This is a genomic window from Kribbella catacumbae DSM 19601 (assembly GCF_000372465.1).
GTDB classification, from domain to species: Bacteria; Actinomycetota; Actinomycetes; order Propionibacteriales; family Kribbellaceae; genus Kribbella; species Kribbella catacumbae.
Genome location: NZ_AQUZ01000016.1, coordinates 1 through 113,799, shown reverse-complemented (window position 1 = coordinate 113,799; position 113,799 = coordinate 1). Strand labels below are relative to the sequence as shown.

At 67.9% G+C, this 113,799-nt stretch carries 103 protein-coding genes and 1 pseudogene; 43 read left to right on the top strand and 61 right to left on the bottom strand.

Translation table 11 applies throughout. The features are described from left to right. Positions 1-144 precede the first annotated feature (144 nt). Positions 145-1,119, top strand: coding sequence for a hypothetical protein (locus A3ES_RS0118540; RefSeq protein ID WP_157630592.1), 975 nt, complete (start codon positions 145-147; stop codon positions 1,117-1,119). A 3-nt stretch (positions 1,120-1,122) separates the two neighbouring features. On the opposite strand, the gene A3ES_RS0118535 is transcribed toward A3ES_RS0118540, so the two are convergent. The 8 genes from A3ES_RS0118535 to A3ES_RS54090 form a co-directional block, all read right to left on the bottom strand. Then, the gene (locus A3ES_RS0118535) at positions 1,123-2,205 is read right to left on the bottom strand and encodes a DUF4185 domain-containing protein (RefSeq protein ID WP_020388335.1); all 1,083 of its coding nucleotides are present in this window, start codon (positions 2,203-2,205) and stop codon (positions 1,123-1,125) included. A 219-nt stretch (positions 2,206-2,424) separates the two neighbouring features. Further along, on the bottom strand, positions 2,425-3,246 hold the full coding sequence (locus tag A3ES_RS0118530) for a sulfurtransferase (protein ID WP_020388334.1): 822 nt from the start codon (positions 3,244-3,246) through the stop codon (positions 2,425-2,427). Continuing rightward, a complete protein-coding gene (locus A3ES_RS0118525; RefSeq protein WP_020388333.1) occupies positions 3,243-3,893 on the bottom strand; it encodes a thymidine kinase in 651 nt (216 codons plus the stop codon). Before A3ES_RS0118525 ends, A3ES_RS0118530 begins: the two co-directional genes overlap by 4 nt. Positions 3,894-4,038: 145 nt before the next feature. Further along, positions 4,039-4,479: an Imm1 family immunity protein gene (locus A3ES_RS0118520; RefSeq protein ID WP_020388332.1), complete on the bottom strand. Its 441-nt coding sequence runs from the start codon at positions 4,477-4,479 to the stop codon at positions 4,039-4,041. Then, a complete protein-coding gene (locus tag A3ES_RS0118515; RefSeq protein ID WP_237744991.1) occupies positions 4,476-5,063 on the bottom strand; it encodes a DddA-like double-stranded DNA deaminase toxin in 588 nt (195 codons plus the stop codon). Before A3ES_RS0118515 ends, A3ES_RS0118520 begins: the two co-directional genes overlap by 4 nt. Before the next feature lie 141 nt (positions 5,064-5,204). Beyond that, positions 5,205-5,465: a hypothetical protein gene (locus A3ES_RS0118510; RefSeq protein ID WP_020388330.1), complete on the bottom strand. Its 261-nt coding sequence runs from the start codon at positions 5,463-5,465 to the stop codon at positions 5,205-5,207. 10 nt (positions 5,466-5,475) lie between these two features. Then, positions 5,476-5,676 (bottom strand): hypothetical protein, encoded by a 201-nt coding sequence (locus A3ES_RS0118505; RefSeq protein ID WP_020388329.1) that lies wholly within the window; start codon positions 5,674-5,676, stop codon positions 5,476-5,478. Positions 5,677-5,708: 32 nt separating this feature from the next. Beyond that, positions 5,709-5,975 carry a hypothetical protein gene (locus A3ES_RS54090; RefSeq protein WP_157630591.1) on the bottom strand — a complete coding sequence of 89 codons (267 nt, stop codon included), beginning with the start codon at positions 5,973-5,975 and terminating at the stop codon, positions 5,709-5,711. A gap of 25 nt (positions 5,976-6,000) precedes the next feature. On the opposite strand from A3ES_RS54090, the gene A3ES_RS55515 reads away from it, so the two are divergent. Both A3ES_RS55515 and A3ES_RS55510 read left to right on the top strand, forming a co-directional pair. Continuing rightward, the gene (locus A3ES_RS55515) at positions 6,001-6,825 is read left to right on the top strand and encodes a helix-turn-helix transcriptional regulator (RefSeq protein WP_202806540.1); all 825 of its coding nucleotides are present in this window, start codon (positions 6,001-6,003) and stop codon (positions 6,823-6,825) included. After that, a complete protein-coding gene (locus A3ES_RS55510) occupies positions 6,798-7,124 on the top strand; it encodes an NsdA family TPR-like regulatory protein (protein ID WP_051084745.1) in 327 nt (108 codons plus the stop codon). The genes A3ES_RS55515 and A3ES_RS55510 overlap by 28 nt, the downstream gene beginning before the upstream one ends. Here A3ES_RS55510 and cutA read toward each other — a convergent pair. After that, positions 7,121-7,444 carry a divalent-cation tolerance protein CutA gene (cutA, locus tag A3ES_RS0118495; protein WP_026162985.1) on the bottom strand — a complete coding sequence of 108 codons (324 nt, stop codon included), beginning with the start codon at positions 7,442-7,444 and terminating at the stop codon, positions 7,121-7,123. The genes A3ES_RS55510 and cutA overlap by 4 nt on opposite strands. A 71-nt stretch (positions 7,445-7,515) precedes the next feature. Between cutA and A3ES_RS0118490 the strand changes: the two genes are divergently transcribed. Then, positions 7,516-9,207 (top strand): S8 family peptidase, encoded by a 1,692-nt coding sequence (locus A3ES_RS0118490; RefSeq protein WP_026162984.1) that lies wholly within the window; start codon positions 7,516-7,518, stop codon positions 9,205-9,207. Here A3ES_RS0118490 and A3ES_RS0118485 read toward each other — a convergent pair. From A3ES_RS0118485 to A3ES_RS0118465, 5 genes are all read right to left on the bottom strand, one after another. Further along, on the bottom strand, positions 9,204-10,325 hold the full coding sequence (locus tag A3ES_RS0118485; RefSeq protein WP_020388326.1) for an alkaline phosphatase family protein: 1,122 nt from the start codon (positions 10,323-10,325) through the stop codon (positions 9,204-9,206). The genes A3ES_RS0118490 and A3ES_RS0118485 overlap by 4 nt on opposite strands. Positions 10,326-10,329: 4 nt before the next feature. Beyond that, a complete protein-coding gene (locus A3ES_RS0118480; RefSeq protein ID WP_020388325.1) occupies positions 10,330-10,956 on the bottom strand; it encodes a DUF5998 family protein in 627 nt (208 codons plus the stop codon). A 60-nt stretch (positions 10,957-11,016) separates the two neighbouring features. Further along, complete coding sequence (locus A3ES_RS0118475; RefSeq protein ID WP_237744990.1) at positions 11,017-12,915, bottom strand: FtsX-like permease family protein; 1,899 nt, start codon at positions 12,913-12,915, stop codon at positions 11,017-11,019. A 5-nt stretch (positions 12,916-12,920) separates the two neighbouring features. After that, the gene (locus A3ES_RS0118470) at positions 12,921-13,679 is read right to left on the bottom strand and encodes an ABC transporter ATP-binding protein (protein ID WP_020388323.1); all 759 of its coding nucleotides are present in this window, start codon (positions 13,677-13,679) and stop codon (positions 12,921-12,923) included. A 92-nt stretch (positions 13,680-13,771) separates the two neighbouring features. After that, entirely contained in the window at positions 13,772-14,821 is a 1,050-nt protein-coding gene (locus A3ES_RS0118465) for a P1 family peptidase (RefSeq protein WP_020388322.1), read from the bottom strand. 57 nt (positions 14,822-14,878) lie between these two features. Here A3ES_RS0118465 and A3ES_RS0118460 point away from each other — a divergent pair, with 57 nt between their 5' ends. Continuing rightward, positions 14,879-15,394 (top strand): DUF2087 domain-containing protein, encoded by a 516-nt coding sequence (locus A3ES_RS0118460; RefSeq protein ID WP_020388321.1) that lies wholly within the window; start codon positions 14,879-14,881, stop codon positions 15,392-15,394. 4 nt (positions 15,395-15,398) lie between these two features. Here A3ES_RS0118460 and A3ES_RS0118455 read toward each other — a convergent pair whose 3' ends face one another. The 3 genes from A3ES_RS0118455 to A3ES_RS0118445 are packed head-to-tail and all read right to left on the bottom strand — an operon-like array spanning position 15,399 to position 18,621. Beyond that, positions 15,399-16,175 (bottom strand): ABC transporter permease, encoded by a 777-nt coding sequence (locus A3ES_RS0118455; protein WP_020388320.1) that lies wholly within the window; start codon positions 16,173-16,175, stop codon positions 15,399-15,401. Further along, positions 16,172-17,692 carry a DUF1349 domain-containing protein gene (locus A3ES_RS0118450; RefSeq protein WP_020388319.1) on the bottom strand — a complete coding sequence of 507 codons (1,521 nt, stop codon included), beginning with the start codon at positions 17,690-17,692 and terminating at the stop codon, positions 16,172-16,174. The genes A3ES_RS0118455 and A3ES_RS0118450 overlap by 4 nt, the downstream gene beginning before the upstream one ends. Next, complete coding sequence (locus tag A3ES_RS0118445; protein WP_020388318.1) at positions 17,686-18,621, bottom strand: ABC transporter ATP-binding protein; 936 nt, start codon at positions 18,619-18,621, stop codon at positions 17,686-17,688. The genes A3ES_RS0118450 and A3ES_RS0118445 overlap by 7 nt, the downstream gene beginning before the upstream one ends. A 175-nt stretch (positions 18,622-18,796) precedes the next feature. On the opposite strand from A3ES_RS0118445, the gene A3ES_RS0118440 reads away from it, so the two are divergent. Together A3ES_RS0118440 and A3ES_RS0118435 are read left to right on the top strand one after the other, a co-directional pair. Next, positions 18,797-19,459: a response regulator transcription factor gene (locus tag A3ES_RS0118440; protein ID WP_026162981.1), complete on the top strand. Its 663-nt coding sequence runs from the start codon at positions 18,797-18,799 to the stop codon at positions 19,457-19,459. Further along, positions 19,456-20,649 (top strand): sensor histidine kinase, encoded by a 1,194-nt coding sequence (locus A3ES_RS0118435; protein ID WP_157630590.1) that lies wholly within the window; start codon positions 19,456-19,458, stop codon positions 20,647-20,649. The genes A3ES_RS0118440 and A3ES_RS0118435 overlap by 4 nt, the downstream gene beginning before the upstream one ends. A 376-nt stretch (positions 20,650-21,025) precedes the next feature. Here the strand turns inward: A3ES_RS0118435 and A3ES_RS0118430 are convergent, their stop codons facing one another. From A3ES_RS0118430 to A3ES_RS0118420, 3 genes are all read right to left on the bottom strand, one after another. Then, positions 21,026-22,033, bottom strand: coding sequence for a phosphotransferase enzyme family protein (locus A3ES_RS0118430; RefSeq protein WP_020388315.1), 1,008 nt, complete (start codon positions 22,031-22,033; stop codon positions 21,026-21,028). After that, positions 22,030-24,750: a bifunctional acetate--CoA ligase family protein/GNAT family N-acetyltransferase gene (locus A3ES_RS0118425; RefSeq protein WP_020388314.1), complete on the bottom strand. Its 2,721-nt coding sequence runs from the start codon at positions 24,748-24,750 to the stop codon at positions 22,030-22,032. The genes A3ES_RS0118430 and A3ES_RS0118425 overlap by 4 nt, the downstream gene beginning before the upstream one ends. Positions 24,751-25,042: 292 nt before the next feature. Continuing rightward, a complete protein-coding gene (locus A3ES_RS0118420; RefSeq protein WP_020388313.1) occupies positions 25,043-25,903 on the bottom strand; it encodes a helix-turn-helix domain-containing protein in 861 nt (286 codons plus the stop codon). 191 nt (positions 25,904-26,094) lie between these two features. Between A3ES_RS0118420 and A3ES_RS0118415 the strand changes: the two genes are divergently transcribed. The 5 genes from A3ES_RS0118415 to A3ES_RS47545 all read left to right on the top strand — a co-directional run bounded on the left by A3ES_RS0118415 (position 26,095) and on the right by A3ES_RS47545 (position 30,207). Beyond that, positions 26,095-26,871: an SDR family oxidoreductase gene (locus A3ES_RS0118415; RefSeq protein WP_020388312.1), complete on the top strand. Its 777-nt coding sequence runs from the start codon at positions 26,095-26,097 to the stop codon at positions 26,869-26,871. Between the two features lie 116 nt (positions 26,872-26,987). After that, a complete protein-coding gene (locus tag A3ES_RS0118410; protein WP_020388311.1) occupies positions 26,988-28,697 on the top strand; it encodes an AMP-binding protein in 1,710 nt (569 codons plus the stop codon). 53 nt (positions 28,698-28,750) lie between these two features. Then, positions 28,751-29,518 carry an ABC transporter permease gene (locus A3ES_RS0118405; RefSeq protein WP_020388310.1) on the top strand — a complete coding sequence of 256 codons (768 nt, stop codon included), beginning with the start codon at positions 28,751-28,753 and terminating at the stop codon, positions 29,516-29,518. Continuing rightward, complete coding sequence (locus A3ES_RS0118400) at positions 29,515-29,763, top strand: DUF2630 family protein (RefSeq protein WP_020388309.1); 249 nt, start codon at positions 29,515-29,517, stop codon at positions 29,761-29,763. Before A3ES_RS0118405 ends, A3ES_RS0118400 begins: the two co-directional genes overlap by 4 nt. A 96-nt stretch (positions 29,764-29,859) precedes the next feature. After that, complete coding sequence (locus A3ES_RS47545; RefSeq protein WP_157630589.1) at positions 29,860-30,207, top strand: hypothetical protein; 348 nt, start codon at positions 29,860-29,862, stop codon at positions 30,205-30,207. 60 nt (positions 30,208-30,267) lie between these two features. Here A3ES_RS47545 and A3ES_RS0118390 read toward each other — a convergent pair whose 3' ends face one another. The 3 genes from A3ES_RS0118390 to A3ES_RS0118380 form a co-directional block, all read right to left on the bottom strand. Continuing rightward, positions 30,268-30,690 carry a TIGR03667 family PPOX class F420-dependent oxidoreductase gene (locus A3ES_RS0118390; protein WP_020388307.1) on the bottom strand — a complete coding sequence of 141 codons (423 nt, stop codon included), beginning with the start codon at positions 30,688-30,690 and terminating at the stop codon, positions 30,268-30,270. A 65-nt stretch (positions 30,691-30,755) separates the two neighbouring features. Next, positions 30,756-31,409 (bottom strand): response regulator transcription factor, encoded by a 654-nt coding sequence (locus tag A3ES_RS0118385; protein WP_020388306.1) that lies wholly within the window; start codon positions 31,407-31,409, stop codon positions 30,756-30,758. Beyond that, positions 31,391-32,671 carry a sensor histidine kinase gene (locus A3ES_RS0118380; protein ID WP_020388305.1) on the bottom strand — a complete coding sequence of 427 codons (1,281 nt, stop codon included), beginning with the start codon at positions 32,669-32,671 and terminating at the stop codon, positions 31,391-31,393. The genes A3ES_RS0118385 and A3ES_RS0118380 overlap by 19 nt, the downstream gene beginning before the upstream one ends. A 110-nt stretch (positions 32,672-32,781) precedes the next feature. On the opposite strand from A3ES_RS0118380, the gene A3ES_RS0118375 reads away from it, so the two are divergent. Both A3ES_RS0118375 and A3ES_RS0118370 read left to right on the top strand, forming a co-directional pair. Then, positions 32,782-33,549, top strand: coding sequence for an ABC transporter ATP-binding protein (locus A3ES_RS0118375; RefSeq protein WP_020388304.1), 768 nt, complete (start codon positions 32,782-32,784; stop codon positions 33,547-33,549). After that, positions 33,549-35,528 carry an FtsX-like permease family protein gene (locus A3ES_RS0118370; RefSeq protein WP_020388303.1) on the top strand — a complete coding sequence of 660 codons (1,980 nt, stop codon included), beginning with the start codon at positions 33,549-33,551 and terminating at the stop codon, positions 35,526-35,528. Before A3ES_RS0118375 ends, A3ES_RS0118370 begins: the two co-directional genes overlap by 1 nt. Here the strand turns inward: A3ES_RS0118370 and A3ES_RS0118365 are convergent. From A3ES_RS0118365 to A3ES_RS47540, 3 genes are read right to left on the bottom strand one after another with little or no spacing between them, the layout of a single operon-like run. Next, complete coding sequence (locus tag A3ES_RS0118365; protein ID WP_020388302.1) at positions 35,519-36,022, bottom strand: hypothetical protein; 504 nt, start codon at positions 36,020-36,022, stop codon at positions 35,519-35,521. The two genes, A3ES_RS0118370 and A3ES_RS0118365, sit on opposite strands and share 10 nt — an antisense overlap. Continuing rightward, a complete protein-coding gene (locus A3ES_RS0118360; protein WP_020388301.1) occupies positions 36,019-41,712 on the bottom strand; it encodes an RHS repeat-associated core domain-containing protein in 5,694 nt (1,897 codons plus the stop codon). Before A3ES_RS0118360 ends, A3ES_RS0118365 begins: the two co-directional genes overlap by 4 nt. A gap of 15 nt (positions 41,713-41,727) precedes the next feature. Next, complete coding sequence (locus A3ES_RS47540) at positions 41,728-48,450, bottom strand: LamG domain-containing protein (protein WP_169501782.1); 6,723 nt, start codon at positions 48,448-48,450, stop codon at positions 41,728-41,730. Positions 48,451-48,864: 414 nt separating this feature from the next. Between A3ES_RS47540 and A3ES_RS0118350 the strand changes: the two genes are divergently transcribed. The 6 genes from A3ES_RS0118350 (at position 48,865) to glnII (ending at position 56,371) form a co-directional block, all read left to right on the top strand. Next, positions 48,865-51,315, top strand: coding sequence for a DNA gyrase/topoisomerase IV subunit A (locus A3ES_RS0118350; protein WP_020388299.1), 2,451 nt, complete (start codon positions 48,865-48,867; stop codon positions 51,313-51,315). A gap of 4 nt (positions 51,316-51,319) precedes the next feature. Next, complete coding sequence (locus A3ES_RS0118345) at positions 51,320-52,033, top strand: LppX_LprAFG lipoprotein (RefSeq protein WP_026162979.1); 714 nt, start codon at positions 51,320-51,322, stop codon at positions 52,031-52,033. Then, positions 52,030-53,706: an MFS transporter gene (locus A3ES_RS0118340; RefSeq protein ID WP_020388297.1), complete on the top strand. Its 1,677-nt coding sequence runs from the start codon at positions 52,030-52,032 to the stop codon at positions 53,704-53,706. The genes A3ES_RS0118345 and A3ES_RS0118340 overlap by 4 nt, the downstream gene beginning before the upstream one ends. Before the next feature lie 39 nt (positions 53,707-53,745). Next, positions 53,746-54,693 carry a sucrase ferredoxin gene (locus tag A3ES_RS0118335; RefSeq protein WP_020388296.1) on the top strand — a complete coding sequence of 316 codons (948 nt, stop codon included), beginning with the start codon at positions 53,746-53,748 and terminating at the stop codon, positions 54,691-54,693. Then, on the top strand, positions 54,690-55,202 hold the full coding sequence (locus A3ES_RS0118330; RefSeq protein ID WP_020388295.1) for a beta-class carbonic anhydrase: 513 nt from the start codon (positions 54,690-54,692) through the stop codon (positions 55,200-55,202). The genes A3ES_RS0118335 and A3ES_RS0118330 overlap by 4 nt, the downstream gene beginning before the upstream one ends. Positions 55,203-55,351: 149 nt before the next feature. After that, positions 55,352-56,371, top strand: a complete 1,020-nt coding sequence (gene glnII, locus A3ES_RS0118325) for a glutamine synthetase GlnII (protein WP_020388294.1) — start codon at positions 55,352-55,354, stop codon at positions 56,369-56,371. 28 nt (positions 56,372-56,399) lie between these two features. Here the strand turns inward: glnII and A3ES_RS0118320 are convergent, their stop codons facing one another. After that, complete coding sequence (locus tag A3ES_RS0118320) at positions 56,400-57,173, bottom strand: carbonic anhydrase (RefSeq protein ID WP_020388293.1); 774 nt, start codon at positions 57,171-57,173, stop codon at positions 56,400-56,402. Between the two features lie 132 nt (positions 57,174-57,305). Here A3ES_RS0118320 and A3ES_RS0118315 point away from each other — a divergent pair, with 132 nt between their 5' ends. Next, positions 57,306-58,601, top strand: coding sequence for a C15 family peptidase (locus tag A3ES_RS0118315; protein ID WP_020388292.1), 1,296 nt, complete (start codon positions 57,306-57,308; stop codon positions 58,599-58,601). Positions 58,602-58,615: 14 nt separating this feature from the next. Here the strand turns inward: A3ES_RS0118315 and A3ES_RS0118310 are convergent, their stop codons facing one another. The 3 genes from A3ES_RS0118310 to A3ES_RS0118300 all read right to left on the bottom strand — a co-directional run bounded on the left by A3ES_RS0118310 (position 58,616) and on the right by A3ES_RS0118300 (position 62,783). After that, positions 58,616-59,077: a VOC family protein gene (locus tag A3ES_RS0118310; protein ID WP_020388291.1), complete on the bottom strand. Its 462-nt coding sequence runs from the start codon at positions 59,075-59,077 to the stop codon at positions 58,616-58,618. A gap of 40 nt (positions 59,078-59,117) precedes the next feature. Further along, complete coding sequence (locus tag A3ES_RS0118305; RefSeq protein ID WP_026162976.1) at positions 59,118-59,756, bottom strand: HAD family hydrolase; 639 nt, start codon at positions 59,754-59,756, stop codon at positions 59,118-59,120. A 942-nt stretch (positions 59,757-60,698) separates the two neighbouring features. Further along, a complete protein-coding gene (locus A3ES_RS0118300) occupies positions 60,699-62,783 on the bottom strand; it encodes a DNA gyrase/topoisomerase IV subunit B (RefSeq protein ID WP_020388289.1) in 2,085 nt (694 codons plus the stop codon). 430 nt (positions 62,784-63,213) lie between these two features. On the opposite strand from A3ES_RS0118300, the gene A3ES_RS0118295 reads away from it, so the two are divergent. Next, on the top strand, positions 63,214-63,462 hold the full coding sequence (locus A3ES_RS0118295) for a DUF7455 domain-containing protein (protein WP_237744987.1): 249 nt from the start codon (positions 63,214-63,216) through the stop codon (positions 63,460-63,462). A gap of 86 nt (positions 63,463-63,548) precedes the next feature. Here A3ES_RS0118295 and A3ES_RS47535 read toward each other — a convergent pair whose 3' ends face one another. Then, complete coding sequence (locus tag A3ES_RS47535; protein WP_020388287.1) at positions 63,549-65,063, bottom strand: aminotransferase-like domain-containing protein; 1,515 nt, start codon at positions 65,061-65,063, stop codon at positions 63,549-63,551. 88 nt (positions 65,064-65,151) lie between these two features. Between A3ES_RS47535 and A3ES_RS0118285 the strand changes: the two genes are divergently transcribed. Then, positions 65,152-65,781 (top strand): LysE family translocator, encoded by a 630-nt coding sequence (locus A3ES_RS0118285; protein ID WP_020388286.1) that lies wholly within the window; start codon positions 65,152-65,154, stop codon positions 65,779-65,781. Here A3ES_RS0118285 and A3ES_RS0118280 read toward each other — a convergent pair. Beyond that, positions 65,774-67,759, bottom strand: coding sequence for an amylo-alpha-1,6-glucosidase (locus tag A3ES_RS0118280; RefSeq protein ID WP_020388285.1), 1,986 nt, complete (start codon positions 67,757-67,759; stop codon positions 65,774-65,776). The two genes, A3ES_RS0118285 and A3ES_RS0118280, sit on opposite strands and share 8 nt — an antisense overlap. 41 nt (positions 67,760-67,800) lie before the next feature. On the opposite strand from A3ES_RS0118280, the gene A3ES_RS0118275 reads away from it, so the two are divergent. From A3ES_RS0118275 to A3ES_RS0118260, 4 genes are all read left to right on the top strand, one after another. After that, complete coding sequence (locus tag A3ES_RS0118275) at positions 67,801-68,286, top strand: DUF456 domain-containing protein (RefSeq protein ID WP_020388284.1); 486 nt, start codon at positions 67,801-67,803, stop codon at positions 68,284-68,286. A gap of 113 nt (positions 68,287-68,399) precedes the next feature. Next, positions 68,400-68,939 (top strand): hypothetical protein, encoded by a 540-nt coding sequence (locus A3ES_RS47530; protein WP_157630588.1) that lies wholly within the window; start codon positions 68,400-68,402, stop codon positions 68,937-68,939. Positions 68,940-69,014: 75 nt separating this feature from the next. Then, a complete protein-coding gene (locus A3ES_RS0118265; RefSeq protein WP_020388282.1) occupies positions 69,015-69,716 on the top strand; it encodes a response regulator transcription factor in 702 nt (233 codons plus the stop codon). Further along, a complete protein-coding gene (locus tag A3ES_RS0118260) occupies positions 69,716-71,224 on the top strand; it encodes a sensor histidine kinase (RefSeq protein WP_020388281.1) in 1,509 nt (502 codons plus the stop codon). The genes A3ES_RS0118265 and A3ES_RS0118260 overlap by 1 nt, the downstream gene beginning before the upstream one ends. A 122-nt stretch (positions 71,225-71,346) precedes the next feature. Here the strand turns inward: A3ES_RS0118260 and A3ES_RS0118255 are convergent, their stop codons facing one another. The 3 genes from A3ES_RS0118255 to A3ES_RS0118245 all read right to left on the bottom strand — a co-directional run bounded on the left by A3ES_RS0118255 (position 71,347) and on the right by A3ES_RS0118245 (position 75,288). After that, a complete protein-coding gene (locus tag A3ES_RS0118255) occupies positions 71,347-71,982 on the bottom strand; it encodes a class I SAM-dependent methyltransferase (RefSeq protein WP_020388280.1) in 636 nt (211 codons plus the stop codon). 211 nt (positions 71,983-72,193) lie between these two features. Further along, on the bottom strand, positions 72,194-73,543 hold the full coding sequence (locus A3ES_RS0118250) for an FAD-binding oxidoreductase (RefSeq protein ID WP_020388279.1): 1,350 nt from the start codon (positions 73,541-73,543) through the stop codon (positions 72,194-72,196). 242 nt (positions 73,544-73,785) lie between these two features. After that, a complete protein-coding gene (locus A3ES_RS0118245) occupies positions 73,786-75,288 on the bottom strand; it encodes an MFS transporter (RefSeq protein ID WP_020388278.1) in 1,503 nt (500 codons plus the stop codon). Between the two features lie 139 nt (positions 75,289-75,427). Between A3ES_RS0118245 and A3ES_RS0118240 the strand changes: the two genes are divergently transcribed. From A3ES_RS0118240 to A3ES_RS47525, 3 genes are all read left to right on the top strand, one after another. Next, positions 75,428-76,159, top strand: a complete 732-nt coding sequence (locus A3ES_RS0118240) for a TetR/AcrR family transcriptional regulator (protein WP_020388277.1) — start codon at positions 75,428-75,430, stop codon at positions 76,157-76,159. An 87-nt stretch (positions 76,160-76,246) separates the two neighbouring features. Then, positions 76,247-77,104: an alpha/beta fold hydrolase gene (locus A3ES_RS0118235; protein ID WP_020388276.1), complete on the top strand. Its 858-nt coding sequence runs from the start codon at positions 76,247-76,249 to the stop codon at positions 77,102-77,104. Further along, positions 77,101-77,652, top strand: coding sequence for an LLM class flavin-dependent oxidoreductase (locus tag A3ES_RS47525; RefSeq protein WP_202806539.1), 552 nt, complete (start codon positions 77,101-77,103; stop codon positions 77,650-77,652). The genes A3ES_RS0118235 and A3ES_RS47525 overlap by 4 nt, the downstream gene beginning before the upstream one ends. Positions 77,653-77,693: 41 nt before the next feature. Here the strand turns inward: A3ES_RS47525 and A3ES_RS0118225 are convergent, their stop codons facing one another. Then, positions 77,694-78,827 carry a PucR family transcriptional regulator gene (locus tag A3ES_RS0118225; RefSeq protein ID WP_020388275.1) on the bottom strand — a complete coding sequence of 378 codons (1,134 nt, stop codon included), beginning with the start codon at positions 78,825-78,827 and terminating at the stop codon, positions 77,694-77,696. 114 nt (positions 78,828-78,941) lie between these two features. Here A3ES_RS0118225 and A3ES_RS0118220 point away from each other — a divergent pair, with 114 nt between their 5' ends. Beyond that, complete coding sequence (locus A3ES_RS0118220) at positions 78,942-80,186, top strand: YncE family protein (protein ID WP_020388274.1); 1,245 nt, start codon at positions 78,942-78,944, stop codon at positions 80,184-80,186. A gap of 10 nt (positions 80,187-80,196) precedes the next feature. Here A3ES_RS0118220 and A3ES_RS0118215 read toward each other — a convergent pair whose 3' ends face one another. The 7 genes from A3ES_RS0118215 to A3ES_RS47515 form a co-directional block, all read right to left on the bottom strand. After that, a complete protein-coding gene (locus A3ES_RS0118215; protein ID WP_020388273.1) occupies positions 80,197-80,874 on the bottom strand; it encodes a YidC/Oxa1 family membrane protein insertase in 678 nt (225 codons plus the stop codon). Positions 80,875-80,922: 48 nt separating this feature from the next. Continuing rightward, a complete protein-coding gene (locus tag A3ES_RS0118210; protein WP_020388272.1) occupies positions 80,923-81,192 on the bottom strand; it encodes a DUF6412 domain-containing protein in 270 nt (89 codons plus the stop codon). Positions 81,193-81,197: 5 nt separating this feature from the next. Continuing rightward, complete coding sequence (locus A3ES_RS47520) at positions 81,198-82,538, bottom strand: RNA polymerase sigma factor (protein ID WP_020388271.1); 1,341 nt, start codon at positions 82,536-82,538, stop codon at positions 81,198-81,200. Between the two features lie 254 nt (positions 82,539-82,792). Beyond that, positions 82,793-83,410: an HhH-GPD-type base excision DNA repair protein gene (locus A3ES_RS0118200; protein ID WP_020388270.1), complete on the bottom strand. Its 618-nt coding sequence runs from the start codon at positions 83,408-83,410 to the stop codon at positions 82,793-82,795. A 1-nt stretch (position 83,411) separates the two neighbouring features. Then, a complete protein-coding gene (locus A3ES_RS0118195; protein WP_020388269.1) occupies positions 83,412-83,825 on the bottom strand; it encodes a universal stress protein in 414 nt (137 codons plus the stop codon). A gap of 421 nt (positions 83,826-84,246) precedes the next feature. Continuing rightward, the gene (locus A3ES_RS0118190; protein ID WP_020388268.1) at positions 84,247-85,725 is read right to left on the bottom strand and encodes a glutamate-cysteine ligase family protein; all 1,479 of its coding nucleotides are present in this window, start codon (positions 85,723-85,725) and stop codon (positions 84,247-84,249) included. Positions 85,726-85,831: 106 nt separating this feature from the next. Then, positions 85,832-86,620, bottom strand: coding sequence for an MBL fold metallo-hydrolase (locus tag A3ES_RS47515; protein WP_020388267.1), 789 nt, complete (start codon positions 86,618-86,620; stop codon positions 85,832-85,834). Between the two features lie 93 nt (positions 86,621-86,713). On the opposite strand from A3ES_RS47515, the gene A3ES_RS0118180 reads away from it, so the two are divergent. Together A3ES_RS0118180 and A3ES_RS0118175 are read left to right on the top strand one after the other, a co-directional pair. Continuing rightward, positions 86,714-88,072 (top strand): DNA polymerase IV, encoded by a 1,359-nt coding sequence (locus A3ES_RS0118180; RefSeq protein WP_051084748.1) that lies wholly within the window; start codon positions 86,714-86,716, stop codon positions 88,070-88,072. Then, complete coding sequence (locus A3ES_RS0118175; RefSeq protein ID WP_020388265.1) at positions 88,065-89,024, top strand: tetratricopeptide repeat protein; 960 nt, start codon at positions 88,065-88,067, stop codon at positions 89,022-89,024. The genes A3ES_RS0118180 and A3ES_RS0118175 overlap by 8 nt, the downstream gene beginning before the upstream one ends. Here A3ES_RS0118175 and ddaH read toward each other — a convergent pair. Continuing rightward, the gene (ddaH, locus tag A3ES_RS0118170; protein WP_020388264.1) at positions 89,004-89,771 is read right to left on the bottom strand and encodes a dimethylargininase; all 768 of its coding nucleotides are present in this window, start codon (positions 89,769-89,771) and stop codon (positions 89,004-89,006) included. The genes A3ES_RS0118175 and ddaH overlap by 21 nt on opposite strands. An 85-nt stretch (positions 89,772-89,856) precedes the next feature. Between ddaH and A3ES_RS0118165 the strand changes: the two genes are divergently transcribed. Further along, positions 89,857-90,387, top strand: coding sequence for a hemerythrin domain-containing protein (locus A3ES_RS0118165; protein ID WP_020388263.1), 531 nt, complete (start codon positions 89,857-89,859; stop codon positions 90,385-90,387). 102 nt (positions 90,388-90,489) lie between these two features. Here the strand turns inward: A3ES_RS0118165 and A3ES_RS0118160 are convergent, their stop codons facing one another. The 5 genes from A3ES_RS0118160 to A3ES_RS0118140 are packed head-to-tail and all read right to left on the bottom strand — an operon-like array spanning position 90,490 to position 94,513. Next, on the bottom strand, positions 90,490-91,224 hold the full coding sequence (locus A3ES_RS0118160) for an MBL fold metallo-hydrolase (RefSeq protein WP_020388262.1): 735 nt from the start codon (positions 91,222-91,224) through the stop codon (positions 90,490-90,492). Beyond that, on the bottom strand, positions 91,221-91,613 hold the full coding sequence (locus A3ES_RS0118155) for a YccF domain-containing protein (protein WP_020388261.1): 393 nt from the start codon (positions 91,611-91,613) through the stop codon (positions 91,221-91,223). The genes A3ES_RS0118160 and A3ES_RS0118155 overlap by 4 nt, the downstream gene beginning before the upstream one ends. Next, complete coding sequence (locus tag A3ES_RS0118150) at positions 91,610-92,473, bottom strand: alpha/beta fold hydrolase (protein ID WP_020388260.1); 864 nt, start codon at positions 92,471-92,473, stop codon at positions 91,610-91,612. The genes A3ES_RS0118155 and A3ES_RS0118150 overlap by 4 nt, the downstream gene beginning before the upstream one ends. A 4-nt stretch (positions 92,474-92,477) precedes the next feature. Continuing rightward, positions 92,478-93,632: a saccharopine dehydrogenase family protein gene (locus A3ES_RS0118145; RefSeq protein WP_020388259.1), complete on the bottom strand. Its 1,155-nt coding sequence runs from the start codon at positions 93,630-93,632 to the stop codon at positions 92,478-92,480. Then, a complete protein-coding gene (locus A3ES_RS0118140; protein ID WP_020388258.1) occupies positions 93,629-94,513 on the bottom strand; it encodes an SDR family oxidoreductase in 885 nt (294 codons plus the stop codon). Before A3ES_RS0118140 ends, A3ES_RS0118145 begins: the two co-directional genes overlap by 4 nt. A 72-nt stretch (positions 94,514-94,585) precedes the next feature. Here A3ES_RS0118140 and A3ES_RS0118135 point away from each other — a divergent pair, with 72 nt between their 5' ends. Continuing rightward, positions 94,586-95,188 carry a TetR/AcrR family transcriptional regulator gene (locus A3ES_RS0118135; protein WP_020388257.1) on the top strand — a complete coding sequence of 201 codons (603 nt, stop codon included), beginning with the start codon at positions 94,586-94,588 and terminating at the stop codon, positions 95,186-95,188. A gap of 181 nt (positions 95,189-95,369) precedes the next feature. Here A3ES_RS0118135 and A3ES_RS47510 read toward each other — a convergent pair whose 3' ends face one another. Continuing rightward, a complete protein-coding gene (locus A3ES_RS47510; RefSeq protein WP_020388256.1) occupies positions 95,370-95,819 on the bottom strand; it encodes a MarR family winged helix-turn-helix transcriptional regulator in 450 nt (149 codons plus the stop codon). Between the two features lie 89 nt (positions 95,820-95,908). Between A3ES_RS47510 and A3ES_RS0118125 the strand changes: the two genes are divergently transcribed. The 4 genes from A3ES_RS0118125 (at position 95,909) to A3ES_RS0118110 (ending at position 100,779) form a co-directional block, all read left to right on the top strand. Continuing rightward, a complete protein-coding gene (locus A3ES_RS0118125) occupies positions 95,909-96,376 on the top strand; it encodes a DUF2269 family protein (protein WP_020388255.1) in 468 nt (155 codons plus the stop codon). A gap of 113 nt (positions 96,377-96,489) precedes the next feature. Then, on the top strand, positions 96,490-97,293 hold the full coding sequence (locus A3ES_RS0118120) for an exodeoxyribonuclease III (protein WP_020388254.1): 804 nt from the start codon (positions 96,490-96,492) through the stop codon (positions 97,291-97,293). 75 nt (positions 97,294-97,368) lie between these two features. Next, the gene (locus A3ES_RS0118115; protein WP_020388253.1) at positions 97,369-99,447 is read left to right on the top strand and encodes a S9 family peptidase; all 2,079 of its coding nucleotides are present in this window, start codon (positions 97,369-97,371) and stop codon (positions 99,445-99,447) included. Positions 99,448-99,819: 372 nt separating this feature from the next. Beyond that, on the top strand, positions 99,820-100,779 hold the full coding sequence (locus A3ES_RS0118110) for a sigma-70 family RNA polymerase sigma factor (protein ID WP_020388252.1): 960 nt from the start codon (positions 99,820-99,822) through the stop codon (positions 100,777-100,779). A 94-nt stretch (positions 100,780-100,873) separates the two neighbouring features. Here A3ES_RS0118110 and A3ES_RS0118105 read toward each other — a convergent pair whose 3' ends face one another. The 3 genes from A3ES_RS0118105 to A3ES_RS56755 form a co-directional block, all read right to left on the bottom strand. Further along, a complete protein-coding gene (locus A3ES_RS0118105; RefSeq protein WP_020388251.1) occupies positions 100,874-101,785 on the bottom strand; it encodes an endonuclease/exonuclease/phosphatase family protein in 912 nt (303 codons plus the stop codon). A 231-nt stretch (positions 101,786-102,016) separates the two neighbouring features. Continuing rightward, positions 102,017-102,742, bottom strand: a complete 726-nt coding sequence (locus tag A3ES_RS0118100) for an HAD family hydrolase (RefSeq protein WP_020388250.1) — start codon at positions 102,740-102,742, stop codon at positions 102,017-102,019. A 56-nt stretch (positions 102,743-102,798) separates the two neighbouring features. Continuing rightward, positions 102,799-103,905, bottom strand: coding sequence for a CPBP family intramembrane glutamic endopeptidase (locus tag A3ES_RS56755; protein ID WP_157630587.1), 1,107 nt, complete (start codon positions 103,903-103,905; stop codon positions 102,799-102,801). A gap of 661 nt (positions 103,906-104,566) precedes the next feature. Here A3ES_RS56755 and A3ES_RS0118090 point away from each other — a divergent pair. After that, positions 104,567-105,535, top strand: coding sequence for a Dyp-type peroxidase (locus A3ES_RS0118090; protein WP_020388248.1), 969 nt, complete (start codon positions 104,567-104,569; stop codon positions 105,533-105,535). Between the two features lie 57 nt (positions 105,536-105,592). On the opposite strand, the gene A3ES_RS0118085 is transcribed toward A3ES_RS0118090, so the two are convergent. The 3 genes from A3ES_RS0118085 to A3ES_RS0118075 all read right to left on the bottom strand — a co-directional run bounded on the left by A3ES_RS0118085 (position 105,593) and on the right by A3ES_RS0118075 (position 108,277). Further along, positions 105,593-106,555: a hypothetical protein gene (locus tag A3ES_RS0118085; RefSeq protein ID WP_020388247.1), complete on the bottom strand. Its 963-nt coding sequence runs from the start codon at positions 106,553-106,555 to the stop codon at positions 105,593-105,595. A gap of 66 nt (positions 106,556-106,621) precedes the next feature. Then, the gene (locus A3ES_RS0118080) at positions 106,622-107,524 is read right to left on the bottom strand and encodes a hypothetical protein (RefSeq protein WP_020388246.1); all 903 of its coding nucleotides are present in this window, start codon (positions 107,522-107,524) and stop codon (positions 106,622-106,624) included. A gap of 21 nt (positions 107,525-107,545) precedes the next feature. Further along, on the bottom strand, positions 107,546-108,277 hold the full coding sequence (locus A3ES_RS0118075; protein WP_237744986.1) for a hypothetical protein: 732 nt from the start codon (positions 108,275-108,277) through the stop codon (positions 107,546-107,548). 354 nt (positions 108,278-108,631) lie between these two features. Here A3ES_RS0118075 and A3ES_RS0118070 point away from each other — a divergent pair, with 354 nt between their 5' ends. Continuing rightward, positions 108,632-110,179 carry an ATP-dependent DNA ligase gene (locus A3ES_RS0118070; RefSeq protein ID WP_020388244.1) on the top strand — a complete coding sequence of 516 codons (1,548 nt, stop codon included), beginning with the start codon at positions 108,632-108,634 and terminating at the stop codon, positions 110,177-110,179. Next, entirely contained in the window at positions 110,169-110,852 is a 684-nt protein-coding gene (locus A3ES_RS0118065; protein ID WP_020388243.1) for a class I SAM-dependent methyltransferase, read from the top strand. The genes A3ES_RS0118070 and A3ES_RS0118065 overlap by 11 nt, the downstream gene beginning before the upstream one ends. Here A3ES_RS0118065 and A3ES_RS47505 read toward each other — a convergent pair. The 5 genes and pseudogenes from A3ES_RS47505 to A3ES_RS0118045 all read right to left on the bottom strand — a co-directional run bounded on the left by A3ES_RS47505 (position 110,849) and on the right by A3ES_RS0118045 (position 113,333). Continuing rightward, complete coding sequence (locus A3ES_RS47505) at positions 110,849-111,142, bottom strand: NUDIX domain-containing protein (protein ID WP_020388242.1); 294 nt, start codon at positions 111,140-111,142, stop codon at positions 110,849-110,851. The genes A3ES_RS0118065 and A3ES_RS47505 overlap by 4 nt on opposite strands. 40 nt (positions 111,143-111,182) lie before the next feature. Further along, entirely contained in the window at positions 111,183-111,851 is a 669-nt protein-coding gene (locus A3ES_RS47500) for a hypothetical protein (RefSeq protein ID WP_237744996.1), read from the bottom strand. A 44-nt stretch (positions 111,852-111,895) separates the two neighbouring features. Then, positions 111,896-112,162 (bottom strand): annotated as a pseudogene (locus tag A3ES_RS56095) (epoxide hydrolase N-terminal domain-containing protein); the annotation flags it as partial. Further along, positions 112,159-112,599 carry a MarR family transcriptional regulator gene (locus tag A3ES_RS0118050; RefSeq protein WP_020388239.1) on the bottom strand — a complete coding sequence of 147 codons (441 nt, stop codon included), beginning with the start codon at positions 112,597-112,599 and terminating at the stop codon, positions 112,159-112,161. The pseudogene A3ES_RS56095 and the gene A3ES_RS0118050, both read right to left, overlap by 4 nt. A 41-nt stretch (positions 112,600-112,640) precedes the next feature. Further along, positions 112,641-113,333 carry a Type 1 glutamine amidotransferase-like domain-containing protein gene (locus A3ES_RS0118045; protein ID WP_026162973.1) on the bottom strand — a complete coding sequence of 231 codons (693 nt, stop codon included), beginning with the start codon at positions 113,331-113,333 and terminating at the stop codon, positions 112,641-112,643. A 221-nt stretch (positions 113,334-113,554) separates the two neighbouring features. Here A3ES_RS0118045 and A3ES_RS56090 point away from each other — a divergent pair. Then, on the top strand, positions 113,555-113,799 hold a 245-nt coding region (locus A3ES_RS56090; RefSeq protein ID WP_237744985.1), incomplete at its 3' end, for a hypothetical protein.

The window sequence follows — 113,799 nt, the reverse complement described above, 5'->3', positions numbered from 1 at the left end:
CCTGATCAGTAGCTGGCAGCATCGCAAGACCAACCTGACCGCAGGCTGAACACGGCCTTCGAGGTTCAGATTCAGCCAGGGTTCAGGCTTCGGATGGTTGTCTGGCAGCCGGACACGATCGACGCAGCAGCGAGGAGTGAGGACGTGAGGTTGCCGCGCAGGACCACCAGCCGAGATTCAGCCCAGCTGCGAGGTGGTGCCCTCCTCGCGGTCGCCTGTACGAGTGCCCTCCTCTTGCCGGCGTGCAGCAACAACGCCGGAACAGCGTCGTCGGGTACCACCACGACGCCGCCGGGTGGCAGCACGACGACGCCGGCCAAGACCACCAAGGCGCCGGAAACCAAACAAAGCCCCAAGTTGCCCGGCACCAAGGAATTCGGCCTCACCGAGCAGCAGTTCGCCGACCATGTCGAGAAGACCCAGGCGTTGATCACCACCTGCATGTCGGAGGCCGGCTTCGAGTACGTGCCGGTCGACGTCAAGACCGTCGAGGCCGCCCAGGCGCGGGTCCGCCACGACCCCGGCATGACCCGGGCGCAGTACAAAGCGAAGTGGGGATTCGCCGTCTCGACCCGCCAGGACAACCCGGTCCGTGACACCGGCCTCGGGCCGAACCTGAGGATCTACAACAGCCTGGCGCCGGCCAACAAGGTCGCCTACAACCGGACCTTGTTCGGCGAGGACCCCACCGCGGACTTCGTCTTCACCCTCGACGAGGAAGACTTCTCCAGCACCGGTGGCTGCACCCGCGCGGCCGTCACCAAGGTGTTCACCCCCGTGCAGGTGAGAGGCACCTACGTCAACCCGAAGGATGTCCTTGTCCAGGCCGACAAGAGGATCGTGGCAGCCCGCCAGGCATGGTCGAAATGCATGAAGGCGGAAGGCTACGACTACATCGAAGACCAGGACGAGATCATCGGTGAGTACGAGGAACGCCTCGACAAACTGCTCGACGGAGACGATCCGGACAGTCTGACCGGGGAACGGGCAGCAGCCCTGAAGAAGCTGCATCAAGACGAGATCGCCGTCGCACTGGCCGACCTCGACTGCCAGCTCAAACACAGCGACAAGGTCTTCGACCAGGTCGAGACCGAGGTGTACGGCCACCCACTGGAGTGATCTCTAGCCGAATCCGCGGACGCGGAACTGCATGACTCGGTAGGGCCAGCCGGCGTCGGTGTTCCATTGGCTGACGGCCAGGTGCATGTCTGACAGGGTTGAGCCGGGGATGACGTAGCCGCCGTAGAGCTGCGCGACGTGGTTGTCGTTCTCCTGGCCCCAGGCACCGCCGTAGATCAGCGTCTGCCGGTGCGCCGTGTAGAGGTTCGACGTCGGCGTATCCATGATGATGCCGTCGATCCGGTAGTCGCCGGCGTTGAACCAGGTCAGTACCCACTTGCCGCCGAGCGGACGCAGGCTCATCTCGCCGAAGCTGCCGTTCAGGATCGGCGTCGCGGGGTTGGCCCAGGCCCAGACGCCATCGCGATAGCCCCACGGCTCGTACGCCGCCGGGTTGGCGATCTGGTTGCTCCTGACCCGCTTGAGGATGATCGGCTTGTTCCGCTGGAAGCCCGTCGAGTAGACGTAGACGTACCCGTCGTTGCCCTCACCCCAGGTCAGCAACTGGAACAGCCCGCCGTCGAGATCACTCGGGAACTTCGCGCCCGTGTGGTACCAGCTCGCGCCGGAGTTGTCCGATCGCCAGATCTCGGTCCAGACGACGTTGCCCAGTCCCTTGTTCACCATCGCGTGCAGGTACATCGACCCGCCGATGGTGATCACGTCCGACGGCAGCACGGTCGAGAAGGTCGGGTTGTCGTGCGGGTAGTCCCACAGCTGCTGCGCCGCCGCTCCCCCGACCGCGCCCGACCAGCGCACGCCGCTGTTCAGATCGGTCGTCGTCGACCACAACGCGACCGGCGACCGCCACCACCCGCCGCCGACGCGCGGCTCCTCGAAAGTGTCCCCGAACATGAACAACATCCGCCCGTCCGGCGTCCGGACGGGAATCCCCAGATCCGTCGCCTGCATCCGGAACCGGTCCGTCAATCCAGGCCCGGTCAGATCAGCGACCTTCGTGGTCAACACAGCCTGTACTCCGGTCCGGCTGGCCGCGGCAACTCCCGGCCCGGCGGCCAGTGCGCCGGCACCAACCGCGGCGGCCTTCAGGAAAGTGGATCGCTTGAGCTTCGGTGCGGGCGTCATCGGCTACTCCTCGGGGCGGTGAGAAATCGATTTCCCAGACACCGTCCCGCAGACACCCATCGAAGTCAAGGGATCACCCTCCGCCGGATCCGGCGCCAGTAGCAGGACCAGCCAGCAGCGGCGGACCGATCAGAGAGGAGGCAGCTGATGGCAGGCAAGGAGCAGTGATGACGAACCGCGACATGTGACCACGAGGCGCCGCTCCTGGTCTGGCGCAGGTCAGGAGCGGCCCGTGGCGATCGGGCGGTCGGGGTCGGTGATCCACTCGGACCAAGAGCCGACATAGACCGGCGCCTCGATCCCGGCGATCTCCAGGGCAAGAGCCTCGTGAGCGGCCGTGACGCCGGACCCGCAATACGCGCCGACCGCAGTCGAGCCGTCGGCACCCAGAGCTGCGAAGCGGGCGCGGAGGTCATCGGCGGGCAGGAAGGTGCCGTCAGCGGTGACGTTGGCCGTCGTCGGAGCGTTCACTGCACCCGGGATGTGGCCGGCAACCTTGTCCATCGGCTCGACCTCGCCGGCAAAACGCTCCGGCGCCCGTGCATCGAGCAGTACTCCGGTCGAAGCCAGCTCCGCGGCACCTTCCGCGTCGAGCATCGGGGCATTCCCGGCCGCGGCGACGAAAGATCCCTTGCCGTCCTCGGGGACGACCGTGCTCACCTCTCCCCCGGCGGCCTGCCAGGCCGCGAACCCGCCGTCCAGGACGCGCACGTCGCGCAGCCCGAAGTACCGGAAGATCCACCAGGCGCGGGCGGCGGCCATCGAGTTGGCTGCGTCGTAGACCACGACCGCGCTGTCCCCGGAGACGCCGGCGCGGCGCATTGCCGCTTCGACGGTGGTTGCTGAGGGCAACGGATGACGGCCGCCGTCGCCGGGCGGTCCGGCCAGCTCGGTGTCCAGGTCGACGAAGTACGCACCCGGCAGATGGCCGGCGTCGTACGCGTCGCGGCCGGGTGGGCCCATCAGGTTCCAGGTGACGTCGATCAAAACTGGCCTGGTGGTAGCCGCAAGCAACGACTCGGCAGAGATCAGCGGATTCACAGAGCGCCTCCGAACGGGAGTACCTCGGGTGACAGGGTGGCACGGGCGCGAGCGGCAGTCAGCCGGCGCCGGTGATGGCGACGGCAGAGCACCTCGTAGGCGACGTTGGCGGCGTTGGTGACGATGTCACCGACGACCAACTGCTCGCCTTCGGTGACCATCTCACCACCGACGGTCCGGGCGTTGTGGGTGGCGCGCTCACCGCACCAGCACAGCGCCTCGACCTGGAGCAGCTCCATCCGGTCGGCGAGCTCGACCAGCCGGGCAGACCCAGGAAAGAGAGTTGCCCGGAAGTCGGTCAGGATCCCGAAACAGAAGACGTCGATCTGCAGTTCGTCCACCAGCCGGGCCAGTTGGTCGACCTGTCCGGGCTGGTAGAACTGCGCCTCGTCAGCCACGACGTAGTCGATCCGGCCGCCCTGGGTCAGCTCGTCCACGACGTACTGCCAGAAGTCGAAGTCCGGCTTCACCTCGATCGCGTCGGCCTCCAGGCCGAGCCGCGACGACAGCGTCGCCTCGCCGGCCCGGTCGTTGCTGGTGAAGATCTTCCCCAACCGGCCACGCGCCGCGTGGTTGTGATCCATCTGCAGCGCCAGCGTGGACTTGCCGCAGTCCATGGTCCCGGTGAAGTAGAGCAGCTCAGCCACGGGCGACCATCCTGCCAAAGTAGGTGGAGCATCAGGTACGCCGGGGTGCGTCGGCAGGCCCAGAGTTGCTCCGGTACGGCGCGAGGGTGGGCCATGCGGACCGCCTGATGCATTGCGGCAGTTCCCGAGGGCGTCCCGGACCGGCCTAGAAGAGCCTCGGCGGCCATTCGATCCATTCGCCGGTGTGAGGCCGTTCGCCGCCGAGTGCGAGGAACTCCTTTGCCACCTGGCGGATGGTGTCGGTGTCTGTCTCCGAATCTGCCGGGAAGCCCTCCCGGTTGTTCATGTAGCTGTAGGCGACTTCATCGCGCTGACTGGACTGACCCTTGAGGTACCACGAGGACGTGCGCTGCGTGTAGCGAATACCGCCAACCTTCAATTCCGCGAAGACGGCGATTCGCAGCTCGTGGTCAGGAAACCCGCCTTCGAGGGTCGGCCGCTCGTTGAGGTAGACCGCCGCCACCGAGTGGGCCAAGGTCCCCGCCAACAGTGCGTCGACCAACGCATCTACGTCCTCGGCCGAGGATAGGCGTACGGGGTCGTCGTCATGCTCCGCGAGGTAGTAGGCGTCTGCGGTGTAGGTCATTCTGGGCCTTTCCCTTCAAAGGTTCGTGGTTCGCTGTCGGGCCAGTGGACAGTTAGGCGGCTGCCCTTCGGCAGAAATGATTCCAGGTACCTGGAGCAACTTCGCAAACCCTTGCAGGGAACGTTGTTGATGTAGATGGTCTCACTGCGCAGGCATCGTTCCCGCATGAACATCGCGAACTTCACCTCCACGTGCGACACGATGGTCAGGGGCGGCAGACCAAGCTGTTCGCGTACACGGTCGGCGTGGTCGCTGTGGTCGTCGTAGCCACTGACGAGATCTACCTCCTCACCTGCTCTGCCGAACCAGATTCCATCCGTCTTCGCGAGTGGATCAGGGCGTGCTGGCAACCTGTCACGGATCGTCCGCTGTGCGCTGGGATTGCCGGTCTGAGGTTGGGCCTTCACCGCACCGGTTTCCGGTCGGTCCGACGTCGGAACTGAGTTGCCCGGCGCACCTCCGACCATCTCTACGACCCAAGACCGCGCCCGCCGGTGTGCGGTCATCGCGTGGTGAGCCGCTTCATCGCAGGCCCGTGCGGCTGCTTCGAGCTGGAGAGCCGCCATTTGGGCAGCCGGGTTCACCGAGCCAAACCCAGCGAGGTAAGCGGCGGCTTCTCGACACCGCCGAGCCCGCGAATCCAGCGCTACGGCAACTGCCGGCATTTGGTCCAGACACGTAACCAGATCCTGTGCGACGCGCTGCAGCTCGGATGGCACGGTGGGCTAGATCTGCTGGGCGTACCGGCCGCATTTGTGGGAAGCGATCTGGAGTGACTCGACAGCCGAGGCGAGGGACTTGGATGCAGCGTCCAGCACCTCGGCGATGTCGTGATCGGCGCCGGTTGCTGAGCCTTGGATCAAGGCAAGTACTTGTTGACTGGCTTGGCTGAACTTGTTCTGGAAGCCGCCGAGGCTGGCGGCGCCCTGGTTCGCGTCCTGGGCGACCGCGTGTAGCTGCCCGCGTAGTTGTTCGACAACAGACATTCCCTGCTCCTCACTGTTGAAGGTCTGCGGTGGTCGAGCGGCCCCGGCCGACAGGAAGAAGCCAGGGCCGCTCTGTCACCTCGACGCTGTAGGCACGGACCGGCGTCAGGGTGAAGACGACCCGGCCGTCCTGCTGGGTCGTCGCCTCCGCCGCGAGGCATGTCAGCTCGACGGCGAAAGGTTGGAAGGCGTGACGTACGCGGACGCGCATGAATCAGCGCGTACGCCCCGCCGGTCTTGGAATCAGGGCGAGACGGTAGTGGGACGGATGGCACGTTGCCGTGCCCCGGAGGCGATCCGGAATTCGGCGTACCTGAAGTGGCGAGTAGTCAGCGGATCGCCCGCCCCGCGAGCCGCATAGGCAAGCACGCAGTACGGCGTCACGTAGCTGACGTTGCGTGGATCGAAGCCGTCGCGTTGAACACCGTTCCGGCGCCCGACCGCGATCTCCCGAAGCTCCCAGCGGCGGAGTCGCCGGTCACGGACGTTGCGGGTCCTACTTATCGTCAAGCCACCTCGCTCCGACCACGTCGCGGTGATAGCCCTTGTGGTAGCCGATGACACACGCCCGCCCGGTGGCCGGGTTCGCACCCTCGCACGGCTGGGTGCCGTCCGAAGGCCGCAGTGCGGGCCACGCTCGTCCCTCGCTGTCGACCGCAGGGCGCTCCTGCTCCTCTGCGTCGCCTACACCTCGCTCGCCGAGCGGCGCAAAGCTGTCGGCCTTAGCCAGGGTGAGCTGGCAACCACGCTCGGCATTGAACGGTCGACTGTGGTTCGCTGGGAGGCAGGAAAGACCGCCCCACTCCCCTGGGTCCGTCCGGCGCTTGCGGAGGCGCTCCAAGTCTCCGGCGACCAACTGGACGACCTGCTCCGCACCGATACAGAAGGAGGCGAAGCCGTGGATCGGCGCGCCTTCGCCGGACTAGCCACCGCGCTCGCACTTGCGCCGCTGACCAGGTCACGCCACGGAAGCCAGATCGGTGCGACGCAGGTACGGCAGCTCCGGGCTCGTACTGCGCGACTCCGCCGCCTTGACGATCACCTGGGCGGAATGGACACCTACGCCGTCTACACCAGCGAGATGGCCGCCACCGAGCGCCTGATCAAGAACGCCAGCTACAGCGGCGCCACAGCCCGCACGCTGACCGGCGTACTCGCTGAACAAGCGCAGATGGCTGGATGGGCCGCATTCGATGCTGGCCGACTCGCTGACTCACGGCGGCACTATCGGAAAGCCCTCCTAGCCGCCCGCGAGTCTGGAGACCCGGGACTCGAAGGAAACTCCCTCGCGTTCATCGCTTACGAGAAGGCCGACAGCACGACCGCAGCCGAGTGGACCCGCTCGAGATCGACATCATGACCGGCCGGTGCCTAACCGAACTGCGTCGTCCCCACGCGGTCGCTGTCTTGGAAGACGCCCTGTCGCGGTACGACGACACCCACGCCCGCGACAAGGCGCTCTACATGACCTGGCTTGCTCATGCCCACCTGCACGCCAACAGCCCTGAGAGTGCAGCGGCTGTGACCGAACGCGCCTTAGACCTGGCATCTGGCGTCGGCTCCGTCAGGCCAGGTGGGCGACTGCGCGGCGTGCTCCAACGGCTTACGCAGTACGGCGGACCTGAGGTGTCGGCGGTACTGGAGAGGGCGCGTGGCTAGGGCTTAGTAGTAGTGCGGTCCAACCACTCGAAGTACCCCGCTGAGCCGGCGACCAGCGGCACCGCTACCACCTCGGGGTTGTTCCATGGGTGTTGCTTCAGAAGGTGGACTTCCAGTTCGGCGTACCGGGCGTCGGTGGTCTTCAGCAAGACCTGCCACTCCTCGCCCTCACCGTACTGACCTTGGTGCCAGAACACCGAGACGACAGGGCCGACGACCTGCGCACCCGCCGCGAGACCGGCCTCTACCGACGACCCCGCCAAACGAACTGCATCTTCACGGGACGGAGTCGCTGTCGAAACTTGAAGGTATTGAGCCATGGCTTGGAGTCTAGAACCCTTGCTGGAGCAGGGGGCGGCCCGTCAGTCGGTGGAGCATCAGGTACGCCGGGGTGCGTCGGCTTTTGTTCTGCACCTTCCGCGGGTTCTACTTGGTCGTGCGCAAAGCCCTGATCCTGCTCCTCATGCTCTGTTTGACTCTGACTGCCACCACCGTGCAGTCGGCGGCCGCACCCGTGCGAGCCGAGGCGGGGTTGCGGGCCTACTTCGTGATCACCGCACCCAAGCAGACCACTGCGGTGATGCCCGGCGTCACCGCGAACGCCGGCACCGTCTATGCGGCGTACGACGCGATCGGGGTGCTTGTCGTGCACTCGGCCAACGCCGGCTTCGCCGCTGCGATGCGGCAGGTGACCGGAGTCGAGAAGGTCGGCGCGACCCGTACGTCGGACCTGCCGCCCGCGGTCGCCAACCCGGCGATCCCGGCGGCGCCGGTCGAGGTCCCGGACAGCTCTCCCGAGAAGGAGCGGCCGGACATGACGATGATCGGTGCCGACAAGGCCTGGGCGGTGAACCCGGGATCGAAGGCGATCACTGTCGGCGTACTCGACACCGGGGTCGACGACCTGCACCAGGATCTGAAGGCGAACTTCGATGCGGGCAAGTCGGCGTCGTGCGCCTACGGCAAGGCCGACACCCGGCCCGGAGCCTGGCGACCGGTCGCCGCGCACGGCACGCACGTGGCCGGCACGATCGCCGCGGCCAAGGACGGTACCGGCATCGTCGGCGTCGCGCCGGGTGTGAAGGTTTCCTCGATCCGGGTCGCCGAGCCCGAAGGCCAGCAACTGTTCTTCCCCGAGAACACGGTCTGCGCGTTCGTCTTCGCCGCCGACAAGGGCGTCTCGGTCACCAACAACAGCTACTACGTCGACCCGTGGATGTTCAACTGCCCGACCGATCCTGACCAGGACGCCATCCTGGAGGCGGTCAAGCGCTCGGTCGCCTATGCGGACTCCAAGGGCGTGGTGAACGTCGCCGCCGCAGGCAACGAGAACTACGACCTGGCCCAGAAGACCACCGACTCCACCAGCCCGAACGACTCCACCGCCGGCGCCCGCTCGATCACCGACCAGTGCCTCAGCCTGCCGACCGAGCTGCCGAACATGGTCGTCGTCGCGGCGCTCAACACCCGAGGGTCCAGGGCGAGCTTCTCCAACTTCGGTGAGGGCAAGATCAAGATCGCCGCACCCGGTCAGGCCGTCTACTCGACCGTGCCCGGCGGCGGCTACGAACCGCTGGACGGTACGTCGATGGCGTCACCGCACGTCGCCGGCGTGGCCGCGCTGATCCGCAGCGTGAACCCCAAGCTGACCCCCGAGCAGGTCCGGGCCAGGCTCGCCGCCCAGGCCAACGACCTGCCGTGCCCGCCCGGCGCAGCCGCTGTCTGCAAGGGTTCGGAGGCGCTGAACTCGTTCTACGGCGAAGGCATGGTCGACGCGGCCGAGGCCGTCGGCGCGGCCGCCAAGACCCCGACGGCCGGCGTGAGCATCACCAAACCGGCCGACCAGCTGGGCGTCGGCGGAGTGCCCGCGATCCCGCTGCTGCTCAAGGGTCTCAGCACCAAGGGCGAGATCAGCTACACCGCGACCGGACTGCCGCCGGGGCTCAGCATCGATGGCCAGCGAGGCTGGATCACCGGCGTACTGACCCCGGGAGCAGGCCGCTACAAGGTCACCGTGACGGCTCGTGATGCCGACGCGAAGACCGCACAGGCCAGCTTCTACTGGAACGTCTGGAGCTTCTAGCCCGCGTCGATGAGGAGCGGGATCGCCATCTCGTCCTGAGTGAGCGAGCCGTGCAGGCCGATCAGACCTGCCTCCTGCGGGTAACGGCGGCTGGCGACCAGCGCGACCGGTCCAAGTGAGGCGACGATGACATCGCCGAGGCGTGGTCCGACCCGCTCCTCGACGGCGCCGAACCAGCCGCGCCCGATCGCTTCGTCCCTGCTGAGCACCAAGGCGTCAGGCCCGACACGCTCCCGGTACGTCGCCAGTACGTCGTCTGCCGCGCCGTCGACGCAGTACAGGTGACGGAAGCGTGATTCGCCGCCGATCAGCTGAATGCCGTCGGTCAGTGCGGGCTCGGCGTCGAGGTCGATCCGGTTCTCCGGCGCGACGTCGATCATGCCGTGGTCCGCGACGACGACGAGGATCGCGTCGCGCGGAAGCGCCGACCTGACGCGGGAGGCGAAGATGTCAGCGGCGGCAAGCTCCTTGCGCCACTGCCACGACTCACTCCCCTGCCCGTGACCCGTGTAGTCCAGTTGTGAGTCGTAGACGTAGACCATCGACGAGCTGCCTTCGCGGCTCGCGAATCTCGTGGCGTCGAGCCGGTCGTCGATGGTGTCGGCACCGCGATGCTGGCTGCCCCGGAAGGCCGCTGCTGTCAGCCCAGAAGTGTCGAACCGTGCCTTGCTGACGTTGCGAGTGGCAACACCGGCCGCGGCGACTCGCTCGAACACGGTCTGATGTGGTTGCCAACGGCGTGGATCGACCGGGGCATCCCACTGCAATGCGTTCAGCAGCGCGCCCGTCTCGGGAACGATCGAGGTGTAGCCGACGATGCCGTGCGCGCCTGGTGGCAGCCCGGTCCCGAGGCTGGTGAGGCTCGCGGCGGTGGTCGACGGGACTCCCGCAGTCAGGCTGCGGGCCGTCAGCGACGACAGGTACGGCGCGATTTCCGCGTTGCGGCGCAGCAGATTCCAGCCGAGGCCGTCGAGTAGCAGTACGGCGTACCGGGGAGCGGGTGGCAGGCCGAGCAGGTTTTGCTCGCCGGGGACCGAGAGCGCGCCCGCGACCGACGGCAGCACGTCTGCCAGTGACCCGCCGCCGTAAGCAGGAAGGATGGGCGTCGGGTCGTACACGGCCCTACCTGCTAGTCGTTGCGAACGAAAGCGCCGAGGCGAAGTCGAGCACCTGCTGGATTCCCGCCGGACCGTCCGCGGCCGCGGAGATCCGCAGCGAGATGTCGTCGGCGGCGACGGAACCGGTGTAGCCGTGGTCGGCCTCGCAGTTCGGGTCGGCGCAGACGGCCGGCTCGAGGTCGATCCGGTTCACCATGCCCCAGCCGATGGTCAGCACGACCTCGCCGCCGGCTGCCGGGTCGGCCTTGCCGCCCGAAGCCTTGGAGGCGTAGCCGGCCGGATTCGGCACCACCCGGTTCACCACCACCGCGTTCACCCGGTTGAGCGGGATCGCCTCGGTCGAGGTGGACGCGTAGGGCGCCCGGATCAGGTCGTCCGCGGCGTGCTCGTCGGTGTGCCCGACGATCAGCCGGCTCGGGGTCAGCGCCAGGATGGTGATGTGGCGCCGCACCTCGTCGCGGTCGAAGGTCGGTTCGTGCTGCAGCACGAACGCCCGGATCGGTTCGGCGGCGATGGCCACGGCGAGGGAGTCCGTCACGACGTCTGGGTAGTAGCCGCACCGGTCGATCGCGTCGCGAAGATCGGATGAGGCGTCCGCCAGCTCCGGGACCGGCGCATTCAGGTCACGCATGACCTCATCCTTGCATGCGCCGGCCCGGAGCCCGATTCGTGCTGTGGATAGTCGCCGCGCTCAGCCGATGCTGGCCTTGCGGAGTACCGGTGCGCCGGCGGCTCCCGCGACGGCGACCAGGACCAGGCCGATGACCACCTGGGCGCCCAGAAGGACCACTCCGGAGCTGCCCTGGGTGATGACTTGTCCGCCGCTCAACGCCAGCCCGCACATCGCCCCGAATCCGACTACGGGGAGTCCGACCCCGATCACCGGTACTACGGCAGCAAGCCGCGCGGACCGCTCGATCACGCTGAGCGGTACTCCGGATCGCCGCAGCGCCCTCGCCGGACCGGCCTGGTCCAGAGCCGTCCCGACCGCACCGGCCGCGGTCGATGCGGCCCCGGTCACGAACACGAGCCCGAGCAACAGCGCCACGCCGAGTCGCAGGTCCTGATACATCCCTGCGTCCTGCTTGTCCTTCTCGGCAGCGGTCAACGGGACCTTGCCGGGGACGACGTCGTACAGGACTGTCCGGACCTTCTCGCGGTCTGTGGTCGAGACGGAGATGTTCACGGTCTGGTCTCCGGTCGTCACCTCGCTCTTGAATCCGGCCTCTTGGAGCCTCTTCTTGGCGTCCTCGGCGACGACCACCGCCTGCCCCTGCTTGGTGTAGAGCTCGAAGGAGACGTCCTTGCCGTCCTGGCTCATGCCGTACGGCATGAACAATGCGAGGAAGCCGGTCACGAATCCGCTCAGCACCAGCGCGGCGACCGGCCGGAAGGCGCCCTTCGGGTCGTCGGCGAGCCTGCGGCCGGCGAGCAGCGCCACCGGGCCTTTCGCAGTACGGGCCATGAACTTGCCGATCACCTGCACCGCGAACGGGCCGACCACGCGGACAGCGAGCGCGGCCATGCCGATCCCGATCAGCAGCGGGATGACCGCGCCACCCAGGCCGAGGATCGCGAGCATGACCGGGCCGATCACCAGCAGGCCGAGACGCAGCGCGCTGGTCGCCTTCCGGGTCTGGCCGCGGACGACGCCGAGCGGGGTGATGCTGACCCGGCCGAGGCCGATGAGGGCGCTGAGCACCGACAGCAGCGGTACTGCGATCAGGACGATCAGCACGACCCACCAACTCGGCGTGAGGTCGTGCACGTACCAGGTACCGCCGCCGAGCGGGATGCGGGCGATGAGCGGAGTGAGGACGATGTAGCCGATCACGCCGGCGATGGCACCGAGGACACCGAGCACTGCCTGCTCGACCGCGCTCAGCCACAGCACCTGGCTTCGGGTCGCGCCGGCCAGCCTGAGCGCCGCCAGACGGTGTTCGCGTCGCTTGGCCGCGACCCCGGCGGCCTGGCCGACCAGGCTCAGCAGCGGGAAGAGCACCAGCGTGATGCCGAACGCCACCAGGAGGAGCAGAATCGCCATCCGCTCGTCCAGCGCCGTACCGCGCCAGGAGTCGAGGTACTTCGGATTGTCGGCCGCGGCGACCCCGGGTGAGTTCTTCTCGACGCCGTGGATGACGACCCACTCGTCGGCTGACGACAGGCCTTTCTCGGAGATCGTGCCGGTGGGCTTGTCGACCTTGAAGCGCTTGCTGAGGTCCGCCGACCAGTGCTTGGCGACCTCGGGCGAGACGAAGACCTCGCCCGGCTGGGGTGCTCTGGGCAGGCCGGGTGGCGGCGGGAGTTTGGCGCTTTTGGCTGGGTTGTTGATCGCCACGTCGTACCGGTTCAGAGGGACGCCGCCGGCCATGTCGTCGATCTGGTTGACGACACCGACGGCCGTCTTCGCATCGCCATCGTCGGTACTGCGCCAGCCGATCCGGTCGGAGCGGTGGGTCAGGCCGAGCGAGCCCGCGATCAGGAAGGTGACCAGCAGGGCGACGATCGCGGTGGCGCCGAGGGCGGCGAGATTGGCCGCCCGTCCGCCAGGGCCTGGGCGGCGGACGAACCGCAGGCCCAGGTCGGTCATCGGATTCATCGTTCGCTCACCCGGCCGTCGACGATCCGTACTACGCGGTGGCAGCGGGCGGCGACGGCGTCGTCGTGGGTGACGACTACGACGGCCGCGCCGCGGTGGGTGGCGGCGCCGATGAGGAGGTCGATCACCTGGGCGCCGGTTGTGGCGTCGAGAGCGCCGGTCGGTTCGTCGGCGAAGACGGCTTGTGGTTCACCGACCAGGGCGCGGGCGATGGCTACGCGTTGCGCCTGGCCGCCGGAGAGTTCGCCGGGGCGGCGGTTGACCTCGTTCGCGAGACCGACCTGCGCGAGGGTGGCGCGGGCGCGGGCGATGGCGTCGCGGCGGGAGATTCCGTCGACCATGAGCGGGAGCGCGACGTTCTCGTCGGCGGGGAGTTCGGCGAGGAGTTGGTTGTCTTGGAAGACGAAGCCTAGGCGGCGACGGCGCAGTACTGTCCGGGCGGCGTCGTTGAGTTGGTCGACTCGCTCGCCGGCTAACCAGACCTCGCCCTGGTCGGGGCTGAGGATGCCGGCTAGGACGTGGAGCAAGGTGGTTTTGCCGTTGCCGGATGGGCCCATGACTGCGAGGGCTTCTCCTGCGCGGACTGATACGTCGACGCCGGCTAGGCCGACCACCTGGCCGTAGTACTTGAAGAGACCGCGGCCGGCCAGCACGGGTGGGTGCTGTGGGTTGGCGTGCTGGACATTGCTGTGCTGGGCATTGGTCTGCAAGGTGTTGTCTTGCTGGTACTGGGTTTGGGGACCTGGGTGGCTCATACCCGGTAGCTTTCCGGGAAGTTGGGGGTGGAGCGTCGGTCCCGGGGCCGGTCTTGGTCGCGTCTTTCGACGGCCCGGGGCGGCTCGGCGTACTACTGCGGTCGTACGTCCGGTGCGAAGGCTGACGGGTAGGCGTCGCGGTAGCTGAGGATCTTGCCGGCTGGGGTTTCGACTGTTTCGGCGGCGAGGATTCCGCGGACGATGGCTCGGGACAGGGTGCGGGCGCCGGCGGCGAAGATGGTCTCCAGTTGCACCAGGGCAGTTGGGTCCGTGACGCTCAGGCGCGTGCCGGTGCCGGTGGAGATCGCGAAGATGCTGTCGCCGTCGACCAAGGTGTGGATCGGGTCCAGCGCGCGAGCCAGGCCGTCGTGGGCGACCATCGCCATCCGCTTGGCTGTTGCCTTGTCCAACGATGCGTCGGTCGCCACGACGGCGATCACGGTGTTCATGCCAGGGATGCGACCGGGCAGGTCCGGTGGCGGATCGGTAGGTGTGCGGAGGCCCGCGAACTCATCACCCAGCCCGTACCGTTCGCCGTACAGGCGTCCCTGCGCGTCAACGGCCGAGCCCGCAGCGTTGACGATCACCAGCGCGCCGACCGTCGTACCGTCAGCCAGCCGCACACTAGCCGTGCCGACACCGCCCTTGAGTCCACCCGCTCGCGATCCCGCACCGGCCCCATAGTTGCCCTCAGCAACAGGTTCATCGGTGGCCGCCTCGAAGGCCTGGCGTCCCCAATCACGATCCGGGCGCGCCTGGAATCCACCACCGCGGCCAAGATCGAAGAGCACCGCAGTCGGGACGATCGGTACTACGTCGCGCTCGCCCGGCCCGACGCGTACTCCCTGGCCGAGTTCCTCCAGCGCGGCCATCACCCCGCCGGCCGCGTCCAGGCCGTACGCGCTGCCGCCGGTGAGCACGATCGCGTTGACGCCCGGGTTGGAGTTGACCGGGTCGAGCAGGTCGGTCTCGCGAGTGCCGGGAGCACCACCTCGTACGTCGACGCCGGCGACCGCCGTACCGGGCACGTGCAGGACCGTCGTACCAGTCAGGTACGGCGCGTCGGTGCGCTCGACCTGGCCGACCAGCACGCCTGGCACGTCGGTGATCGCGTTGTACGGCCCCGGCTGCTCTGTCGTCATGGGAACTGTCTAGCACCAGGCCGAAATTCAGTTGCCGCCGACATTACGTTGGGGGGCATGAACGCCGACCTGATCTGTGGATCCCTGGCTGAACCGTCGAGGCTGCGCACGTACTCCGCCGTCGTCCTCGGCGCGCGAACCCCCGACCAGATCGCCGCCGCCACCGGGCTCGACTCGGCCGTCGCAGGCAAGGCCGCGCAGCGTCTGCTCAAGACCGGCCTGCTCACCGCCTCCGCCGGCGGGCTGTACGCCGTCGAGGACGCCTTCAAGCAAGCAGTCCGGACCGGCCGGCCGGAACGCGAGCCCCTCGACCCGGACCCGGCCCGCGACGCCATCCTCCGCGCCTTCATCCGCGACGGCCGCCTGACAGGCTTCCCCACCTTCCCGGCCAAGACGCGCATCGTGCTCGAGCACCTGGTCAACTCCTTTGACCCCGGCCGCGACTACCCAGAAGCCGAGGTCAACGAGATCCTGAACACCTGGCACCCCGACCACGCAGCCCTCCGCCGCCTCCTGGTCGACAGCAAACTCCTCACCCGCACCAGCGGCATCTACCACCGCCAGATTGCCTGAGCGCCTAGGCGTCGCGAGTGCGTAGTACTACGACGCCGGAGGTCAGTGCGGCGGCGGACCACGCCGCGGTGGCGCCGAGTCCGGCCCAGGGGCAGATCGGCAGGCTGTTGAGATTGGTGGTCGCCTGGATGGTGAGACCGGCACTCATCGGCGCAAGCCGCTGCAGCAGGTGCTGCCAGTGTGGGTTTCCGATCACCTGGGCGAGGATCGGCGGAAGGTAGAGCAGACCAAGGATGACTCCGATGCTGGTCGCTGAGTCCCGCACGACGACCGCGATGCCGAGACTGAGCAGGGCGATCAGGGTCAGGTAGAGGATTGATCCGGCGGTCGCACGGAGCGTGAGTCCGTCGGCCAGCGACAGGACCGGATGGCCGTGGCTGGCGGTGAAGCCTTGGCGGGGCAGGATGAAACGCCCAACCAGCAGGGAAGCGAGTACTGCGATGGTTCCGGCTACTGCGACGACGCCGGTGACAGTGATGGCCTTGGCCGCGAAGACAGTGGTCCGCCGCGGTACCGCTGTCAGGGTGGTGCGGATCATGCCCGAGCTGTACTCGCTGCTGATGACCAGCACGGCAAGGATGGCGACCAGTGCCTGACCAAGCTCGACGCCGATCAGGCTGTACCTGGTCACGTCGCCGCCACACCCAGCGGCCGCGCAAGTCACCACCGAGGTAGCCCCGGCACTCAGGGCTACTGTCGCCGCGATCATGCCGAGTAGCAGCCACAAGGGGCTGGCAACGGTCCGTAGCTTCGTCCATTCCGCGTGGAGCGCCGTACTCATGCGTCCCTCCTGCGAAGTACGACGGCGGCGATCGCCAGGCTTGCCACCGCGTAGCCGGCCAGTACTGCGAGCCCGGCCCATGGCGCCAGCGGGTAGTAGTCGTTGTAGGGCGTGTAGGGGTTTTCGACCTGGGGGTACTGCACCAGCGTCTGCTGTACGGCGAAGGCCGCGGCCGGCGTTACCCGGGTCAGCAACCTCGCCGCGTCCGCAGGCATGAACGGGTTGGCGACCAGGAGGTACGGCAGCACGATGGCAGCGATGACGGTGGTGACCGCGCCGGCGCTGGTCCGGAAGATGGCACCGACAGAGAGGGCCAGGACTGAAGCGGCCGCGAGTAGCGCCGCGGTTCCGAGCGCCACTCGTAGCTCGGTCGAGGACGTCACCGGAAACAGGTAGACGCCGTTGGACCGGGCAAGGCGCTCGCCGAGTTGAATCGCCACGACAGCTCCCGCCAGCCCCGCGACGAACGTGACGGCTCCCAGCACGATCGCCTTCGCCAACAGCACCCGACCCCGTTTCGGGCTGGCGGTCAGGGTGACGAGGATCAACTTCTTCCGGTACTCAGTGGTGATGAACAGAGCCGCCACGACGACGACCGCGATCAACCCGGCGAACGTGCCGGTGAGGATATTGCCGAGGGTGCCGGCAGTCGGCAAGGAATAGCGGACCGCGGGCGCTATGTCGCCGGCGCCGGTCACTGTGAAGGTGCCGCTGGATCGGGTGAAGGAACCCGCTGCGGGCGGCGGGTAGCCGGCGAAGCTGGGAGATTCGCCTCCGACCTGTTCGCCCGCCCAGTTGCGACCAGTCCAGCCGCCTTGAAGACGAAGGTCTCCGAAGGTGGCCGTCGACACGCTGGCCGTCGTACCCATGCCCTCCACGGACTGCGGAGATGCGACGAACAGCCCACCTTGCGCAGTCGGTCCAAGCTCCAGGTGCACGGTGCCGACCCTGGTCCAGTCCTTGCCGTCGGCAGAGGCGTAGCCGGTGATCGCATCGCCCGACCGCTCCAGCCGCAGCCAGCGAACAGCTGCGGCAGAGACAGGACCGGCTCGATCGTTGAGGTAGCCGTCCTGCATCCGTACGCCGTGGCTGCCGGTCACCATGATCGCGGCGTACGGAGATCCCTCGCGGGTGCTCTCCTTGACGATGAGCCCGGCTTTCGCCCACGGCACCACGCCCGGCCGCAGCTCCCCGAGCCCTTCGGGGACGCTGCTGTCCAGACCCGAAACGGAGACCGTGATGCTGCCGTCCCCGGTCAGCGGCTGGTGCACGAAGTAGAAGTTGTCCGTCACCGGTTCGCCGCCTGGTCCGGTCGGTACGGCCGGTGCGCCGCGCTGGTCGCTACTGATACCGGCGAGCAACGCGACGAGCACCAGCATCAGCGCCGCGGCCGCCATGCCGAGCATCCACCCTCGTACGGTGTGGAACTTGGTCCACTCCGAATGCAGCAACTGAGCAAAGCCGTCCCGACCATCCCGCTGCCCCGATCGGTACGGCGTCACGCTGCCGGTCACCATGATGCCTCCGTGGGCGCCGCGGCGCGGAACTCGACCGCGTCGCGGGTGAGCTCCAGATAGGCATCCTCCAGCGTGGCGCGATGCGCGGACACCTCGGAGAACGGGACGGCGTTCTCGTTGAGCAGCATCACGATGCGATCCGGAGACAGACCGGAAACGGTGACGCTGTCTGGGCCGGTGGCGACCACCTTGGCACCGGCCTGTGCGAGCACCGTCATCGCCGCTTGGCGTGCCGGGGTCCGTAGGTTCACCCGGTTCCCGGACGCGGCCGAGATCAGGTCGGCCATGCTCAGGTCGGCGATGACTTTGCCGCGGCCGGCCACAACGAGCTGATCCGCAGTGTCCTGTACTTCGCTCATCAGGTGGCTGGACACCAGGACGGCACGGCCTTCAGCGGCCAGCGACCGCAGGAAGCCACGCATCCAGATGATGCCTTCCGGATCCATCCCGTTGAACGGCTCGTCCAGCATGATGATCGGCGGGTCGCCCAGCAGAGCCGCGCCGATCCCGAGCCGTTGCCGCATGCCGAGCGAGTAACCGCCGGCCTTGCGCCGGGCCGCCGAGGTCAGGCCGACCTGCTCGATCACCTGGTCCACCCGCCGCGCGGTCAGGCCCTGCGAATGCGCCAGCCAGAGCAGATGGTTACGAGCGGTTCGGTTGGGGTGCAGCGCCGCCGCGTCCAGGAGTGAACCGACGTGGCTCAGCGGTTGCCGCAGTCGGTGATAAGGCTTCCCCTCGATCAGGGCGGTGCCCGCGTCGACCGCGTCCAGGCCGAGGATCACCCGCATCGTGGTGGACTTCCCTGCCCCGTTCGGCCCCAGGAAGCCGGTCACTCGTCCCGGCTGGACGGTGAAGGACATGCCGTCGAGGGCCTTGGTTGTCCCGTACCGCTTGTGCAGCCCGTCGACGACGATCTCTGCGGCGCTCATCGGAGTGAGCAGCCGGTTCGGTGTGGTCTCATCCGGCTAGTTGTAGATGGCGCCTGGTCGCAGCCCGGTCTTAGCGACTGCGACCTGGCTGGAACCAGCTACCTGGCATCGTGGCGTCTGTGACACGTCGAATCGGTGGCTCCTCCCGCCGCCTCCCCACCATCGGTGGCCAGCGGTGAGAGTTCTGGTGGTCGAGGACTTCGAGGTACTGGCTCGCTCGATCGGCACCGGGCTGCGTCGCGAGGGGATGGCCGTCGACGTCGTACTGGATGGGACGGACGCGGTCGACCGGCTGGCTTCCACCCGGTACGACGTCGTGGTCCTCGACCGGGACCTGCCCGGTGTCGGCGGCGACGACATCTGCAGGCAGCTCGCCAACGGCCCCTTCGAGACCCGCGTGCTGATGCTGACCGCGGCCGGCACGATCGAGGACCGGGTCGACGGCCTCAGTCTCGGCGCGGACGACTACCTGCCCAAGCCGTTCGCCTTCGCCGAACTGGTCGCCCGGATCCGGGCACTGGCCCGCCGGGCGGCCCCGCCCCTTCCACCCGTCCTCTCCTGCGGGGACATCACGGTGGACCCCGCTCGCCGGACGGCGTTTCGCGGCGGCCGGCGCCTTGAGCTCAGCCCGAAGGAGTTCGCGCTGCTCGAATGCCTGCTCGCCGTACCGGGCCTGGTGCTGTCCGCCGAGGAACTGCTCGAGCGAGTTTGGGACGAAGCGGCCGACCCGTTCACGTCCGCGGTCAAGCACACCATGCACCGGCTGCGAGCCAAGCTCGGCGATCCGCCCGTGATCGAGACCATCCGCGAAGGCGGCTATCGGATCGGACCCGCATGACCGGGCGAGCTCGCAGCGCGCACCCCGCGTCAGTCGCCCCGTCCCAACCGCGACAGTCCCTCGCTGATACCGGGCACCAGCCGCTCCCCCGGCGTTCCTTGCAGGCCCGCCTCACGCTCTTCTATGCCACGGGCATCTATCTTGCCGGGATCGGGATTCTCGCCGTCGCCATGGTCCCGTTCACCGGAATGCAGCGGACCACGGCCGCCGACAACTCAGCTCCGGGCGTGCTCACCGGAACCGGGCAAGGGATCGGCCCAGGTCAGCTCTTGATCGGCTCCGCCGTTGCCCTCGCCCTGCTCGTCCCCATCGCGTGGGCTGCAGGCTGGTTCGTCGCCGGGCGCTTTCTCAGGCCCTTGCGGGCGGTCACCGCCACCGCAAAGGCCATCTCCGCCGGAAACCTCCATCAGCGCCTCAACCTCGGCGAGCCAGCCGACGAGCTGACCGAACTGGGCTCCATCATCGACGACCTGATCGCCCGCCTGGAGGCCTCCTTCAACGCCCAACGGCACTTCGTCGCCAACGCGTCCCATGAGCTACGCACTCCCCTGGCCGGCCTGCGGACCCTTCTCGAAGTCACCCTCGCCGACGCGGACGCCGATGCGGCCACCCTGCGCTCGGCCTGCCAAGAGGCACTCGCCCTGGGCGGGCACCAGGAGCGGCTCGTCCAGTCGTTGCTCGCCCTGGCCACCAGCGAACGCGGCGTCACCCGCTGGGACACTGTCGACCTCGCCGCAATCGTCACCAAAGTACTCGCGTCCTACCGTGACCAGGCGACGCGGAAAGGTATCGACCTCGCCGAACACCTCGCACCCGCGGTGACGGCCGGCGACCCGAGACTGATCGAAAGCCTTGTCGCCAACCTCATCGACAACGGCATTCGTCACAACGATCCACCCGGGCACCTGGCGATCACCACGCAGACCGTCGGCACACAGGTCACGCTTTCGGTCACCTACAGCGGGCCGGTCATCCCCGACGATCAGCTCCAGCGACTCCTCCAACCCTTCCAAAGACTGGCGCCCGACCGTAGCGGCCACCGCGACGGCTACGGTCTCGGCCTTGCCATCGTCGACGCTGTGGCCCAGGCGCACCACGCCGCCCTTGCCATCACCGCACGCCCCGAAGGCGGGCTGGCCATCACCGTGCGGTTCGCACACCACCCCATCCAACCCGCGGGTGATGAATGACGGGAGCCCATCCGTCCGGCGGGTGATGAGTGACGGGGCTCGGCGGGCACCCCGGGCTGGCAAGGCAGTGTGTGGGCTTCGCCCCTCCTGGCGGGGTCAGCCCCTCCGCAGACCAGGGGGCGAACCCCCGCAAGCGGGGCGAACCCCATCCAGGCCGCGGGTGTTGAATGAGGGGTCCCGTCCAGACGGCGGGCGATGAAGGACGGGCTAGCTGCTCCGGCGGGTTGCGGGTGCCGATGGCCGGTTCTGGTGCCGATGGCGCGCTGTAGCGGGCTATTGGTCGGCTAAGGCGCTATCGGCGAGACCGGAGCGTCGGTCGAGCGGAGCGTCGGTCGAGCGGAGCTCTCGGCTAGCTCGACTGCGTGCGCTACTCGATCTACCGCTGCAGTGCCTCGGCGGCCTTCTCGAGTACCTCGGGGCTCGGGAGCGACGCGATCAGCCCAATGATCTGTCGATCGGCGTACTGGCGATGGGCATCGGCGAGGCCGGTGTCCATCGCGGCGTTCGCCTGGCCGTGGAGGAAGTTGAGCGAGACCGCGAGGCCGGTGGCGAAACCCGCTGGATCGTCGATCTCCGCCGGCCCGCCCGCGGCGCGGTAGGCGCCGACGATCTTGCGAAGGTTGTCCGGGGCGTCGAGTTGGTCCATGAGCAATGCGCCCAGCTCCCGCCGCGGCGCCAGCGGACCGGCGTTGTCCCAGTCGACCAGCCAGTTGCCTTCGGCAACGGCTGGGTGGGACCGCAGCCGGAGGACGTTCGTGTTCTTCAGGTCGCGGTGGCACCACACCTGGTCACCTACTGGCGCCGAGTTCACGAGGGATGTCAGCTCGACCAGCCGCGGCTGAACTCGCTCGAGCGCTTCGGCCCACTCCGCTCGCGCCCGCTTGGCTGCCTCAGCGAGCGCAGACCAATCCGCGTCGACACGGTGGTACCAGGGCACGGGGTCGGCTCCCCCGCCCCGCCAGTCGAGCGTGTGGATGGCAGCCATCTGCGCTGCGAGCCAGCAAGTGACATCAACCTCCCCGTGATCGGGTACGTCGCCATCGACCCACTCATACAAGCGCCACCAGCCGTCGTCTTCGGTGCCCACCGGAGGTGGGGCGCTCGCACCTCTGGCCTCGCCGGGTCGAACGACGTACGAGCCGCTGGGGCTGGCCAGCGATTTGGGGCTGTTTACTCCGGCGGCGGCGCAGGCCGTGCGGAAGGTGATCTCGGTCTGGACTGATGCTTCGCCGGGTTCGAACCAGAAGAGTTCCTTGGCAGCGAAGACGCCCGAGGTGGTCTCCAACCGCCAAACAGCGCCCATCGCGCCTCGGGCCGCTTCGCGCATGCTGACCGGTTCCCCGAGGCCGAACAGCTGAGCCAGTGCGTTCGCCTCGGCCTTCACGTGAGGCGGCGGGCCGGGGTGTCTTGGCGGGGTTTTTCGTTGGGGGCGATGCGGATTGAGGTGTCGAGAACGGTGGCGCCCTGGGCGGCGACGAGGACGGAGCGCAGGTCGCAGCGGACTACTTCCTCGAGGTCCAGGGTCAGGCGGGAGACTCGGTGGAGGAGGTTTTCGATGGCTGGGATGTCGACCGGGTCGGAGCCGCGATAGCCGTACAAAAGAGGTGCCGCGCGGACCTCGCGGACCATCTCGGCGGCATCGACCGTCGTCAGCGGCGGCATCCGGTAGGCGCGGTCGCCGAGCAGGTCGGTCGCTACCCCGGACAGGCCGAACGAGACGACCGGGCCGAAGGCGACATCTTCCAGAGCCGAGATCACCACCGGTACTCCGGGCGGCGCCATCTTCTGGACGACGAACTGGGCTCGCGCCGGGTCGGACGCCACCCCGAAGGTGCTGGTCATCTCGGCCCAGGCTTCGCGCATGTCGTCTTCGTCGTGGATGTGACGCCAGATGTCGGCCAGGTCCGGACGCATCCGCCACTGCTCGGCGGTCGCCTTGAGGATCACCTCGAAGCCGAGATCCGCGGCCCGCGCAACTGCCTCGTCCGCCGAGAGCACCGGGAACGCGGGCAGCACGCTGATGTCGTAGAAGCTCAGCAACCGTTGCCGGTCGGCGTCCTCCAGATCGGCGCCGTTCGGATGCCGTTGCAGGAACTCTGCGACGAAGTCCTCCGCGCCGGCCGTTTCGACATCGGGCAGCTCGGGGATCGTGCTGTCCGCGCGACGCCGCCACTCGGCGTACTGGGTGGCCTTGGCGAGCGCGCCCACGGCGTACTGCGGGGACGAGAACGACGGGATTGAGCCACGTGCGGCGCCGCCGTGCTCGTCGGCCACGCGCAGCTGCTCGGGGACGCTGCGGGAGGCGAGGAACGTGGAGACGACCGGCTTGTCGGAGCCGGCGGCCGCGGCGGCCAGCACTTGCGCGACCTCGGCACCGTTCGACTGGACCGGTGGCGTGAAGATCACCACGACCGAGTGGACCCGGTCGTCGGCGAACACCTCACTGAGCGCGACCCCGAAGTCGGCCGCGGACGCCTCAGCGTTCAGCGTGCGTGGCTCCCCGGCGATGTCTAGCCCGCACCCGGCCACGGTGTCCAGGGCGAGCAGGGTCAGCGCGTCGGAGTTGCTCACGATCGCGACCCGACGGCCCTTCGGCAGCGGCTGGTGCGCGACCAGCTGAGCGACGTCGAACAGCTCGCCCGGCGTATCGACGCCGATTAGGCCGCTCTGCCGGAAGAGCGAGTCGACCGTTGCTGGTGGCAACGTACTGCGGCGGACCGTGTGGCCGAGCGGGACGCCTTGGGTGGCCCGGCCGGACTTCAGCGCGATCACCGGCTTGCGGCCGGCCAGCCTGCGCGCGACCCGGCTGAACTTGCGTGGGTTGCCGAGCGACTCCAGGTAGAGCAGGACGACCTCGGTCGCCTCGTCGGAGTACCAGTACTGCATCAGGTCGTTGCCGGAGACATCGGCACGGTTACCGGCCGAGACGAAACTCGACAGGCCGAGCCCGCGACCGACCATGTCGGCCAGGATCGACACGCCGAGCGCGCCGGACTGGCAGAAGAAGGCGACCCGGCCCCGGCTCGGCATCAGCGGCGAGAGCGTCGCGTTGAGGCTGACGCCGGACGCGGTGTTGATCACGCCGAGCGCGTTCGGGCCGATCACGCGCATCCCGTAGGACCGGGCGAGGCCGACCAGATACCGCTGCCGCTTACGCCCTTCGTCGCCGATCTCGGCGAACCCGCTCGACACCACCACCAGACCGCGCACGCCCTTGGCCGCGCAGTCGAGGATCACGTCGGCGACCATCTCGGCACGGACCGCGACCACGGCCAGGTCGACCGGACCGTCCACGTCCCGGATCGTCGGGTACGCCGGTACGCCGTCGATCTCGTCAGCCTGGGTGTCGGTGTTCACGGCGTACAGGCGCCCGGGGAAGCCGGCGTCGCGCAGGTTGCGCAGCAACGCGTTGCCGATCGTGCCCTCGCGCCGGCTGGCGCCGATCACGGCGACGCCCGCCGGGGTCAGCAACCGGGCGATCGACAGCGCCTCCGACCGCTGCTCGCGCGCCTGCATCACGCCGAACGACGTATCGGTCGGTGCGATGTCGAACTCGACCATGATCACGCCGTCCTCGAACTCCCGGGCGACCTTGTAGCCGGCCTCGGTGAACACGGTGATCATCTTGCGGTTGTCCGGTAGCACTTCGGCGATGAACCGGGCGATGCCGTGCTCGCGCGCGGCCTGGGCGAGGTGCTCGAGCAACAGTTGCCCGAGGCCCCGGCCCTGGTGCGCGTCCTCGATCAGGAAGGCGACCTCGGCGGTCCGCCGGCCGGTCCGCTCGTACCGGCCGACGCCGATCATCGCGTCGCCGACCGTCACGATCAGCGCGAGCCGGTCCACGTAGTCGACCTGGGTGAAGCGCGCCACGTCCCGGTCCGACAGTTGCGGGTACGGCGCGAAGAAGCGGTAGTACTTCGACTGCTCCGAGACCCGCGCGTAGAACGACACCAGCAGGTCCGCGTCACCGGCGGTGATCGGCCGCAAGTGCGCTGTCGCCCCGTCGCGCAGGACCACGTCCGCCTCGTACTCCGCCGGATAGCCGTCGGGGTACTCCAGGACAAACTGGGCCGGTCGCTGAGGCTGCTCCGGCGCTGTCACGCGGCCAGCGTACTCACACCCCGAGCTTCGGAGCGCGGCAATTCCAGGTGGTGGCTGAGCGCACCCGGTGGGATTGTCCCCCGCGCCGGTGCCGACAAGCTGATCCATCGTTTGGTGCGGCATCATCCTGGTCCCCCTCGTCATGGCCGGCGTGGTCCTGGTCCACGCCCTCGGCTGAAGGCGAACGCGGACCTTCGGCCGAGGTCGGGGTGGGCCGGCGGCGGCGAGGCCAGCGGACCCATGGGAACGACCAGGATTCGAACATGTGTTCGAGTCTAGTCAGATCGGCTGGTCATTGTCCAGCCGCGTGCAAACCGGCCTGTGGAGAGGTCCAGCTGCTGAGAAGCCGGAGTGCCTCAACGGTGTCCGAGCCGGGCTCGACGTTGTAGACGCACAGGGTCTGCTCGGCATCGCCGGGAACCTGGAACGACTCGTAGGAGAACTCAAGGTCGCCGACCACGGGATGGTGGTACTGCTTGGCGCCGTGAGTACGGCGCAGGACCCGATGGTCGTTCCACCAGCCGGCGAACTCGGGTGATCGCACGGTCAGCTCACCGATCAGATCGGCCAGCTGGCGGTCATGCGGATAGCGGCCCGCCTCGAGCCGGAGAATGGCGACGGTCTCCGCCGCGATCCGTTCCCAGTCGCCGACCCGTTCGCGCGCCTCGGGATCCAGCAGGTAGTAGCGAGCGATGTTCCGCCGGGGTACCGGCAAGGCCTCGAAGTCGGTCAGAACTGCCCGCGCGAGGCTGTTCGAGGCCAGCACGTCCGTACGCCGGCCGAGGATGAACGCGGGCACGTGGTTCAGCGTCTGCAGCATCAGGTGAAGACCCGGCCGAACCCGCTGCGGGCTGCTCGGCCTGCGGCGGGCGGCAGGCCGCGCCAGGAGATCGTCGAGGTGCTCACGCTCCGCCGCATCCAGTTGCAGGGCAACGGCAAGGCTCTCGAGGACCTCGGCCGACGGATTGCCGGCACGCCCCTGTTCCAGACGGGTGTAGTACTCCGTGCTGACACCGGCGACGCGGGCCACCTCGTCACGCCGAAGACCCGGCACCCGGCGTACGCGACCGTCAGCAGGCAGGCCGGCCCGCTCCGGCGTGATCCGGGCCCGCCGTGACCGCAGGAAATCGGCGATCGCGTGACTTCGTTCCATATCTCCTATCTGACCATGCCCGCCCAGCCGCGATCGTGGCCTGACTGGCCCTGTCAGTACCTGTCACCCGGATACCTGCCTGAACAGGGGCCTGTTCGAGCGCCGAAATCAGCTTCCAGCGGTGCTGAGATGAATGTGGGCCGGCAATCGCGGACCTCCCTTGTGAATCCTTGTCTGGAAAGGCTCTCTCCATGTCCACAAACTCCACCTCCGGTGACCTGACCGGACGCGTAGCGGTCGTCACTGGAGCTTCGAGCGGAATCGGCGAGGCCACCGCCGAGCAGTTGGCCGCCCTCGGCGCCAGGGTCGTCCTCATCGCCCGCCGCGAAGAACGACTGGCCGAGCTGGTGGCCCGGATCGAGAAGGATGGCGGCGAGGCGATCGCCATCGTGGCCGACGTGACCGACTCCGCCGCGATGCAAGCCGCGGCCGACCGCGTCGTCGCCGAGTTCGGCGGCGCTGATCTGATGTTCAACAACGCAGGCGTCATGCTGCCTGCCCCGGTCGTAGAGCTCGCCACGGATCAGTGGCAGCGGCAGATCGACCTCAATGTCACCGGCCTGATGAACGTCATCGGCGCCTTCACGCCGCAACTGGTGCAAGCCGCCCGCGAGCGCGGCGTGGCCGACCTGATCAACACCTCGTCGATCGCGGCCCAGAACATCTTCCCGAACTTTGCGGTCTACTCGGCCACCAAGGCCTACGTCACCCACTTGTCCCGGCACCTGCGGGCCGAGTTCGGAGCGTTGAACGTCCGGGTCTGCGCGATCGAACCGGGCATCGTCGGCACCGAACTGCAGGGCCACGTCACCGACCAGAACGCACTCGACTGGCTGGTCGGCTCCAAGGAGTCGATCGAGTGGCTCGCAGCTGAGGACATCGCCCGGACGATCGGATTCATCGCCTCTCAGCCGCCCCGGCTCAACTTCCAGCAGATCACGGTGATGCCCACCGGTCAGCCGAGCTGAACCCACACGCGCCTCTGTCCCGGCCTCGCTCCAGCTGGGACAGAGGCGGGGACGGAGGCGGGGACAGGGGCGCGCCCCGATTGCCTCCGGCAGCGGGGTCGGCAATAGTGCGGGGCATGAGCGCGGAACAGAGCACCTCGGACATCACCCGCAGGTTCCGTGAGGCGCGCGACTTCCTGGTCGCCCATCGTGAGGACTACGAGACCGCCTACCGCGAATTCAGCTGGCCGGCGTTCGATCGATTCAACTGGGCCCGGGACTGGTTCGACGCGCTCGCCGTGGAGCAGCCGGAGGTCGACGCGCTGACCATCGTGGAGGAGGACGGTGAGGTCAACTCGCTGACCTACGCGGAGATGGCCGGTCGCTCGCGTCAGGTGGCCGGCTGGCTCACCGAGGCGGGGCTCCAGCCGGGCGACCGGGTGCTGATCGTACTCGGCAACACGGTCCCGCTCTGGGAGGTGATGCTCGGCTGCATCCGGGCCGGCGCGGTGATGATTCCCGCCACCACTCTGCTGACCGATGCCGATCTGGCCGACCGGATCACGCGCGGCGGAGTACGGGCTGTGGTGACGACTAGCGGTGATGCTTCTCGGTACGAAGGTATCGCGGATCACTGCATCCGCGTCAGCGTCGGCGGAGCTGTGGACAACTGGCTCGATTACGACGACTCGCGCAGCTTTGACGGGCTGGTGCCCGAGGTCGACACGTCCGCTGACGACTCGTTGTTGCTCTACTTCACCTCCGGTACGACGAGTCAGCCGAAGCTCGTCGAGCACACCCAGGTGAGCTACCCGGTCGGCCATCTGTCCACGATGTACTGGATCGGCCTGCAGCCCGGCGACGTCCACCTGAACGTCTCGTCCCCCGGCTGGGCCAAGCACTCCTGGAGCAATGTCTTCGCGCCCTGGAACGCCGGGGCGACTGTCTTCCTCTACAACTACACGCGCTTCGACGCGGAGAAGATGCTCCAGGTCCTGCAGACCTACGGCGTGACGACCTTCTGCGCACCGCCGACCGTCTGGCGGATGCTGATCCAGGCCGACCTGTCCGCCGTGGAGGTGGCGATCCGCGAGTGCATCTCGGCAGGCGAACCGCTCAATCCGGAGGTGATCGAGCAGGTCCGCAACGCTTGGGGAGTCACCATCCGCGACGGCTACGGGCAGACCGAGACGACCGCGCAGATCGGCAACTCCCCCGGCCAGGAGGTCAAGCTCGGCTCGATGGGCCGGCCGCTGCCGGGGTACTCGATCGCGCTCGTCGACGCGGCCACGGGCGAGGTCGGCGACGACGGCGAGATCTGTATCGAGCTAGCTCCCGCGCCGGTCCCGCTGATGCGCGGTTACCGCGATGCCAAGGAGATGACCGACGAGGCGATGCGCGGCGGTTTCTACCACACCGGCGACGTCGCGAGCCGCGACGAGGACGGCTACATCACGTACGTCGGCCGCTCCGACGACGTGTTCAAGGCGAGCGATTACCGGATCTCGCCGTTCGAGCTCGAGTCGGTGCTGATCGAGCACCCGGCCGTCGCCGAGGCAGCGGTCGTGCCGTCACCTGATCCCGTCCGGCTCGCGGTACCGAAGGCGTACGTCGTACTGGTCGCTGGACGGGAGCCGTCGCGGGAACTCGCGGCCGAGATTTTGCAGTACTGCCGCGACAACCTGGCGCCGTACAAGCGGATCCGGCGGATCGAGTTCGCCGAGCTGCCGAAGACCATCTCGGGCAAGATCAGGCGGGTCGAGTTGCGCACCGACGAGGCCGCCAAGGTGGACAGCGGTGAGCGCGGCGAGCATTCCTACGACGAGGCTGACTTCATCACGGGCTGATCCCGGCCTCGTCGATCCGGCACAGCGTCGGTACGTCGTGCTCCAATGGGCGGATGTCTACCGACACAGGGCTCGGCGTCGCCGCCATCGTGGTGTTGCCGCTGCTGGTCGCGATCGCTGTGGCTGGTTCGCGCCTGGCGTCGTTGCGGCACGACAAGGGCGTTGTCACGGCGGCTCTGCGCGCGGTGCTACAGCTGGCCGTCGTTGGTGCGGTCGTCGGCTTCGCGTTGCAATCGACCCTTGGCGCGCTGGCGTTCATCGCGGTGATGCTGACCGTCGCCACCATCACGAGCACCCGGCGGATCCGGGCCACCGCAGCCGTACCGGGTCAGTTCGCGTTCTGCGCACTGGCGATCGGGGCCAGCGCCGGTGTCGTCCTGTTGCTGCTCCTGGTGCCCGGCGTGGTGCCGCGCAATCCAGAGACGTTGCTGCCGATGGGCGGGATCATCATCGGCGGCACGATGAATGCGACCACGCTCGCCGGACGGCGGCTGCTGTCGGAGTACGGGACGCGTTTCGGCGAGTACGAGGCGGGGCTGTCGATCGGTTTGCTGCCGCCCGACGCGTTCAAGCTGGTCGCCGGCCCGAGCGCTGGGGACGCGCTGCTGCCGGCGCTCGACCAGACTCGCACGGTCGGGCTGGTCACGCTGCCGGGCGCGTTCGTCGGGATGGTGCTGGGTGGCGCCTCACCGACAGCGGCGGCCGCGTTGCAACTCGTCGTACTGGTCGGCCTGGTCGCCGCCGAGGCGCTGGCGATCCTCGCGGTGACCGAACTCCTGGCCCGGGCCCCGCTGCCGGACGGGCGTACCGTTTCCGCATGACCGACGACAAGAGCCTCTTCCACCGGATCGACGAACTGGTTGCCGAGGAGCACGAACTCCGCAGCAAGCGCGCCGCCGGCAGCATCGGCGACGAGGACGAGCGCACCCGCCTGCGCGCCCTCGAGGTCGAGCTGGACCAGTGCTGGGACCTGCTCCGCCAGCGGCGCGCCAAGCGCGAGTTCGGCGAAGACCCCGACGCCGCCGAACCCCGCTCCGCCGACACCGTCGAGGGCTACCTCAACTGACAGTTCTCCCGGGTGGAGGTGCCGGCTGGTCGAGCAGGCCGGGGTGACTCACCCAAGCCTCGAACTCTCATCGCCACCGCCGTGGCCGGCGCGACCATGGCAGTGACCGCCGTCGCGGGGAGCGGTACGGCCTTCGCCGCCGACAACTCGGTCGTCGTCTACAGCAATACCGGGAACGTCACGGGGAAGCTGACGCACATCGACGACGGGGACCAGTTCCGCGTCTACGACATGTACGCGGACGGACACGGCGTACGGGGCATCCTGTTCGACGCAAACTTCAAGGTTCTCGCGACCGCGTACAACGGCAAGGGGGCGAGCGGCGGTTACACGTCGTTCGGCTACGACATCAAAGGCGGTAATACCTACTACATGAGGATCTGCACCGTGGACGGTGCCGACGACACCACGGGGCGCTGCAACGAGGAGAAGCTCACCGAATAACTCGACCGTTCCGCTCGTGAGGCCGTGCCCAAGGCTCGGCCTCATGAGCAGGGCTGACGGTCAGAAGCCGCGGAGTTTCTCCGGGGTGATGCGGATCAGGACCGAGTAGTCGGCGTGGAACTGGTCCGTCGTCATCCCGAGGTTGGCGATGTCTTCGCCGTACTTGTTGTTGTACGCCGCCAGCGCGTCGCCCGTGATCGGGGTCTCGTCGACCACCGCCGGGCCGGAGATCACGCCGACATCTCCCCCGCTGTGGGTGGCGTTGAAGTTCACTGCCACCCGTGGGTTGGCGGCGACGTTGTGGAGTTTGGCCTTGTTCGGCTGGCTGCTGATCAGGATGTGGTCGTCGTGCCAGAGGAACCAGACCGGGTTCGGCGCCGGCGTACCGGTCTTGCCGACCGTGGTCAGCCACACCACCCGCTCCTCGTCGAGCTGCCGCGCGATCCGCTTACCGAAGTCGGTCGAAGTGTCGATCGTGAACATCAGAGCCTCTCGTGGTGGTGGTCAGCTGTCTCTAGCTGGAACCACGCCTCCGTCTGGTTGATTCCCTAGCCGCGCAGGTAGGTGAGCACCGCCGAGACGCGACGATCGCGGCCGTCGTCGAGTTGGAGTTTGGCGAAGATGTTGCCGACGTGTTTGCGCACCGCCGCCTCGCTGACGACAAGTTGCTCCGCGATCGACGCGTTCACCCGCCCCTCGGCCATCAAGGCCAGTACTTCGAGTTCGCGCGGCGTCAGCGCTGCCAGCGGCCCGTCGTCGCGGCGGCGGGCCAGCAGCTGGCGAACCACCTCGGGGTCGACGACCGTGCCACCGTCGGCCACCCGGTCGAGCGAGGCGAGGAACTCGGTCACGTGACCGACCCGGTCCTTGAGCAAGTAGCCGATCCCCCCGGTCGTTGTCTCCAGCAACGATGAGAGGTACGCGTCGGCGACGTACTGGGACAGCACCAGGATGCCGATCCCCGGCAGCTCGGCACGGATCGCCGCGGCCGCGCGCAACCCCTCATCGCTGTGACCGGGTGGCATCCGGACGTCGGTGATCACGACGTCCGGCGGTTCCTTGCGGACGACGGCAAGCAGCGTGTCCGCGTCGCCGACGGTGTCTCGTACTTCGTGGCCGGCCCGGTCCAGAATGCTGGCCAGCCCTTCACGCAACAGCAGCGAATCTTCAGCCAGGACGATGCTCAGTCGTCGAGCCGGCACGGGCACTCCATCCTCAGTCGGGTCGGCCCACCGGGTGGGCTGGACAGGTCGAGTGTGCCTCCCAAGGCGTCCAGCCGCGTCACCAGCCCGGTCAATCCGGTACCACTCGTGCCCTCGAGGCTCGCGCCGCCGACCCCGTCGTCGGTGATGGTGACGACCAGCTTGTCCCCGGACACCCAGCCTTCGACCTCGCACCGGCTCGCCTGGGCGTGCTTGGCGACGTTGCCCAGCGCTTCGCTGACGACGAAGTACGCGGCCGCCTCGATCGGCGTGGGGAACCGCTGTGGCAGCGACATCCGCACACTCACCGGCAGCGGGCTCCGGTCGGCGACCTCCCGTACTGCGGCCTCCAGCCCGTGATCGACGAGCACCCGGGGATGGATCCCCCGGACCGCTTCGCGTAGATCCGCCAACGCAGCCTCAGCTTCGCCATGCGCCTTCACCACCAGGCGCCGCCCCTCCCCCTCTGGCAGGTCCAACTCAGCCAGGCCGAGCGTCATCGTCAGCCCGACCAGCCGCTGCTGGACGCCGTCGTGCAGATGCCGCTCGATCCGCACGCGCTCGGTCTCGAACGCGTCGACCAGATCGAGCCTGGACCGGCGCAGTTCGGCCACGTTCCGGCGCAACTCCTCTTCCCGCGGACCGAGCATGGCCTTCGCCAGCTCGGCCTCGGCCGCGGCGAGTGCACCGACGATGTACGACGAGACGATGTACCAGGGTGGCCCGAAGGCGACGAGGAAGATGATTCCCTCGGAGGTGGTGTCCAGGATCCACGGACCCATGCCGACTTCTTCGAACGAGGCGATCACCGGGGTGGCCACGGTGATGCCCAGCACCATGGCGCTCAGACCGCCGAACAGCGCGCTCAACGGCCAGATGAAGAGGCCGAGCAGCACGCCATAGCCGAGTGCGCGCATCGAGGCGCGCTCGCGGCGGCGGAAGGTGATCCGCGCCCGCCGGGTGTAACCACCAGGGATCGCCGCGTGCGGACTCGGTACGCCGGCCGGGACCACCAACCGGACCCGCCACCGCTCGACGACTCCGATCGCGACGCCGACCAGCGGGACCGACGCCATCAGCAGGATGCCGATCAGGATCGGGCTGAGCAGCGCGCAGAGCGCCGCGGCGCCGACGAGGAGGGTGATCGTCAGCAGGCCGACCGGAACCGAGCTGAGCAGGTAGGCATAGCTGCGCCATGGCCACGACGAGACGAGGTACCGCTTCGAGCTCAGCGCGGTCCAGGCCGTGTTCGGTCTCTCCATTTGGCTCAACCCTAGGGCCGCCACGGGCCCGAAGTCGGTAGCGTGCGCGCTACTCCAGGTCTCGCCCGTAGACCAGGGTGCCGGCGGCCCGGCACCGGTTTGCTGGAACCATGACCAGTACCGCGCCGACGCGCCACACCGTCGTACCGACTGAAGCACCCGCCCTGCTGCTGGACGGGATCACCAAGACCTACCGTTCCAAGGCCGGCGCGGTCGAGGCCCTGCGAGGCGTCACCTATCACTTCGTCCGTGGGTCCTTCACGGCCGTCATGGGCGCCTCCGGCTCCGGCAAGTCCACGCTGCTCCAGTGCGCGGCCGGGCTCGACCAGCCGACCACCGGGCACGTCATGCTCGGCGGGACCAGCCTGCACGGACTGACCGAGGTAGCGCTCACCAAGCTGCGACGGGAGCAGATGGGCTTCGTGTTCCAGGCCTACAACCTGCTGCCGTCGCTCACGGTCTATGACAACGTCGCGCTGCCGCTCCGGCTGACCGGCCGGAAGCCCCGCCGTGAGGACGTACATCGCGTGCTCGACCAAGTCGGCCTCGAAGGCAAGGCCAAGCGGCGTCCGGCCGAGCTCTCCGGCGGACAGCAGCAGCGGGTCGCGATCGCCAGGGCCCTGATCACCCAGCCGGCCGTCTTCTTCGCCGACGAGCCGACCGGCGCGCTCGACAGCAGCACCAGCCGGCAGGTTCTCAGCTTGTTGCGCGAGGCAACCGATCGGGCCGGCCAGACGGTTGTCATGGTCACTCACGACCCGGTCGCCGCGGCGTACGCCGAACGCGTGCTGTTCCTGTCGGACGGGCTGGTGGCCGGTTCCCTCGACCACGGCAACCCGGCGCAGATCGCCGCCGCCATGAGCGACCTGGAACGCTGATGTTCTTCCTCAGCCGTCAAACGGTCCACCGCAACCGCTCCCTGTACGCCGGTTCGTTCGTCGCGCTCGCTCTCGGCGTCTTCCTGCTCGGCCTGGCCGCGACGGCCACCGCCGCCACCGTGGCCTACCACGGCCCGGCCGCCGACACCGTGGTCGTCAAGCTGCCGAACGCCGATCCGCCGACCACCGCCCGCGTCGTCCTCTCGGGTGAGGACGCCTCCGGCCTGCAGGTCGTGCTCAGCATGGTCGGCGTGATCAGCGGGTTCATCACGATCTTCGTGATCGCGAGCACCTTTGCCTTCGCGGTCGCCTCGCGGCGTCGCGAGGTCGGCCTGCTGCGCTTGATCGGAGCGACCCCGAGACAGATCAAGCGGATGGTGCTGGGCGAGGCGCTGGTGGTCGCGCTCGCCGCGTCGATCACCGGAGCGATCCTGGCCCAGCTGGCCACTCCCCTGGTACTCGCCAAAGCGTCGTACTCCGAACTGGCGCCGGTGAAGCTCGAACCCGCCAACCCCTGGGTGCCGCTGGCGATCGCGGTCACGGCCGGATTGGTCGTCGCGATGCTCGGAGCGCGGTCGGCGGCACGGCGTGCCGGGCGGATCGGGGCAGTGGACGCGTTGCGCGAGGCCGCGCTCGAGCCGCCGCGGATCGGACCCGTGCGAGTGGTCTTCGGCGTACTCGTCCTGGCCGGGTCCATCGTGCTGCTGGCGCTGATCCGCCCGGGCACCGGCGAGGCGATCTTCCCACTGGCGATGTTCACGCCGATGTTGCTGGTGGTCGCGTTGACGCTGCTAGCGCCGCTCGTCGTCCCGCTGATCGGACGGCTGTGGGCGATACCGCTGGTCGCGTGGACGAGCGTGTCCGGACGGCTGGCCCGAAGCAACGTCGTCGCGGCCCCGCGCCGGAGCGCATCGCTCGCGGCCCCCATCCTGGGGATCTCGGCGATCGCCGGCTCGATGGTGCTCACCCTCAGCTTCGCGGCCGACGCCTCGACGGCGACCATCCGGGAGACCGTTCTCGCACCGATCGTGGTCACCGCGGCAGACGATTCCCCAGACCTCAGAGAGCGCATTCTCAGTACGCCGGGCGTCGCTGTCGCCGACGGCGCGATCCCGCTCAGCCTGATCCGCACCGACCGGGACACCGCCGACCTGGAGGACGCCGAAGGAATCGACCCGGCGATTACCACCCGGACCCGCACGATCACTCCACTGACCGGCGACCTCGGCAAGCTCACCGGCAAGACGGTTGCCATCAGCAAGGAAGTGGCAGGCTTCGGGAACTATCACGTCGGCGACAAGATCGCCGTCACCTTCGCCGACCGGACCTCCGACCAACTCGAGGTGGTCGCGATCGTCAAGGACGCGCTCGACGTGAACCCGTCGCTCTTCGTGCCGACCGAGCTCGCCCGGCAGCATGCTCCGGCCGCGACTCCGACCCGCTGGTTCATCCTCCCCGCGGAGGGTGTGGACGCGGCAGCCCTGACCAAGACGCTCGATGAGCGGCTTGCCGGCACGGGAGCGGACGCAGTACCGGCTGAAGAGTGGGAGCAGGCGCAAAGTGAGGGGATGCGGAAGGCCAACCAGCTCGGGTTGATCCTGCTGCTCGGGCCTGCCGCGTTGTACAGCGCGATCGCGATCGCGAACATCTTGCTGATGGGCAGCCTGCAACGCCGGCACGAGTTCGTCACCGCACGACTGCTCGGCGCAACACCGGCCCAGATCCGCCGAATGGTCCTATGGGAGTCATCTCTGGTCGGCGCGGTCGCCCTGAGCCTGGGAACAGCGATCACCTTGACCGTCGGCCTCCTGATCCGCCACGCGATGACCGTCGGCCTCACAGACGTCCCGATCACAGTCCCGTGGGTGACCCTGCTCAGCATCGGCACCATCTGCCTGCTGCTGGCGATCGGGGCGGCGCTACTCCCAACCGCAGTAATCCTGCGCCACACCCGACCATCAGCCGCCCTTCAATCCTGACCCAACCGCCGCCTGGTCTCCCGAACCAGCTCCATCAACTCCGGGTCGATCACCGCCAACACCTCACCATGCCCCGCCTTCTCCAGCATGCGAATCACCCGGTCATCAATGGCCTCCCACCGGAAGTCCCCCTCAACCTCGGAGATCACCCGGCGCAACACCGCCAACGCCCTCACCACCACATCCCGCTGTCCCTCGGCCAACGCCGGCACGAGCACTGAGGCGCAGGTAAGATCAGCCAGCTCGCCGTAGCTCGCGGGGGTCAGGAATCGGTGGTGCTGCGCCGCGGCCGCCAACTCTTTCCCGGCCTGCGCAGCCAACGCCGACCGGGACTCCGGCACCACCATCCACAAGAGATCCGCGAGTTCACTTCCCAGGCTCCACTGCATCCTGCCCGTGCTGACCCGCTCGGCGTCCTCTCGCTCCCACTGTGCCGGGTCGAGCGCGTAGGCCGCGGGGCTGTTCGGCCCGACCCGGATCCTGTCATCCGTCATCCGTGCAGATCCATCCCGTAGAAGGGCGTCGCCATTCCGCCAGGGCCGCACATGATCCCCAACGGGTCGGCGACCGAACACGTCCCCGCGACAATCTTGTCAGGCACGCTGGCCCCCGGCGTGGTCGCGATCCGCCCGAGATCGATGGCGCCCGGCACGACCGAGAGTGCGCCCATCCCCCGCGCAAGTCCCTGAGCCGCCGGGCCCTGCACCTGATGCCACTTGGGCTTGTTGCCCTTAGTCACTCCGTTGGGGGTGTACTTGGCCTTCGAGATGTGCCGGAAGGCAGCGTTTTCGTTGACCTTCCGCATGATGTTCTTGAAGCTCGTCCCCTGGGCGGGGTTCTCGATGAATCTGCGGGTCTGCACCCCGGCACTGTCCTCGTGGTTCAGAGCGCCCCAGAGTTCTCTGCCGTCCTTGATGGCGTGGTAGCGCTCGATCGCTGTCAGCTCACCGCGGCCGGTCTTTCTGGCGATGTCGTCTTCCTCCAGGAGCTCCACCAGCCGCTTGAGGTCCCCGAGTCCGGACTCCGAGTGCCACTTTCCCTTGGTGTCGCGGCCGGTGAGCAACTCGTTGCGGATGGCATCGGCAGTCTTGCCACTGCCGGTCCAGTCGGCGTCGCCGGCTGCTGGGTAGATGTGGGCATAGATCGACAGCAGCTTCTGGTTCTTGATCCCCTTCGGAACAGTGGCTTTGGCCTTCTTCGGGATGTCCGGCTGGACTTCCACTGACAGCGGCCTGGGCGCGGGTTTGCACGAGCAGTTGCCGTTGACGGCGACCTCGGTGCAGTCCTCCGAACCGCAGAACTTCTCGCCGGTCGGGTCGGAGAAGGTGATCGGGCTGTTGTTCGAGTAGGCGTAGCCCTGCATCTGCTGCGGATCCGACAGATCCATGATCGGATCGGCCGAGATGAACCGGCCGGTGTCCAGTTCGTACTCGCGCGCCCCGAGGTGGGTCAGACCGGTGGTCGGGTCGTTGGTGCCGCCGACGAATCCCTTCTCATCCGGCCATGCCACGGCCGCGCCACGTGCTGTGCCGAAGGGGGTCTGGCGACGCTTCGTCACCGCCTGGGTCTCGGCGCTGATGCTGACCTGCGCGGTGCCCTGGTGGTCGCCGGAAAGCCAGCTGAGACCGGCGCCGGTGCGGACGGCGATCACCGAACCGGCATGGTCGTAGTAACGGGTGGCCGTGACCGTGCCGGATGCGCGGTCGAGTTTCAGCTCCTGCCCCGACAGCGACAGCGTGACCGTGGCAGGGTCGCGCCGGATGACGCGGTTGCCCTGGTTGTCGTACAGGAAGCTGGTCTTGCGGCCGGCCTTGTCCGTGACCTCCGACAGGCGTCCCTCGACGTTCCACTCGAGTTGGTCATCGCGACCCGCGACCTTGCGGGACGTGGTGTTGCCGAGTGCGTCGTACCCATAGCTGTCGGTGCGAGTGCCCGACGGTCCGGTGGTGGCAACCGTCGTGAGCGAGTGCGGACGGTCCGCTCCCGCCGCCGGGTAGGTGTACTGGCGGGTGATGTCGCCGCCTGCCGCATGCTGCTTCTCGGTCAGCCGGTTACCCGACTGGTCGTAGCTGAAGGAATGCCAGTACGGCGCGGCTCCGCTGAGCGACTCGGTCGCCGGCTCTGCCTCGCAGCCGGACGCAGGAGTCCATGCCTCCGTCAGTCGCCGGAGGTAGTCGTACCGGAAGCACTGGACATCGTCGACCTGGTCTTGCGGAGTATCCGCGATCGACGTGATGTTGCCGATCGCGTCGCGGGTGTACCGGATGTCGGCTTGCATCGGCCGGCTCACTTCGGCGTCCACGATCTTCCGGTTCAACTGCCGCGTGTTGTCGTCGTAGTAGTACGACAGCCAGGCCCTCTGAGTGCCCTCGCCGAGATGTACTCGCTGGATCTCGCCGTACCGGGTGTAGTCGGTGTTGAGTGCGTATTCGATGGTCGAGCCACTGGGCCCGCCGTAGGTTCGCAGGGCACGCCCGGAATCGTCGTAGGTGTGGATGAGGGTTTCGGCCGGTAGATCTCCCGCGGCCGGATAGGTAGTGCTCGCTTGGCTCCCGTCGACGTTGTACTTGCTCGTCGTCGTGTAGGTGCCCGCGAGCCCACCCTCCTCCTCCGGAATGGTGACTCTGGTCTGCAGCGGCTGGTTGAGCGCGTTGTACGACGTCACGGCGCTCTGATACGCCGTGCCGGCGACATACCGGGTCTCGGTCGCGGCCTGCCCCTTGCCGAAGCCGGCGGTGTCGTAGGTCCACTCGGACAGGACGGTGTCGCCAGTGCGTACCGACACTTTCCGGCCCAGAACGTCGTAGCTGTTGGTCAGCGTGACGCCACGGGCATCGGTCTGCGTGATGAGTTGGCCTACGGCGTCGTACGTCATGGTCGCGATGCCCTTGTCGGGGTCATCCACCTTCGTTTGGCGCCCGGCCAGGTCGTAGTCGTACGTCCAGGTGCTGCCTGCCGGGTTGCGAACCGAGGCGAGCTTGCCTGCCCGGCTGTACGTGTAGCTGGTCGAGTCGAACGCACCGGTCGGCGTCGCTGCCTTGTACTGGCGGAGTTCAGTGGTCTGGCCGTCCGCGTTCGCGAACTTGCTGGTCGGGGTGCCGCCGGCGGGCGGGGTGACATCGACCCGGTCGCCGCCGTACCGGGTACTGGCGCGCCACTTCTCGTTCGTACCGCCCTGGTAGATCTGCTCCACCGGACGGCCGGCGCCGTCGTACTGGGTCACCGTGAGACCGGGGACCTCCGCATCGCTCGCGGTCCACAGCTGGTCATCGACAGCGGCGTCGTTGAAGTACGGCTGAGTGGATTTGTGGACCCGGCCCTGTGAGTCGTAGCGGGTGTCGTTGAGCAACCGTCCACCGCCCGGAGCCGGCGACTGGATCTGCCGGGCTCTCAGCAGGCCGTCGTACAGGGTGTTGGAGGTGGTGTACTTGCCGGTCGGGCCGAGCTTGCTGGTGCTGACGACCGAGGGAGCATTGCTGCGGATCGCATAGCTGATCCGCTGGTTGCCGGTCGGGTTCGCGCTGCGCGGCCGGTTGGGGAGCCAGACCTCGACTACGCGGCCCAGGGCGTCGTACGCCGTTTCGGCTTTTCGCTGGTTCGCGTCGATGCTCGTGATCGCTACGCCCCAGGCAGGGTCGAGAACGTCGGTCATCGTGTGGCCGGCGGCGTTTGTCGAGATCGTCTGGGTGACTGCGCCGCCGGTTGCCGGGGTGTAGGCGAGCTTGGAGGTCGCACCGAGGACGTCCGTCTTGGTGAGTTCGCGCCCGTAGACGTCGAAGGTGCGAGTCGCAGTGGTGATGTAGACGGGGCCTGCGGCGGGGTGCCGGTCCAGCTTTTCTGACTTGGTGGCGTTGCCGGTCGCGTCGAAGGTGGTGAGGACGTCGGACAGCGCATCGGCCGGGTACGCCGGGGTGGCATCGCAGGCGACCGTGACCGACTGGACCCGCGACGGAAGACTCAGCAGCCACTTGTCGGTGTTACGGGCGTACGTGGTCCGGGTGCACTTGTCGTCATCGGCGCGGGTGAGGTCGCCGAGATCGTTGGTCTCGGTCGGGAGGCCGCGGTCGTCGTACTTCGTGGTGGCCTTGGTCTTGAGCCAGCCGCGGTTGTTGTCGAGCGCGGTGTAGTTGGTGCTGCTGCCCTGGCCGACGATGTAGGACTTGAAGTCGCCGCGGGTGGCGGTCGGGCCTTGCCAGACCGGTTGGGAGATGGACTTGCTGACGACGGTGTCGCTGTCGCCGAGGTACTTGATGGTCTCCAGTGGCGAGCCGTTGAGCCAGTCGTGGTCGGGGTGGCTGCCGCCCTCGGAGTCGGTGACGTTGGCGACGCGCTTGCCGGTCGGCAGGTGATCGTCATTCATGCCGCGGTAGAAGCGCTGCTCCGTCATGGTGACCGGGCCGGACGGGTCGTTCGGTACGCCGCTGCGGATCCGGACTCGGCCGTAGCCGCGGTAGTCGTTCCAGGTCTTCTTGTCGGCCGGAGTGAACTCCGAGTCGTCGTAGTGCCAGGCGGCGCCGTCGAGGTACTCGTAGCTGGTCTGCTGCTGCGGATTGGCACTGATCCGGTCGGACTGCACCACCGAGGCGACGACGTACTTGTTGAAGTAGTCGGTGCGCTCGGCGAAGTTCTTCCTGGTCCACCGGACCGGGAAGCAGCGTTTGGTGTTCGTCTCGGGGTTGGTGGGCGCGGACAGGCAGTCCGGTGCCGCGTAGTTGATCGAGGTGAAACCGCCGGCCTCGGACACGATGCCGGTGATCCGGTAGCGGATGATCGGCGACAGATTGTCGGCCTGGTACACCCGGTTGGCGAGCTTGGCGCCTTCGAAGGTGACCGGGTCCATCGTGATCGGCGTAGCGCCGGCCAGGCCGCGGTGGGTGATCGACTTCAGCCAGAGCGCCGCCTTCTCGCCGTCGCCCGGGTCGGGGAACTGGTGGTTGAGGGTCCAGCGGTCGACCTCGCCGAAGCCCGCCTCACGGCGCACGCTGGTGGTCACCGAGGCAAGCCGCTTGGTGGTCCAGAAGGTCGGCGCGTAGTTGTCCTTGCAGGTCGCGGCGCACTGCTCGTCCAGCGGGACGTCCGGGAAGTTGTCCTTCTTGTCCAGCGTGCAGGTGCTGCCCGGAACACAACGGTCAGCCACCGCGAAGTCGACCCGGCCGGTCGGCGCAGCTTCCACCGACTCGTTGAGCCCGTACTCGATCGAGGACAGGTAGCCGCCCCGCACGTAGGGCACAGCGGTGTCCTTGACGTTCATGCCGTACGTGCTCGTCTCCGGCACGTAGTTGTAGAGCATCACGTTGCCGTGCCGGTCGACGACCTTGTCGAGCTGCCAGCGCCAGGCCTGCGTACAAGACGACTGCTCGAAGGTGTTGCCGTGGCAGGGCTCGCCGGTGTCGTCACCGAACACCGGGACGGTCCAGGTGGACTTCGACTCCTTCCGCGAGCCGAAGTAGTACTGCGTACCGCCGGTGTCGGTGATGCGCCAGTACTCCTTGTCGCCGTCACCGTTGTCCGCGCCGAACAGCCGCTCCACCCGGGAGCCGTCATCCTGCTTGGCGCGCCAGCCGTTCGCACCGAGGATCAGCTGGCCGCCACCGCCGCTGTAGGCGGCCGTGGCGTTGTCCGAGCGCCAGCACAGGTCCGGCGTGTTCTGCCCCTTGGTGCTGCCTTCCTTGTCGTCCGCGCAGCCGGAGTACGAGCGCTCGATGAACCCTGGCTCCAGTGACCAGCCGTCGCCGGCCCAGGAGGCCTGGTTGTTGGTCGCACTGGTCCGCCCGTCGACCGTCGAACTCGAGTACGACAAGGCGAGATTGGGCTGGAGCCCGCCCGGCGCAGGCGGCACCCGCAGCGGGTAGGACCAGCTGAAGTCGCCGGACTGCGCCGAGACCGCCCAGGTCGCCGACTGCGACAAGGACGTCGCCTTCGAGGTTCCAGAGCCTTCTTTCGGAGCAGCGGACGTCGCCTGGTCGCCGTGCAACTGATTGCTGGTCGCCTGGTCCTCAGGGCGCGAGGTCATCGACTGCTTGGTCGACGGTACCGACGTTGTGTTCGGCAACGGCACGGAGGGGCCGCTGGTCGCAGCCGCGACCGTAGGGGTGGCGACTGTCGTCGTCAGGGTTGCCGTCAGCACCAGCGCGGCCAGTACGGCCGCGGGTTTGCGGGCAGGACGAACTAGGGATCTACGCATCAGAGTCCTCTGCACTCAGGAGAACGTGGGGGTGACGGTGGGCAGGCCGGTGAGGGTGTAGCCGAGCGTCCGCTCGACCGGGAATCCCTCACAGGTGGGCGAGAGCGACACGAAGCGCTGCCCGTTGAAGTTGCAGCGGACGACCGGCGTACTGGCCTGACCCTGCGGCGCCTGAGTCCAGACGTTGCCGAGCCTGCCGAGCGCGGTCTTGCCCTCGCAGTCAGCCTGGTCCGACAGGAAGTTGTCGATGCCGTCGCGGCAGGAGTACACCGGTTGGGTGCCCGGAACATCGGTCACCTTCGTGAGCCAGCCCTGCGCGCCCTCGTACCGGTAGCCGGCCGGCGGGCCGTCGGCCGTGGTCGTGTGGTCGATCGCGGTCGTGCTGTAGTAGCGGGCCATCCGCGCATAGGCCAGCGCGTATCCGGCCAGCTCCACCTTGGTGCCGCCCTCACACGCCGCGTCGAGCGAGTCGAAGCTGCTCGTGCCCTGCTTGCAGCGGTACACCGGCTGGACCGGTACGTTCGTCGGCCGGACGGTGTAGATCAGGCCTCCTTCGACCAGCGAGGTCGTGTTCTGCCCTGCTGGGACTGGCGCCCCGAGCGACCGCTCGTAGCGATAGCCAGGACGTACGACCGCAGAAGTGACCGCCGTGTACCTCTCACCGGTCGAGTCGTTCACGAAGCGACCCAGTTGCCCCTCGGCCGGCCTCGGGTAGCCGGCCCGCATCGCGAGTTCAGCGTCGGGAACCATGCCCAGATCCGCCCGGACCTCGTCGAGCTGACCAGTGAAGAAGTCGCCCGCGACCCCGTTCACCTTGGCCCGGCCGATGCTGAACGAGCCCCACTTCTCCGGCAACGCAACGTCGCTGAGCGTGCCCGTCAATGCGCCGTTCAGGTAGAGCCGCAGCTGGCGAGCCGCGTAGTCGTGGACACCGGCGACGTGGGTCCACTGTCCTGCGACGGCGGGCTGATTCGACACGGCGTACCGCGACTGCGCGCCGTCCTCGTCACCACTCGGCGCACCGAAGACCCACTTGCCCAGTGCCGGCCGGTACTGCAGCACGAAGCTGCTTATCTGGTCGCCATCCTGGCCGAGCACGGTCGCGATCTTGTCGGTGCGGTCGAGCTTGGCCCACGCGGACACCGTGAAGCTGTCCTGCGGCTGAGCTGCCCACCACTGCGTGGTGATCGCCGACGAGCCGTCGAGCTGCAACGCCTTACCGGCGATCGGGCTGGCCGGGTACGACGCCGTACCGGCCAAGGTGCTGGCGTTGGTCCGCCAGGACCAGTCCCGCGGGGAGTCGTCGTCGAAGCGCCAGGAACCCATGTTCGGGTAGCCGACGTCGTCATGCACCTTGCGCATCTCGCCGTCGGACAGCGCCCGGGTGAAGACTCGTACGTCGTCGATACCGCGTGGAAAGAAGTCCACCGCGCCGCCGTTCCACTTGGCCCGGCCGATCGTGGTCGGACCGGTAGCAGCCAGCGGAGTCACGCCAACCTGGGCAGCCGACAGCACACCATTCACGTACAGCTTTAGCTGCTTGGAGTCCGGCCGAGCGTCGTACACCATCGCCACGTGGGTCCAGTGGTTCGCCCGGGCCTTCTGCGCGGACGTTAGGACGATGTTGTCCAGCGGGTCGTCCTTGTCACCGGATGGTACGACGGCAGCCCACTTGCCGGACTGACCGTTGTACTGCAGCAGGAAGCCACTCACCCGGTTGCCGTCCTGCGCCAGGATCGTCCGGTTCCCCTGGTCCGTCTGGGTCAGGTAGACCCACGCTCCCGCGGAGAAGCTCTTGGTCGTGTCGATCACCGAAGCCGCGGTCTCGGCGTACCCGCTGGTGCCGTCGAACCACGCACCGACCCCTTGGCGCCCGGGGATCCAGCCGCTGCCGCCCTTCATAGTCGCGGTCTTGCCGTGACCGGACGAGTCAACGCCGACCGTGCCCTTGTCATCGTCGAACTTCCAGTACGCCGCCGTGTCGGTCGGCAGCACCGGAGTACCACCGCCCTGCTTCGGGTACGACGCGACGAGACTCTCGATCCGGGACTTGTCCAGCGCACCGACGTACAGGCGGACGTCATCGATCGCACCGGGCCAGTACTCCGCAGCATCGTTTGCGACGCGACCCCGTCCGAGTTGCAGCCCACCGGCGGCCGCCCAGGGTCTCTGGAGTGTGCCGTCGTCCTGACGGGTCGCGTTCACGTACAGCCAGAGCTGGTGGGCCTTGGCGTCATACACGCCGACCAGGTGCACCCACTGGTTCACGTCCGACTCCGTCGCGGAGACCGACGCCTTCGTGACCGTTCCGTCGGCCTCGGGCATCTCGAACGTCCAGGCACCGAGCTGGTTGTTGTCGGTGTCGCGGACATGGCCCAGCCGGAACTTGCTGGTGGCGCCACCGTCGAGGCTGACCGCAGTGGTGCGGCAGACCAGATTCGAGCCGAGGTCGCACAGCTCACGCAGCTTGACCCAGGAGGAGACCGTGAAGCTCTTCGCGGTGTCGACGTCGACACCGGCCGTGCTGACCGCGTCGCTCGTGCCGTTGAAGTTCAGCGCGTTGCCCAGCCGGCCCGGCACCCGGGTAGGCCCGGCGAGCGTGCCGACGCGGGCACCGACGGCGTCAGCCGCCGTCGGTCCACTCGGTTCGTCCAGCCGCCAGTTGTGGGCCAGCGACAAATCGCGGCCGGCCATCGTCTGGATCTCGTCGGCAAACAGCATCCGGTTGTAGACGGCGACGTCGTCGATCGCACCCGGGAACGGATCCACCACCGCACCGGTCGACCAGGTCGCCCGGCCGAGCCGCATGATCGGTTCACTCTGGATGCCGGCGTGCCGGTAGTCCTGCGTGCCGGCGACCACACCGTTGACATGCAGCGAGAGTTGGCCGGCCGATGCGTCGTACACGGCAGCCAGGTGGGTCCAGACGCCGACCTGTGGCGCGGGACCGGCCGCCCGGGTCTCAGTGCAGTTCATGTTCGCGTCGCAACTGCGCATCACGACGACCCAGCGCTTGTCCCAGGACACGTGCAGGTTGAAGACGCTCAGCCGGCCGGCGTCCTGCGAGACCACCGACGCATGCTTGGCGTCCGCGTCGAGCTTGGCCCAGGCTGCCACCGAGAAGCTGTTCCGCAGGTCCGGGAGTGGGCTCGGCGCTGCCAGGTGGGCGCCGTTGCCGATCAGCTTGAGAGCGAGATCGGAATCGGCCGGAACATTCGTCTGGCCACCGGTCCAGGCCGGTCCGCCGATCAGTTCGCCGGTCAGCGCCGGGGTCCGGCCGGAGCTGTCGGCCGGGTTGCCGTCCAGCTTCCAGTTCGCCACCGTGACGTTGCTTCGGGCAACGATGCCGGCGAGCTCGGACTCGGACAGCTCGCGGCTGTAGGCCCGGACGTCATCGACCAGGCCCTTCCACGGGTTGGTCTGGCCGCCCTCCCACTTACCTCGCCCGACGGTCAGCGGACCGGTCGCGTTGAAGCCGTTGTTCTGGGCCGTCGTACCGGCGTGCTTGCCGTTCACATACAGCCGCATCTGGTGCGCGGGAGCGTCGTACACGGCGGCCAGATGGGTCCAGGTGTTCAGCTGCGCGGCGACGTCGGAGCGCACCATCGCGTCGCCAGGCCTGGGCACGGTCTTGTCTTCCGACGGCATGTGCAGCTCCCACTTGCCGCCGTCCAGCGCGCGGTAGCCGAGGAAGAAGGCGCTGTTGACGGTGCCTTCGGCCGACAGCGCCGTGCGGTTGTTCCCGTCCGACGGCGCCTCGGCCAGGTTGACCCAGGCGGCGGTGGTGAAGCTCTGGTCGGTCCGGACAACCGGGCCGCCGGAGGCGAAGTCCGCGGGGTCGCCGCCGGGCAGCCGCAGGCCGCCGCCGAGCGCGCCGCCCGAGGTACCGGTGAACGCCGCGCGTCCGGTCAGCAGCAGATCCACGCCGCCGTCCACGTCGTTGCGGGCGGTCTGGCCGGCGAGTTCGTCGAATTTCCACTGACCGGTCCGGACGTTGTCACGGCCGACCGAGGACCGCACCTCGGTGTCGCTGAGCACCCGGTCGAAGACCTGGACCTCGTCGATCGCGCCGAGCCACGGATTGCCGACGACACCGTTCCACTTCTCCCGGCCGACCGTGAGCGGTCCGGCCGCGTGCCACGGGACGAAGTCCGCCGGCAGTTGGGTGTCGCCGACCTTGACACCGTTCAGGTACAACCGGACCCGGTTGGCCGGCCGGTCGAACACACCGGTCACCTGGGTCCAGACGCCACGCTGCAGGGCAGGGCCCTCGGTACCGCGAGCGGCGGGGTTGTCCTGGTCTGCGCTGACAAGCATGAAGGTGGTCTTCTTCGTGTCACCCCGGTAGTTGAGGTAGAAGCCACTCGCCCGGTTGCCCTGCTGGGAGGCGATGGCCATCCCTCGGGTATCCGACTGCGACTCCGGTTTGACCCACGCCGAGACGCTGAAGCTGTTGTCGGTCCGGGCGGCACTCGGTGCGGCGAAGTAGTCGTTCACCCCGTCGAGCCTGAGCGCGCTGCCGACCGCACCGGGACCATACGTCGGCGCGCCTTGCAGCGTGCCGTCCTTGTCGCCGAGGTAGGCCTCGTCAGTGGTGCTGCCGTTGAGCGGGTACTGGCTGAGCGCGCCGTTGCCGGCCCGGACGTAGATGTGGAGGGTCTTGATCGCGCTCTTGTTACCGGCCCGGTCGACGGACTGCACGAACAGGTCCTGCGGCCCGTCGACTGTCGGGACGAAGTCGAAGCTCGCCGAGCCGCCGAGGCCACTCGCCTCGGCTCGCGTGTTCGGCGGGTTCACCGTGCCCCACAGGTAGTGGTCGACATCCTTGGTGCCCTCGTCCGGCAGGTCCTTCTCGGTCCGCTCGACGGTGAACGTGCCCGGTACGCCGACGCCGCCGTGCCACCGGTTGTCCTCGCGATACAGCGACCCGGTCACCTTCGGCATCGAGCTGGGCGGGGTCTTGTCGACGACGAAGGGCCCCGGTCCGCGGACATACAGGCTGGAGTCGAGCAGGTGGCCGTTGTTCTCGTCGTGGTCCCAGCCGCGCACGTACCAGTCGATGGTCGCGCCGTCCGTCAGCTGGGCAGTCGTGTCGTGCCGCGCGCCTGAGCCCTGCGTGCCGCCGAACCGGCTGTCCACGACGCCATTGGTCCAGATGTCCCACTGCGGCTGGACCGAGTTGTTGTCGGGATCCGACAAGTTCGCCTTGAGGCTGATCGTGTTGCCGCTGAAGTAGGTCTTGCCCGCGCACCACTTGCACGGCGCCGGCAGGGTCGGGTCAGTGGCCAGGTCGTACGGGTTGTTGGGGGCCGTGTTGAAGCGGACCCGCAGCTTGGTCGCGGCCGGGTCGTACTTCCGCCAGAAGCTGCTGTCGGTCTCGCTGCCGGCCTCGATGTAGTAGGTCGAGAGGCCGCCGGTACTGATCGCGCTCCCCGGTACCGGGAAGTGGACCTCCTTCCAGCCGCCGCAGCCGCCGGCCGAGTTTGCCCGCGGTACGTCGACACCGGACAGGTGAGATCCGCCCGGCTTGTTGTTCCAGGTCGTTCCGCTGCCGACGGCCGAGCTTCCGTACAGGTTGTGCCGGCTGTCCGTGCAGTTGCCGCTGTGCACGACCGCGCTGTCGAGCGTGCCGCCCATGATCCGCTTGCCCTGCAGGAAGCCCCAGGCGCCGGTGTCGAACTGGAAATAGGACCGGGCCACGCCGATACCGTTGCAGCCGCTGAAGTTGCAGTAGCCGACCTGGGCGACGTTGTTGCCACCCGGGCTCGTGTTCGGGTACGCCGTACCGCCGTTGCCCGAGACCACCGAGGTCCAGTAGGTCTTCTCGTAGGTCCGCCAGTCCGGGTCGATCGTCACCGGGTAGACGGTCTTCGGGCCGCGCAGCAGCGCCAGATCCGGGATCAGTGTCAGCGACTTCGCATCCACCTTGACGCCCGCGACCGCCTTACCGCTGCCGGCGTCCCACATGGCCGACGGCGGAGCGGTGAAAGCGACCGCACCCTTGGCATCAAGGGCTTCCAGGCCGCCGCCTGTGGTGGTGCGGATCGTCAGGTTCTTGGTGGTCAGCCCGAGCCGGATCTTGTCCAGGGCGGGGTTCTTCGCCGCTACCGCGGTCTTGACCACGAGGTGCTGGGTGTAGCCGGTCGCGGTGGCCCTGAGGATCAGGTCGGTGCCGGGCAGGACCTCGGCGTACGTCGCGGTGTCGCCGCTCACCTTCGGCGTCGGCAGAGCACCCGGCCAGGTCAGTGCGAGCCGCTTGCCGTCCTTGCCGTAGCTCACCATCGGGAGTTCCGAACCGCCGCCGCTGAAGGCGAGATCGACCGTCGCCGACTTCGGCACCAGGGCGCCATCGGTACGGCGTACCAGGCCGGTCTCGATCGCCGTCCAGGTGTCGCCCTTCTTGGCCCGGACCGGGACGGCGCTGATCTCGAGGTTCAGTTCGCCGTTCGGCTGAGCGACCACGGTGCGCGTCTCGGTGCGGAGCGCCGACACCTCGACCGGTGTGCCTTGCCGGGTCGCGGCCGCGCGGGCCTGCGCCTCGTTCGGCGCGACCTTCACCTTCGGCGTCGTGGCCTTGGCCGGTGGTTTGGGGGGCTGCCCGGCGGGCAGCTTGGCTACCTGCTGACCGGCGCCTACCGCGGTGGCCGCGCCCAGCGGCAGCGTGACCGCTGTCAGCGTCAGCACGATCGAGCCGGTCAAGCCCTTCGCCCACCGGCTCATGGCATACCTCGAACGCATCGGTGTCCTCCCCAACGACTGCGGGTAGCGCACAGCACTCCCCCAACTCCCCATGACGTGACCGGTCGGCCATCAGTGGACGAATTACGCCAGCCGAAGGGCCCTGAAAGCCAACGCTTAGAGGACCGTCTAAGCGTCAGGCGCTGCCCCAGCGGACGAACGGTTAGAGGCTGGTCTAAGCGAGCACCGAAGAGCCCGTGTCCGAGCGACGATCCCCCCGCCGGTCCAGGAGGGACCGAGGTTCCGCCCCGCGATCAGCGGGGCGGAACACCCCGTACGGCGTACTCCGGGTGCTCAAATCCGGCGGACACCCGGGTCGGTGCTGGGCTCAGGTCCCCTCTGCGGTGACAATGGGCCCCAGCCGCCAAGCAACTCGCTCGTGAGTTGCTGTCACCGAGGAGCCCGCAGACCCGCATGGCACGCCGTACCAGCAGCACCGCCGAACCCGAGGACTTCGAGGAGCACATCCTCGATGTCGACGTCTCCGACGAGATGCGCAGCAGCTTCCTGGAATACGCCTACTCGGTGATCTACTCCCGGGCCCTGCCCGACGCCCGGGACGGCCTGAAACCGGTCCAGCGCCGGATCCTGTTCTCGATGGCGGAGAACAACATCCGCCCCGACCGCGGTCACGTGAAGAGCGCCCGCGTCGTCGGTGAGGTGATGGGTAAGTACCACCCGCACGGCGACGGCGCGATCTACGACGCCCTGGTCCGGACCGCGCAGCCCTGGTCGATGCGGCTGCCGCTGATCGACGGCCACGGAAACTTTGGATCTCTGGACGATGGTCCGGCTGCGATGCGATACACCGAGTGCCGGATGGCGCCGTCCGCGGTCGCGATGACGAACGGCCTGGACGAGAACGTCGTCGACTTCAAGCCGAACTACGACGGCCGCGAAGAAGAGCCGGCCGTGCTGCCGTCCGCCTTCCCGAACCTGCTGGTCAACGGCGCCGCCGGGATCGCGGTCGGGATGGCCACCAACATGGCCCCGCACAACCTGGTCGAGGTGATCCAGGCCCTGCGGCACCTGATCAAGTCGCCGGCTGCCGACATCGACGACCTGATGCGCTTCATCCCCGGTCCGGACCTGCCGACCGGCGGCAAGATCGTCGGGCTGGAAGGCATCAGGGACGCCTACCTGAACGGCCGCGGCAGCTTCAAGATGCGCGCCACCGCCCGGATCGAGAACGTCACCCCCCGGCGCAAGGGCATCGTCGTCACCGAACTGCCCTACACGGTCGGCCCGGAGAAGGTGATCGAGAAGATCAAGACGCTGGTCCAGGCCAAGAAGCTGCAGGGCATCGCCGACGTCAAGGACCTGACCGACCGGGCCCACGGCACCCAGCTGGTGATCGAGGTCAAGAACGGCTTCGTCCCCGAGGCGCTGCTCGAGCAGCTCTACAAGATGACGCCGCTGGAGGACTCGTTCTCCATCAACGCGGTCTGCCTGGTCGACGGCCAGCCGCGCACGCTCGGGCTGAAGGAACTGCTCGAGGTCTACCTCGGCCACCGCTACGACGTCACCCGCCGGCGCAGCGAGTTCCGCCGGAAGAAGGCGCAGGACCGGCTGCACATCGTCGACGGTCTGCTGGTCGCGATCCTCGACATCGACGAGGTCATCCAGATCATCCGGTCCAGCGACGACGCGGCCGCGGCCCGGACCCGGTTGATGGACATCTACGACCTGACCGAGATCCAGACCAACTACATCCTGGACATGCCGCTGCGCCGGCTGACCAAGTTCTCCAAGCTGGAGCTGGAGACCGAGAAGGCCGAGCTCGAGCGCGAGATCGAGAAGCTGACCGCGATCCTCGAGGACGAGTCGCTGCTGAAGAAGATCGTCTCCGACGAGCTCGCCGACGTCGCCAAGACGTACGGCACCCCGCGGCGTACGGTCCTGCTGGAGTCTTCCGGCGCGACCAAGACCGCGGCCGTACCGCTCGAGGTCACCGACGACCCGTGCTGGGTGCTGCTGAGCTCCACCGGCCTGCTGGCCCGCACCAACGGCGTGGAGCCGTTCGGCCCCGGCGAGGACAGGGCCAAGCACGACGCGATCGTGTCCGCGATCAAGAGCACCGCCCGCGGACAGTACGGCCTCGTCACCAGCGCCGGCCGGCTGATCCGGCTGGAGTCGCTCGACCTGCCCGCGGTACCGACGACCGCCAGCGCGCCGAACCTGCAAGGCGGCGCACCGGTCCCGGAGTTCATCTCGCTGGAGCCGGGCGAGAAGGCCCTGGCCCTCACCACGATGGACCCGGACTCCATCGGCCTCGCCCTCGGTACTGCGACCGGCGTCGTCAAGCGGGTCACCCCGGACCACCTGAGCAACCGTGACTCGTGGGAGATCATCCGCCTCACCGACGGCGACCAGGTCGTCGGCGCGGTCGAGCTGACCACGGGCGAAGAGGAACTCTGCTTCATCACCAGCGACGCACAGCTCCTGCACTACAGCGCCTCAGCTGTCCGACCACAAGGCCGTACTGCGGGCGGCATGGCCGGTGTGCGCCTGACGACCGGAGCGAAGGTGACCTACTTCGGTGCGGTGGAGCCGGGCAAGGAGGCGCACGTCCTGACCATCTCCGGCTCGTCCTCGGCGCTGCCGGGCACCGAGGTCGGCGCGGTCAAGGTGACGCCCTTCAGTGAGTACCCGAGCAAGGGCCGGGCGACCGGTGGCGTCCGCTGCCACCGGCTGCTCAAGGGCGAGGACGGGCTGCTGCTCGCCTTCGTCGGAGCGGCCCCGATCAAGGCCAGCGCCAACAGTGGCGCCCCGGTCGACCTTCCCCCGCTGGACCCCCGCCGCGACGGTTCCGGCGTACCGGTGGCTCAGCCGATCGCGGCCGGTGCCGCAGACCTGGCAGGCTGAGTACATGAAGAGACTGCTCGCGCTCAGCGCGGCAATGGTGCTGGCTGTGTCACTGGCCAGTTGCAGCGACGACAAGAAGACCGACGGCGGCGACGGCAAGAAGGGCGACGACCCGGTCGCTCTGCTGACGGACGTCAAGAAGACGATCGACGAAGCCGCCAGCGTGCACCTCGTGATCACCGGGCGGGACCTGCCTGACTCCGGCCAGGTGCTGGCCAGCGGTGACGGCGTCGCCACCCACGCCCCGGCGTTCAAGGGCAAGCTGACGGTCCGCTCCTCCGGCTCGCCGATCGATGCCGAGGTGATCGCGGTCGGCAGCAAGGTCTACGCGAAGCTGCCGTTCACCCCGAGCTTCATCGAGCTGCCCCCGTCGCAGCTGGCCGGTCTGGGCGCGCCCGACCCGGCCATCCTGCTCGATCCGAACAAGGGCTTGACGTCGGTGCTGCCGACGCTGAAGGATCCCAAGATCAAGGGTGAGACCCGGGAAGGCTCGAAGGTCCTCACCGAGGTCACCGGTGCCGTCCAGGGCAAGACGCTGCAGGGCATCTTCCCGAAGGCACCGGCCGACCAGGACTTCCCGAGCACCTTCAAGATCGACAAGGACACCAAGCAACTCGTGTCCGCGACGATCACCGGCCCGTACTACGACGGCGCCACCAGCAGCTATGACGTCACCCTCGACAAGTACGGCGAGCAGGTAGTGATCACCAAGCCGTGAGCGCCAGCCCTCGGACGCGGCTGACCCTGGCGTCAGTCGCGGTCGCCTTCGCGGCGGCCGACACGTACGTCGTCGTACTGGCGTTGCCCGACATGATGGCCGGGGTCGGCCTGTCCGCGGATCAACTGCAGCGGGCAGCCCCGATCGTGTCGGGCTTCCTGCTCGGCTACATCGCCGTACTCCCGCTGATCGGCCGCATCGCCGACGTGGTCGGCCGGACGCCTGTACTGGTCGGCGCGCTGATCCTCTTCGCAGTGGGCTCGCTGATCACGGCCGGCGCCTACGACCTGTCGTTGGTGGTCACCGGGCGATTCCTGCAAGGTGTCGGCGGTGGTGGTCTCGTCCCGGCGACCCTTGCCCTGGTCGCCGACCTCTGGCCCGCTGAGAGGCGAGGACTCCCACTAGGTGTGGTGGGAGCAGTCCAAGAGCTGGGGTCGGTGCTAGGGCCGCTCCTGGGTGCTGCTGTGCTCGCCATCGCCGACTGGCGCTACATCTTCTGGCTGAACCTCACTGTCGCCGTAGTACTCGCGCTACTCCTTCGCGGCCTCCAACGACCACCCCTGTCGGCTGCAGTCGGATTACTGGCCTGCATAGCCCTCGGCCTCACCCTGACGGCACCAGACCGACTCGCGAACGGGATCACGCTCGGCCTGCCGTTTGTGCCGTTCAGTGGCGAGTCCCGGCTCCTGACGCCTATCGGTGTCGTCACACTCGTGCTGCTCGTCCTGTGGCTGGCGCTGATCCTCTTCAAGAGCCGGGCGAGCCTTGCCGACTTGGTGAAGAAGGTGGACCTGGTCGGCGCCCTTCTGCTCGCAGTGGCGTTAGCGGGCGTCGTACTGGCCTTTGCTACAGCTGACCCCGAGCGGGAGGTGATGGCACCGGCCGGTCCCTGGCTACTGGTCGCCGCTGCGGTCTTCGCTGTCGCCTTCGCCCTGTGGCAGCGCCGTACTGCGCAAGCGATCATCCCGCCAGGCCTGCTCGGCGCCAGACCGGCCTGGGGCTCCCTAGTGGTCAGCTTCCTGGTCGGAGCTGCCCTGATCGCAGCACTGGTCGACGTCCCCGTCTTCGCCCGTACTACGCAAAGCGGCGGCCAGCTCGCTGCGGCGCTGGTCCTGCTGCGGTTCCTGGTCGCGTTGCCGATCGGTGCTGTCATCGGTGGCTGGCTGACGCGCCGGTACGGCCTGGGCCTCATCACCGGCGTCGGACTGGCCCTGGCCGGAGCCATGTTCGTCCTGATGGCCTTCTGGGACAAGGACGCGCTCAAGCACGCACCCGCCACGATCACTCTGCTCGTGTGCGGTTTCGGCTTCGGGCTCGCCCTCTCGCCGGTCAACACGGCGATCCTCGGCGCCACCCGGCCGGACAGCCATGGGCTGGTCAGCGCCCTCATCGTCGTGGCCCGGATGGTCGGCATGCTCGTCGGCGTCTCAGCCCTGACCGCGATCGGGCTGCGTCGCTACTACACGATCGTCGATGACATTGCGTCACCGAACGAACTCTGTCCGGCGAACCCCGGATCGTGCCGGCCGTTCGTCGACGCGCTCCGCGAGGCGGGCATTTCACAAGTGCACACGATCTTCGCCGGGGCGGCGATCTGCGCCTTCGCGGCGGCCGTGGCGGCCCTCCTGCTGCTCGGGCGACGGCCCGCCGAGGCCGAGGCTGTCCACAGGTGATGGTGGTCATGGGGACCGGCTGTCTGCTCGCGTAACGTGATGGCTGTGAGCGCGACAAACGAGGCGATCGGCAGGCCGGGCCTTTGCTCGACCATCTGCCGAGAGCTGCAAGAGCCGATGCCGGGTACGGCGGTTGTCGCCACCGGCTGGCTGGTCGTCGAGCAGCCGGGTCCGTGGGGACGCAAGGCTGAGACGGAGAGCCATCTCGATCCGGAGTTCGGGGCCAGGATCGACGCCGACGCGAAGAAAGCGGACCTGCGCTTCGGGCTGATCCGCTCCCCCGGCCGGCACGCCGACGCAGTACCGCGATCACATCAGGTGTACGTCGCCAGCACGGTGCCGGGCCGGACGTGGTTGCTGGGCGGCTGTGTCGATGACCCGAAGAAGCTCGCCGAGCTGGACCTCGAAGCTGTCAGTCGTGGCGACCGTGCGGGCGCCGTCAGGTCGCTGCCCGAGCTTGCGCCGGTCACCGAGCCGGTGCTGCTGGTCTGCACGAACGGCAAGCGCGACGAGTGCTGTGCGCTGCTCGGGCGGCCGATCGTCAATGCTCTGGCTGCTCTGGCTCCCGGACGGGTGTGGGAGGCGAGCCACCTCGGCGGGCACCGCTTCGCGCCGACCGCTACTCTGCTGCCCGCAGGGATCATGTACGGCCAGCTCGACGTGGAGACGGCCGCAGCCATCCTCGCCGCGGCCGACCGCGGCGAGACCGTACTCGAGAAGCTGCGCGGCCGGTCCACCTGGACCAAGCGCGGCCAGCTCGCCGAGATCACCGTCCGCAACCTCATCGGCGAGGCCGGACTCGACGCCCTGAGCGTCGTGGCGGAAGACCTGGAGACCGTCACGGTCAAACATCTCGACGGCCGGAGCTGGACCGTCGAGGTGACCAGCGAGTCCGCCGATCCACCCCGCCCGGAGTCTTGCGGAAAGGAACCCTTCGCCATGTCGATCCTGCGTGCCGCAAATGTCACCCCAGGAGCACCGCGATGACCGCCGAGCCTCAACTCACCGGGTTCGAGGACCTGCTGGCCGCGAACGCCGACTACACCAAGAACTTCCAGTACAGCGGGTTCGACGGCATCGCCCACGCCGGCATCGGCGTCGTCACCTGTATGGACTCCCGGATCCCGCCGCTGGAGCTGCTCGGCCTCAAGCCGGGTGACGCGAAGGTACTGCGCAGCGCCGGCGCCCGGGTCACCGAGCTGACGCTGACCGGCCTGGTCCTCGGCGTGCAACTGCTCGGCGTCCGCCGGATCATGGTCATCCCGCACACTCGCTGCGCGATGGCGGCGATGACCGAGGACGAGATGCGCGCGAAGGTCGAGCGCGCCGCCGGCAAACCGGCCGGCTACCTCCCGCTGAACGTCATCCCCGACCAGCTCGAGGCCCTGCGCCGCGACGTCGCCGCGGTCCGCGAACACCCCCTGATCGGCGACGAGATCCTCGTCGGCGGCTTCATGTACGACGTCGACAACGGCAAGCTCACCCAGGTCAGCTGAACGCGATAACAGCCCCTGTGCTGCCCGGAGAGGGGCGTGTAACACGCTGTTCACAAATGGGCAACAGGTCCGTAATTGCTGCTTGACACTGTCGACATCGGCCGGTTCAGGAACACCTGAGGGGACGGCCTCGATGAAGGGACAGACGGTTGACCTACAAGGCCGAGTACATCTGGATCGACGGTACCGAGCCGAGCGCGCGGCTTCGCTCGAAGACGCGGATCCTCGCCGACGGCGAAGCGCTGCCGGAGTGGGGTTTCGACGGTTCGAGCACCAACCAGGCACCGGGTGACAACTCGGACTGCGTACTCAAGCCGGTCTTCTCGTGTCCCGACCCGATCCGCGGCGGCGCCCACTTGCTGGTGCTGTGCGAGGTCTACCTCGTCGACGGCACCCCGCACCCGACCAACCACCGGGCCAAGCTGCTCCCGATCGCCGAACAGTACGCCGAGCAGGATTCCTGGTTCGGCATCGAGCAGGAGTACACCTTCTTCCAGGAGGGACGCCCGCTCGGCTTCCCGGCCGTCGGCTTCCCCGCCCCGCAGGGCCCGTACTACTGCGGCGTCGGCGCCGACGAGGTCTACGGCCGCGAGATCGTCGAGAAGCACCTGGACGCCTGCATCGAGGCCGGCCTGAAGGTCTCCGGCATCAACGCCGAGGTGATGCCCGGCCAGTGGGAGTTCCAGATCGGCCCGGTCGGTCCGGTCGACGTCGCCGACCACCTGTGGGTGGCCCGCTGGCTGCTCTACCGCATCGCCGAGGAGTTCGACGTCGCCGCGACCCTGGACGCCAAGCCGGCCAAGGGTGACTGGAACGGCGCCGGTGCGCACACCAACTTCTCCACCCGGGCCATGCGCGAGGGCTACGACGCGATCATCACCGCCTGCGAGTCGCTCGGTGCCCCGGGCAAGGTCGACGAGCACATCGCCGGCTACGGCCACGGCATCGAAGAGCGCCTGACCGGCGCCCACGAGACCGCACCGCACGACGTCTACAGCTACGGCGTCTCCGACCGCGGCGCCTCGGTCCGGATCCCCTGGCAGGTCGAGGTGGACAAGAAGGGCTACATCGAGGACCGCCGCCCCAACGCCAACATCGACCCCTACAACGTCACCCGCCTCCTGGTGAACACCTGCTGCGCCGCCCTGGAAAAGGCCGGCCAGGTCTGACCACGGCACCTCGACACCGGCCGGGTCCTCAGGAGAAGAGGACCTTGCCGGTGTCGAGTTCGTAGTACGCGCCGACGAGTTTGACCTTGCCGGCCTTCTCCAGCGGGCCGATGACGGTGGACTTGCGGAGTTGGGCGAGGACCAGGTCGACGTTGGCGTGTACCGCGTTGGCGAGGCGGTCGCCGGCATGGCCCGCGACCTGTCTCACCGCTGGGGACAGCGCCTCGACGAGGTAGCCGATCTCGCCTTCGGCTTCGGAGTGCTTCGCGTCGACCGCTTTGATGGTGGCGTCGAGCGCGCCACACCGCTGATGACCAAGCACCACCAGCAGCGGTGTACCGAGCTCGGCGATGCCGAACTCCAGGCTGCCGGTCACTGAGTGATCGAGTACGCCGCCCGCACTGCGAACGACGACGAGGTCGCCCAGGCCACGGTCGAAGACGAGCTCGATCGGGACCCGTGAGTCGACGCAGCCGAGCACGGTCGCGAACGGATGCTGCGACTTGCTGACTGCGACTCGGCGTTCGGTGCCCTCGTCGGTGTGCAGGGCATGGTTGGCGGCGAACCGGTCGTTGCCCTCCCGCAGCCGCTGCAAGGCCTGCTCGCCGGTCCTGATCGCCGGCTCGGTCTCTGGCGCACCGACCGGCTCGACGGTCGCCGGAGGCTGAGTACCGCCGCTCTCGGCGCCGGGCTGGTCACTGGCGGCGCAGGCGGTCAAGGCCGAGGCGCCGAGCGTCGTACCCAGTGCTGCGGTCGCTGCGGTGGTCAGGAAGCGGCGGCGTGATGTGGCGGGATCGGTCACAGATTGCTCCTCACGAGACACGTGGCGTTGGGGCGGCGCCACTCCCGACGGTAGCGGTCTGCATACTGTCTGCCATAGACAATCCTGTTCGGATCTCTCGGCGTGGGGCCCAAGATCTGATAGACAACGCGTATGAGACTCCGCCCAAGCTCTCTTCCACGCTTCGTCCTGGTCGGCGCGCTGGCTCTTGCCACCGCCCTGACCGCCGCTCCGTCGGCGACGGCGCTGCCGCTGACCGACCAGTCCTGTTTCGACACCGGCGTGACCGGCACGGTCGAGGAGCAGCGCCTCGACAACGGCATCGCCGGCGGCCCGTCGGTACCGGCCGAGATCCTGGCCCGGTCCGGCTTCAATCGCCAGGTCGAGGCGTTCAGCAGGCTGCTCTGCGCAGTACCGAGCCGTGCCGCGAGCGCTCTCGTCCGCGTCCAGGGCGAGGTGCTCTGGCGTACCGCGACCCACCGTGCCCAGCACCCGCAGACGGCGCCTGCTCTGCCGTCCTCCGACGACCGCGGCCTCTACTGGGCCCGCATCTCGATGGCACTCGCGCTACGCCAGTGGCAACCCGACTTCGGCCTCGGTACGGCGGAACGCGCCGAGCTGATCCGGAGCCTGGAGTACTCCTCCCGCGGGATCACCAGCACCCGGTTCTCCCCCGGCGTACGGAAGATCCTGGTCACCGGGTTCGACCCGTTCACGCTGGATGCCGACATCCGGATCGGCAACCCGTCGGGCGCGAACGCGCTCACCCTCGACGGTCGGCGCTGGAAGGTGAACGGCAAGACCTACGAGATCCAGACGATGGTCTTCCCGGTTCGCTACACGGACTTCGACGAGAACATGGTCGAGAACGCGCTGAAGCCGCACTACCAGGGCGGACCCCAGCACGCGGACATGGTGATGACCGTCAGCCAGGGCCGGGTCGGGATCTTCGACCTGGAGGCGTTCAACGGCCGCCGCCGCTCCGTCAGCTCGATCGGTGACAACAACAACCTCTGGGGTGGCGGCACGATCAACGCGCCGGTCGTCTCGCCGAGCATGCCGGCCGGGCCCGAGTGGCTGACCGCGAGCCTGCCGATGGCCCGGATGTCCGGCGCGCCGGTGCCGGCCCAGTTCCGGACCAGGGTCAACACCTCGGTGCTGGAGATCCCAGCAGGCGAGACCACGCCGGTACGCCGTCCCGATGGCCCGACTCCTGGCTCGATCGCCTCCGAAGGCGCCGGCGGCGGCTACCTCAGCAACGAGATCGCCTACCGCAACACCCTCCAGCGCGACCTACTCGACCCGTCGATGCCGGCCGGCCATCTGCACGTCCCGGTTCTGCGATTCGACGTCAGCAACACGACCGCGATCACCGACCCGACGTACGAGACCAATCGCGACCAGATCATCCAGGGCGCCCACTCAGTACTGCGAACCGCCCTCGGCTGAAACTCTGCAGACGCTCAGTTGCCGGCGAAGTTGGCCTTGGCGGTGTCCAGGGCCTCTTCGCCGACCTCGCGGAGGTGAGTCGCCACGGACCAGCGGACGCCGAACGGGTCGCGGAAGGTTGCGGCGCGGGCTCCGTAGAAGGTGTCCGCGAGGGGCTTCTCGATGGTCGCGCCGGCCTTCTCGGCGGCGTTGACGGTGGCGTCGACGTCCGGCACGTAGAGGTTCATCGCGTACGTCGGCAGCGCGTCCCTGGCCGGCGCCGCAACACCGACCTCGGGATAGGCGTCGGACAGCATGAACCCGGTGCCGTCGATCTCCAGCTCGGCATGGCCGATCCGGCCGTCCGCGCCGACGAAGGGCGTCTCGGTCGGGCGGGCACCGAACACTTCGCCGTACCACTCGATCGCCTTGGCAGCGTCACGGCAGCACAGGTACGGCGTCAACACGCGGCCGTGCGGCGGCAGGTAGGAGTTCATGGGCACATCCTGTACCGGCCGACCCACGAAAGACCACGGCTCAGCTGGCGAGGACGACCGGGAACGCCTGCAGGACCGAAGCGAAGTGATGCGTCGGCGTGGCCCCCGATGGGTGATGGTCGCCGATCAGCACAGTGGACAGGCCCGCAGCGATCCCGCCCGCGATGTCGTACGCCGGATGGTCACCCACCATCCAGCCGCCGGCCAAGGTCGCGCCGGTCTGCGCCGCCGCGATCTTGAAGATCCGGGCATCGGGTTTGCGGACGCCGACCGCGTCGGAGATGCAGCAGTAGTCGACGGCCGCGCCGATCCCAGTGTGCTCCAGCTTGAGCGACTGCTGCACAGAGCCACCATTCGTGACGACGGCAACCCGCCACCCCGCAGTACGAAGTGAGGCGAGTCCTTTGAGCACCGGCTCCTCAACCCAGGTGAAGCGCGGATGCTCATGGTCATAGGCGTCGACCATCGCCGACACCTCAGCACTCAACCCGAAGCGTTCCTTCACCCCCGCGAACAGCTCAGCCCGCGCCCGGAACCCACCCTCATCATGAGCCAGTAGCCACTCAACACCCTCCGACCCAAGCCCCTCACGCTGCGCCCACCACTCAGCCCACGCAAGAAACGCCCCATCCCGATCGATCAACGTGTTATCCAAATCAAAACAAGCCACCCGAGCCATCCCAGAATCCTGCCACGCCCCACCACCCCACCCCGAGCCAGCGCGAACCCTCCCAGGGGTTGACCCCAAGCCAGTAAGAAAGAGGTCTCGGGGAGGTACCCCGAACCGCTGCGCACGCACGCCCCGGCCCCGATGCCCCGACTCGCCGCGGGAAGCGTGCCCTGGCCGGAGATGGGTATGCGCGGGCGACCGAACCTTCCCGCGACCGCGCGCCCAGGGGTCTGGGCATTGACCCTGGCCACGGCCGGAGTACTGGTGTCTCGTCGCCAAACCGGCCGGCGTGACGTCCAGCAGAGTGATGTGTACGAGCTGCCCGGCCGGCGCACGCCAGTCCGATCGCACGGCTCCCGCCGACCACCCCGAGACACCTTGTGCACCGGCCAGGCACCCAATCCACCCAACGACGCCGAGCCCGTGCCCAAAGCCGACTAGCCTCGCCGGTCGGGGAGGAAAATGTCCCGGATCGGGCGCAAAACCCGCCTCAAGTCCCGCGAAAATCCTCCCCGGCCCTCGTGCACCACCCTGCTGGACGGCACCGCAGCTAGCGGCCCGCCAATCGGCCCGGCCTCGGCTCAGTTCGCTGAGCAATCGGGGGGCTTACCCCCTCCTGAAGGGGATCACCCACTGGTAGACCAAGGGGCTAAGCCCCCAACGATGGGCGAACCCCTCAACGGCACGGGCAACCCCACTCAGCCGTGCGGCCCAGGCGCGCCAGATGGGTCATGCCGGGTACGGCGGGCCGAGTACGGGGTACCCGGTACGCCGTACTCGTCCCGGTAGGGCGTACTCGTCCCGGTACGGCGTACTCGGTCCGGTTCGGCGTGCCGGGTGTGACCGGCCGGGCTCGATCGGGGGGCGCCGACGCGACCCGAGCCAGGCGACCGGAGCCGACGGGGAGTACGAGCCGGCGATGTCGGCGAGCCAGGGGTGCTGGGTGGGGGGTTATGCGTCGATGCGGGTCTCGTCGAGCTCGTAGGCGCCTTGGACCAGGAACTCCTTACGGGGGGCGACGTCGTTGCCCATCAGCAGGTCGAAGACCCGCGCGGCGTCTTCTCCGTCGTCGACGGTGATCCGGCGCAGGGTGCGGTGCCGCGGGTCCATCGTGGTCTCCGCCAACTGGTCCGCGTCCATCTCACCGAGACCCTTGTAGCGCTGCGGGGGCTCTTTCCAGCGAACGCCCTTCTTCATCAGCTCGGCCGACTTCCGCTGGTACTCCGCGTCGCTGTAGGTGTAGATGTACTTCTCCTGACCCTTCTTCGGGTTGGTCAGTTCGAAGCGGTGCAGCGGTGGTACGGCGGTGTAGACCCGGCCCGCGTCGACCAGCGGGCGCATGTACCGGAAGAACAGCGTCGCCAGCAGGCACCGGATGTGGGCGCCGTCGGAGTCGGCGTCGGCCATGAAGATGATCTTGCCGTAGCGCGCCTGCTCGAGATCGAAGGTCCGGCCCGAGCCGGCCCCGACCACCTGGATGATCGAGGCGCACTCGGTGTTCTTCAGCATGTCGGCGACGGACGCCTTCTGCACGTTCAGGATCTTGCCCCGGATCGGCAGCAGCGCCTGGAACTCCGAGCTCCGGGCCAGCTTCGCCGTACCGAGTGCCGAGTCGCCCTCGACGATGAACAGCTCGGAGCGATCGACGTCGTTGCTGCGGCAGTCGGCCAGCTTGGCCGGCAGCGCCGACGACTCCAGCGCGGTCTTGCGCCGCTGCAGCTCACGATGCTGCCGCGCCGCCACCCGGGTCCGGGAGGCCGCGACGATCTTCTCCATCACCGCGCGCGCCTGGGCCTTCATGACGCCCTTGGTCGAGCCGAGGAACGCCTCCAGCTCGGTCTGCACCACCTTCGCGACGATCCGCGAGGCGGCCGGCGTGCCGAGCACCTCCTTGGTCTGGCCGTCGAACTGCGGCTCGGACAGCCGGACCGTCACCACCGACGTCATGCCTTCCAGCACGTCGTCCTTGATCAGCTCCTCGCCGCTCTTCAGCAGCCTGGTGCCGTTCATGGCGTTGGTGAAGGCCTTCGGCAGTGCGCGCTCGAAGCCGGCCACGTGCGTGCCGCCCTTCGGCGTCGCCACGATGTTCACGAACGACCGCAGCTCGGTCTCGTAGCCGTCACCCCAGCGGACCGCGATGTCGACCTCGAGGTCGCGCTCGACGTCGGTCGGCGTCATGTGACCGGCGTCGTCGAGCATCGGCACGGTCTCGGTGAAGTGGCCGGTACCGGACAGCCGGACGACCTCGGTGACCTTCTGGTCGGTGGCCAGGAACTCGCAGAACTCGCTGATCCCGCCCTCGTGCTTGAACGACTCCTCGGTCGGCTCGTCGCCGCGCTCGTCCCGCACCACCAGCTCGAGGCCGGGCACCAGGAACGAGGTCTGCCGGGCCCGGGTGACCAGTTCGTCGTAGTTGAAGGCCGCGTCCTTGGTGAAGACCTGCCGGTCCGCCCAGTACCGGATCCGGGTGCCCGTCACGCCCTTCTTCGCCCGGCCGGCCTTGCGCAGGCCGACCGCCGGAGTGAACCCAGCCGAAGCGCCCTCCCCGTCGAACTCACCGGCGACCCCGCGCCGGAACGACGTCGTCCAGATCGAGCCACCGCGGTCGACCTCGACGTCGAGCCGCGCGGACAGCGCGTTCACGACCGAGGCGCCGACGCCGTGCAGACCACCAGAGGCGTTGTACGACCCGCCGCCGAACTTGCCGCCGGCGTGCAGCTTGGTGAAGACCACCTCGACACCGCTGAGCTTGGTCTTCGGCTCGATGTCGACCGGGATGCCGCGCGCCTTGTCGCGGACCTCGACCGAACCGTCGCTGTGCAGCACGATGTCGATCCGCTCACCGTGCCCGGCGAGTGCCTCATCGACGGAGTTGTCGATGATCTCCCACAGGCAGTGCATCAGACCACGGCTGTCGGTCGAGCCGATATACATCCCCGGCCGCTTGCGGACAGCCTCCAGTCCTTCGAGGACAAGTAGGTGCCGTGCGTTGTACGTCGGGTCGAGATCGGCGGTGCGAGGCGTCGGGGCGGCCACTGGGCTCCTTCACTGGTTCACAAGCAGACAAACGTGCGTGGCCGGAACCACTGCACGCGGACAGCCTACGCAGCCGCACCCCCAAAATCCGGGAGGGTCACCGGTGTGGGCAGGATCCGGGCGGGGTACTCACCAAACAGCAGATACCGTTACGGAGAAAGGTGTTCCAGCAGATATCGATCCGGACTCGATCCCCGTGTTTTACGACACTCCGTTCGTGCGCACCCAGTCACGAACCTGTAGCGCACAGTGAAAGTAGACACGCCCGGCACCGGTGGGAACAGCAGATCACCCGAATCCGAAACGATTCCCCGTCAATATGCGTCATAAGGGAACAGGTGGTTCGTCTCACATTCGGACACGCTGCACCTACCGGGAAGCGATCCGCATGTCAGGATGTTGCTATCTGGTGAGTACGGAACTAGATGAGATGAGGCCTCAAGTGACTACAGCACTCGCCCCGAGTTCGACCCTGTCGGCTGCGGACCGTTGTGACCGCTGCGGCGCGCAGGCCTACGTTCGTGTCACCCTGACCAGCGGTGGGGAGCTGCTTTTCTGCGCCCACCATGGACGGGAGCACGCGGACAAGCTGCGCAACATCGCGATCACCATTCACGACGAGACGGGAAAGCTCGAAGAGACTCCCGCCGCGTCGGTCCCTGCGGAGGGCGACCGGTAACCCGGCCTCGCGGCGCCAACGAGGGCGCTTCCCGCTCCTGATCTTCGATGGCGGTCACCCGGCAGGGTGGCCGCCATCCGTCATGTCTAGATGATCACCGGTGCAGTGCCGAATACATCTCCCACCCCACCGCCCCGGTCGCCCGCAGGCGGGCCGTGCCGACGCAGTTCCCGCCAGGCCGCCGCCATCCGGTCGACCGCGTCAGTCATCACTTCGGCCGGGTAGCTGAACGGCACCCGCAGATAGCCGTCGTGCACTCCCGTCGGATCCATCGCCCGGCCGGCGACGACCTCCACGCCATGCCGCAGCGCGACCTGGGCGAAGACCCGCGCATCCGTGTCCGGCAACTGAATCCACAACGCCGATCCGCCGTCCGGTTCGGCCCACCCCCATTCAGGTAGGCGTTCCGTCAGTAACTGACCGAGCAAGTGTTTCCGGCCGGTCGCGAGCTTTGCCCTGGCGGAAGTGAGTTCGGTCAATCTCGGCAGCAATCGCGCGGTGAGTGCCTGGTCGATCACCGGGCTGCCGAGATCCGCGAGTGCCTTGTGCCGCGCGAGCCGCTCGACCAATGGCCGCGGCGCCCGGATCCAGCCGATCCGCAAACCGCCCCAGACGGCTTTCGAGACCGACCCGATGGTGAACACTTCGGCGTCCTTCGGTGCGAAGGAGGCCAACGGCGCCGGTACGTCCGGCCCGGCGGGGTCCCAGGCGGAGTACGCGTTGTCCTCGACCACCACGACGCCATGCTTGGCTGCCAGCTCAGCGACCTGTCTGCGGCGTGCTGCCGACATCAACCGGCCGGTCGGGTTGTGGAAGGTCGGCATCACGAACAGCATCGCGGGCTGATGCTCCTTGAACGCGGCCGCCAGCAGATCAGGACGTACCCCGGCGTCATCCAGCGGTACGCCGACCACTCGCCCGCCGGCAGCCCCGAAGAGGTCGAAGCAGCCCGGCCAACTCGGTTGCTCGATGACGACGGCCGCGCCGGTTCGCAGGTACATCTGTGTCACCAGCGCGATCGCCTGGTGGGCTCCACTCGTCACCACGATCTCGTCCGGGCTGGTCGGCAGCCCCGCCTCGGCGAAGTGCTCCGCGATCCGCACCCGGAGTACCTCGAGCCCGCGCGGGTGATAGCCGACGCCCTGCAGCAGCAATGGCAACTCGGTCCGCGCCAGGTCCTCGACCTCGGCCGCTAGCTCGGGGATGCCGGGATCGACGGCGTACGTCATCGCGATCACCTCGCCGGGGCCGATCGCGATCCGGTGGAACAGCGATTCGCCGTACCCGGTGGGCATGCGCTTGTCGGCGGTTGAGCGGCCTTGCCCCGTGGACGGCGAAACGGTGGTGCCGCTCCCCCGGCGGCTCTCGACGAGTCCGCGGGCGCGTAGTTCGTCGTACGCCGCGACGACCGTGGAGCGGCTGACCGCGAGCGCGTCGGCCAGTGGGCGTTCGGCCGGCAGCCGGGCGCCGACCGGGAGCTCGGCCGATCCGATCAGCGCGGCGATCGCATCGGCGAGGCGGCGGTACAGGCCGCCGGTGCCGGTGGTCAGCCGGCGCCCGATCAGATCCGCGAGGGCGGCCGGGTCTCCAGAACGGTCCACTTCTTCCCCTATTGGCTCGGGTGGACTGCTTCCAATCCCGCCAGGCTAGTCGTCGTAAGCAGTCCAATTCGAGCGGTGGAGGCAACAGGTGGGAATCGGGCAGGCTCTCGGGTTCGTCGGAGCGACGGTGGTGCTGGTCGGGATGCCAGGGCCGAACAACATCTACATCTCGCTGCGCAGCCTGACCCAAGGACGCCGCGCCGGGGTGGTCTCCGCGTTCGCCATCGAGACCGGCTCGATCGTCTACATCCTGCTCGCCGCGCTCGGCCTGGCCGCTGTGGTCCAGGCGTCGCCGCTGGTGTTCACCGTCATCTCCTTGGCCGGCGCGGGCTACCTCGCGTTCCTCGGAGTGCGAACACTTCGCTCGAGCGAGTCCGGCGGCGCCGGCAGCCTTAAGGTCTCGTCGCTCGGCCGGGTCTTCCGTGACGGTGTCCTGGTGAACCTGCTCAACCCGAAGGCCGCGCTGTTCTTCCTCGCGTTCCTTCCGCAGTTCACCAGTCGTGACGCCGGCACCGTGCAGGTCCGCAACGAGATGCTGCTGCTCGGCCTGGCCGTGCTCGCGATCGGTCTGCTGCTCGATCTCTGCTACGCGGTGGGCGCCGACGCGATCGGCCGTCGCTTCCGAACGGCCGGCCGGTACCACGGGCTTCGCAAATATGTTGTCGCCGGCATCTACCTGACGATCGCAGCCGTCGCCGCGGCCGGAGTACTCAGCTAGTTGTCAGTTGCCCATCTGCCCACTGAACGGACAGCATCGTCTCCCCCACCCGGAGACCGTCGATGCGGAGCCTTTGCCAGGGAAGATCTGCGGCTGGTGTGATGTCGAGGGTACCGGCTGGGACGTTCGGCTCGATCCCCAAGGACGCGATCACCACGGCGATTGCCGAGGCCACAGCCCAGGCTTGCGGGCGGCAGGAGAGCGGGTACGGCGTCGGCCTGTTCTCCTGCTCCGCCCCTTCGCCGCCATACAACTCAGGCAGCCTGTAGTCGAAGGCTTCGGCGGCATCGACCAGGCCTCGCACGTACGACGTCGCGGTGGCGGACTGGCCGGCGGCGTACAGGCCTTGGACGGTCATCGCGGTGTCGTGCGGCCAGACACTGCCGGTGTGGTAGCCGAGTGGGTTGAAGCGGATCATTGCCTTCGACAACGTTCTGAGGCCGAACCCGCTGTCGAGGTCGGCGCTCGCCAACCGCCTCGCCACAGCGGCCTCCTCGGACTCGTCCAGGATTCCGGTACCCAGCAGGTGGCCCATGTTCGATGCGGGACCGGCGACCGGTCGCTTCGAGCCGTCGAGGGCGATCGCCGGATAGCCATCGACCCAGAAGCTCTCGCGGAAGCGCTCTCTGAGGTGAGCGGCCCACTGCCGCCAGCCATCGCCGTCAGCCAGGTCGAACGCATCAAGCAACTCGGCACCGGCGACCGCGGCGGCGTACGCGTAGCCCTGGACCTCGCAGAGCGCGATCGGCGCCTCGGCCAGCGTCCCGTCGGGCCACTGGACGGCATCGCGGGAGTCTTTCCAGCCCTGATTGGCCAGCCCATGGCCGGACTCGTCGATGTACTCCAGGAAGCCGTCGCCGTCGGGATCCGCGAAGTCCCGCAGCCAAGTGAGCGCTCTCTGGAGATTCGGCAGCAACGCCCGTACTTCGTCCGCCGGCATCCCCCAGCGCCACGCCTTGTGCAGCGTGGTGATCCAGAGCTGGGTCGCGTCGTGCGTTCCGTAGTACGCCGCTGGGAGCACGAGCCCGCCACCGTGGTCGGCGACCTCGGACCGCAACTCGTGCGGGATCTTGCCGGGCTGTTCGGCCGAGCTGGGATCGACGCGGGTGCCTTGATGACGGGCCAGCGCGCGCAGGGTTCCGGCCGCGAGTTCCGGGTCGACCGGGATCACCATGCCGGCGGAGATGAGCGAGTCCCGCCCGAAGAGCGTCAGGTACCACGGCGGTCCGGCGCCGAGATAGCGCTCTCCCCCATCCGCGGACAGCTGCAAGCCGGCCAGATCGTCCAAGGACCGACGGACCCAGCGCTCGACGCGCCGGTCGTCGCACTCCAGCTCGACGCCGTCGTAAACAGGCCTGGCAGCGGGCGGCTCGATGCTGAAGCCGTCGGCGGGCGGGAAGCTAGCGGTCAACCTGAGCGTCACGGTCGCGTCCTGACCGGGCTCAACCTTCAACCTCCAGCTCTGGTTGAGGTCTGGGGCCGGATCGAAGGCAACGCTCACCCGGGTGCCCGAACCGTCTTCCCAGTGCAGCCCGTCAGCACCGGCGATCGAGTCGAGGGCTGGAAGGTCGGCGGCCGCCCCGCTGCGCACTGCCGCCGTACCGGCCAGATCGGTGCCCAGGGCAACGGTCAGCTCGCACTCGACGGTCCCGTGTGAGCGGTTGACGAAAGTGAGTTGCTCGGTGACGCCGTCGCCATCCACCTGCCGGGTCCGCCTCAACGTCACCGTCGGGTCATGCCCGTCCGCATCACCGAGGCCTTCGAGCACAGCGCGGTACCGGGTGGTGCCGGTGGCCGGCTCGTCGACCTGCACCGGAGTCGGGCGACGGCCATCGACCGTGACCTCCAACCGGGACAGGATGCGGCGGTCACGGGCATAGACACCCTCGGCGCCGGTACCGGTCAGCTGCCCCGATCGCGGAGACAGCACCACCCAGGGAGCCGCGAGCGTGGTGACGAGATCGTGAAGGTCAGGCATACCTCCACCCTAAGACCGTCGAACTACGGCAGAGTGGCCGTGTGAACAGCGTTGCGACTCTTCTGGTCGGCGTGGCGATCTTCGTCGGCATCATCGGCATCGTCATCCCCGTGCTGCCCGGCGCGATCCTCAGCCTCGCCGCGATCCTGGTCTGGTCGCTGGAGGAACAGAGCACGACCGGCTGGGTCGTGCTGGCGGCGGCCGTGGTGCTGATCGGGGCCAGCCAGGTGGTCAAGTACATCGTGCCGGAGCGGCGGCTGCGCGAGTCCGGCGTACCGCGAAGATCGATGCTGATCGGCGTACTGCTCGGCATCGTCGGGTTCTTCGTGATCCCGGTGGTCGGCATGTTCGTGGGCTTCCCGCTCGGCGTCTACCTGTCCGAGCGGCAGCGCCTCGGCAGCCACGGCCCAGCCTGGACCTCGACCAAACACGCCCTGCGCGCGACCGGCCTGTCCATCCTGATCGAGTTCATCGGTACTTCGCTCGCCGCCGCCGTCTGGCTCGTCGCGGTGCTGTTCCTGGTCTGAGTTGACAGGGTTTTGCCAGGGTCGGCGCAGGTTCGTCTCAGGTCCACCGCCGATCGTGGGATGACCAGTGTCAGGTGAACCGCCTGGCGCGCAGTACCGGGAGGCACTACAGCATGGCGTCGAACCAGAAGCTCATCGACAAGCGCTGGCGGGTGGCCGGCACCGTCGCGGCCGTGGTGGTCACCACTACGGCAGGTGGCGTCGCCTGGGCGACCACCGGCGCGGATCCGACTCCGAGCCCGACCGCCTCGCCATCAGCACCCAACTCGGCCGATCCGGCCAAGCCGGGCGGCCCCGGTGGAATGGGCCGGCACGGTGCCTTCGGGATCGGGGGCGCGCTGCACGGCGAGTTCACGGTGGAGAAGGAGAGCGGCGGCTACCAGACCGTCGCGACCCAGAAGGGCGAGGTGACCGCGGTCAGCAAGGACTCGATCACGGTGAAGAGTGCCGACGGCTACAGCAAGGAGTACGTCGTCACCGCCGACACCCTCGTCAACGCGACCCGCGACGGCATCGCCAGCATCAAGACCGGAAACACCGTGATGGTGTCCGCGACCGTTGCCGACGGCAAGGCGACGGCGACCACCGTGAGCGACGGCACCCAGCGCGACGCGGCGCAGAAGAAGTGGGGTTTCAAGGGCGGACCACGCTGAGCTGGGGCTGACACTCACAGCCGATTGCCAGGAACCTCCCAGCGATCACACACGTGCAGGCGTAAGACTGAGGTCATGAGCCCGCATCTGCTGGTCGTCGACGACGAACCGAACATCGTCGAGCTACTGTCCGCGAGTCTGCGCTTCGCCGGGTACGAGGTGACCACGGCGACGCACGGCGCCGAGGCGCTGCGCAAGGCACGAGAGGTTGAGCCCGACCTGGTCGTGCTGGACGTGATGATGCCCGGGCTGGACGGTTTCGAGGTGGTCCGCCGGCTGCGCGGTGAGGACCGGCACGTGCCCGTGCTGTTCCTCACCGCGCGCGACGCCGTCGAGGACAAGGTGCTCGGCCTCCAGACCGGCGGCGACGATTACGTCACCAAACCGTTCAGCCTGGACGAGCTGGTCGCCCGGGTGCGCGCTCTGCTGCGCCGCTCAGGCCATCGCGAGCAAACGGCGACTGAGCCCGCAGTACTGCGGTATGCCGACCTGGAGCTGAACGAGGACAGCTACGAGGTGTTCAAGGCAGGTGAGGCGGTGCAGCTGTCACTGACCGAGTTCAAGCTGCTCCGCTGCCTGCTGGAGAACGCCGAGCGGGTGATGTCGAAGGGCCAGATCCTGTCGGCCGTCTGGAACTATGACTTCGCGGGCGACGCCGGCGTGGTCGAGTCGTACATGTCGTACCTGCGCCGCAAGGTCGACACGGGCGACCAGAAACTTCTCCACACGGTCCGCGGCGTCGGCTACGTCCTCCGCACTCCCCGAGGCCCCAACTAATGCACGGCCACCGCCGCATCACCGAGCGGTATCCACTGCGGATCACCATCGTGCTGACGCTGCTCACGCTGGTGACGGCCGCTTTGTTCGCCTCCGGTCTGGTCGCGACGACGATCATGCGCGGCTACCTGATCGATCGCGTGGACACCCAACTGCAGGACACCGCGAAGGCACTCACCAAACCGCGAAACGACGATCCTTTCGGACCCCCGATCAAACCCGGCGGCCCGAGGCTCCCCAGCGTCTTCGTCGTGCAGCGCTTCGATCCGAGCGGCACCCGCATCGACGATCCAATCCGGCAGCCACTCGACCAGTCTGCGGCGCAGCCCGACCTGCCGTCGCTGACGCTGGTCCAGGTCGTCGGGCGAGGAACCAAGGCATTCAACGTGCCTGCTGTCTCCGGCGGCGAGACGTTCCGGGTGGTTGCCATTCCGATGCAGAACGGCAACGCCTACATCATGGTGGCGCAGAGCCTCGACGACATGAGCCGGACTCTTCAGCGGCTGATCGGAGTCCAGATCGCTGCTGGCGTCATCCTGCTTGTCCTGCTCGCCGGGGTCGGGACGTACGTCGTACGGCGGAGCCTTCGCGGGCTTGAAGACGTGGAGCATACGGCAGTGGCGATCGCGGGTGGGGATCTGAGTCGGCGGGTGCCGCAGCGGGATCCGCGGACCGAGGTGGGGCGGTTGTCGCTGGCGCTCAACCAGATGCTTGGGCAGATCGAGGGGGCGTTCGCGCAGCGGACCGCATCCGAGTTCGCGGCCCGTCGTTCGGAGGATGCGGCGCGGCGGTCCGAGGAGAACGCTCGGCAGTCGGAGGAGCGGATGCGGCGGTTCATCGCCGACGCGAGTCATGAGCTCCGTACTCCGCTGACGTCCATCCGCGGGTTCGCCGAGTTGACCCGGCAGAAGGGTGCGCCGGCGGATCCCGCGACGATGAAGCGGATCGAGGACGAGGCCAAGCGGATGGGGCTGCTCGTCGACGACCTGCTGTTGCTCGCGCGACTCGACCAGCAGCGGCCGCTGCAGCACCAGCCGGTGGATCTCCTGACCTTGGCGGGCGACTCGGTGCACGACGCACAAGCTGTTCAGCCTGGGCGGTCGGTGCAACTGCGGATCCTGCCGGACTCCGGCGCGCCTGTCGTCAACGGCGACGAGGCGCGCCTGCGTCAGGTACTCGGCAATTTGGTGAGCAACGCGCTCCACCACACGCCTTTCGAGGCACCGATCACGATCTCGGTCGGCACTCGCGGCGGTGAGGCGATCCTCGAGGTGGCCGATACCGGCCCTGGTCTGAGCGAGGAGCAGAAGGCGCGAGTGTTCGAACGCTTCTACCGAGCCGACTCCGCCCGCACCCGGTCCACGGGCGGCTCCGGCCTCGGCCTGTCGATCGTCGCGGCTCTGGTCGCGGCCCACAGCGGCAAGGTCACGGTCACCGACACCCACGGCCACGGCCACGGCCACGGAGCCACCTTCACCGTCCACCTCCCCCTCGCCGAAGACCACTAACCACATCCTCCGTTCATTCGCCCCCTTTTCACCCTCCAGTTCTGCCCGCACCTTGAGCACCGGCCAGTCGCCGTATTGCGAACTGCGCGCCTGGCCGGTGCCCAAAGTCCGACTGCTGACGGTCAGATGGGCAGCCTGCGGGCCTTTACTGTGCTGTCGCGTCGCGTGAGCAGCTTGCCGTCGATGACTTGCTTCCGCTCGTGTTCGCGGGCGACCAGGATCTCCCAGCGACCGTCCTCCAACCCGACATCGGCGATCACCTCGGCCGGCGTCGGGAAGTGGATGTCCGGGTGATCCGCATGCTTCTCCACGTCGGGGAAGCCGAGGTGCCCCTCGATCAGCAGGATGCCGCCCGGCGCCACCGACTCGGCCGCCGCGCGCAGGATCGTCTCGCGGGGCAGTTCGGCCAGTGAATGCAGGAACTGCGCCGACACGAGATCGAAGGTCCCGTCCGGGAAGCTCTTGCCGAGCTCATGCTGCTGCCAGTCGATGCGGTCGGCTACGCCTGCGTCCTCGGCGTGCTGGGCCGCGCGCGAGAGCGCGACCGACGAGATGTCGACGCCGGTGACCTGCCAGCCCTGCTGGGCGAGCCAGATCGCGTCGGCGCCTTCACCACAGCCGAGGTCGAGCGCGCTCCCCGGGATCAGTCCTTCGACCTCGTCGACCAGTTCTACGTTGGGCTTTCCGCTCCAGATCTGCGAGCTCTCGCTGTAACGGGCGTTCCAGTACTCTTCGGCGGGTCTGTTGTCGACAGTCATACCGCCAGCATCTGCCGGACTCCCAGGAATGACAAACTTCGTTGCCGTTTCGGCAAATCACCGGCGACTGAGCGCAGGCAGCGGCTCCGGTCCGGTCCGGCTGGCCCCCGGTGGTGCCTTGACCACAGGAGTAGCGGTGACGATGCGCCTCCGATCGATCGCGGAAAGTCGACACCGTATCCACTACTCCTGCTTTGTCACGACAAATTGTTCACTCCGTGGACTCGGGCCGGACGTTGTGGTTCCCGGCGAACAGGTTGGCCGGGTCGTACTGACGCTTGACCGCTGCGAGTCGCTGGTAGGTCCCGGCCGGATAGACCGCTGCGACATCGTCCTCGGTGGCAGCGGCGAGGAAGTTCGCGTAGGCGCCGTTGACGTGCGGTGCGAGTGTGCGCCAGAGCGCCTCGAGTGCCGGCTGAGCCGCTTCGATGGCCGGCGGCGGACCCACGGTGGTGGTCACGAACATCAGTTCCGCTTGGCGATGGGCGTACGCGGTAGCGTCGTCGGGGACCCGCGACACCGCTCCACCGACGCTGCGGATGGCGACGATCGGAGGCCGTTCCGATGCGCCGGCCTCGGCCAGGATCCGCAGTACCTCGGGCACAGACCCCTTGTCCACAAAAGCGCTCCGGGCAACGATCTGGATGCCAGGCGGCGGGACCAGGCCCTCCTCGAGAATGTCTGCATAGGGCTTCAGCGTGACCTCGTCGTCGAGGACCGTACCGAGCCCGCGGATCGGGTCGATCGCCGTCGCGGCGAGGTCCGCGTCATCGCCGTCGAAGGCGACCTGGACCTCGACCGGCGCCTCACGTCCGCCGGCGAACGGATTGGCGAAACTGACGATGGAGGTGAGCTCCTCGGGCGCAGTACGGAGGTAGTCGGCCCAGCCCTGGAGGACTGTGGGCAGCTCCGTCGCCGGGAAGGTGATCTTGCCGAAGAAGACGTCGGTCGTCGGGTGTGCCGCGAACTCGAAGGCGGTCACGATCCCGAAGTTGCCGCCGCCACCGCGAATTGCCCAGAACAGCTCCGGGTTGGTCTCCTCGCTCACTCGCACGACCTCCAAGTCGGCGGTGACCAGCTCGACGGCGACCAGGTTGTCCAGGGCCAGACCGTACTTCCGGACCTTCCAGCCGATGCCGCCGGTCAACGTCAACCCACCGACGCCGACGCTCTTGGTGTCGCCCGAGGAGATCGCCAGGTCGTGCGGTGCCAAAGCGGCCGCGACCTGACCCCAGACAGCGCCGCCGCCGATCCGCACCAGGTGCCGTTCCTTGTCGATGACCTCCACCGACGCGAGCTTGCCCAGATCGATCACGACGCCACCGTCGTTGGTACCGAAGCCCGGGAAGCTGTGGCCCCCGCCTCGCACTGCCAGCGCAAGCCCTGCGTCAACGGCGTACCTGACGCCTGCTTGCACGTCCTCGACGCTCTTGGGCCGCAGGACACAGACCGGGCTACCTCCGGCCAATACCGTTCGGCTAGCCGTTTCGTACTCCGCTCCGCCTGGCTCGATGATGTCGCCGCCGAAACCGGACCGAAGTGTTTCAAGTGCTGAACTCATGACTTCCTTCCACCCACAGGAGATCCAGATCCGTACACAACCCTGACGAGATGACCGGCAGTTTGTGACACGGTCAGCCCGACAGGGCTGCCACCAGCGCAAGATCCACCGGCGCCGGGGTGAGACGGTAACCCGCCGGAGGCTCGGTGTCCTGCGAATTTCGGACCAGGAAGTACCGGAAGCGAGTGCCGCGTCGATCCACTGGTCGGTCATGAGCGGGATCCCCTTGATTTGCTGGGTTGTCAGTGCGCGGAGACGGCGGCCAGGTCGTCGTCCTGCTGCTCGGTCGGAGGGTCGGTCTTGCGATCGCGGAGGAGGACGAAAGCCAGTACCGCGGAGCCCAGTACTGCGATCGCGCCGGCGACGAAGCTGCTCGACATGGCCTCGGCGAACGCGACTCGGGCGGATTGTGCGAGCCCGGCGTCGCCCGTGCTGATCGCGATGGCCAGTGCTTCACCGATCGACTCGCGGGCGGCGGCGGGAGCGCTCTCTGGCATCTCCGACGTGAAGTTGCTGGCGAGGACGCTGCCGAGGATCGCAACACCAAGAGCCGCACCGGACTGCTGGAGAGTGTCATTGAGAGCGGAGCCGACACCGGCGTGCTCATGCGGGACAGCGCCCATCAGCGCCGCAGTGGCTGCGGGTTGCGCAAGACCTCCACCGACACCGAAGAGCGCGAGGGCGATCGCCACCATGCCGAACCCGTCGTCGGCACCGAGCGTCGACAGGAACAGGAAGCCACCAGCGAGTACGACCAGGCCCGCGGCAGTCATCGGCCGGTTGCCGATCTTCTGACCGAGCGTCGCGCCCACTCCGTTGACCAGGATCACCGCGATGGCCATCGGCGCCAGCGCCAGGCCGGCCTTGGTCGGGGTGTAGCCGAGCACGAACTGCAGGTACTGAGTCAGCGCCAGGACCAGGCCGCCGTTGCCGATCTGGACCAGCAGCAGGGACAGGCTGCCGCCGGAGAAGTTGCGGTTGCGGAACAGGTTCAGCGGCACCATCGGTACCGGCGTGTGCAGTTCCCAGGCCACGAACCCGGCCAGGCCGACGACGGCGAGAGCGAGCATGGGCCAGTCGATGCCACGGTTCGGAACCTCGATGATGACCCAGACCAGCGAGACGAGACCGACCATCGAGAGGATCGCGCCGAGCGGGTCGGGCTTGCGCCACGGGCCCTTCGACTCCGGCATCCAGATCATCGCCGCGGCGATCGCGACGGCCGCGACCGGCACGTTGATCAAGAAGACCGAACCCCACCAGAAGTGCGCGATCAGCGCGCCGCCCATGATCGGTCCACCGATCAGCCCGACCATCAGCACCGAGCTCCAGATCGCCAGCGCCTTGCGGCGTTCCTGCTCGTCGAAGACGGTGATCAGGATCGACAGCGTGCTCGGCATCACCACCGCCCCGCCGATGCCCATCAGCACCCGGCCCGCGATCAGCGTCTCCGGGCTGTTCGCGTAGGTGGCGAGCAGCGACGCGGCGCCGAAGATCATCAGGCCGACGATCATCACCCGCTTGCGTCCGTACCGGTCGGACAGGCTGCCCGCGGTGAGCAGCAGACCGGCGAAGACCAGGATGTAGCTCGCGATGATCCACTGGATGTCCTGGGCGGTGGCGCCGAGGTCTTCGGTCAGGGACGGGATAGCGACGGTGAGCACACCGTTGTCGAGTACCAGGACGAGAGTGCTCAGGCAGAGCACGATCAGGATCAGCCAGCGACGCGGATGACGATCAGTCATCGCGCACCTCCTCAGGTGGGTTATTGAACGGTGTGCAGCTTGCTTGAACAGTGTGCATGCGACTTGAACGCCGGTCAACTACTGCACGCTGTTCAGGAAATGCGCTAGGCTGGGCACCCCGAACACCCGAGGAGGCGTGATGGCCAGCGAGGAGTTCGCTTCGGTCTGGACCCGACCGAAGCGCAAGCGCCGGGACCAGCCCGCGCTGAGCCAGGAGCAGATCGTCGCCGAGGCGATCAAGCTGCTCGACGCGGACGGCCTGGAGGCGCTCAGCATGCGCCGCCTGGGTGCCGCGCTCGGCGCCGTCGCGACCGCCGTCTACTGGCACGTCGCGAACAAGGAAGAGCTGATGGAGCTCGTCATCGACCACGTCTACGGCGAGCTCGAGATCGCCGAGATCAGCGACCCGGACGAGTGGCAGCAGGGCGCGATCGACTTCGCCCACAGCTTCCGCGACATGATCCTGCGGCACCCCTGGATGGGCTCGACGCTCGCCGACGTCGGCGTGACCTACTTCGGGCCGAACGTGCTGCACATGTCCGACCGCATGCTGGCGCTCTACGAAACCGCCGGCTTCGACCTGGTGGAGGCCAACCAGGCATCCACCGCCGTGCTCGGCTTCGTGGTCGGCATCGCTTCTACCGAGGCGGCCACGCTCAGCAAGGTCAAACGCAGCGGAATGTCCGCAACAGACTGGATGACCAGCGTCTGGCCGGCCGCCCGCCAGGCGGCTGAGCAGTTCCCCCGAGTCAAGGCCCTCTACGCCGCCCACGACGCGCAGGACGCCGCCACCAACAGCGACGAAACCTTTAACTACGGGCTATCCCGAGTACTCGACGGTCTAGAAGCCCGCCTCGCCACCAAACGCTGAACCCCACGCAAAGCATCGCCAGCCGCAATCGACTTGATCGGAAACTATCGCTTTTCGTGATAGCCCGGTCGTCCTAACGTTGCCTTCATGACTGAAAGCCTTTCGCACGGTGAACAGCTCGTTGAGATCAACGACGCCGAGCTGTGCCTCGAGACCTTTGGCAACCCCGCGGACCCGGCGATCCTGCTGATCGACGGTGCGAGCGCCTCGATGTTGTGGTGGCAGACCGAGCTGTGCGAGCAGATCGCGCGCGGCGGGCGGTTCGTGATCCGCTACGACAACCGGGACACCGGCAGATCCACCAGCTACCCGCCAGGGCAGCCGGGGTACACGTACCTCGACCTGGCCGATGACGCGCTCGGCATCCTGGACGCTCTGAACGTCAAGCGTGCACACGTCGTCAGCCGGTCCATGTCCGGCGGAATCGGGTTCATCCTCGGGGTGGACCACCCGGACCGGGTCGAGTCACTGACCTTCGTCTCCACCTCCACCGACGAGGAGGGACTGCCGCCAGCATTGGCCGGGCTCTCCAGCGGTATCCCCGCCGAACCGGACCCCGCCGATTCCGCTGCGGTAGTTGACTACATCGTTGCATCGGCAAAGGCGTACTCGGGCGGTTCGCCGTACTTCGACGAGACCGCCATGCACGCACTCGTCGGGCAGGACGTGGCCCGTGCTCGCGACATCGCGTCCACCCTCGTCAACCACTTCGCGATCTCCTTCGACGGGTCGGCCCGCGACTTCGCCTCCATCAAGGCGCCGACCCTGGTGGTGCACGGCGATCTCGACCCGGTACTCCCGCTCCCCCACGGATACGCAGTCCGCGACGCGATCCCCGGCGCGACGATGCTGATCCTGGAAGGCGCCGGGCACGACCTGCCGAAGCCGCTGTGGGACGTGTTCGTACCGGCTCTGATCCAGCACACCGAAGGTGGCCACTCATGACCCGCTTGCGTTCGGCGCTCTGGTTGCCGATCTTCGACGAGCTCGCAGACCCGGTGGTGGTCGCACGGCTGGCCGCCGAGGCGGAGGAAGCCGGCTGGGACGGCATGTTCGTCTGGGACCACGTGCGCTGGCGTGCGCCGGTCCAGCAGGTGGCGGACCCGTGGATCACGCTGGCCGCGATCGCTACCGCCACCGAAAAGCTGCGGTTCGGCCCGATGGTCTCCCCTCTTGCCCGTCGCCGGCCAGCCAAGGTCGCCAAGGAAACCGCGACGTTGGACCGGCTCAGCGGCGGCCGCCTCATCCTCGGCGTCGGTCTCGGCAGCGACCGCTACGCCGCGCCGCCCGGTACGACGGCTTCTTCCCGGTCAACCTCGAACACCCGGACCAGCTCGCCGACGTCGTCACCACCATCACCGATCTCCGCCAGCCAAAGCCAACGCCGTACGACATCGCCGTCTCCCTCCCACCCGGCACCGACCCAACGCCCTACGTCAAGGCGGGCGCCACCTGGTGGCTGGCAGAATTCGAGCCCGAATCAGTATCGGTAGACCAGGTCCGAGGCGTACTCCGCGACGGCCCAGCCAACGGGTTATGAGGTTTTGAGCCAGGTGGTGAGGGCCCACCAGTCTCGGGCTGTTTGTAGCGGGTGGTTGGGGCGGTCTGGGGACCAGCCGGTGAGGGCGGTTAGGCGACTTAGGCGATAGCGGACCGTGTTGGCGTGTAGGTGGAGTGCGGTGGCCGTCTGGTCGAGGCGTCTGCCGGTGTCTAGGTAGGCGACGGCTGTGGTGACCAGTTGGCGGTGGTAACGGTCGATGGGGTCGAGTACGCCGAGAAGCTCCTGCGCCAGGATGGTGGCGAGGACAGGTTGAGTTGCGAGCGCTGTCTCGACCGCTAGGTCTGACAGGTGGTACAGGCCGTGGCGGGCGCCTGCTGCGGCGAGGGCTGCGCAGCAGGTCGAGTACACCTTCGGGATTTCTCGTAGCGGCACAGCGGGCGCGACTACGACCAGCTCGTCGGAGGTGACCTGGTCACGCGCGGGAAGACGCGTCATCAAGCCGGTCAGCTTTCCCTCGACGAGGCCGAAAACCCCATCAGGACAAGCGAGTCGCCGCTCGACCGCCTGCGCCTGGCCGGGATCGGTGATGTCGGATACCAGGCAGAAGTACGTCCTGTTCGGGGGCAACCCGGCGCGGCTGAGCCCTTCGAGAGGAAGCTCCTCCAGGAGAAGACGGCGCAACAGCTGAGTGCGGGTGTCGCGCGCAGTACGGGACAGCTGCAGCTCGGCCGCGTGATAGCCGCTGACGACGTGGCGTTCGAGTGCGCCCGCGTAGCGCTCGAAGTCGAGCATCACGTCCAGCAGCAGATCCGCCGGCACACCTGACGCCCGGCTTCGTTCCATGGTGATCGCGATGGCTCGGCTCCTGCCGGCGTGTACCCCGCGGAGCAACTCGGTCAACCCGATGCCCTGGGCCGCGCGGTCGGCGCCGAGCTGGGCGGCAGCGGCGAAGTCCTCCCGCCCCGGGCCTTCGCGATCGGCGAACGCGGTCAGCCCCGCAACGACCATCACCGCGATGTGCCGGCGGTTCTCGGCGATCGGCAGCCCAGCCACCGCGGGCGAATCGCTTCTGGCCGCCGCGACCACCGCGTCGACCACCTCGGCATCGGTCGCCATCGACCGGACGATCTCGCCGAACAGAGCACGGCCCTGCTGGTCGACGGCCATCGCGACCCCTCACTGTCGATCGGCCCGTTGCTTGTCGATGAGCCACAACCCGAGGCACGCTCGTTGGCGGTTGCGGCCTAGCAACCTAACGCTACCGGTTGGTTACCTGTTGCCATGCCAAAGCCCCGTCGTACCGCCCTCTGGCTCACCGTCGCCGCCCTCGCCACCACGATGCTTCCGCCCGCAAGCGCTTCAACCGGTACTGCGGGAGCCGCGACCCGCCCGGTCTTGTTCGTCGGCAACAACTGGGAGGGCACCGCCGACGTGGTCGCCTCCACCGCGGACCTGACCAAGATCGGCCGGATCAACCTCATCCCGGACAAGGACCAGCGCCTCGCCGAGATCTACGCGGACCCGATCCGCCTGGCCTACTTCCTCGGCATCCGCACGTCGGTCGGCGAGGGACACGACCAGTACGTCGACGACCTGTACACGACGCCCGACGCCAACTCGGTCGTAGTGTCGCGCCCGAGCTTCGCCGACGTCGTCTCCGTCAGTCTCGCCACCGGTCAGGTCAGCTGGCGGTTCCCCGTCTCGGGCTACCGCGCCGACCACATGGCGGTCTCCCCCGACGGTGAACGCGTGGCCGTCTCGGCTTCGACCTCCAACACGGTGCATGTGCTCGACATCCGCACCGGCCAGCAGCTCGGCTCGTACTCCACGGGCGACAAGCCGCACGAGAACACCTTCACCGACAGCGGCCGCTACTTGTGGACCAGCTCGATCGGCGAGGTCAACACCGCACTGGACGAACCCTGGCTGGACTGGACCAAAGGCGATCGCAAGATCACCATCGTGGACACGACGACCTTCCAGAAGGTCAAGGAGATCGATCTGCGGCCACGGCTGGACGCGTTCGGCCGCAAGGACCTGTCCGACTCCGTACGGCCGGTGGCGTTCACCCCGGACGAGTCGAAGCTCTACTTCCAGGTGTCCTTCTTCAATGGCCTGCTCGAGTACGACGTCGCCACCGACAAGATCACCCGCAGCAAGACCCTGCCGAAGAACCCGAACACCACCGAGGACCGGACGAAGTGGGTGAACGACTCCCGCCACCACGGCTTGTCGATGAGCCCGAACGGCCAGAAGCTCTGCGTCGCGGGGACGATGGACGACTACGCCACGGTCGTCGACCGCGCCACCCTGCAGGAGGGCCCACTGGTCTCGGTGTCCAAGCCGTACTGGGCGACGGTGACCGGCGACGGAACAGCCTGTGTCGTCTCCGAGAGCGGCTCGGACCGGGTCACCTCGATCAGCTTCGGTACCGGCCAGAAGATCGCCTCGATCCTGGTCGGCGATCACCCACAACGCGTCCGCCTCGGCAAGATCCCCACAACCTGGACCGGCCCGACGAGCTGATCCGGTCGGGCTAGCGCTGTAGGAGGGCTCGTTCTAGGAGGGTCCAGGTGGTTGTGGTCAGCAGGTAGAGACCCGCGGCGAGCGGGATGAACGCCGCGGTTGCGAGAGTCCCGAACGGCAGGAAGCGCGCCATTCTGCGCGTCATCGGCGAGGCGGTCTCGTCGAGCTGACGCAACTGCCGGCGTGACGAGAAATAGGCCACCACCGCCAGCAAAACAGCCAACCCCAGGTACGCCGGCGTCGACGCGAACAGCGGCCAGTGGTTGCCAAGAGGTGCTCCGAAGATCGCGCCCGCCAGCAACTGGTTCGACTGGCCGGCCACGATCGCGGTGCTGAAGAGCGTGTACATCACCCAGAAGAAAGGCAACTGGGCCACCATCGGCAGGCACCCAGCCAACAACGTGGTCCCCGACTCCGCCTGCAGTTTGGCTACCTCACGCTGGACACGTTCGGGGTTCTTGCCGTGGCGCTCGTTGATCTTGCGGATCTCCGGCAGCAACGTTGCCCGCGACTTCTCACCACGGATCGCGGCGAGGCTGAGCGGAAGCAGCAGGAGGCGGACAGCAACCGTGCAGAGCACGATCGCCACGGCGGCGGCGTACACGCCGGTGAGAGGTTCGATCGTCGTAGCGATCCCGTTGACGAGGTGGTAGGCAGCATTGATGGGCGCGTCGAGAAAAGCAGGCATAGCGATACTCCACGAGTGAGAAACCGAATGGGTAGCGAGGAAACTCGGCTACCTTCCCGGTGCTCGTGGACGCGGCCGGCCTGCGGCGTCGGGATCGCGGAGCAGGAGGTACGCGGTACGGCGGGAGTTCGCGCGGTTGGCGCTGGCCAGCGCGGGCAGTGGTGAGGAGAGCGGGCGCTGCGCCGCGGTACGGGAGAGGTGGAGGACGGCCAAAAGAACAGCCGCCGCCGTGAACACGGCGGCGGCCAGAAGACCGGAATCCGGACTGAGGACAGGCATCGCCAGCGTCCAGACGCCGGCGATTGCCTGACCCACCATGGAGATCAGTCTAGGTAGTCGCGCAAAACCTGGGACCGCGACGGGTGCCGCAGCTTCGACATCGTCTTCGACTCGATCTGCCGGATCCGCTCACGCGTGACCCCGTAGACCTTGCCGATCTCGTCCAGCGTCTTCGGCTGGCCGTCGGTCAGACCGAAGCGCATCGAAACGACACCGGCCTCACGCTCGGACAGCGTGTCCAGTACCGCGTGCAGCTGCTCCTGCAGCAAGGTGAACGAGACGGCCTCGGCCGGCACGATCGCCTCGGAGTCCTCGATCAGGTCGCCGAACTCGGAGTCGCCGTCCTCACCCAGCGGGGTGTGCAGCGAAATCGGCTCGCGGCCGTACTTCTGCACCTCGATGACCTTCTCCGGGGTCATGTCGAGCTCCTTGGCGAGCTCTTCCGGAGTGGGCTCGCGGCCCAGGTCCTGCAGCATCTGGCGCTGGACGCGGGCCAGCTTGTTGATGACCTCGACCATGTGCACCGGGATGCGGATGGTGCGGGCCTGGTCGGCCATCGCGCGGGTGATCGCCTGCCGGATCCACCAGGTCGCGTACGTGGAGAACTTGTAGCCCTTGGTGTAGTCGAACTTCTCGACCGCGCGGATCAGACCGAGGTTGCCCTCCTGGATCAGGTCCAGGAACAGCATGCCGCGGCCGGTGTAGCGCTTGGCCAGCGAGACGACGAGTCGCAGGTTGGCCTCGAGGAGGTGGTTCTTGGCGCGGCGGCCGTCCTCCGAGATCCACTCGTACTCGTCCTTGACCTTCTCCTTGAGCTTGGTCTCGGCGTCGCCGATCTGCTCCTCGGCGAACAGGCCGGCCTCGATCCGCTTGGCGAGCTCGACCTCCTGCTCGGCGTTCAGCAGGGGGACCTTGCCGATCTGCTTCAGGTAGTCCTTCACCGGGTCGGCGGTAGCACCGGCGACCATCACCTGCTGCTGGGGCTCGTCGGTCTCGTCGGCCTCGGAGACGATGAAGCCCTGGTCCTCGGTGAGCTCCTTCACCAGCGGCGTGACCGCCTCGGCGTCGAAGTCGGACTCGTCGACCTCGTCGAGCGCACGCGGCTTACCGGTCTTCGGGTCGATGGACAGACCCGCCTCTGATACCCCGCCTGCCGCGGCCTTCTTCGCCGTCGGCTTCTTAGCGGCCTTCTTCGCGGGAATACCGTCCTCCTTGGGGGACACAGCAGCCTTCTTGGCGGCGGGAGCAGCAGCCTTCTTCACGGTAGCCTTCTTCGCGGCAGGGTCGGCGACCCTGGCGCTGGTCCTGGGAGCCGTGCTGCGGGCGGTGGCGGCCACGGCCCGGGGGGACTCGGCGGGAAGGTTCTCGGACGAGCTGGACGACACGAATTACCTCTCGTCTGACGATTCAGTCTGCAGGGTTACTGGTACGGCGGTACGACGTTACTGTGCTGCGGATGGTGCCCCTCAACTCCATGAGCTGGGTACTGCGAGTCGGCGGCCACTCGCTGGTCAGGCGGCAGCAACACTCCATTGTAATCCGCGGACCAAGCCCAACCCTTCCGCGACCCCCTCGACGGCGTGCCCCACCGGTACCAGTCCACCGTTCACACTGGTACCGGCAGTAGTCGATTCAGCGCTCAACTGTTCCTTGTCTGCCGCAGCGGCCGGGCGACCACCCGCTTCTCGACCTGCTGCTCCTGCTTGAACTGTCTCACCTTCACCAAGGACGCCACGTCGATCACGTCCGCGACCGACTTGTAGGCGCCGTCCTCGCCGTACGGTTCGGACGCCTCGCGCCAGCCCCGCGGGCGGACCTTGAGCTGTTTGCCGAGCAGGGCGACGAAGATCTTCGCCTTCTGCGCGCCGAACCCGGGCAGGGCCGACAGCCTGGCCAGCAGGTCGTCCCCACTCTTCACATCGGCCCAGACCGCGGAGGCGTTACCGCCGTACTCCTCGTCCAGGTGTTTCGCGAGGGTCTGGATCCTGGCCGCCATCGCGGTCGGGAACCGGTGCACCGCGGGCGGGCCGGCCACCACCTCGACGAAACCGTCGGGGTCGTAGGTGGCCACCGTGGAGGGATCGAACGGGCCGTCCATTCGTTGCGCAATCGCAACCGGACCGGCGAAGGCGCGCTCCATCGGGATCTGCTGATCGAGCAACATCCCGACCAGCAACGCGAACGGGTCTCTGCTCAGCATCTCGTCGGCGTCGGGCTGCTGTGCGAGGCACAGCTTCTTGCTGCGTGTCGAAGTCACCTCAGTCCTCCCCTTCGTCGGCCTTGACGGCCAGCACCGGACACGGTGCGTCGAGCAGCACCCGCTGGGCGTTGCTGCCGAGGATGAGCTTGCCGACCGGGGACCGGCGCCGCAGCCCGATCACGATGAACTCCGCGTGCACCTGCTCGGCGACGGCCACCAGGTCCTCCGCCGGATCAAGTCCACGCACCAGTTGCCGCACCTCGTAGGGCACGCCGGTCGAGTCGAGCTGCTCTCGTACCTCCGTCAGCGCGGCGTCACTCGCCGCGGCCTCGTCGCTGTCGAAGCTGCGTCCACCCCGGTGCGAGTTCACCACCACCAGCTTGGCGTCGCGCAGCTTCGCCTCCTCTGCCGCCCGCCGGAGCGCCGCACGCCCTTCGGCCTTCGGCACATATCCCACGACGATGGTCGTCATCGACTTGCCTCACCTCCGGGTGTCCATCACCAGAAACGGTCGACCCGTTCCGAACGATACTGCCCTGAACCCGCTCCGGCATCTGTGGAAATGCACGATCTGTGTCGCGACCGTGACGCAGGGACGATTGCGCCCGCAACACGATCGACCCAGACTGCGCCCAGTCACCGGTCACCGTCCCCCAACGGTTCACGACTGCATACCCGCCCTGCGGCGGTCTAACCTTCGTGGCGCACACCTTTGCAGGGTTGCGGCCCGACGCGCCAGCCCCCTCTTGACAACGAGTCGGTCATCAAGCGCAGGGATCGTACGCCGTTGCCTTGGGCAAGGGCGCGATGTTCCACCGGGCTGACCCCGGTTCCGGCACTGTCCTTCGTTGTCTGCGCCGGAGCCGGGCCGGCTTACGCGGTTAACCAGCGGGTCAGTCGATCGGCCATTCGTGCACCGGAGTGTTCTCGTGCATGTGGTCGCGGTACCGGCCCAGCATCCCGCGCAACGCGTCCCGCCGACCGTGAGATCCCTTTGTATACAGTCGGTGGAACTCGTCGGCCTGCCACGAAGCGCCGTTGCGATTGGTCAGGCAGCGCTGCTCGATGATGCCGAGCAGCCGATCCCGGACAGCGGCGTCGACACCCCATTCGTCCAAGCCACGCGATGCCAATGGCAACAGGCGGCGCAGTACCAGCTCGGTCGCACGGGCGGTGCCGACACCTGGCCAGAACACCTCCGCGTCGATGCCCTGACGGGCCGCCTCGTGGAAGTTCTCCTCCGCGGCGCTGAACGACATCTGCGACCAGATCGGCCGTTCGTCGTCGGCCAGCGCGCGGACCAGCCCGAAATAGAAGGCACCGTTGGCCATCGTGTCGACCACGGTCGGGCCGGCCGGCAGTACACGGTTCTCCACCCGCAGATGCGGCTTCTCCCGGACAACGTCGTACACAGGCCTGTTCCAGCGGTAGATCGTCCCGTTGTGCAGCCGCAACTCCGAAAGTGCTGGGGTGTCGCCGCGATCCAGAACGGCGATCGGATCCTCGTCGGAGGTGACCGGCAGCAAGGCCGGGTAGTAGCGCGAGTTCTCCTCGAACAGGTCGAAGATCGAGGTGATCCAGCGTTCGCCGAACCAGACCCGCGGCCGGACGCCCTGCGTCTTCAGTTCGTGGGTGCGGGTGTCGGCGGCCTGCTCGAACAACGCGATCCGGGTCTCCCGCATCAGCTCCTTGCCGAACAGGAACGGCGAGTTCGCGCCGACCGCGAGCTGTACGCCGGAGATCGCCTGCGCCGCGTTCCAGTACCGCGGGAACGCCTCGGGCGTGACCTGCAGGTGGAACTGCGTCGACGTACAGGCCGCTTCGGGGACGATGCTGTCGGCGGTCACCGCGAGCCGCTCGATCCCGTCGATGGCGATCTGCACGTCCTCGCCGCGGGCCTGGAAGACCTGGTCGTTCAGCAACGTGTACCGCGGGTTGGCGCTGATCGCCTCGCGATTGATGTGCTCGCGCATCAGCGTGGGCAGGATGCCGATCGTCACCATCGTGGAGCCGGTCCGGGCCGCCTTCAGGTCGGCCGCGTTCAGGCTGTCGCGGATCGAGGCCTCCATCGTCTCCAGGCCGGTGCCGTCGATCTGGCCCGGTGGCACGTTGATCTCGATGTTGAACCGGCCCAGCTCGGTCTGGAAGGCGTCGTCCTCGATCGCCTTCAGCACCTCGGTGTTCTTGAACGCCGGGTCACATTTGTCGTCGACCAGGTTCAGCTCGATCTCGATCCCGGTCATCGGCCGCTCGGCCTCGAACCGGGCCTCGCGCAGCATCCGCGCGAACGCGTCCAGATTGCGATGGACCTGATTGCGGAACGCGGTCCGATCTGCCCGGGTGAACTCGACCCGGTCGACTTCCTCGCCCATCAGCGCCTCCCCCTGTCGGGTTCCTTGCCTCAGTCTGCCCGAAGCACTCCTGACGCGTGTGCCGTGTCGCGTCGCCGCTCACCGGCCGGTACACCGGTCCGCCTGGTCACAGCGGCTCCCCGGTGGCCGAGAGCGGGTAGACGATGAAGCGATCCCGGACGATCCGCTGGGGCGTCTCCCCCGCGGCAGCGAGCACCTCAGCGAGCTCGGTCAGTACTGCGGGGTCCAGTTGCAGCTCGTGTTCGCCGGGATGCTGGTCGGCCCCCATCGCGAAGTCCACGCCTGGCTGCTGGCTCATCTCGATGTGCGCGCCGAGCACCAGTTCCACGGGATTGCCGGCGGCAACGAAACCTGCGAGCCGCGCGATGCTCGCCCGGAAGGCGGGCCAGTCGGGGACGTACAGCCGGCCCGGGTACAGCGAGTCGCCGGTCAGCAGCAACCGCGTCGGACGGTCGTAGAAGGCGACATGCGACGGGTGGTGTCCCGGGATCGGGATGACGTCCAGGATTCGCTCGCCCAGGTCGAACTGCACCACCTGCTCCGGCCACGCGGTGATACCGAAGTACTGGGCGACCTCTTCCGCCGGCCTGCCGACCACGGTGTCGAACTGCGCGTCGCCGCCGACGTGATCGCCGTGCCCGTGGGTGTGCGCGACCACCAACTCCAGGTCGCGGCCGCTCAGCAGTTCGTCGACCACCGCGCGCAGGTCTGCGTGGCCGGTACCGGTGTCCAGCAACAGGGCCCGCTCGGAGCCGAGCAGCAGGTAGATGAAAGGACCCTCGAAGTTGGTGTGCAGAGCCTGCCGGATGATCGCCGTACGGTCGTCGTACCAGTGGATCTGATGATTCGAGCCTGTGGGCGTCGTGCCGTCGTCCCAGGCGGGGAAGGTCGTCATACACCGATCCTGTCAGGCAGTGTCGGCTCAAACAGCGTCGGCTCAGGCGGCGTCGGCTCAAGAAGTGTCGGCGCCGCCGGGCAGACTGACGTGGTGCGTACCGATCCGTCCATCCTGCACGTCGACCTGGATGCGTTCTTCGCGGCGGTCGAGCAGCGGGACAAGCCCTCCCTGCGCGGCAAACCCGTCGTCGTGGGCGGCATCGGGCTGCGCGGCGTCGTCTCGACGGCGTCGTACGAGGCGCGCAAGTACGGCGTACGGTCGGCGATGTCGACTGCCGAGGCGCGATCGCGGTGCCCGCACGCGGCGTACCTGGGGGCGCGGTTCGAGGTCTATCGCGCGACCAGCCAGGCGGTGATGGCGCAGATGCGCGCGTTGTCGCCGCTGGTCGAGCCGCTGTCCTTGGACGAGGCCTTCGTGGATCTGGCGGCGTCCGGGCTGAGCAACCTGACGGTCGACGACGTCGAGGCGATCGCGGGCGATCTGAAGGCTGCGATCAAGGATGCCAGTGGTGGCCTGACCGCATCGGTTGGTGCCGGTACGTCGAAGCTGATCGCCAAGATCGCCAGCGATCTCGACAAGCCGGACGGAGTCGTCGTCGTACCGGCCGGCACCGAGGCGGAGTTTCTCGCGCCGATGCAGGTGACGGTCATCCCCGGCGTCGGTCCGGCGACGGCGCAACGACTCAGCATGGCCGGAGTGCGGACGGTCGGCGACCTGCAGCAACTCGATCAGGACGAGTTGGTCCGGCAGGTCGGATCTGCCCATGGAGCAAGCCTGTACCGGCTCGCGACGGCCTCCGACGACCGGCCGGTGGTGAGCGATCGCGAGACCAAGTCGGTCAGCGTCGAGGACACCTTCGAGACCGACATCATCGACCGGTCGTTGCTGGCGGCCATTGGTGACCGGATGGCGCACCGCGTCTCCGAGCGGCTGCAGAAGGCGCAACTGTCCGGGCGGACGGTGACGGTGAAGACGCGGATGCACGACTTCACCACGCACACGCGCTCGTCGACGCTGGCCGGCCCGACCGACGATCCACGCGTGATCGCCCGGGTGGCAAGGCGGTTGCTCGAGGACAGCGACATCTCGGGCGGTATCCGGTTGCTCGGGGTCGGGGTTTCCTCGCTGGCGGACTGGATCCAGGACGACCTGTTCACGGAGAGCGAGCACGACGACACTCCGGTCGAAGTACTCGTGCTGCCGGAGCGGCCGCGTGACCGGCAGACCGGCTACTACCCGGGTCAGGACGTGGTGCACACGCAGTACGGTGAGGGCTGGGTCTGGGGTTCCGGGCGCGGCCGGGTCACCGTCCGGTTCGAGACGGCCGGCACCTCGCCCGGTCCGGTCCGGACCTTCGCGATCGAGGATCCGGAGCTCGCCAAGCCTGCACCTTCGGGCGGCGGGGACGACAAAACCAGCGAAAACGACCAAGATGGGGCGAATGACTGACGTCCGCGGCGGGGTGTACCCGTTCTGCCGAGCCTGCACCGCGTCGTCGACCGCTTGGCGCGCGCCGGATTCGGCGACCCGGCTGAGCGGGATCGGCAGCCGCTTCTACGGCCACCGCGACGTCTGCCCGGACTGCGGTTCCTCCGTGCGCACGCTGTACTCCACCTTCCTGCTGGTCCCGGTCGCTCGCCGCGGCCGGTATCGGATCATCAGGACCGGCGGCCGCAGCTATGTCGGCCGCCGACTGCTCGACAGGCCTGCAGCCGTGCCTAACCCGCCGTCGCTGGAAGAACCGCCGTCGGAGTTCAAGAACCACCCGGAGCTCGTCGACGCGACGTACGAGGAGGCCGAGGCACGCTGGGCGGCTCGGGACTCAGCGGGAGCCCTCCCGCTCTACGAGACCTCGCTGGCGGCCTGCGAGAAGGTCCTGAAGGCTGACGACCCAGCAACCCTGCAGGTCCGGCTCCGCGTCGCGCAGGTGCTGTTGGCGACCGGTGACTACGCCTCGGCGATCGGCTGGTTCGAACTCATCACGCCGCAACTGGTGCGGGTGTTCGGTGAGGAGCATGACCTGACCCGCATCGCCGTCGAAGGCGTCACCGGTGCCCAGCTGATGGTCGGCGGGCCGCGGGCCGAGATGAAGCTGCTGAGCGGACTGCTGGACGAGGACGAGAAGACACTGGGCCGGCAACACCCGAAGGTACTGCGAACTCGCGGAGCCCTTGGCCGGGTGACGATGTTCGCCGGACAGCTCGGCGTCGCGGTGCAGGTGCTGGAGATGACGCTTGCCGACGGCATCGAAGGACTCGGCGCGGACCACCCCGACACCGAGACCTTCCGCAGCTCGCTGCTGGAGGCGTGCGACCTCGCGGACGACCGCGGCAAGAAGAAAGACCGTGAGCTGTCGGCGGCGGCTCGGCACCGCTGGACATTAGCTCCGAAGGCGAACTGACAAGCAGGTCACGCAGCCTTCGAGCTTCTCGAACTCGCTGATGTCGACGACGATAGGCGTGTAGCCGCGATCACGGAACAGCTCGGCGGTCTTGGGCGCCGACGCCGCCATCAGCAACCGGTCCTCCCCCAGCAACACGACATGCGCGCCGGCCTCCTCCGGTACGGCGAGGAACTTCGGGAAGGCCGCTGGGTCATCCGTCAGCGGCTCGTACCCGATCACTGTCCCGTCCGGCAACGCGGTCACCGCCGACTTCAGGTGCAGCACCTTCCGAACCGGCACTGCGACAACGTCGGCGCCGAGTGGCGCAAGGTGCTCTCGGAGCTGGTCGATCCCGGCCTGGTTGGTGCGGCCGCCGAGCCCGGCGTACACGGTGGATCCGGTCTTGAGGATGTCGCCGCCGTCGAGGGTGCCCGGCTCGCTGATCCTGGCGATCCGGTAGCCCTGCGCTGCAACGGCACGCTCGGCCTCGGCAGCTTCGGGGCGTCGCTCGTCAGCACCAGCCCGGGCGATCACCGCGAGATCGCCGAACACCACCATCGTGTCCTCGACGAACACGCCGTCCGGGCAGTCGTCGATCGGCGGCACCTCGACGCAGCTCCAGCCCGCGTCGGCCAGCGCGCCGACGTACTGCTGCCATTGCCGTACTGCGAGGTCCGCATCGACGGGGACGCGCTCGAGGTGGGTGAGCAGGCCGTCGGCGAGGCGTGGGCTCGGACGGCGGACGAGTGCGCGAACGGTGGCCATCCGCGCAGGTTAGCTGGCGGGCGCATGACCTGGTGGTGGGTGGGTACGGGGCACCTGCAGCCGTGCGACCTTTGGGAGGATGGGAATGCCGAAGATCCTGCAGCAGACCGGTGGCGATGTCGTCGAGGTGATTCTCGCCGACCATCGCTGGTTCGAGGAGGCCTTGCGCGAACTGCGTGACGTACAGGCCGACCGGGCGGCCGTGCTGGCGGATCTGGCGACCGTACTGATCGCCCACGCGGAGGCTGAGGAGTCCGAGGTCTACCCGTCCTTGCACAAGCGGGACGCCATCGACGCCGAAGAGGTCGAGCACTCCGAACATGAACACGACGAGGGCAACGAGGCGCTGCTCGCGCTGATGGAGGTCGAGGACACCGCGAGCGAGGAGTTCGGCGAGAAGGTGCACGAGCTGTCCGAGGCGCTGTCGCACCACCTCGACGAGGAAGAACGCGACGTCCTCAACCCGGCCCGGACCGACGTCACCGAAGACGTCCGCAGCCGGCTCGGCAAGGCCTTCGCGACGGAACGCGCGCGGCTGATCGACAGTGGCTGTGGTTCGCTCGACACTGTGCGAAAGCTCGTCACCGCGGCGAAGAAGTCCGCGTCCAAGAAGTAGGCGCTCCCCCAGGTCTGAACCCCGCCACTGTGGGCACGGGCCAGTCGCCCGAATCGGCGTCAGTGCGACTGGTCCGTGCCCAAGGTGGCGGGCTCTTGCGGCCTAGCGCAGCTCGAGGACGAGCCCTTCCTCCGCGGCGATGACCTCGCCTTGGAAGACCTGCTGTGCTTCAGCCACTGAGAGAGCGCGATCTGAGCCTGGCCAGAAATGTGTCAGCAACAGCCTGCGGGCTCCGGCGGCCGCTGTGGCTGCTTCGGTTGCCGTCATCACGTAGCGCGGGGTGGTCTCGGGCGACGGCCCTTGCAGGGTTGCGTCGCAGATGAACAGGTCAGCGCCGGCAGCCAGCGCGGCCGCCTCTGGGCCGGGGCCGCTGTCGCCGGTGTAGGCGACCGTCAGGTCCGGCGTGCTCAAGCGGACACCGAGGTTGGTCACGTAGTGCGGCAAGAGAGCGGTCTCCAGCCGGAACGGTCCGAGCTCGACCCCGTCGGCCAGGTCGTGTACGTCGAACACGGTCGCCGGGTCAGGTCGCGGCTCCAGCGTTCGCAGTACGGCGAGAACGCCTGGTGGGCAGTAGAGCGGGATCGGCGCGGCTTCGCGGGCGAGGTAGTACCGGACGCGAGCGAGAGCGCTCACGTCGACGCAGTGATCCGGGTGCTGGTGCGTCACGATCACCGCGTCGACCGCGCCGTCGGGGCAGTGCTTGAGCAACTGCGGCAGCGCGGCATAGCCGAGGTCGAGCACCACCTTGAAACCGTCGTACTCGAGCAGGAAACCGGCGCACGCGCGGCCCGCCTCGGGCCAGCCGCCGCAGGACCCGAGGACGGTCAGCGATCTCATCGGCTCGCGAACGCCGCGTCGGTGGAGACGATCTCCTTGCCGAGTGGGAGCAGCGAGATCGGGATCAGCTTGAAGTTCGCAATGCCAAGCGGGATGCCGATGATCGTGACGCAGAGCGCGATGCCGGTGACCAGGTGGCCGAGCGCCAGCCACCAGCCGGCGAAGATCACCCAGATCACGTTGCCGAGCACCGAGCCGGCGCCCGCGCCCGGCTTGTCGACCATCCTCCGGCCGAACGGCCAGAGCGCGAAGCCGGCGATCCGGAACGACGCGATGCCGAACGGGATGGTGATGATCAGGATGCAGCAGATCAGACCGGCGACGACGTAGCCGACGGCCAGCCAGAAACCGGCCAGCACCAGCCAGATCAAATTCAGAATCGTTCTCATGCCGTCCAGCCTGCCACCCGGCGGGTGTGCTCCAGGGTCAATCGGGCCACCAGTCCGGGATCATTCCGGGGCAACCAGTGGCCACCCCTGATCACTTGCACGCTGAGGTTAGGCGCCCACCGCGCCACGTCGGTCTGCAGCGGAGTCGTCACGAACGCGTCCCCGTCCGGCGAAACAGCCAGCACCGGTACGCCGGTACGCCGCTGCTCTGGACGGAACAGTCTGGGCACGACGTTCGCGCGATACAGGTTGAGCCCGTTCACGTAGTCGGCCAGAGAGCGCTCCCCGGTCTCCGGGCTGATTCCTCCGGCGCTGCGTTCAAGCCGTTCGAAGACCCGATGCGCCCAGCCTTTCCGCCAGCCGCGTTCGGGCAGCCACGGGAGCTGGAAGTAGAGGACGTACCAGGAATGCGCCAACTGCCTCAACAGGTTCCCCGAGCGCCAACGGGCCCGGATGAAGTAGCCCGCGTGGTCCAGCGACGGGCCGGAGATCGATACGAATGATGCGATCCGTCCGTCCAGCCGATCACTCGTGACGAAGTGCCAGGACTGGATCGATCCCCAGTCGTGCGCGAGCAACTGAACCGGCTGATCCGGCGCTACCGCATCCAGCACCGCGATGAAGTCCTCCTCGAGCCGCGCCAGCTTGTACGCCGCGCGGTTGCGCGGGTGGTCCGACTCCCCCGCGCCGCGTACGTCGTACGTGATGACGTGGAAGTGCTCGGCCAGCCTGGTGGCGACGGGATCCCAGAGCGCGGCGTTGTCCGGGTAGCCATGCACGCACACGAGAACCGGAGACGTCGGTACGCCGTACTCGTAGACGGCGATCCGCGTGCCGTCCGCGCTGGTCACGCGGCGCATGGGCTCAGTAGTCCTCGACGTTGAGAGTCTTGAAACTGATGCCTGCGGCAACCAATCGGCGGCGCAGTGCCGGTCCCATCGCGGCGGCCGTGGTGACCTGACCGGATGTCTTGGGAAGAGTGTCGAGAGCCAGAGAGAGCGCGCACTCGGCCAGCATCTTCGCCGTCTCGTCGTAGCCGGGATCGCCACCGGACACCTCGGTGACGACGCGCTTGCCGCCGCCCTCGCCGACGAAGCGCGCCTTGAACCAGGACTTCGCCCGGCGCTCCTCGCTCGGTCCGTCGCCGGCCTTGATCCTGGTCAGCAGGACCTTCCGGGCCGGCGGGACCTGCGCGGCGGCCGCCAGCAGACCGAGACCCGCGATGCCACCCACGACCGTCGGCAACCGCTTCACGGCGGCATAGTGCGAGTAGCGGAAGTCGGGTCCGTAGTCCTCGAGCATCAGGGCCGAGTTCGCCACGATCTGCGGGTCGACGGTCGGCAGCGGAACGGCCCAGAATCCCTGGCTGCGGTGGATCTTGCCCGTCACGAGCTTCACCGAACGGCCCTCGGGCCGGGGCTGCGCGCGACGACGGGCACGGTGCGCGGCCAGGTTCTGCCTGCCGCGGGAGAGCGCGGTGACCGCGGTCTCCCAGGTCCCACCGGAAGGCTTGCCGCCTCCGCGGATCAGACCCTTCACCGCGATCGGGACGTTCTTCGGCAACTGCTCGACCGTGTACTGCACGCCCAGGTCGTACGGGATCGAGTCGAACCCGCAGCAGTGGATGAGTCGCGCGCCGGTCTCGACTGCCTTCGCGTGATAGCCGACGTACATCCGGTCGACGAATTCCGATTCGCCGGTGAGGTCGAGATAGTCGGTGCCGGCTTGCGCGCAGGCGGCCACCAGCGGTTCGCCGTACCGGATGTAGGGGCCGACCGTCGTGACGACGATCCGCGCGGCTTCAGCAACCGCTCTCAGCGAGGCGGGGTCCTCGACGTCGGCGATGAGCAGGTCGACCTCGACGCCGAGCTTGGCGCGGACAGCTTCGAGTTTGGCGCGGTTACGGCCGGCCAGCGCCCAGGTGAGATCTGCCGGGGCGTTCTTGGCCAGATACCCGGCGGTGAGCGCTCCCGTGAATCCGGTCGCGCCGAACAGGACTACGTCGTACTGGCGTTTCATCGCTTGGCTGCTTTCTCGGTGTCGGCGCGGCCGCCGGCGCCGGATGCGCGGGAGGAGGCCGCGGCGCCGCGGGCCTCGATGTCGGCCAGCGCCGCCCGGTCCTGCTTCGGCACGCTGAAACGGGAGCCGAATTCGATGATGTGCGGGATGAGTGAGCGGAAGATCTTCAGCGGGCCGATCCAGCCCGGGACATGCACGACGCGAGAGCGCTTTCCGATGCCCTGGGTGAACTTGCCGACCGCGAACTCGAGCGAGTACGTCTTGCCGACCACCGGTACGCCGGTGCGCACCTTGCCGAACACCGGGTGCTCGTCGACGCCGCGGACCATGTCGGTGTCGACGAAGGTCATGTGCGCCACGCCGACGGCAACGCCGAGGTGGCGCAGTTCGGCGCGGAGGCTGTTGCCCATCGCCTCGACGCCGGCCTTGGACACGTTGTACGACGCGAGACCCGGCATGTGCACGACGGCGGCCAGGGATGACACCAGGAGCAGATAGCCCTTGCTGGCCAGCAGGTGCGGCAGTGTCAGGTTGACCGTCCGCCAGACGCCGTACAGGTTGACGTCGAGAACGCGCTCCCAGACGGCCGGGTCCATGCTCCGGGTGAAGCCGGGCGCGGCGATGCCGGCATTGGCCATCACGACGTCGATCCGGCCGTAGCGCTCAGCGATGGACTCCACCGCTGTCCGCAGCGAATCGGTGTCGGTGACATCGGCCTCCCACCAGCCGGCGTCGGGGCCGCAGTCCTCGGCGACCTTCTTCAGTTCATCGGGTTCGAGGCCGACCAGCGCCAGAGTCGCGCCCTCGCTCGCCAGCCTGCGGGCGACGGCCGCGCCGATCCCGCGGGAAGCGCCGGTGATGAGTACGACCTTGCCAGCCATCGCGACCTCCGCCTGTTGAGTGGATACTCAACAGTAAGTGCTTGTTGACCGAATACTCAATACACTGGCCTGGTGAGCCACACCTCGTCCACCCGGTTGCAGCCCGAGGAGCGCCGGACCCAGATCCTCGACGCCGCGCGCCGGGTCCTCGAGGCCGACCCGCACCGCGAGCTCAGCGTCGAACTCGTCGCCGCCGAGGCAGGCGTCTCCCCCGCACTGCTGTTCCACTACTTCGGCTCCAAGAAGAAGTTCCAGTACGCCGTGATCGAGGCAGCCGCCGCCGAGGTGATGCTGCGGACCGCGCCGGATCTCTCACTGCCACCCGACGAGCAACTCCGCACCGGGATCCGGGCGTTCGTCCGGGCCGTGCTCGAGGCTCCTCAGCTCTACCGGGCGACGCTACTGATGTCGGCGGCCGGCGACCCCGCAGTACGGGCTCTGCATTCGGAACTGCGACAGGTCTTCAGCCAGTGGGTGATCAACGCGGTCGCCGAGCGAGGCATCGCCATCACCCCCACCATCGAGCTCGCCTGCCACGGCTGGCAGGGCTACGTCGAGCAAACTCTGCTGACCTGGATCGACAACCCGACGGTCTCCCCCACCGAGCTGGAGCACCTCTGCGAACACTCCCTCGACGCGATCCTCAGCACCGCCAACCCCACCGAGTCCATCTGAGGGGTTGTCACCTCAGAGAGCGGGTTGCCCCGCGACGGGGACAAGCCGGCCGGACCGCCAGGCATACACAACCCGCCATCAGCCGCCCGACACGCCGAGGCAAGCGTTTGCCCCAGCAGGTTGGGTATGCATGGACGCCCGTTGCCTTCAGCAACCACTCCATCCTCTCGGGGTTGATCCCTCAGAGGGTGCGGAGGGCTTGCAGGGTGGTGGCGGCCAGGAGCTCCGCGTTTTCGTTGCCTATGGCATCTAGTAGGCGGCGGTCGACGGCTCGGAGTACTGCGCGGCCGCGTTCGAGCAGGGCCTGACCGGTCTCGGTGACCTGGAGATCGGCGGTCCGGCCGCGGCCGGGCTCGGTGAGGAGTTCGACCGCGCCGATCTCCTGCAACTGACGCAGCGTCGACTGCATGCTCTGGGCAGTGATGCCGTCGCGACGCGCCAGCTCGCTGTAGGACAGCCCGGGCTCGTGGGCGAGGTGCCCGAGGGCGGAGAAGTGCCGCATCGACATGCCCTGATCGCGCAGCGCCGCCTCGGTCTGCTCACGGAGTTGCCGGCCCAGCATCATCAGCAGCAACGACGGACTCGCCGTCGCCCCGGCCGGCGGACCACTCTCCTCCTCTGGTGCTGTCACGGGCACATCATCGCAGGCCCGACCCTGTTTCAGTCCGACTGATACCTGAGTTACAGTCTGCCTGAAACACGACCACCTCAGGGAGAGCGATGAACAAGTTCCTGCTCAGCGTGCACGTGCTCGCCGCCATCATCTTCGTCGGGCCGGTGACGGTCGCCTCGAGCATGTTCCCGCCTCTCGCGCGCCGCGAGTTGGCGGCGGAGCAGCCCAGTACCGCGGTACTGCGGGTCCTGCACCGGATCAGCAATGTGTACGCGATCGGCGGCCTGACCGTGCCTGTCTTCGGCGTCGCCGTCGGTGCCGGCCTCGGCGTGCTCGGCGAGACCTGGCTGGTCGTGTCGATGGCGCTGACCGCCCTGGCAGCCGCAGTACTCGTGGTCGCCGTCCTGCCCGGCCAGGCCGAAGTGCTCGCCGTGACCGGGCAGGATCGTGATGCGCGAGCCGCGGTGCTGCCCCGCGCGAAGATGCTGTCGATGAAGACGGGAATCTTCGCCTTGCTCTGGGCGGCCGTCACCGTGCTGATGATCATCCGGCCCGGCTCGACAACCGGGGTGTGATGAGCGGCTAGCGTCCTGAGCCGGGTGGTCGTGCTTCAGCTCCGGTGTTCAGGTGCGTGCCTGGGCGCCGGAGATGTGCACGACCACCCGGCTCAGGGCGCTAAGGTGCCTGGGTGCTGAAGGTTGCGACGGTGAACGTGAACGGGATCAGAGCGGCGTACCGGCGAGGGATGGCCCGGTGGCTGGAGGAGACCGATCCGGATCTGTTGCTGTTGCAGGAAGTCCGGGCGACGGACGAAGTACTGCGTGATCATCTCGGCGGGGACTGGCAGATCGCCCACGCCGAGCCGGCCATCGACGGGCACAAGGGCCGTGCCGGTGTCGCCGTCGCGAGCCGTCGGCCGATCAAGCAGGAGAACGCCGAGATCGGGCCGGAGCGGTTCACCGGGACCGGTCGCTGGATCGAGGCCGATGTCGTGCTCGACGACGGATCGCCGCTGACCGTGATCAGCACCTATGTGTTCACCGGCGAGTTCGAAACGCCGCCGCGGCAAGAGGAAAAATACGCCTTCCTGGACGCCTTCGCCGAGCGCTTGTCCGTACTCCGCGCCGACGGGCGGCACGTGCTCGTCTGCGGCGACCTCAACATCGCCCACCGCGAGGTCGACCTGAAGGCCTGGAAGGCGAACCGGAAGAAGAGCGGGTTCCTGCCCGAGGAGCGCGCCTGGATGGACAGCTTGTTCGAGGCCGGCTGGGTGGACCTCGGCCGTCGCTTCGGCGGCGACGGGCCGGGACCGTATTCCTGGTGGTCGTGGCGCGGAAAAGCGTTCGACAACGACGCCGGCTGGCGGATCGACTACCAGATCGCTTCTCCCGCGCTCGCGGCCGCGGCGGCCTCCTGCGTGATCCACCGCGCACCGACGTACGCCGAGCGCTGGAGCGACCACGCGCCGGTCGTCGCGACGTACGAACTCTGAGCCTTTCTGCCTTCGTGGGCAGGACCTGTGGAAACCCGCAGTACGCCGAGGCGCGGTGCGGGGTAGTCTCCCGGCATGTCCGAGTTAAAGCCGCCAGTAGCCGCCCGTAAGCCGATCGAACGCAGCCACCACGGAGACGTTTTCGTCGACGACTACGAGTGGCTGCGGGACAAGACGAACGATGAGGTGCTCGACTACCTACGCGCCGAGAACAGCTACACGGAGGCGCGCACCGAGCACCTCGAATCGTTGCGTGAGGCAATCTTCTCGGAGATCTCCGACCGGACCCTGCAGACCGACCTGAGCGTGCCGGCCCGGCGCGGCGGGCACTGGTACTACTCGCGAACCATCGAGGGCAAGCAGTACGCGCTCAGCTGCCGGGTGAAGGTGTCCGGTGACGAGCCGCCCGCGACCGACGGCGAGATCCCGGGCGAAGAGGTGCTGCTCGACGGCAACGAGCTGGCCGGCGACTCGGAGTTCTTCTCGCTCGGGACGGTCGACGTCTCCTCCGACGGCCGGCTGCTCGCCTACTCGGTCGACTTGACCGGCGACGAGCGGTTCACGCTCCGGATCAAGAACCTCGACACCGGCGAACTGCTCCCCGACGAGTTGCCCGGCGTTCACTATGGCTCAGCCTGGTCCACCGATGGCTCGACCGTCTTCTACACGAAGGTGGACGACGCCTGGCGGCCCCACCAGGTCTGGCGGCACACCCTGGGCACCTCCACGGACGACGACGTCCTGGTGATGGAGGAGGCGGACGAGCGGTTCTGGGTCGGCGTCGACCTGACCCGCAACGAGCAGGCCATTCAGATCTCCCTCGGCAGCAAGCTGACCAGTGAGGTCTGGCTGCTCGACGCCGCCGACCCGGTCGGCGAGCTCGTCGTGGTCGCGCCACGCCGCGAGGGCATCGAGTACGACGTCGAGCACGCCGGCGACCAGTTGCTGATCGTGCACAACGCCGACGCCTCCAACTTCTCCCTGGCCACGGCTCCGCTGAACTCCCCCGGCGACTGGACCACGCTGATCGAGGGCGACGAGTCGAGCCGCCTGCTCGGCGTCGACGCCTTCGCCGAGCACGTCATCCTGTACCGGCGCCGGGACGCGCTCACCGAGCTGGCGATCATGCGCCGTGAGGGTGACACGTTCGGATCGCCGGAGGCGCTCACCTTCGACGAGCCGATCTACACCGTGTCTCCGGGCCGCAACGACGAGTGGGAGGACACGCGGTACCGGTTCGGCTACACGTCGCTGGTGACGCCCGGGTCGACGTACGACGTGGACGTGGCGACGGGCGAGCGGCGGTTGCTCAAGCAGCAGCCTGTGCTCGGTGGCGTCGACCTCAGTGCCTATACGCAGTACAGGGAGTGGGCGACCGCGCCGGACGGGACCAAGGTGCCGATCTCGATCGTGGCGCGCAAGGACGTCCTGAGGGACGGCAACGCGCCGGTCGAGCTGTACGGCTACGGGTCGTACGAGTCGTCGATGGATCCGTGGTTCTCGATCCCACGGCTGTCGCTGCTCGACCGCGGGGTGGTCTGGGCCATCGCGCACGTGCGCGGCGGTGGAGAGCTCGGCCGGCACTGGTACGACGACGGCAAGATGCTGACCAAGAAGAACACCTTCACCGACTTCATCGCGGCCGCGGAGCACCTGGTCGAGTCGGGCTGGACCAAGCCCGAGCGGATCGTCGCGCAGGGCGGCAGCGCAGGCGGCCTGCTGATGGGCGCGGTGGCAAACCTGGCCCCGCAGGCCTTCGGCGGGATCGTCGCCGTGGTGCCGTTCGTGGACGCGCTGACGACGATTCTCGACCCGTCCCTGCCGCTGACAGTGATCGAGTGGGAGGAGTGGGGCAACCCGCTCGAGGACCCCGAGGTCTACCGGTACATGAAGTCCTACTCGCCGTACGAGAACGTCACGCCGCAGCAGTACCCGCCGATCCTCGCGATCACCAGCCTGAACGACACCCGCGTCTTCTACGTCGAGCCGGCCAAGTGGGTGGCGAAGCTGCGCTCCACGGCAGCCGGCGAGCCCAACGTGCTCCTGAAGACCGAGATGGAAGCCGGCCACGGCGGCCGCAGCGGCCGGTACGACGCCTGGCGCGAACTCGCCTTCGCCTTCGCCTGGGAACTGGACGTCCTCGGCCTCGCCTGACACCCCGTGTGAGCCGGAAGACCCTGGGTACCTGAGGTGTTGTAGGCAGCGAGAGTGATTCGCGATGTGTTGTGCAACACATCCAGCGGGTAACAATCGCTGCTGAAGCAGGTATTCGGGATCGATCCACGAGAAAGCTGAGAAGTAATCCGGGGGCCATTCCGGCCCGAAAGCCCAGTAGATCAAGCCGATTGTGCTCGCCGTCTGCCGACCGCGCGCAGAAGCGGTCCGCTGAGCGGGGATCAGGGCAGGTTTCAGCCGTCTGGGAGTGCCGGGAAATCTCAGGGAACATTCAGGCTGTTTACACACTCATCGTGGAATCTTGAACCTCACTCGAGCGTTGCTCTCCATGTAACGACGAAGGGAGTTTCGGTGGCTCGCACGGCTCGTGTCCGTTCAACGGACGACGGTATCGACGGTAAGGACAGCGTCGGTCTCTACCTGGAAGAGATCGCTCGCACTCCTTTGCTGACCGCGGAAGAAGAAGTCGAGCTCGCTGAGACGGTTGAGGCAGGTCTCCTCGCGGAGCAACTGCTGGCCGAGGGGCGGGTTGGACGCAAGAAGGGCGGAGCGCCCAAATATGCGACGGAGGAAGAGCTGGAGTGGCTGGCCGATGAGGGCCAGCGCGCGCAGCAGCGGTTCGTGACCGCGAACCTCCGGCTGGTGGTCTCGATCGCCCGCCGCTACGGACGGTCCCAGATGCCGCTCCTGGACCTGGTCCAGGAAGGCAACACGGGGCTGATCCGCGCGGTGGAGAAGTTCGACTACCGCAAGGGATTCAAGTTCTCGACGTACGCCACCTGGTGGGTGCGGCAGGCGATCACGCGCGGTATCGCGCAGCAGGCCCGAGTGGTCCGGCTGCCGGTGCACGTGGTGGAGCAGCTGAACCAGATCGGCTCGGCGCGGCGCACGCTGGAGCGCAAGCTCGGGCGTGAACCGGAACTCGACGAGATCGCGGCGGAGCTGGACCTGGACGTGGAGCGGGTCACCGACCTGATCCGGATCGGCCGGGACCACATCAGCCTGGACAACCCGATCGACGACGAGGGCGAGACCTCGCTGGGCGACCTGATCGCGGCCGAGACCGCGCCGGGCCCCGACCAGCTGGTCGCCGACGCGTCGGACCGCTCGGGCCTGTTCAGCCTGGTCGACCAGCTCGACCCGCGGTCGGCAGACGTGATCCGCCGCCGCTATGGACTGCACGACGGCCGCCAGGCCAAGCTCGCCGACATCGGCGCCGTGCACGGCATCTCCGCCGAGCGCGTCCGCCAGATCGAGCGCGAGGCACTGGGCCGGCTCCGCCTCCTGGCAGACCCGACCCTGGCCGCCTAGGCAATCAACCCAACCGAAACCCTCCTCAGGACCCCCGGCGCCACCCTCCCTGCCCGGGGGTCCTGCCATACCCAAGGTGTCAGGCTCAGGGTGGTCAGGGGAGCGAGATCCAGGACTCGACCGGGAGGTGGTCGCTGGGGAACTGGCCGTCCTTGGAGAAGGTGTTGATGGATGCCTTCGAGACACGGAGGCCTGGAGTGGTCAGGATCCAGTCGATCCGGTTCCCGTTCGGAGTCAGCGGCTTGTAGCCGTGGAAGGTGCCCCACAGGTCACTGCGCCGCTCGGCCGTCACCCAGCTGTCGTCCAGCGGCCCGTTCGTGACCAGCTTGTCGTACACGGTCAGCCCGGGCTTCGAGGCCTCGTTGAAGTCCCCGGTCGCGATCACCGGCAGTGCCGGGTCGAACTTCGCCATCCGCTGCAGCAGCAGGTCGGCCGACTTCGACCGCGCGGTCGCGTCGAAGGCCTCGAGGTGCGTGTTGACCGCGTAGAACTGCTTGCCCGACACCTTGTCCTTGAACCGGACCCAGGTGACCATTCGCGGGCAGCAACCGCCCCACGTCTTCGACCCGATCACGTCGGGCGTGTCCGACAACCAGAAGTGGTCGTACTCGAGCGGCTGCAGCCGGCGCTGATCGAAGAAGATCATCATGAACTCGCCCTTGCTGCCACCCTCCCGCCCCAGCCCGATCGAGTCGTACGCCGGCCCGAGGTCCGCTGCGATGTCGTTCAGTTGCGAGTAGAGCCCTTCCTGGGTGCCGATCAGCTGCGGCCGGGCCTGCCGCAACTGCTCCCGCATCACGGGACGTCGATCGGCCCAAGTGTTCGGCGGGGTGTCGCTCGCGTAGCGCAGGTTGTACGACATCACGTGCAGCTCGCCGCGGGACGAGCTCTGCGCGGTGGCACTTGCATCGGTCGACGGGGCAGCCGAGGCGACGCCGCTGGGCACGGTCAGGCCGAGGGTGGCGGCCGCGAGCAGCGCGGCGAATCTCCGGCGGGTAGTGAACATCGTCTGGAACCTCCAGGCAGAGTGGGCGGTACCCCGGACACCGACGACCGGGGTGGAGGTTCGCCCCGGCGCCTGAGGGCGCCGGAGGTATTACACGAACCTCCCACCCAAGGACGTTAACGAGTTCCGGTAACCAGTGCTCGACCAGCGCGCGTCGAGAACATGTCGCCCGCGGAGTACGCCGAACCGGACCGCGGCGCGGCGTACTCAGAACCTGTCCTGTTCCAGTGATCAGGTGGCGGCGCGACTCCAGCTGGAGATGAGAGCGGGGAGTTCGGCCAGGCGGTGGATGGTGGCGTCGGGGGTGCCTTCGGTGTGGCCTATCTGGTTGGCCGGGATCGCGCTGTGCGGGATGTGGACCGCGCGCATGCCGACGTTCTGGGCGCCCCAGACGTCGTCGAAGAGGCGGTCGCCGACGTACAGGCAGCGGGCCGGGTCCGTCATGCCGACCGCCTTCATCGCCGCCAGGAACGCCTCCGGGTGCGGCTTCGTCCACGGAACCTCGCTGGTGTAGACGGCGCCATCGAGCAGGTCGAGCACCCCGTCGCGGGCGAAGATCTCCTCGTGCCGGCGGCGGGACCAGATCGTGTTCGACAACACCCCGATCTTCAGGCCGTCGGCGCGAAGTGTCTTCAGCGTCTCCACCGCGTCCGGCTCAAGCTCCGTGTGCGGATGCCACTGCAGCTCGTACTCCGTCAGCGCGGCCGGCGTCAGCTCCACCTCGGCCAGCAAGCAGACCTCCTCGAGCGTGCTGCTGAGGTGCTCGTCACGGGACCGCGTCCAGACGGAGTCCTCCGCCGCGAGCAGCTTCGCCGCCAGCTCGTCGGCGCGCTCCTCGTCGACCACGCGCGCCACCGACCGCCACACGGCGTACAGGTCGATGGTGTGCCAGGTCGCCAGCGTGCCGCCCCAGTCGAACAGGACGGCTTCGATCGGTTCACTCTTCACGTTCGTCACGGCGGACACCTTGCCAGATCCCGCCGACAGAACTCCCCCGGTTTATGCCGCGCGGATCAGCTGACCTGCGCGATCTGCTTCCGCTTCGCCAGCCAGAGCACACCGACGGCGTACAAGGCGATGCACGGGATGTCGAGCACGAACACCGGCCAGGGCGCGCCACCCTGGTCTGCCCAGCCGTCCAGCTGGCCGAGTGCGGCGGGTATCAGGAAAGCGATCAGGTTGTTGACCGTGTGCAAGGCGATGCCGCACTCCAGTCCCCCGGTCCTGATCGTCAGCCAGCCGACGGTCAGCGCGAAAAGGAAGACGTCCGCCATCGCCCAGCCGGTGTAGCCGTGCCCGAAGACGAACGCCACGCTGCTCACGATCAGCGCCGGCCACGGCGTCCGGAGGATGCGTTTGATCAGGCTGACGAGAGGCTTGCCGTCGGTGTTGTCCGGACCATAGGCGCCGACCGCCTGGATCAGCCAGCCGCGGAAGGCGAACTCCTCGGCAGCCGACTGGAACGGGACCAGCAACAGGATCACCAGAGCCGGTACGACGAAGCTGCCCCAGCCGACGAAGGAGCCGTCGGGGGTGGCCGGACCGGTGTCGACGTTCGGGAAGAGTGCTTCGAAGGCGGCGCCGAGGGCGATGTTCAGGCCCATGTAGCCGAGGCCGGGCAGGCAGCACAGCAGCATCCAGCGCCAGCGGATCTTCCCGACGACCGAGGCGACGCTGAAGGCCGGGCGTCGTTGGATCAGGCGGACGGTCAGGAGGACGACCGGGGTGAGGATGCCGAGCAACAGCAGGTTGACCGCGATGTCCTCGACGGGGTTGTCGAACAGGGCGGTTGCTGATTCGGGCTCGGCGAAGTCGCCGGTGATCATCGCGTGGATGATCTCCCAGAGGACCAGCACCCCGATCGTCGCGGCAATCGCGGCGAGACCGAGCACGATGGTGCCGACGATCGGCCGCCACCACCGGTGCAGCCTGGTCCGCGCCAGCCGGTGGAACGGCGTCCCCTCCACAGCCGCCACCACCCGAGGCTCCTTAACCCCAAACTGCTGCGGGTAGAACATCCCCTGCCCGTACGGCACCTGCCCGTACTGCGGCGGCGCCCCGTACGGCGTCTGCCCGTATGGCGCCGGCGCCCCGTACTGCGGATACCCAGGAGGCGGCACCGCCCCGTACGGCGGTGATCCCGGCGCTGCGCCATACCCCTGGGGCGGCGCACCGCTGTAGGGCTGAGCACCCGGGGCCGGCCCGTACGCCGGAGGTGCACCTACGCCAGGCGGTCCGGCCGGAGCCCCGCCCACCGGCGGTGGGGCGGGATACGGCGGAGGTGCTCCATACGGCGGCGGCTGCTGCGGCGACCACCCCACCGGAGGCTGCCAGCCCCCACCCGGCCCCGCCGGCTGCCCAGGAGCCTGCCAGCCCGCTTGCTCCACAGGTGGCTGCCCAGGGGCCTGCCACGGCCAAGGCGGTTCTGGGGGTGTGGCCGACGGCTCTGCAGAAGGCTGAGGGTCTGCAGGAGGTTGGGCGGGGTCCGGCGGGCCTGTGGGGTGTTCGGGGGTTTGGTCCGCTGGTGGCGGGTCCTGGTGGGGAGCCATGGAAAGACTCTATGAGAGTTCGGGGCGAGCAGGCCTACTGGCTGGCATGCTTCCGGGCATGCGCGGTGTGAGGTTGCGGACTCGGGTGGGAGATTCGCTGGGATCGGTGGCGCCGTCGTGTTGTTGCCGGAGGCATCTGCTGTCGCGATGACCCACCTGAAAAGCCGAGCCGACCGAGTGATTGGCTGTCGTCCGGCCCGCGCTGCGCTTGTGACTTCGTGAAGGAGACTCGATGGTGACCGATCCGACGCCTGGACCGACCGCGTCGACCCGTGCCCTGCCGCAGTCCGTTCTGACTCCGCTGACCGGATCAGCGATCTTCCTGGTGGTCCAGATCGAGCCGGGTGGCGATGAGGTGGCTCGCGACCTGTTGGAGCGCGTCGCAGGATTAACCCGGGCGGTCGGCTTCCGTGTTCCCGCAGGCAGCCTGTCCTGCGTCACGAGCATCGGCTCAGACGCCTGGGACCGCCTGTTCACCGGGCCGCGCCCGGCCGCGCTGCATCCGTTCATCGAGCTGCAAGGCGCCAAGCACAAGGCGGTCTCAACACCCGGCGACTTGCTCTTCCACATCCGCGCCGGTCAGCTGGACATGTGCTTCGAGCTGGCCCAGCAGATCATGAAGGAACTCGACGGCGCCGCGACGGTTGTCGACGAGGTCCACGGCTTCAAGTACTTCGAGATGCGCGACCTGCTCGGCTTCGTCGACGGCACAGAGAACCCGACCGGCACCGAGGCCGGCGAGGCGGTCGTGATCGGCGCCGAGGACCCGGACTTCGCCGGCGGCAGCTACGTGATCGTGCAGAAGTACCTGCACGACCTGAATTCCTGGAACGCGCTCTCTGTCGAGCAGCAGGAGCTGGTGATCGGCCGGACCAAGCTCGAGGACATCGAGCTGCGCGACGACGTCAAGCCGTCCAACTCGCACATCGTGCTGACCGTGATCGAGGACGAGGACGGCAACGAGCAGCAGATCCTGCGCGACAACATGCCGTTCGGCACGATCGGCAGCCAGGAGTTCGGCACCTACTTCATCGGCTACGCCAAGCACCCCGGCGTCACCGAGCTGATGCTGCGCCGGATGTTCCTCGGCGAGCCCGAGGGCAACTACGACCGCATCCTCGACTTCTCCACCGCCGTCACCGGCACCCTCTTCTTCACTCCGTCCGGAGACTTCCTCGACGACCTGCCACCCGCACCCTGACAACAAAGACCGGCCCCCGCGTACGGCGTACGCGGGGGCCGGTGTTGTGGTGCAGAGTCAGTCGCCCGCGAGTACCGGGTCGCTGAACTTGTTCCAGCGGAAGTCCACCGGATCCGGGAACAGCCCAGGCACCTTGCCGAGACCCTTGATCGCGGTCGCCGTGCCGTTCGCGTGGCCGACGGCGTACAGGTACCCCGCCGTCGTGTTCTTGTCGATGCCCAGCAGCAGGGTGCTCCCCTTGCCACAGCGCGCCGCGATCAGCGTCTCGAAACCCTGCCACGACGACGACCTGACCTTCGTCAGCACCGGCTTCATCGGCTGGGTCAGCGGGATGCGGACCGTGTAGAGCGCCCCACTCGCCCACGTCATCAGGAAGGTCTCGTACTGCGCTGTCTGGCTGATCAGCGCCATCGCCTTCATCCCGGCGAATCCGGGCGCGAACCCGGTGGTGTGCCGGACCGGCGTCGCGTCCTTGTAGCGGACATCCCAGCGCAGCATCGTGCCGTCCTTGCGCAGCCCGTACTCCGTCTGCCGCATCCTGGTCGCGGTAGTGAAGGTCGTATGCTCGAACGCCCGGAAGTTGTCCCACCCGCCGCCGACCCGGGTGAGCTTCTGCTGCGACGCGGTCCCGCCGCCGGGCGGTGTGAGGTAGCTGCTGTCGTACAGGCCGGAGCCCATCACGACCGCGCCACTGTGGTAGTCGTCCCCGACCTCGCTGTCGCCGTACCGGATCGTGCTGCTCAGCCGGGACAGCCCGTCGGGATAGATGCCCTTGGCAATGAACATGTGGCTGGTCCGGGACAGCGGCGACGTCATAGCGAAGGTCTGGATGCGGTGATCGCCACCGGTGGTGATGCCACCGGCCGAGACCGTGCAGGCCCCGGCGGTGACCGCTTGGTCCGTTGAAGTCGATGCCCCTGCAGTCGGCGCCGCGGCGGCCGTGCCCCCGCCCGCCACCACCCCCGCCGTCAGCAACCCGGCCGCGAGGACCGCCGCGGCTTTGGACCCCTGGTATCTCATCAGAATTGCCCCCAGTCGTTTGGAACTTCCTGGGAGGGTGGACGCCGACCGGACGGAGAAAGTTCGTCAGTCGCCGTTCAGGCGTGGGGTTTGGGGAGTGTCGCGGTACCAGCGAAAGTAGACCGGGTCGGACAGTTCCAGTGGGACCTCACCGAGGGAGTCGATGACGGTGTCGGTGCCGTCCGCGTGGCTGATCGCGTAGAGGCGTCCGGTGTGGGTGTCCTGGTCGATACCGAGCAGGAGGGTCCCGTTGGCGCCGCAGCGTTCGGCGACCAGGGTGTCGAAGCGCTGCCAGCTCGTACTGCGGACCGGCTTGACCACTGGCGCCATCGGCGACGTGGTCGGGATGCGGATCGTGTAGAGCGCGCCGAGCTGAGTGTTGGCCAGGAAGGTGTCGTAGCTACGGGACTGGCTGATCAAGGTCATCGTCTTGACCGAGGAGAAGCCCGCGACCATCTGGGGATCCACCCAGGTGGTGCCCTGGACGGTCCAGCGCACCAGCACACCGTCGTACCGGAGTGCGTACTGGTTCATGCGCAGGTGCCTGTACGCCGGGCCCTCGTAGTACCGGGAGGTCTGGAAAGCGGTGTAGCCCTGCCAGTCGCCGCTGATGCGTTTGAGGGCGGCAGGGCCGGCCTGCTCGCCAGTGCTGCCCGTGATGTAGCCAGTGAGGTACAGCGACGAGCGCAGTACCAGCCAGCCGCCGCGAAGCTCCTCGCCGGGCCCCATTGGCTGCGTGGCCATTGCGCCGCTGAACGTCGCCAGACCGTCCGGGTAGAGGTCACGGGGGCCGACTGTGTCGCCGAGCAGAGTGGGCGGTGAGGTAGCCGAGATCCCCAGCCCACGATGGTCTCCACCGGCCGTCACCGCGCCGAGCTGCATGCTGCACTTGTAGGCCGCTGCCGCGTGGGCTGCCGGCGCCGGCAGCAAGCCGGTCGTCAACAGGCCCAGCGCGGCGATGCACGCCATCCCCCGTCGGTACATGACGTTCTAGCTGTCGCCGTTGAAGCGGTCGAGATCAGGCATCGGGCCCCAGCGGAAGTACACCGGGTTCGCGAAGGTGCCGGGGATCTTGCCGCGGCCCTCGATGGCCGTCTTCGCACCGTTCGCATGACCGATGGCGTACAGGTACGCCGAACTGGTGTCCTTGTCGATCCCGACCACGAGCTCGCCCAGGCTGCACGACGCCGCGACGAGCGTCTCGAAGCCCTGCCAGGTCTTCGACCGGACCATCGTCACGACCGGCTTGAGCGCTGCCGTGGTCGGGATCCGGATCGTGTACAGAGCCCCGCCGCGGGTGTTGGCGAGGAACGTGTCGAAAGAGTAGTTCTTGCTGATCAGCGCCAACGACTTCACTGACGAGAACCCGGCCGCCGATCCGGCCGCGCGCCAGACCCCGTACATGTCGATGTTCCACCGGAACAGCAGGCCGTCGTCACGCAGTGCGTAGACGCTACGGCGCAGCGGCTCGACGTGGCTCGGCGCCTGGTACTGCACCTGCTCCATGGCTTTGAACCTGTCCCAGCCGGCACCGACCCGCTTGAGCACCTGGTTCTCCGCGGCACCGTCCGGGTCGATGTCGTACCTGCTCTGGTACATGCCGTCCCGCTGGACCACCAGACCATCTGCCCAGCCCCCTGCGGCCGCTGTGGGTTCGTAGGTGAAGTAGCTGCTCAGCCGCGGGTTGCCGCCACCCGAGTAGATGAAGGTCGTCTTCCTCATCTGGGTCACCGTGATCGGCGTAGTCGCCCTCACCGCTTGAGCCAGATGGTCGCCGCCCGGCGTGACGGACCCCAGATCAACGCTGCAAACCCGGTCAGTTCTGGTCGACCCCTCCGCGACCGTCCCTGCCGCTCTCGCCGCGCCGGGCGTGAGCCCAGCCGCCAGTAGCGTCAGCCCCAGGACGGCGGAGGTACCCCGAACTCGCCTCTGCCCATCAGCCACCATGTCGTCTCCTTCTCGAGCAGAACTGGACTGGACCCGCACCGGCGGTGAAGCCGGTCTACCGAGCTTGATGCGGAACGCGCGGGAAAAGTTGTGCCCGAAACTGTCGGTGGTCTGAGTGAGACTGGGATCATGTTGCTCGCAGATGTGGTCGCGACGTCGGCCTCCCTGAGTCAGACCAGGTCGCGCCGTGCCAAGGCCGATCTGATCGCGACCTTGCTGACCACAGCGACCGAGGCCGTCGAGACCGAGATCGTCGTGACCTACCTGTCCGGCGAGCTGCGCCAACGGCGTACAGGGGTTGGCTGGCGGACTCTCGCTGACGCGCCGGCACCCGCCGCGGCGCCTTCGCTGACGATCGAGGAGGTCGACCAGGCGTTCGCCGAGCTGTCTGAGTTCGCCGGGGCCGGGTCGCAGGCCAAGCGGCGGGAAGCGGTGGACGCCTTGTTCGGCCGGGCCACCGATGAGGAGCAGCGGTTCCTGCGGCTGCTGGTCAGCGGCGAACTGCGGCAGGGTGCGCTGGACGGCGTGATGGCGGATGCTGTCGGCAAGGCGACCGGCATCCCGCTGGAGAAGATCCGCGCCGCGACCATGCTGCGGGGAGCGGCGGCGCCGGTCGCGGTCGCCGTACTGACCCAGGGCGAAGCGGGCCTGGAGCAGTTCGGGCTCGAGGTCGGTCGCGGGGTGCAGCCGATGCTCGCGCAGTCGGCGACGACGATCGCGGAAGCCCTCACCAAAACCGGTACTCCGGCGGCGATCGAGTGGAAGCTGGACGGGATCCGCATCCAGGTGCACCGCGACGGCGACCAGGTGGTCGTCTACACCCGCACGCTCGACGACATCACCGGCCGGGTGCCCGAGGTGGTCAGCGCGGTGCTCGAGCTCAAGGCCGACAAGATCGTGCTCGACGGCGAGCTGATCGCGCTCCGCCCCGACGGCCGCCCCGAAGCGTTCCAGATCACCGGCTCCCGTACTGCGACGCGCGCCGCGACCGGACCGGAGACGGTTCCGCTGACGCCGTACTTCTTCGACATCCTGCACCTGGACGGCCACGACCTGCTCGGGCTCGACTCGACCGAGCGGCACGCGTGGCTGAGCACGGTGGTGCCCGAGGAGCGCCGGATCCCCCGGTTCGTGACCGACGACGCCGAGGCGGGTGAGGCGTTCTTCACCGACGCGGTGAAACGTGGGCACGAAGGTGTGATGGTGAAGTCGCTGTCAGTGCCGTACGAAGCGGGTCGGCGCGGGTCCGGCTGGGTGAAGGTGAAACAGACGCACACCCTTGACCTGATCGTGCTCGCGGCGGAGTGGGGACACGGCCGGCGTACGGGGTGGTTGTCGAATCTGCATCTGGGCGCGCGGGACGAGGAGACCGGCGAGTTCGTGATGCTGGGGAAGACGTTCAAGGGGCTGACCGACGAGTTGCTGCGCTGGCAGACCGAGAAGTTCCAGCAACTCGAGGTCAGCCGCGATGACTACACGGTCTTCATCCGGCCCGAGGTCGTGGTCGAGATAGCCTTCGACGGCGTCCAGACGTCGACGCGATATCCGGGCGGGATGGCATTGCGGTTCGCCCGCGTACTGCGTTACCGCGAGGACAAGACCCCGTCGCAGGTCGACACTGTGCAGGCCGTCCGCGCGATCCATCAACCCAGCGAAGGAGCCGACGATGACGAGTGAGCCCGTCGACCCAGATCTCGAGACCCGGCGCCTGGCACGTGAGTCGTTGCGGCAGGACGACCCGACCGGGTGGTTCGAGCGCCTGTACTCCGCTGCCTCCGAAGGTGCGGCCGTCGTTCCGTGGGACCGCGGTACCGCACATCCCTTGCTGGCGGACTGGGTCGAGACCTCCCAGCCTCAAGGCACCGGCAAGCACGCGCTCATCGTCGGTGCCGGGACAGGCTGGGACGCGGAGCTGATCGCCGACCTGGGCTACGACACGACCGCCTTCGACATCTCCCCCTCCGCCGTGGAGACCGCCCAGCGCAATCACCCGGACTCGAAGGCGGCGTACCAGGTGGCGAATCTGCTGAAGCCGCCGGCCGAGTGGCATCGCGCGTTCGACCTCGTCGTCGAGATCTTCACCGTCCAGGCGCTGCCGATCCCACTGCAGCCCGAGGCCACCGAGCGGGTCAGCGACTTCGTCTGCGCCGGTGGCACGCTCCTAGTGATCGCCGCCGCCCGCGACGACGACACCCCTGACGACACCGTCGAAGGCCCGCCCTGGCCTCTCACCCGAGCAGCCACCGAAGCCTTCAGCACCGACGACCTCCGCCTGATCCAGCTGGACCGCCTACCGGGCCCCTCAGACCCAACCACCTACCGCTGGCGAGCCGAATACCTCCGCGACTAACGCTTTGCCGGCACCGCCGGTAGTGGGATCCAGCGCCCGAGGGGCAGCCTCGGCGATATCGACCCCTCCGTCTCGGTGACTGTCACGAAGGCAGGAGCCCTGCTCGGGTCGGCGAACACGGCGATCACCCCGAGCTCCTCCTTCACCTCTCTGGCAGCGGTGTCCGCAGGATGCTCGTCCACCTCGACCTGCCCGCCAGGCGGCAACCACCGCCTGGCGTTCAGGTGATCGACCAGCAAGCTGCTCCCGTCCCGCGCATCAGCCAGTACGACGTACGAAACCAGGTGCATGGCCGGTGTCGCAGGCTTCTCGCAACGGACCACCGACGGTTCAGGGGCGGTAGTTGCGGAAGGTGTTGCGGAGGTCGGTTGTCCATTCGGTGGGGAGTTCCCAGGGGATGAAGTGGCCGCCGGTGGGGTGGGCGGCGAGGTTCACGTGGTTGTACCAGGTGGCGCGATCGGTCTCGAGGAAGTACTCGACACGGCGATCGGTGGTGACGCCGGGTGGGTTCTCGTGGGCGACGAAGGTGATGCCGGTGGGCGCCTCGATGGCCGGGTGGCGGTCATGGGAAGGCGTCCACGGGTGGCGGTTGTTGTTGGCGTACGTACGAATCGACGTGCCGATCGCGTTGTTGACCCAGAAGATCATCGCGTGGGTCAGCAGGTCGTCCTTGCTGAAGACGGTCTCCAGGTCGCCACCGTTGTCGCTCCAACTGCGCCAGCGCTGCAGGATCCAGGCGAGCAGTCCAGTGGGCGAGTCGGACAGGCCGTACGAGAGCGTGCTCGGATCGAGAACGTGGACCGCGAGATGAGCGGCGAAGCGCTTCTCCAGCTCGACGATGCGGGCATGGCTGGCCGGCGGCAACCCGTCCGGGATCGGCTGACCGCCGCTGAGGTCCCAGACGGGACGATCACGTCGAAGGCATCCGCGGGATCCCCGCCGTACGCCGCCGGGTCGGCCAGCGGGTCGATCACCTTGGCCCAGTGCCAGAACGTCCACGGCCAGCCATGCGTCAGGATCAGCGGGACCGGATTCGGCCCCACTCCGGGTTTGCGCAGAAAATGGATCGGTACGCCGTCGACCTCCACGCGGTAGTGCTGATACGCATTGATCGCAGCCTCGGCCTTCCGCCAGTCGTACTCCGTGCGCCAGTACTCGACAAGCTCCTGCAGGTAGCCGCGCCGCACTCCGTAGTACCAGTCCTCGTTGCCGGCATCATCCGGCCAGCGCGTCAGCGCCAGGCGCTGGCGAAGATCTTCGAGTACTCCGTCGGGTACGTGGATCGGCGTTGCCTCCAACGGGAAGTTCATTCGTCTCCTAAGGCTTGATGGAGTTCCACCAGGCGCGTCAGCGCGGGCAGCGCATCCTGGATCGCGGTCCGTTCAGCGGGCGTCAGCCGGTCGGCGAGCTCGGTCAGCCGGGCCACCCGCTCGGCCCGCCGTCCGCGCACGATCGCAGCGCCCTGCTCGGTGATGTGCACGAGCACCGCCCGCCCGTCCGACGGATCCGGCCGGCGTTCGACCAGCCCTTCGCGCTCCAGCTTCGTCACGATCTGCGTGATGGCCGGCTGCGTCACCTGCTCACTCGCGGTCAATTCGCTGAGTCGCTTGGGCCCGCTGGTCGCCAACGTGTGCAGCACGGACAGGGTCGTGAAGCTCAACCGCTGCACGGCCGGCAGCCGGATGTTCATCCGGGTGAAGGCACCGATCACTGCGGCCATCTCGGCGACGCTCAGCTCTCCGCTCACCCAGCTAACTATATAAGCAAGTTACATAACTCACTCATGTATTACACGTCGACAGCAGTCGGCGGCCCTGCGGGGAAGGTCTTCCAGTGGCCTTCGGAGATGACCTCGACGGTGCCGTCGGTCACCTTGATGGCGGTCTGGTCGTCGATGGCGTAGGCCGGACCTGCGATGTCGGCGGCCCATCTCTCCGCATCGGCCATGGTGTTTCCCGGCATGAGTTCGTGGTCCAGGTGCGGGTAGATCGAGAAGTCGACGACCCCGAGCGTGCGGTCGTCCGGCGCGGAAGGCCAGTTGACGAAGTCGTCACCGATCCGCGGTGTCATCACCATGCTGCCGGCGCTCACCCCCACCCAGACCGTCTCGGGCAGCGACGAGATGATGTCCGACAGCCCTGACTGTCGCATCCAGTGGTACAGGTACGTCGCTTCGCCGCCGTCCACCAGCAGCACGTCGGCCTCTCGGACCCACGGCACCCACCGGTCCTCGCCGATGCTGGGCAGCGCGGTGAGCTCCAGGACACCCAACGACGCCCAGCCCAGGCTGGTCATCAGGTGCCACGGAGGCTCGCCGGCGACGAAGCTTCGCACCGAGGCGGGCCCGAGCATCGGCTGGCCCCACTGCGCCGTGGGGATGCAGAGCGCACGGGACTCGGAGATCGGCTTGCCCAGCAGCTCGACCAGCGCAGCGCGGATGCTCTCGTTCGTGACGCCTCCGGAGGTGAGAAGGAGCTTCACAACACCTCCCGAGTCGAGCGCGACGGATTCGTGTGACATAGGCACCGCGGACGTGTCATCGCCTGACTCCATGTCTTGCCCTGTGGCGCCCTCGACTGGCCACCATTCACCCGTTCCACGAACACTACGTTCCGGATCCGACAATCCCCGTCAAGGGCATCGTCGCGAAAGTTTAAGGGAACATACGTCCTATGTCGCTTAGCGTGGATATGATTCTGGGTATGGAAATCCCGGAGTGTCCGCTGGGTCATCGTGGTTCGGTGGTGCGTGCGGGGTGGTATGGCCGGGCTGGTCAGCGGCGGCAGCGGTGGCTGTGCCGGCCGGACGAGGGCGAGCCGCATCGGTTCGCTGAGGTGCTGCCGCGGATCGTGGCGTCGGCGGCGGAGCATGTGTGTGCTGACTGCGCGACGCAGCTGGAGCCGTGGGAGGGGCAGCCGGCGCCGAGGTTGTACGGGTTCGCCGCGCG

Excerpts from the sequence above, each read along its gene's own strand:
- A3ES_RS0118535 (WP_020388335.1), bottom strand. The coding sequence starts at position 2,205 with ATGACGCCCGCACCGAAGCTCAAGCGATCCACTTTCCTGAAGGCCGCC.
- A3ES_RS0118520 (WP_020388332.1), bottom strand. The coding sequence starts at position 4,479 with ATGACCTACACCGCAGACGCCTACTACCTCGCGGAGCATGACGACGAC.
- A3ES_RS0118510 (WP_020388330.1), bottom strand. The coding sequence starts at position 5,465 with ATGTCTGTTGTCGAACAACTACGCGGGCAGCTACACGCGGTCGCCCAG.
- A3ES_RS0118505 (WP_020388329.1), bottom strand. The coding sequence starts at position 5,676 with ATGCGCGTCCGCGTACGTCACGCCTTCCAACCTTTCGCCGTCGAGCTG.
- cutA (WP_026162985.1), bottom strand. The coding sequence starts at position 7,444 with ATGGCTCAATACCTTCAAGTTTCGACAGCGACTCCGTCCCGTGAAGAT.
- A3ES_RS0118480 (WP_020388325.1), bottom strand. The coding sequence starts at position 10,956 with ATGCGTGACCTGAATGCGCCGGTCCCGGAGCTGGCGGACGCCTCATCC.
- A3ES_RS0118475 (WP_237744990.1), bottom strand. The coding sequence starts at position 12,915 with ATGACCGACCTGGGCCTGCGGTTCGTCCGCCGCCCAGGCCCTGGCGGA.
- A3ES_RS0118470 (WP_020388323.1), bottom strand. The coding sequence starts at position 13,679 with ATGAGCCACCCAGGTCCCCAAACCCAGTACCAGCAAGACAACACCTTG.
- A3ES_RS0118465 (WP_020388322.1), bottom strand. The coding sequence starts at position 14,821 with ATGACGACAGAGCAGCCGGGGCCGTACAACGCGATCACCGACGTGCCA.
- A3ES_RS0118460 (WP_020388321.1), top strand. The coding sequence starts at position 14,879 with ATGAACGCCGACCTGATCTGTGGATCCCTGGCTGAACCGTCGAGGCTG.
- A3ES_RS0118455 (WP_020388320.1), bottom strand. The coding sequence starts at position 16,175 with ATGAGTACGGCGCTCCACGCGGAATGGACGAAGCTACGGACCGTTGCC.
- A3ES_RS0118450 (WP_020388319.1), bottom strand. The coding sequence starts at position 17,692 with ATGGTGACCGGCAGCGTGACGCCGTACCGATCGGGGCAGCGGGATGGT.
- A3ES_RS0118445 (WP_020388318.1), bottom strand. The coding sequence starts at position 18,621 with ATGAGCGCCGCAGAGATCGTCGTCGACGGGCTGCACAAGCGGTACGGG.
- A3ES_RS0118435 (WP_157630590.1), top strand. The coding sequence starts at position 19,456 with ATGACCGGGCGAGCTCGCAGCGCGCACCCCGCGTCAGTCGCCCCGTCC.
- A3ES_RS0118420 (WP_020388313.1), bottom strand. The coding sequence starts at position 25,903 with ATGGAACGAAGTCACGCGATCGCCGATTTCCTGCGGTCACGGCGGGCC.
- A3ES_RS0118415 (WP_020388312.1), top strand. The coding sequence starts at position 26,095 with ATGTCCACAAACTCCACCTCCGGTGACCTGACCGGACGCGTAGCGGTC.
- A3ES_RS0118410 (WP_020388311.1), top strand. The coding sequence starts at position 26,988 with ATGAGCGCGGAACAGAGCACCTCGGACATCACCCGCAGGTTCCGTGAG.
- A3ES_RS0118405 (WP_020388310.1), top strand. The coding sequence starts at position 28,751 with ATGTCTACCGACACAGGGCTCGGCGTCGCCGCCATCGTGGTGTTGCCG.
- A3ES_RS0118400 (WP_020388309.1), top strand. The coding sequence starts at position 29,515 with ATGACCGACGACAAGAGCCTCTTCCACCGGATCGACGAACTGGTTGCC.
- A3ES_RS47545 (WP_157630589.1), top strand. The coding sequence starts at position 29,860 with ATGGCAGTGACCGCCGTCGCGGGGAGCGGTACGGCCTTCGCCGCCGAC.
- A3ES_RS0118390 (WP_020388307.1), bottom strand. The coding sequence starts at position 30,690 with ATGTTCACGATCGACACTTCGACCGACTTCGGTAAGCGGATCGCGCGG.
- A3ES_RS0118380 (WP_020388305.1), bottom strand. The coding sequence starts at position 32,671 with ATGGAGAGACCGAACACGGCCTGGACCGCGCTGAGCTCGAAGCGGTAC.
- A3ES_RS0118375 (WP_020388304.1), top strand. The coding sequence starts at position 32,782 with ATGACCAGTACCGCGCCGACGCGCCACACCGTCGTACCGACTGAAGCA.
- A3ES_RS0118370 (WP_020388303.1), top strand. The coding sequence starts at position 33,549 with ATGTTCTTCCTCAGCCGTCAAACGGTCCACCGCAACCGCTCCCTGTAC.
- A3ES_RS0118365 (WP_020388302.1), bottom strand. The coding sequence starts at position 36,022 with ATGACGGATGACAGGATCCGGGTCGGGCCGAACAGCCCCGCGGCCTAC.
- A3ES_RS0118360 (WP_020388301.1), bottom strand. The coding sequence starts at position 41,712 with ATGCGTAGATCCCTAGTTCGTCCTGCCCGCAAACCCGCGGCCGTACTG.
- A3ES_RS47540 (WP_169501782.1), bottom strand. The coding sequence starts at position 48,450 with ATGCGTTCGAGGTATGCCATGAGCCGGTGGGCGAAGGGCTTGACCGGC.
- A3ES_RS0118350 (WP_020388299.1), top strand. The coding sequence starts at position 48,865 with ATGGCACGCCGTACCAGCAGCACCGCCGAACCCGAGGACTTCGAGGAG.
- A3ES_RS0118345 (WP_026162979.1), top strand. The coding sequence starts at position 51,320 with ATGAAGAGACTGCTCGCGCTCAGCGCGGCAATGGTGCTGGCTGTGTCA.
- A3ES_RS0118335 (WP_020388296.1), top strand. The coding sequence starts at position 53,746 with ATGGCTGTGAGCGCGACAAACGAGGCGATCGGCAGGCCGGGCCTTTGC.
- A3ES_RS0118330 (WP_020388295.1), top strand. The coding sequence starts at position 54,690 with ATGACCGCCGAGCCTCAACTCACCGGGTTCGAGGACCTGCTGGCCGCG.
- A3ES_RS0118315 (WP_020388292.1), top strand. The coding sequence starts at position 57,306 with ATGAGACTCCGCCCAAGCTCTCTTCCACGCTTCGTCCTGGTCGGCGCG.
- A3ES_RS0118310 (WP_020388291.1), bottom strand. The coding sequence starts at position 59,077 with ATGAACTCCTACCTGCCGCCGCACGGCCGCGTGTTGACGCCGTACCTG.
- A3ES_RS0118305 (WP_026162976.1), bottom strand. The coding sequence starts at position 59,756 with ATGGCTCGGGTGGCTTGTTTTGATTTGGATAACACGTTGATCGATCGG.
- A3ES_RS0118295 (WP_237744987.1), top strand. The coding sequence starts at position 63,214 with ATGAGGCCTCAAGTGACTACAGCACTCGCCCCGAGTTCGACCCTGTCG.
- A3ES_RS0118280 (WP_020388285.1), bottom strand. The coding sequence starts at position 67,759 with ATGCCTGACCTTCACGATCTCGTCACCACGCTCGCGGCTCCCTGGGTG.
- A3ES_RS47530 (WP_157630588.1), top strand. The coding sequence starts at position 68,400 with ATGGCGTCGAACCAGAAGCTCATCGACAAGCGCTGGCGGGTGGCCGGC.
- A3ES_RS0118265 (WP_020388282.1), top strand. The coding sequence starts at position 69,015 with ATGAGCCCGCATCTGCTGGTCGTCGACGACGAACCGAACATCGTCGAG.
- A3ES_RS0118260 (WP_020388281.1), top strand. The coding sequence starts at position 69,716 with ATGCACGGCCACCGCCGCATCACCGAGCGGTATCCACTGCGGATCACC.
- A3ES_RS0118255 (WP_020388280.1), bottom strand. The coding sequence starts at position 71,982 with ATGACTGTCGACAACAGACCCGCCGAAGAGTACTGGAACGCCCGTTAC.
- A3ES_RS0118250 (WP_020388279.1), bottom strand. The coding sequence starts at position 73,543 with ATGAGTTCAGCACTTGAAACACTTCGGTCCGGTTTCGGCGGCGACATC.
- A3ES_RS0118245 (WP_020388278.1), bottom strand. The coding sequence starts at position 75,288 with ATGACTGATCGTCATCCGCGTCGCTGGCTGATCCTGATCGTGCTCTGC.
- A3ES_RS0118240 (WP_020388277.1), top strand. The coding sequence starts at position 75,428 with ATGGCCAGCGAGGAGTTCGCTTCGGTCTGGACCCGACCGAAGCGCAAG.
- A3ES_RS0118235 (WP_020388276.1), top strand. The coding sequence starts at position 76,247 with ATGACTGAAAGCCTTTCGCACGGTGAACAGCTCGTTGAGATCAACGAC.
- A3ES_RS47525 (WP_202806539.1), top strand. The coding sequence starts at position 77,101 with ATGACCCGCTTGCGTTCGGCGCTCTGGTTGCCGATCTTCGACGAGCTC.
- A3ES_RS0118225 (WP_020388275.1), bottom strand. The coding sequence starts at position 78,827 with ATGGCCGTCGACCAGCAGGGCCGTGCTCTGTTCGGCGAGATCGTCCGG.
- A3ES_RS0118220 (WP_020388274.1), top strand. The coding sequence starts at position 78,942 with ATGCCAAAGCCCCGTCGTACCGCCCTCTGGCTCACCGTCGCCGCCCTC.
- A3ES_RS0118215 (WP_020388273.1), bottom strand. The coding sequence starts at position 80,874 with ATGCCTGCTTTTCTCGACGCGCCCATCAATGCTGCCTACCACCTCGTC.
- A3ES_RS0118210 (WP_020388272.1), bottom strand. The coding sequence starts at position 81,192 with ATGGTGGGTCAGGCAATCGCCGGCGTCTGGACGCTGGCGATGCCTGTC.
- A3ES_RS0118195 (WP_020388269.1), bottom strand. The coding sequence starts at position 83,825 with ATGACGACCATCGTCGTGGGATATGTGCCGAAGGCCGAAGGGCGTGCG.
- A3ES_RS0118190 (WP_020388268.1), bottom strand. The coding sequence starts at position 85,725 with ATGGGCGAGGAAGTCGACCGGGTCGAGTTCACCCGGGCAGATCGGACC.
- A3ES_RS47515 (WP_020388267.1), bottom strand. The coding sequence starts at position 86,620 with ATGACGACCTTCCCCGCCTGGGACGACGGCACGACGCCCACAGGCTCG.
- A3ES_RS0118175 (WP_020388265.1), top strand. The coding sequence starts at position 88,065 with ATGACTGACGTCCGCGGCGGGGTGTACCCGTTCTGCCGAGCCTGCACC.
- ddaH (WP_020388264.1), bottom strand. The coding sequence starts at position 89,771 with ATGGCCACCGTTCGCGCACTCGTCCGCCGTCCGAGCCCACGCCTCGCC.
- A3ES_RS0118165 (WP_020388263.1), top strand. The coding sequence starts at position 89,857 with ATGCCGAAGATCCTGCAGCAGACCGGTGGCGATGTCGTCGAGGTGATT.
- A3ES_RS0118160 (WP_020388262.1), bottom strand. The coding sequence starts at position 91,224 with ATGAGATCGCTGACCGTCCTCGGGTCCTGCGGCGGCTGGCCCGAGGCG.
- A3ES_RS0118155 (WP_020388261.1), bottom strand. The coding sequence starts at position 91,613 with ATGAGAACGATTCTGAATTTGATCTGGCTGGTGCTGGCCGGTTTCTGG.
- A3ES_RS0118150 (WP_020388260.1), bottom strand. The coding sequence starts at position 92,473 with ATGCGCCGCGTGACCAGCGCGGACGGCACGCGGATCGCCGTCTACGAG.
- A3ES_RS0118145 (WP_020388259.1), bottom strand. The coding sequence starts at position 93,632 with ATGAAACGCCAGTACGACGTAGTCCTGTTCGGCGCGACCGGATTCACG.
- A3ES_RS0118140 (WP_020388258.1), bottom strand. The coding sequence starts at position 94,513 with ATGGCTGGCAAGGTCGTACTCATCACCGGCGCTTCCCGCGGGATCGGC.
- A3ES_RS0118125 (WP_020388255.1), top strand. The coding sequence starts at position 95,909 with ATGAACAAGTTCCTGCTCAGCGTGCACGTGCTCGCCGCCATCATCTTC.
- A3ES_RS0118115 (WP_020388253.1), top strand. The coding sequence starts at position 97,369 with ATGTCCGAGTTAAAGCCGCCAGTAGCCGCCCGTAAGCCGATCGAACGC.
- A3ES_RS0118105 (WP_020388251.1), bottom strand. The coding sequence starts at position 101,785 with ATGTTCACTACCCGCCGGAGATTCGCCGCGCTGCTCGCGGCCGCCACC.
- A3ES_RS0118090 (WP_020388248.1), top strand. The coding sequence starts at position 104,567 with ATGGTGACCGATCCGACGCCTGGACCGACCGCGTCGACCCGTGCCCTG.
- A3ES_RS0118085 (WP_020388247.1), bottom strand. The coding sequence starts at position 106,555 with ATGAGATACCAGGGGTCCAAAGCCGCGGCGGTCCTCGCGGCCGGGTTG.
- A3ES_RS0118080 (WP_020388246.1), bottom strand. The coding sequence starts at position 107,524 with ATGGCGTGCATCGCCGCGCTGGGCCTGTTGACGACCGGCTTGCTGCCG.
- A3ES_RS0118075 (WP_237744986.1), bottom strand. The coding sequence starts at position 108,277 with ATGAGGAAGACGACCTTCATCTACTCGGGTGGCGGCAACCCGCGGCTG.
- A3ES_RS0118070 (WP_020388244.1), top strand. The coding sequence starts at position 108,632 with ATGTTGCTCGCAGATGTGGTCGCGACGTCGGCCTCCCTGAGTCAGACC.
- A3ES_RS0118065 (WP_020388243.1), top strand. The coding sequence starts at position 110,169 with ATGACGAGTGAGCCCGTCGACCCAGATCTCGAGACCCGGCGCCTGGCA.
- A3ES_RS47505 (WP_020388242.1), bottom strand. The coding sequence starts at position 111,142 with ATGCACCTGGTTTCGTACGTCGTACTGGCTGATGCGCGGGACGGGAGC.